Origin of the sequence: Pseudomonas mangrovi, assembly GCF_003052585.1 — a bacterium.
Lineage (GTDB): Bacteria > Pseudomonadota > Gammaproteobacteria > Pseudomonadales > Pseudomonadaceae > Aquipseudomonas > Aquipseudomonas mangrovi.
Genome location: NZ_QASN01000013.1, coordinates 56,065 through 167,939, shown reverse-complemented (window position 1 = coordinate 167,939; position 111,875 = coordinate 56,065). Strand labels below are relative to the sequence as shown.

At 64.0% G+C, this 111,875-nt stretch carries 100 protein-coding genes, 1 other RNA gene, 1 pseudogene and 1 riboswitch (2 of these 103 only partly in view); of the genes and pseudogenes, 53 read left to right on the top strand and 49 right to left on the bottom strand.

Features of this window, described 5'->3' with window-relative positions; translation table 11 throughout:
* The 4 genes from DBO85_RS07275 to DBO85_RS07260 form a co-directional block, all read right to left on the bottom strand.
* On the bottom strand, window positions 1-203 hold the beginning of the coding sequence (locus DBO85_RS07275; protein WP_108106601.1) for a 5-formyltetrahydrofolate cyclo-ligase. The gene continues 412 nt to the left of window position 1, outside the view; only the first 203 of its 615 coding nucleotides appear in the window; its start codon is at window positions 201-203; its stop codon lies off the left edge, out of view.
* A gap of 34 nt (window positions 204-237) precedes the next feature.
* Window positions 238-414: non-coding RNA, 6S RNA (gene ssrS, locus DBO85_RS07270), on the bottom strand.
* 33 nt (window positions 415-447) lie between these two features.
* On the bottom strand, window positions 448-762 hold the full coding sequence (locus tag DBO85_RS07265) for a cell division protein ZapA (RefSeq protein ID WP_108106600.1): 315 nt from the start codon (window positions 760-762) through the stop codon (window positions 448-450).
* A complete protein-coding gene (locus tag DBO85_RS07260) occupies window positions 759-968 on the bottom strand; it encodes a TIGR02449 family protein (RefSeq protein ID WP_108106599.1) in 210 nt (69 codons plus the stop codon). Before DBO85_RS07260 ends, DBO85_RS07265 begins: the two co-directional genes overlap by 4 nt.
* Before the next feature lie 147 nt (window positions 969-1,115).
* Between DBO85_RS07260 and DBO85_RS07255 the strand changes: the two genes are divergently transcribed.
* From DBO85_RS07255 to gcvP, 11 genes are all read left to right on the top strand, one after another.
* Window positions 1,116-1,664, top strand: a complete 549-nt coding sequence (locus DBO85_RS07255) for a YecA/YgfB family protein (RefSeq protein WP_108106598.1) — start codon at window positions 1,116-1,118, stop codon at window positions 1,662-1,664.
* 17 nt (window positions 1,665-1,681) lie between these two features.
* The gene (pepP, locus tag DBO85_RS07250) at window positions 1,682-3,016 is read left to right on the top strand and encodes a Xaa-Pro aminopeptidase (RefSeq protein WP_108106597.1); all 1,335 of its coding nucleotides are present in this window, start codon (window positions 1,682-1,684) and stop codon (window positions 3,014-3,016) included.
* 1 nt (window position 3,017) lies between these two features.
* Entirely contained in the window at window positions 3,018-4,202 is a 1,185-nt protein-coding gene (ubiH, locus tag DBO85_RS07245; RefSeq protein ID WP_108106596.1) for a 2-octaprenyl-6-methoxyphenyl hydroxylase, read from the top strand.
* A 7-nt stretch (window positions 4,203-4,209) separates the two neighbouring features.
* Entirely contained in the window at window positions 4,210-4,698 is a 489-nt protein-coding gene (locus DBO85_RS07240; RefSeq protein ID WP_108106595.1) for a DUF4442 domain-containing protein, read from the top strand.
* Window positions 4,699-4,710: 12 nt separating this feature from the next.
* Complete coding sequence (locus DBO85_RS07235; RefSeq protein ID WP_108106594.1) at window positions 4,711-5,928, top strand: 2-octaprenyl-3-methyl-6-methoxy-1,4-benzoquinol hydroxylase; 1,218 nt, start codon at window positions 4,711-4,713, stop codon at window positions 5,926-5,928.
* A gap of 89 nt (window positions 5,929-6,017) precedes the next feature.
* Window positions 6,018-7,529, top strand: a complete 1,512-nt coding sequence (locus tag DBO85_RS07230) for a YiiX/YebB-like N1pC/P60 family cysteine hydrolase (protein WP_108106593.1) — start codon at window positions 6,018-6,020, stop codon at window positions 7,527-7,529.
* Window positions 7,530-7,627: 98 nt separating this feature from the next.
* Window positions 7,628-8,629 carry an extracellular solute-binding protein gene (locus DBO85_RS07225; RefSeq protein ID WP_108106592.1) on the top strand — a complete coding sequence of 334 codons (1,002 nt, stop codon included), beginning with the start codon at window positions 7,628-7,630 and terminating at the stop codon, window positions 8,627-8,629.
* 104 nt (window positions 8,630-8,733) lie between these two features.
* Window positions 8,734-10,350 (top strand): ABC transporter permease, encoded by a 1,617-nt coding sequence (locus DBO85_RS07220; RefSeq protein ID WP_108106591.1) that lies wholly within the window; start codon window positions 8,734-8,736, stop codon window positions 10,348-10,350.
* Window positions 10,351-10,517: 167 nt separating this feature from the next.
* Complete coding sequence (gene gcvT / locus DBO85_RS07215) at window positions 10,518-11,600, top strand: glycine cleavage system aminomethyltransferase GcvT (protein WP_108106590.1); 1,083 nt, start codon at window positions 10,518-10,520, stop codon at window positions 11,598-11,600.
* A 58-nt stretch (window positions 11,601-11,658) separates the two neighbouring features.
* Window positions 11,659-12,048, top strand: coding sequence for a glycine cleavage system protein GcvH (gene gcvH / locus DBO85_RS07210; RefSeq protein WP_108106589.1), 390 nt, complete (start codon window positions 11,659-11,661; stop codon window positions 12,046-12,048).
* 90 nt (window positions 12,049-12,138) lie between these two features.
* Window positions 12,139-15,018, top strand: a complete 2,880-nt coding sequence (gcvP, locus tag DBO85_RS07205; protein WP_108106588.1) for an aminomethyl-transferring glycine dehydrogenase — start codon at window positions 12,139-12,141, stop codon at window positions 15,016-15,018.
* Between the two features lie 188 nt (window positions 15,019-15,206).
* Here gcvP and DBO85_RS07200 read toward each other — a convergent pair whose 3' ends face one another.
* Both DBO85_RS07200 and DBO85_RS07195 read right to left on the bottom strand, forming a co-directional pair.
* Window positions 15,207-15,515 carry a DUF2388 domain-containing protein gene (locus tag DBO85_RS07200; protein ID WP_108106587.1) on the bottom strand — a complete coding sequence of 103 codons (309 nt, stop codon included), beginning with the start codon at window positions 15,513-15,515 and terminating at the stop codon, window positions 15,207-15,209.
* Between the two features lie 220 nt (window positions 15,516-15,735).
* Complete coding sequence (locus DBO85_RS07195; RefSeq protein WP_233356568.1) at window positions 15,736-17,307, bottom strand: L,D-transpeptidase family protein; 1,572 nt, start codon at window positions 17,305-17,307, stop codon at window positions 15,736-15,738.
* A 179-nt stretch (window positions 17,308-17,486) separates the two neighbouring features.
* On the opposite strand from DBO85_RS07195, the gene DBO85_RS07190 reads away from it, so the two are divergent.
* Window positions 17,487-18,191: a murein L,D-transpeptidase catalytic domain family protein gene (locus DBO85_RS07190; RefSeq protein WP_108106585.1), complete on the top strand. Its 705-nt coding sequence runs from the start codon at window positions 17,487-17,489 to the stop codon at window positions 18,189-18,191.
* A 226-nt stretch (window positions 18,192-18,417) separates the two neighbouring features.
* On the opposite strand, the gene DBO85_RS07185 is transcribed toward DBO85_RS07190, so the two are convergent.
* Window positions 18,418-20,202, bottom strand: a complete 1,785-nt coding sequence (locus DBO85_RS07185; protein WP_108106584.1) for a GspE/PulE family protein — start codon at window positions 20,200-20,202, stop codon at window positions 18,418-18,420.
* Window positions 20,203-20,258: 56 nt separating this feature from the next.
* The gene (locus DBO85_RS07180) at window positions 20,259-21,623 is read right to left on the bottom strand and encodes a CYTH domain-containing protein (RefSeq protein WP_108106583.1); all 1,365 of its coding nucleotides are present in this window, start codon (window positions 21,621-21,623) and stop codon (window positions 20,259-20,261) included.
* A 192-nt stretch (window positions 21,624-21,815) separates the two neighbouring features.
* Between DBO85_RS07180 and DBO85_RS07175 the strand changes: the two genes are divergently transcribed.
* The 4 genes from DBO85_RS07175 to argA all read left to right on the top strand — a co-directional run bounded on the left by DBO85_RS07175 (window position 21,816) and on the right by argA (window position 26,430).
* The gene (locus DBO85_RS07175) at window positions 21,816-22,493 is read left to right on the top strand and encodes a TIGR00153 family protein (protein WP_108106582.1); all 678 of its coding nucleotides are present in this window, start codon (window positions 21,816-21,818) and stop codon (window positions 22,491-22,493) included.
* A 37-nt stretch (window positions 22,494-22,530) separates the two neighbouring features.
* Window positions 22,531-23,796: an inorganic phosphate transporter gene (locus tag DBO85_RS07170; protein ID WP_108106581.1), complete on the top strand. Its 1,266-nt coding sequence runs from the start codon at window positions 22,531-22,533 to the stop codon at window positions 23,794-23,796.
* Window positions 23,797-23,854: 58 nt separating this feature from the next.
* Window positions 23,855-25,039 (top strand): acetylornithine deacetylase, encoded by a 1,185-nt coding sequence (argE, locus tag DBO85_RS07165; protein ID WP_108106580.1) that lies wholly within the window; start codon window positions 23,855-23,857, stop codon window positions 25,037-25,039.
* Between the two features lie 92 nt (window positions 25,040-25,131).
* Window positions 25,132-26,430 carry an amino-acid N-acetyltransferase gene (gene argA / locus DBO85_RS07160; protein ID WP_108106579.1) on the top strand — a complete coding sequence of 433 codons (1,299 nt, stop codon included), beginning with the start codon at window positions 25,132-25,134 and terminating at the stop codon, window positions 26,428-26,430.
* A gap of 165 nt (window positions 26,431-26,595) precedes the next feature.
* Here the strand turns inward: argA and rmf are convergent, their stop codons facing one another.
* The 4 genes from rmf to DBO85_RS07140 form a co-directional block, all read right to left on the bottom strand.
* Complete coding sequence (gene rmf, locus DBO85_RS07155) at window positions 26,596-26,796, bottom strand: ribosome modulation factor (protein ID WP_108106578.1); 201 nt, start codon at window positions 26,794-26,796, stop codon at window positions 26,596-26,598.
* Between the two features lie 180 nt (window positions 26,797-26,976).
* Window positions 26,977-28,560 (bottom strand): glutamate--cysteine ligase, encoded by a 1,584-nt coding sequence (gene gshA / locus DBO85_RS07150; RefSeq protein WP_108106577.1) that lies wholly within the window; start codon window positions 28,558-28,560, stop codon window positions 26,977-26,979.
* Between the two features lie 66 nt (window positions 28,561-28,626).
* Window positions 28,627-29,010, bottom strand: coding sequence for a PaaI family thioesterase (locus tag DBO85_RS07145; RefSeq protein WP_108106576.1), 384 nt, complete (start codon window positions 29,008-29,010; stop codon window positions 28,627-28,629).
* Between the two features lie 42 nt (window positions 29,011-29,052).
* Window positions 29,053-31,386 (bottom strand): Tex family protein, encoded by a 2,334-nt coding sequence (locus tag DBO85_RS07140; protein WP_108106575.1) that lies wholly within the window; start codon window positions 31,384-31,386, stop codon window positions 29,053-29,055.
* A gap of 191 nt (window positions 31,387-31,577) precedes the next feature.
* Here DBO85_RS07140 and ompR point away from each other — a divergent pair, with 191 nt between their 5' ends.
* Genes ompR through DBO85_RS07125 form a run of 3 tightly spaced genes read left to right on the top strand, consistent with a single transcriptional unit; the run spans window position 31,578 to window position 34,052 of the window.
* A complete protein-coding gene (ompR, locus tag DBO85_RS07135; RefSeq protein ID WP_108106574.1) occupies window positions 31,578-32,312 on the top strand; it encodes an osmolarity response regulator transcription factor OmpR in 735 nt (244 codons plus the stop codon).
* Entirely contained in the window at window positions 32,299-32,742 is a 444-nt protein-coding gene (locus tag DBO85_RS07130) for a hypothetical protein (protein WP_177429742.1), read from the top strand. The genes ompR and DBO85_RS07130 overlap by 14 nt, the downstream gene beginning before the upstream one ends.
* Window positions 32,739-34,052 carry an ATP-binding protein gene (locus tag DBO85_RS07125; protein WP_108106572.1) on the top strand — a complete coding sequence of 438 codons (1,314 nt, stop codon included), beginning with the start codon at window positions 32,739-32,741 and terminating at the stop codon, window positions 34,050-34,052. The genes DBO85_RS07130 and DBO85_RS07125 overlap by 4 nt, the downstream gene beginning before the upstream one ends.
* A 52-nt stretch (window positions 34,053-34,104) precedes the next feature.
* On the opposite strand, the gene rimK is transcribed toward DBO85_RS07125, so the two are convergent.
* Both rimK and rimB read right to left on the bottom strand, forming a co-directional pair.
* Window positions 34,105-35,010 (bottom strand): 30S ribosomal protein S6--L-glutamate ligase, encoded by a 906-nt coding sequence (rimK, locus tag DBO85_RS07120; protein WP_108106571.1) that lies wholly within the window; start codon window positions 35,008-35,010, stop codon window positions 34,105-34,107.
* Entirely contained in the window at window positions 35,007-35,471 is a 465-nt protein-coding gene (gene rimB / locus DBO85_RS07115) for a retropepsin-like aspartic endopeptidase RimB (RefSeq protein WP_108106570.1), read from the bottom strand. Before rimB ends, rimK begins: the two co-directional genes overlap by 4 nt.
* Window positions 35,472-35,604: 133 nt before the next feature.
* Here rimB and DBO85_RS07110 point away from each other — a divergent pair, with 133 nt between their 5' ends.
* Genes DBO85_RS07110 through DBO85_RS07100 form a run of 3 tightly spaced genes read left to right on the top strand, consistent with a single transcriptional unit; the run spans window position 35,605 to window position 37,321 of the window.
* A complete protein-coding gene (locus DBO85_RS07110; RefSeq protein WP_108106569.1) occupies window positions 35,605-35,919 on the top strand; it encodes a metalloregulator ArsR/SmtB family transcription factor in 315 nt (104 codons plus the stop codon).
* Window positions 35,920-35,946: 27 nt separating this feature from the next.
* The gene (locus DBO85_RS07105) at window positions 35,947-36,915 is read left to right on the top strand and encodes an acyl-CoA desaturase (RefSeq protein WP_108106568.1); all 969 of its coding nucleotides are present in this window, start codon (window positions 35,947-35,949) and stop codon (window positions 36,913-36,915) included.
* Between the two features lie 7 nt (window positions 36,916-36,922).
* The gene (locus DBO85_RS07100; protein ID WP_108106567.1) at window positions 36,923-37,321 is read left to right on the top strand and encodes an RNA-binding S4 domain-containing protein; all 399 of its coding nucleotides are present in this window, start codon (window positions 36,923-36,925) and stop codon (window positions 37,319-37,321) included.
* Between the two features lie 14 nt (window positions 37,322-37,335).
* On the opposite strand, the gene DBO85_RS07095 is transcribed toward DBO85_RS07100, so the two are convergent.
* On the bottom strand, window positions 37,336-38,130 hold the full coding sequence (locus tag DBO85_RS07095) for a phosphatase PAP2 family protein (protein WP_108106566.1): 795 nt from the start codon (window positions 38,128-38,130) through the stop codon (window positions 37,336-37,338).
* 88 nt (window positions 38,131-38,218) lie between these two features.
* On the opposite strand from DBO85_RS07095, the gene hslO reads away from it, so the two are divergent.
* Together hslO and DBO85_RS07085 are read left to right on the top strand one after the other, a co-directional pair.
* Window positions 38,219-39,112, top strand: a complete 894-nt coding sequence (gene hslO, locus DBO85_RS07090) for an Hsp33 family molecular chaperone HslO (protein WP_108106565.1) — start codon at window positions 38,219-38,221, stop codon at window positions 39,110-39,112.
* 212 nt (window positions 39,113-39,324) lie between these two features.
* Window positions 39,325-40,866 (top strand): phosphoenolpyruvate carboxykinase, encoded by a 1,542-nt coding sequence (locus DBO85_RS07085; RefSeq protein WP_108106564.1) that lies wholly within the window; start codon window positions 39,325-39,327, stop codon window positions 40,864-40,866.
* A gap of 196 nt (window positions 40,867-41,062) precedes the next feature.
* Here the strand turns inward: DBO85_RS07085 and DBO85_RS07080 are convergent, their stop codons facing one another.
* Window positions 41,063-42,007 (bottom strand): pilin, encoded by a 945-nt coding sequence (locus DBO85_RS07080; RefSeq protein ID WP_158268882.1) that lies wholly within the window; start codon window positions 42,005-42,007, stop codon window positions 41,063-41,065.
* A gap of 120 nt (window positions 42,008-42,127) precedes the next feature.
* Window positions 42,128-43,030, bottom strand: coding sequence for a LysR family transcriptional regulator (locus DBO85_RS07075; RefSeq protein WP_108106562.1), 903 nt, complete (start codon window positions 43,028-43,030; stop codon window positions 42,128-42,130).
* 97 nt (window positions 43,031-43,127) lie between these two features.
* On the opposite strand from DBO85_RS07075, the gene DBO85_RS07070 reads away from it, so the two are divergent.
* The 5 genes from DBO85_RS07070 (at window position 43,128) to DBO85_RS07050 (ending at window position 48,915) form a co-directional block, all read left to right on the top strand.
* The gene (locus DBO85_RS07070) at window positions 43,128-44,366 is read left to right on the top strand and encodes a 3-hydroxyacyl-CoA dehydrogenase (protein ID WP_108106561.1); all 1,239 of its coding nucleotides are present in this window, start codon (window positions 43,128-43,130) and stop codon (window positions 44,364-44,366) included.
* Window position 44,367: 1 nt separating this feature from the next.
* Window positions 44,368-46,158 (top strand): acyl-CoA dehydrogenase C-terminal domain-containing protein, encoded by a 1,791-nt coding sequence (locus DBO85_RS07065; protein ID WP_108106560.1) that lies wholly within the window; start codon window positions 44,368-44,370, stop codon window positions 46,156-46,158.
* A gap of 165 nt (window positions 46,159-46,323) precedes the next feature.
* Entirely contained in the window at window positions 46,324-47,487 is a 1,164-nt protein-coding gene (locus DBO85_RS07060; protein ID WP_108106559.1) for an iron-containing alcohol dehydrogenase, read from the top strand.
* Window positions 47,488-47,540: 53 nt separating this feature from the next.
* Complete coding sequence (locus DBO85_RS07055; protein WP_108106558.1) at window positions 47,541-47,975, top strand: acyl-CoA thioesterase; 435 nt, start codon at window positions 47,541-47,543, stop codon at window positions 47,973-47,975.
* 25 nt (window positions 47,976-48,000) lie between these two features.
* Window positions 48,001-48,915 carry an alpha/beta fold hydrolase gene (locus tag DBO85_RS07050; protein ID WP_108106557.1) on the top strand — a complete coding sequence of 305 codons (915 nt, stop codon included), beginning with the start codon at window positions 48,001-48,003 and terminating at the stop codon, window positions 48,913-48,915.
* Window positions 48,916-49,117: 202 nt separating this feature from the next.
* Here the strand turns inward: DBO85_RS07050 and DBO85_RS07045 are convergent, their stop codons facing one another.
* Window positions 49,118-49,837 (bottom strand): 16S rRNA (uracil(1498)-N(3))-methyltransferase, encoded by a 720-nt coding sequence (locus DBO85_RS07045; protein WP_108106556.1) that lies wholly within the window; start codon window positions 49,835-49,837, stop codon window positions 49,118-49,120.
* Between the two features lie 308 nt (window positions 49,838-50,145).
* Window positions 50,146-51,549 (bottom strand): adenosylmethionine--8-amino-7-oxononanoate transaminase, encoded by a 1,404-nt coding sequence (locus tag DBO85_RS07040; protein ID WP_108106555.1) that lies wholly within the window; start codon window positions 51,547-51,549, stop codon window positions 50,146-50,148.
* Window positions 51,550-52,010: 461 nt separating this feature from the next.
* Between DBO85_RS07040 and DBO85_RS07035 the strand changes: the two genes are divergently transcribed.
* Together DBO85_RS07035 and DBO85_RS07030 are read left to right on the top strand one after the other, a co-directional pair.
* Window positions 52,011-52,565, top strand: coding sequence for a cytochrome b (locus DBO85_RS07035; RefSeq protein ID WP_108106554.1), 555 nt, complete (start codon window positions 52,011-52,013; stop codon window positions 52,563-52,565).
* Between the two features lie 21 nt (window positions 52,566-52,586).
* Window positions 52,587-53,162, top strand: a complete 576-nt coding sequence (locus DBO85_RS07030) for a YceI family protein (RefSeq protein WP_108106553.1) — start codon at window positions 52,587-52,589, stop codon at window positions 53,160-53,162.
* Between the two features lie 186 nt (window positions 53,163-53,348).
* Here DBO85_RS07030 and DBO85_RS07025 read toward each other — a convergent pair whose 3' ends face one another.
* The 5 genes from DBO85_RS07025 to ahcY all read right to left on the bottom strand — a co-directional run bounded on the left by DBO85_RS07025 (window position 53,349) and on the right by ahcY (window position 60,696).
* Complete coding sequence (locus DBO85_RS07025; RefSeq protein WP_108106552.1) at window positions 53,349-55,160, bottom strand: DEAD/DEAH box helicase; 1,812 nt, start codon at window positions 55,158-55,160, stop codon at window positions 53,349-53,351.
* A 308-nt stretch (window positions 55,161-55,468) separates the two neighbouring features.
* Window positions 55,469-56,140: a DUF3142 domain-containing protein gene (locus tag DBO85_RS07020; RefSeq protein ID WP_108106631.1), complete on the bottom strand. Its 672-nt coding sequence runs from the start codon at window positions 56,138-56,140 to the stop codon at window positions 55,469-55,471.
* 31 nt (window positions 56,141-56,171) lie between these two features.
* Window positions 56,172-58,286: a hypothetical protein gene (locus tag DBO85_RS07015; protein WP_108106551.1), complete on the bottom strand. Its 2,115-nt coding sequence runs from the start codon at window positions 58,284-58,286 to the stop codon at window positions 56,172-56,174.
* 70 nt (window positions 58,287-58,356) lie between these two features.
* On the bottom strand, window positions 58,357-59,202 hold the full coding sequence (gene metF / locus DBO85_RS07010) for a methylenetetrahydrofolate reductase [NAD(P)H] (protein WP_108106550.1): 846 nt from the start codon (window positions 59,200-59,202) through the stop codon (window positions 58,357-58,359).
* Between the two features lie 99 nt (window positions 59,203-59,301).
* Complete coding sequence (gene ahcY / locus DBO85_RS07005; protein ID WP_108106549.1) at window positions 59,302-60,696, bottom strand: adenosylhomocysteinase; 1,395 nt, start codon at window positions 60,694-60,696, stop codon at window positions 59,302-59,304.
* Window positions 60,697-60,718: 22 nt separating this feature from the next.
* Window positions 60,719-60,856, bottom strand: a riboswitch (S-adenosyl-L-homocysteine riboswitch).
* Window positions 60,857-61,075: 219 nt separating this feature from the next.
* Here ahcY and DBO85_RS07000 point away from each other — a divergent pair.
* Together DBO85_RS07000 and DBO85_RS06995 are read left to right on the top strand one after the other, a co-directional pair.
* Window positions 61,076-61,522 (top strand): hypothetical protein, encoded by a 447-nt coding sequence (locus DBO85_RS07000; RefSeq protein WP_108106548.1) that lies wholly within the window; start codon window positions 61,076-61,078, stop codon window positions 61,520-61,522.
* Between the two features lie 243 nt (window positions 61,523-61,765).
* Window positions 61,766-62,215 carry a c-type cytochrome gene (locus tag DBO85_RS06995; protein WP_108106547.1) on the top strand — a complete coding sequence of 150 codons (450 nt, stop codon included), beginning with the start codon at window positions 61,766-61,768 and terminating at the stop codon, window positions 62,213-62,215.
* Here DBO85_RS06995 and ligB read toward each other — a convergent pair.
* Window positions 62,209-63,909 (bottom strand): NAD-dependent DNA ligase LigB, encoded by a 1,701-nt coding sequence (ligB, locus tag DBO85_RS06990; RefSeq protein WP_108106546.1) that lies wholly within the window; start codon window positions 63,907-63,909, stop codon window positions 62,209-62,211. The two genes, DBO85_RS06995 and ligB, sit on opposite strands and share 7 nt — an antisense overlap.
* 99 nt (window positions 63,910-64,008) lie before the next feature.
* Complete coding sequence (locus DBO85_RS06985) at window positions 64,009-65,337, bottom strand: ferredoxin reductase family protein (RefSeq protein ID WP_108106545.1); 1,329 nt, start codon at window positions 65,335-65,337, stop codon at window positions 64,009-64,011.
* Between the two features lie 144 nt (window positions 65,338-65,481).
* On the opposite strand from DBO85_RS06985, the gene DBO85_RS06980 reads away from it, so the two are divergent.
* Both DBO85_RS06980 and DBO85_RS06975 read left to right on the top strand, forming a co-directional pair.
* The gene (locus tag DBO85_RS06980; protein WP_108106544.1) at window positions 65,482-66,429 is read left to right on the top strand and encodes an ABC transporter ATP-binding protein; all 948 of its coding nucleotides are present in this window, start codon (window positions 65,482-65,484) and stop codon (window positions 66,427-66,429) included.
* A complete protein-coding gene (locus DBO85_RS06975; RefSeq protein WP_108106543.1) occupies window positions 66,426-67,187 on the top strand; it encodes an ABC transporter permease in 762 nt (253 codons plus the stop codon). The genes DBO85_RS06980 and DBO85_RS06975 overlap by 4 nt, the downstream gene beginning before the upstream one ends.
* 360 nt (window positions 67,188-67,547) lie before the next feature.
* Here the strand turns inward: DBO85_RS06975 and DBO85_RS06970 are convergent, their stop codons facing one another.
* The 7 genes from DBO85_RS06970 to DBO85_RS06940 form a co-directional block, all read right to left on the bottom strand.
* Window positions 67,548-67,955 (bottom strand): STY0301 family protein, encoded by a 408-nt coding sequence (locus tag DBO85_RS06970; protein ID WP_108106542.1) that lies wholly within the window; start codon window positions 67,953-67,955, stop codon window positions 67,548-67,550.
* A gap of 17 nt (window positions 67,956-67,972) precedes the next feature.
* Window positions 67,973-68,362, bottom strand: coding sequence for a putative signal transducing protein (locus DBO85_RS06965; RefSeq protein ID WP_108106541.1), 390 nt, complete (start codon window positions 68,360-68,362; stop codon window positions 67,973-67,975).
* Window positions 68,359-69,123, bottom strand: a complete 765-nt coding sequence (locus DBO85_RS06960) for a L,D-transpeptidase family protein (protein ID WP_108106540.1) — start codon at window positions 69,121-69,123, stop codon at window positions 68,359-68,361. Before DBO85_RS06960 ends, DBO85_RS06965 begins: the two co-directional genes overlap by 4 nt.
* A 97-nt stretch (window positions 69,124-69,220) precedes the next feature.
* The gene (locus DBO85_RS06955) at window positions 69,221-70,081 is read right to left on the bottom strand and encodes a nitrate- and nitrite sensing domain-containing protein (RefSeq protein ID WP_108106539.1); all 861 of its coding nucleotides are present in this window, start codon (window positions 70,079-70,081) and stop codon (window positions 69,221-69,223) included.
* Window positions 70,082-70,086: 5 nt separating this feature from the next.
* On the bottom strand, window positions 70,087-71,139 hold the full coding sequence (locus tag DBO85_RS06950) for a methyl-accepting chemotaxis protein (protein WP_407681451.1): 1,053 nt from the start codon (window positions 71,137-71,139) through the stop codon (window positions 70,087-70,089).
* A 434-nt stretch (window positions 71,140-71,573) separates the two neighbouring features.
* On the bottom strand, window positions 71,574-72,764 hold the full coding sequence (gene metK, locus DBO85_RS06945; RefSeq protein ID WP_108106537.1) for a methionine adenosyltransferase: 1,191 nt from the start codon (window positions 72,762-72,764) through the stop codon (window positions 71,574-71,576).
* Between the two features lie 15 nt (window positions 72,765-72,779).
* Complete coding sequence (locus DBO85_RS06940) at window positions 72,780-73,760, bottom strand: ArsR/SmtB family transcription factor (protein WP_108106536.1); 981 nt, start codon at window positions 73,758-73,760, stop codon at window positions 72,780-72,782.
* A 246-nt stretch (window positions 73,761-74,006) separates the two neighbouring features.
* Between DBO85_RS06940 and tkt the strand changes: the two genes are divergently transcribed.
* From tkt to DBO85_RS06905, 7 genes are all read left to right on the top strand, one after another.
* Complete coding sequence (tkt, locus tag DBO85_RS06935; protein ID WP_108106535.1) at window positions 74,007-76,004, top strand: transketolase; 1,998 nt, start codon at window positions 74,007-74,009, stop codon at window positions 76,002-76,004.
* Window positions 76,005-76,112: 108 nt separating this feature from the next.
* Window positions 76,113-77,171, top strand: coding sequence for an erythrose-4-phosphate dehydrogenase (epd, locus tag DBO85_RS06930; protein ID WP_108106534.1), 1,059 nt, complete (start codon window positions 76,113-76,115; stop codon window positions 77,169-77,171).
* Between the two features lie 7 nt (window positions 77,172-77,178).
* Entirely contained in the window at window positions 77,179-78,339 is a 1,161-nt protein-coding gene (locus DBO85_RS06925; RefSeq protein WP_108106533.1) for a phosphoglycerate kinase, read from the top strand.
* A gap of 57 nt (window positions 78,340-78,396) precedes the next feature.
* The gene (locus DBO85_RS06920) at window positions 78,397-78,591 is read left to right on the top strand and encodes a hypothetical protein (protein ID WP_108106532.1); all 195 of its coding nucleotides are present in this window, start codon (window positions 78,397-78,399) and stop codon (window positions 78,589-78,591) included.
* A gap of 114 nt (window positions 78,592-78,705) precedes the next feature.
* The gene (gene fba / locus DBO85_RS06915) at window positions 78,706-79,770 is read left to right on the top strand and encodes a class II fructose-bisphosphate aldolase (RefSeq protein WP_108106531.1); all 1,065 of its coding nucleotides are present in this window, start codon (window positions 78,706-78,708) and stop codon (window positions 79,768-79,770) included.
* Between the two features lie 72 nt (window positions 79,771-79,842).
* A complete protein-coding gene (locus tag DBO85_RS06910; protein WP_108106530.1) occupies window positions 79,843-80,457 on the top strand; it encodes a hypothetical protein in 615 nt (204 codons plus the stop codon).
* Window positions 80,454-80,969: a hypothetical protein gene (locus DBO85_RS06905; protein WP_108106529.1), complete on the top strand. Its 516-nt coding sequence runs from the start codon at window positions 80,454-80,456 to the stop codon at window positions 80,967-80,969. Before DBO85_RS06910 ends, DBO85_RS06905 begins: the two co-directional genes overlap by 4 nt.
* Before the next feature lie 12 nt (window positions 80,970-80,981).
* Here the strand turns inward: DBO85_RS06905 and DBO85_RS06900 are convergent, their stop codons facing one another.
* Complete coding sequence (locus tag DBO85_RS06900) at window positions 80,982-81,656, bottom strand: polysaccharide lyase family 7 protein (protein ID WP_108106528.1); 675 nt, start codon at window positions 81,654-81,656, stop codon at window positions 80,982-80,984.
* A 420-nt stretch (window positions 81,657-82,076) separates the two neighbouring features.
* Between DBO85_RS06900 and DBO85_RS06895 the strand changes: the two genes are divergently transcribed.
* Window positions 82,077-82,571: a M48 family metallopeptidase gene (locus DBO85_RS06895; RefSeq protein WP_108106527.1), complete on the top strand. Its 495-nt coding sequence runs from the start codon at window positions 82,077-82,079 to the stop codon at window positions 82,569-82,571.
* A gap of 46 nt (window positions 82,572-82,617) precedes the next feature.
* Here the strand turns inward: DBO85_RS06895 and DBO85_RS06890 are convergent, their stop codons facing one another.
* Both DBO85_RS06890 and DBO85_RS06885 read right to left on the bottom strand, forming a co-directional pair.
* Window positions 82,618-83,076 (bottom strand): nuclear transport factor 2 family protein, encoded by a 459-nt coding sequence (locus DBO85_RS06890; RefSeq protein WP_158268881.1) that lies wholly within the window; start codon window positions 83,074-83,076, stop codon window positions 82,618-82,620.
* 92 nt (window positions 83,077-83,168) lie between these two features.
* Window positions 83,169-85,616, bottom strand: a complete 2,448-nt coding sequence (locus tag DBO85_RS06885; protein ID WP_108106525.1) for a glycogen/starch/alpha-glucan phosphorylase — start codon at window positions 85,614-85,616, stop codon at window positions 83,169-83,171.
* A gap of 124 nt (window positions 85,617-85,740) precedes the next feature.
* On the opposite strand from DBO85_RS06885, the gene DBO85_RS06880 reads away from it, so the two are divergent.
* Together DBO85_RS06880 and DBO85_RS19310 are read left to right on the top strand one after the other, a co-directional pair.
* A complete protein-coding gene (locus DBO85_RS06880) occupies window positions 85,741-86,736 on the top strand; it encodes a lipin/Ned1/Smp2 family protein (RefSeq protein ID WP_108106524.1) in 996 nt (331 codons plus the stop codon).
* Between the two features lie 75 nt (window positions 86,737-86,811).
* A complete protein-coding gene (locus tag DBO85_RS19310; RefSeq protein WP_177429744.1) occupies window positions 86,812-86,982 on the top strand; it encodes a hypothetical protein in 171 nt (56 codons plus the stop codon).
* 226 nt (window positions 86,983-87,208) lie between these two features.
* Here the strand turns inward: DBO85_RS19310 and DBO85_RS06875 are convergent, their stop codons facing one another.
* The 4 genes from DBO85_RS06875 to DBO85_RS06860 form a co-directional block, all read right to left on the bottom strand.
* Entirely contained in the window at window positions 87,209-87,607 is a 399-nt protein-coding gene (locus DBO85_RS06875) for a hypothetical protein (RefSeq protein ID WP_146168179.1), read from the bottom strand.
* 109 nt (window positions 87,608-87,716) lie between these two features.
* A complete protein-coding gene (locus DBO85_RS06870; RefSeq protein WP_158268880.1) occupies window positions 87,717-88,160 on the bottom strand; it encodes a helix-turn-helix domain-containing protein in 444 nt (147 codons plus the stop codon).
* A 107-nt stretch (window positions 88,161-88,267) separates the two neighbouring features.
* Window positions 88,268-90,055 (bottom strand): diguanylate cyclase, encoded by a 1,788-nt coding sequence (locus tag DBO85_RS06865; RefSeq protein ID WP_233356566.1) that lies wholly within the window; start codon window positions 90,053-90,055, stop codon window positions 88,268-88,270.
* Between the two features lie 287 nt (window positions 90,056-90,342).
* Entirely contained in the window at window positions 90,343-92,145 is a 1,803-nt protein-coding gene (locus DBO85_RS06860) for an acyl-CoA dehydrogenase (protein WP_108106520.1), read from the bottom strand.
* 301 nt (window positions 92,146-92,446) lie between these two features.
* Here DBO85_RS06860 and DBO85_RS06855 point away from each other — a divergent pair, with 301 nt between their 5' ends.
* The 5 genes and pseudogenes from DBO85_RS06855 to DBO85_RS06835 all read left to right on the top strand — a co-directional run bounded on the left by DBO85_RS06855 (window position 92,447) and on the right by DBO85_RS06835 (window position 95,559).
* The gene (locus DBO85_RS06855) at window positions 92,447-93,292 is read left to right on the top strand and encodes a 23S rRNA (adenine(2030)-N(6))-methyltransferase RlmJ (protein ID WP_108106519.1); all 846 of its coding nucleotides are present in this window, start codon (window positions 92,447-92,449) and stop codon (window positions 93,290-93,292) included.
* A 155-nt stretch (window positions 93,293-93,447) separates the two neighbouring features.
* Window positions 93,448-93,927 carry a hypothetical protein gene (locus tag DBO85_RS06850; protein ID WP_146168178.1) on the top strand — a complete coding sequence of 160 codons (480 nt, stop codon included), beginning with the start codon at window positions 93,448-93,450 and terminating at the stop codon, window positions 93,925-93,927.
* Between the two features lie 140 nt (window positions 93,928-94,067).
* Window positions 94,068-94,544: a hypothetical protein gene (locus tag DBO85_RS06845; RefSeq protein WP_108106517.1), complete on the top strand. Its 477-nt coding sequence runs from the start codon at window positions 94,068-94,070 to the stop codon at window positions 94,542-94,544.
* Window positions 94,545-94,612: 68 nt separating this feature from the next.
* Window positions 94,613-94,979: pseudogene (locus DBO85_RS06840) on the top strand (tyrosine-type recombinase/integrase); the annotation flags it as partial.
* Window positions 94,972-95,559 (top strand): hypothetical protein, encoded by a 588-nt coding sequence (locus DBO85_RS06835; protein ID WP_108106516.1) that lies wholly within the window; start codon window positions 94,972-94,974, stop codon window positions 95,557-95,559. The pseudogene DBO85_RS06840 and the gene DBO85_RS06835, both read left to right, overlap by 8 nt.
* 814 nt (window positions 95,560-96,373) lie before the next feature.
* On the opposite strand, the gene DBO85_RS19060 is transcribed toward DBO85_RS06835, so the two are convergent.
* Together DBO85_RS19060 and DBO85_RS06830 are read right to left on the bottom strand one after the other, a co-directional pair.
* Window positions 96,374-97,399, bottom strand: a complete 1,026-nt coding sequence (locus DBO85_RS19060; RefSeq protein ID WP_146168177.1) for a hypothetical protein — start codon at window positions 97,397-97,399, stop codon at window positions 96,374-96,376.
* A gap of 3 nt (window positions 97,400-97,402) precedes the next feature.
* On the bottom strand, window positions 97,403-98,566 hold the full coding sequence (locus tag DBO85_RS06830; RefSeq protein ID WP_108106515.1) for a hypothetical protein: 1,164 nt from the start codon (window positions 98,564-98,566) through the stop codon (window positions 97,403-97,405).
* A gap of 387 nt (window positions 98,567-98,953) precedes the next feature.
* On the opposite strand from DBO85_RS06830, the gene DBO85_RS06825 reads away from it, so the two are divergent.
* A complete protein-coding gene (locus DBO85_RS06825; RefSeq protein WP_233356565.1) occupies window positions 98,954-100,432 on the top strand; it encodes an McrB family protein in 1,479 nt (492 codons plus the stop codon).
* 16 nt (window positions 100,433-100,448) lie between these two features.
* The gene (locus tag DBO85_RS06820) at window positions 100,449-101,714 is read left to right on the top strand and encodes an McrC family protein (RefSeq protein WP_158268879.1); all 1,266 of its coding nucleotides are present in this window, start codon (window positions 100,449-100,451) and stop codon (window positions 101,712-101,714) included.
* Here the strand turns inward: DBO85_RS06820 and DBO85_RS19645 are convergent.
* The 6 genes from DBO85_RS19645 to DBO85_RS06790 form a co-directional block, all read right to left on the bottom strand.
* Window positions 101,703-102,269 (bottom strand): very short patch repair endonuclease, encoded by a 567-nt coding sequence (locus DBO85_RS19645; protein WP_108106512.1) that lies wholly within the window; start codon window positions 102,267-102,269, stop codon window positions 101,703-101,705. The two genes, DBO85_RS06820 and DBO85_RS19645, sit on opposite strands and share 12 nt — an antisense overlap.
* 7 nt (window positions 102,270-102,276) lie before the next feature.
* Window positions 102,277-104,694, bottom strand: a complete 2,418-nt coding sequence (locus DBO85_RS06810; RefSeq protein WP_108106630.1) for a DNA cytosine methyltransferase — start codon at window positions 104,692-104,694, stop codon at window positions 102,277-102,279.
* 698 nt (window positions 104,695-105,392) lie between these two features.
* Window positions 105,393-105,656 carry a hypothetical protein gene (locus DBO85_RS06805; RefSeq protein ID WP_108106511.1) on the bottom strand — a complete coding sequence of 88 codons (264 nt, stop codon included), beginning with the start codon at window positions 105,654-105,656 and terminating at the stop codon, window positions 105,393-105,395.
* A 213-nt stretch (window positions 105,657-105,869) separates the two neighbouring features.
* Complete coding sequence (locus DBO85_RS06800) at window positions 105,870-106,964, bottom strand: hypothetical protein (protein ID WP_108106510.1); 1,095 nt, start codon at window positions 106,962-106,964, stop codon at window positions 105,870-105,872.
* On the bottom strand, window positions 106,961-109,612 hold the full coding sequence (locus DBO85_RS06795) for a type IV secretory system conjugative DNA transfer family protein (protein WP_146168176.1): 2,652 nt from the start codon (window positions 109,610-109,612) through the stop codon (window positions 106,961-106,963). Before DBO85_RS06795 ends, DBO85_RS06800 begins: the two co-directional genes overlap by 4 nt.
* 48 nt (window positions 109,613-109,660) lie before the next feature.
* Window positions 109,661-110,104 (bottom strand): conjugal transfer protein TraD, encoded by a 444-nt coding sequence (locus DBO85_RS06790; protein ID WP_108106508.1) that lies wholly within the window; start codon window positions 110,102-110,104, stop codon window positions 109,661-109,663.
* Window positions 110,105-110,352: 248 nt separating this feature from the next.
* Here DBO85_RS06790 and DBO85_RS06785 point away from each other — a divergent pair, with 248 nt between their 5' ends.
* Window positions 110,353-111,828, top strand: a complete 1,476-nt coding sequence (locus tag DBO85_RS06785) for a MobA/MobL family protein (RefSeq protein WP_108106507.1) — start codon at window positions 110,353-110,355, stop codon at window positions 111,826-111,828.
* A gap of 4 nt (window positions 111,829-111,832) precedes the next feature.
* Here the strand turns inward: DBO85_RS06785 and DBO85_RS06780 are convergent, their stop codons facing one another.
* Window positions 111,833-111,875 carry the end of a hypothetical protein gene (locus DBO85_RS06780; RefSeq protein ID WP_108106506.1) on the bottom strand. The gene runs 248 nt beyond the window's last position, so 43 of the gene's 291 nt are visible here — the last part of the coding sequence; the start codon falls outside the window, past its right edge — the gene reads right to left on this strand; its stop codon occupies window positions 111,833-111,835.

Below are 111,875 nucleotides of genomic sequence, written 5' to 3'. Positions count from 1 at the left end.
TGCAGCAGTGGCTGCGGGTCGATCTCGCCGTCCGCGGCCAGATAGATGGCGACATGCCGGGCTCGGCGAAACAGCGGGCTTGGAACGATGCGTTTGTACAGTGCCTGGCTGGCGCGTCTTTGTTCGAGCGGGGAAAGTTGCTGGCGCAACTGGCGCAGCTGGCGACGCAGCTGGGTGCGACTGAGGCCGGCCGCAGCAATCATCTGCAGCCCCTTGAGGTGGCGGATGTGGGTGATAAGACCCCCCGGAGTGCCGCTGTCGGCTTGACCCTTGAACCCGAAAGTTCAAGGTGGCGACTGTAGGTGACCGTAAGGCTTTCCGTCGGGCGGACATGCACACGGGTCACACGTACAGCCTCCAGGTTTTGCGTATCGGGAGAGGGACGTGACCAACTGGCGCACAACCCAGGGAGCGGCGGCCAGTATATCCCAATAGGATCGGCCCGAGTCAGCCTCGCGCTCCGTCCTGATCGGTGGCCAGGGCGTGATCCACGCGGTCGAGCAGATCGCGAACCTGCTCGCGGGTGGAGCTGGCTTCGCGATCCAGACGCTGCTGCTTGTGCAGTAGGTCGTGGGTGATGTTCAGGGCCGCCATCACGGCGATGCGGTCGGCGCCGACGACTTTGCCGCTGCCGCGTATCTCGCGCATCTTGCCGTCCAGATAGCGCGCAGCGCTTTCCAGGTTGGAGCGCTCGTCGGCGGGGCAGGCGATGCAGTATTCCTTGTCGAGAATATGCACGGTGACGGTGTTGGACTGGCTCATTGATCCTGCTCCAGGGCTTTGAGGCGCGAAATCATCGCTTCGACCTTCAATCGTGCCATTTCGTTCTTTTCGACCAGATGGGCGCGCTCTTCACGCCAGGCATGTTCGTTGCCGAGCAGCAGACGGTTGTGCGCCTTGAGCTGCTCGACGCGCTGGATAAGCAGTTCCAGCTTGGTCTTGAGCGACTGCAGATCAGCGTCTTCCATGGAAAATCTCTGGGAATTCGGGTCAGCGGACTATATAGGATCGGCGCCGCGTCGGGTCAAACGGCGCTTCGGATGGCCTGCCATCGGGCCCGGTGCTAGCATACGGCGCTTCATTCTAGTTACTGCGTCCCGAGTCGCCTAGCCGCCATGTCCACGTCCGCCTATCACGCTTTCGCCACCCTGCTTGCCAGTCAGGGCCACCAGACCACTCCCGCCGAGCTGCATGGCCTTCTGCTCGGTCGCAGCTGCGCCGGCGCCGGTTTTGAGGTGGATGCATGGCTGCTGGATGCCGCCGACCTGCTCGGTGCCGAGCCGGAGGAAAGCCTACGCCAGGCGCTGATCGGGCTGCAGGAAATGGTCCGTGGCGAACTCACCGGAGAAGATGTCACCGTGGTGATGCTGCTGCCGGGAGACGACTCGCCTCTGGCCGAGCGGGCGGTGGCGCTAGGGCAGTGGTGCATGGGCTTCCTCGCCGGCTTCGGTCTGACCGAGCGCAGTGGCGAGCTGAGCGAGGATGCCAGTGAAGTGCTACAGGATTTCGTCGCCATCGCGCAGATTCAGGATGCGCTGGAAGAGTCGGAGGACGGCGAAACCGATTACATGGAGGTCATGGAATACCTGCGCGTAGCGCCCATGCTGCTGTTCAGCGAGTGCGCCAAACCAGTCGCGGCGCAGCCCAAACCCTCTCTGCACTGAAAGGATAGTTTCTGCCCATGAGCCGCATCCCCGCTTCGGAATATGCCCGCCGGCGCAAGGCGCTGATGGCGCAGATGGAACCCAACAGCATCGCGATCCTCGCTGCCGCGCCGGTGCACATTCGCAACCGCGACGTCGAGCACGTCTACCGTCAGGACAGCGACTTCCAGTACCTAACCGGGTTCCCCGAACCTGAAGCGGTGCTGGCGCTGATTCCCGGCCGCGAGCATGGCGAGTACGTGCTGTTCTGCCGTGAGCGCGACCCCGAGCGCGAATTGTGGGACGGTCTGCGCGCCGGCCAGGAGGGTGCCGTGCGCGACTTCGGCGCTGACGACGCCTTCCCCATTGGCGATATCGACGACATCCTTCCCGGTCTGATCGAAGGGCGCGAGCGGGTCTACTACGCGATCGGTTTCAACCAGGAGTTCGATCACCGGCTGATGGACTGGATCAACGTGATCCGCTCCAAGGCGCGCCAAGGCGCGCAGCCGCCGAACGAGTTCGTTGCCCTCGACCACCTGCTGCACGACATGCGCCTGTACAAGAGCGCCGCCGAAGTGAAGCTCATGCGCGAGGCGGCGGACATTTCCGCGCGCGCGCACATTCGGGCCATGCAGGCCAGCCGCGCGGGCCTGTTCGAGTACCATCTGGAAGCGGAGCTGGATTACGAATTCCGCAAGGGTGGGGCGAAGATGCCAGCCTACGGCTCCATCGTCGCAGCCGGACGCAACGCCTGCATCCTGCATTACCGTGAGAACGATGCGCCTTTGAAGGATGGTGACCTGGTGCTGATCGACGCCGGCTGCGAGATCGACTGCTACGCCAGCGACATTACCCGCACCTTCCCGGTGAACGGGCGCTTCAGCCCCGAACAGAAGGCCATCTACGAGTTGGTGCTGGCGGCGAACGAGGAGGCGATCCGGCATATCGCTCCCGGTCGTCACTGGAACGAGTCGCACGAGGCCACCGTTCGGGTCATTACTGCGGGGCTGGTGGAACTCGGTCTGCTGCAGGGCGAGGTCGACGAGTTGATCGCGGCCGAGGCCTACAAACCCTTTTACATGCACCGCGCCGGCCACTGGCTGGGCATGGATGTGCATGACGTCGGCGACTACAAGATCGGCGGCGAATGGCGGGTGCTCGAGGTGGGTATGGCCATGACCGTCGAGCCGGGCATCTACATCGCCACGGACAATGCCCAGGTGGCGAAGAAGTGGCGCGGCATCGGCGTGCGTATCGAGGACGATGTGGTGGTTACCCGCACTGGCTGCGAGGTGCTCACCACCGGCGTGCCCAAGCGTGTCGAGGAGATCGAGGCGCTGATGGCAGCGGCCCGCGAGCAGGTGGCCTGAGATGGAGCGCTGCCAGGTTGCGATCATCGGTGGCGGCCTGGTTGGCGCGAGCCTCGCCCTGGCGCTGCAGCAGGGGGCGCGTGAGCGTGGCTGGCGGATCCTGCTGATCGAGCCCTTTGCTCCCGGCAGCGCCTGGCAGCCCAGCTACGATGCGCGTTCCAGTGCACTGTCCTACGGTACCCGGCAGATCTACGAGCGTCTGGGTCTGTGGCCGGCGATTGCCGAGCGCGCCGAAGCCATTCTCGACATTCATGTCTCCGACCGCGGTCGCTTTGCCGCGGCGCGCCTGGATGCAGCCAGCGAGGGTGTGCCGGCGCTCGGGCACGTGGTGGAGAACGCCTGGTTGGGCCACTGTCTGTGGCGTGCGCTCGACCCCGAGGTTGTCGAGTGGCGCTGCCCGGCCGAAGTGGTGCGCCTGGATGCGCTGGTTGATGGCTATCGTCTGCAGCTGGATGACGGCAGTCTGCTCGAATGCGACCTGGCAGTGCTGGCCGACGGCGGGCGCTCCGGCCTGCGCGAACAACTGGGCATCGAGGTTCGCAGCACGCCTTACCAGCAGACCGCGCTGATCGCCAACGTCACACCCGGTGAAGCCCATGCCGGACGCGCCTTCGAGCGCTTCACCGATGAAGGGCCGATGGCCCTGCTGCCGCTGGCGGACAATCGCTGCGCGCTGGTCTGGACCCGCCCGGGGGCGGATGCAGAGCGGCTCGCCACACTGGCACCGCAGGCGTTTCTCGACGAACTGCAGCAGGCCTTCGGCTATCGGCTCGGAGCTTTCACTCAGGTCGGCGCGCGGTACCTTTACCCGCTGACGCTCGTTGAAGCTTGCGAGCAGGTGCGCGCGCATCTGGTGGTGCTCGGCAACGCCGCCCACAGCCTGCATCCGATTGCCGGGCAGGGCTACAACCTGTCGCTGCGCGATGCGCTCTGTCTGGCAGAAACGCTGCTGGCCGGGCCACAGCGACCGGGCGATCTGCTCAGTCTGCAGCGCTATCTCGAACGTCAGCGCCTGGACCAGGAGCTGACTGTAGGCTTCTCCGATCGCGTCACTCGACTGTTCAGCAATGCGCGGCCGTTGTTGGCGGCCGGGCGCAATCTGGGGCTGCTCGGTCTCGACCTGCTGCCGCCGGCCAAGCGCTGGTTCGCCCGTCAGGCCATGGGGCTGGGCACCCGCCCCCATTGAGGCTTGCATGAGCGATGCGCGACTGGCCCGCAAGGCGCGCTTTCTGCGCTGGGCGCTGAATTTCTATCCGCCCTATCTGGGGGCCGGCATCCGTGTGCGGCATATCAGCGCGGACCTGCGCGAAGTAAGGATTCGCATGGGGCTGGGCTGGTACAACCGCAACTATGTCGGTACCCAGTTCGGCGGCTCGCTGTATTCGATGACCGACCCTTTCTTCATGCTGATGATCATGGAGAACCTGGGCCGCGACTACATCGTCTGGGACAAGGCGGCGCACATCGATTTCGTCAGTCCCGGCAAGGGGCCGGTGTTCGCCGACTTTCACCTCGACGAGGCGCAGCTCGACGAAATTCGCACGCACACTGCCAGCGGAGGTAAGTATCTGCCGACGCTGCAGGTCGATGTACGCGATGGCGAGGGCACCCTGGTGGCGCGGGTGCAGAAGACACTTTACGTGCGCCTGAAGCCGGGTCGGCGGCAGGGCACTGCGGAATAAGGAAAGGCGAGCATGCAAGCGGATCTGGTCATCGTCGGAGCGGGAATGGTTGGCAGCGCGCTGGCGCTGGCGCTGTGCGACAGCGGCCTGGAGGTGCTGCTGATCGACTCGGCCGAACTGAAAGTGGTGCCCTTTGCCGCTGACGGGCCCTTCGAGCCGCGGGTCAGCGCGCTGTCGGCCGCCAGCCAGCGAATTCTCGAGCGGCTCGGTGCCTGGCCTGGAGTCATCGGCCGGCGCGCCAGTCCCTATGCCCAGATGCAGGTCTGGGATGGCTCGGGCACCGGGCAGATCCACTTCTCCGCGGCTAGCGTGCATGCCGAGGTTCTCGGCCATATCGTCGAGAACCGGGTAGTCCAGGACGCTCTGCTCGAACGCCTGCTGGATGCCGACGTGGGGTTGCTCGGCAATGCCCAGCTACAGCAGCTGCGCCGCTCCGGTGACGACTGGCTGCTGAGCCTTGCCGATGGTCGGCAGATCCGCGCGCCGCTGCTGGTGGCGGCTGACGGTGCCAATTCCGCGGTACGCCGGCTGCTGGGCTGTGCAACCCGGGAGTGGGATTACCTGCACCACGCCATCGTCACCAGCGTGCGTTGTGCCGAGCCGCACCAACTGACGGCCTGGCAGCGCTTCACCGACGACGGTCCGCTGGCCCTTCTGCCGCTGGATCGGCAGGGCGACAGGCACTGGTGCTCGATCGTCTGGTCTTGCACGCCGGAGCAGGCTGCCAGGCTCATGGCGCTGGACGATGAGGCGTTTCGCATAGCGCTGGGCGAGGCTTTCGAGCGGCGTCTGGGCGAGGTGCTCGAGGTCGATGCGCGGGTCTGCATCCCGCTGCGCCAGCGTCATGCCAAGCGCTACATCGAACCCGGACTGGCACTGATCGGCGATGCCGCGCATGTGATTCATCCGCTGGCCGGGCAGGGGGTCAACCTCGGCTTTCTCGATGCTGCGGTGCTGGCCGAGGAACTGCTGGCGGCGCATGCGCGTGGCGAGTCGCTGGCCGAGCCGCGGGTGCTGGGGCGTTTCGAGCGGCGACGGATGCCGCACAACCTGGCGATGATGGCGGCGATGGAAGGTTTCGAGCGCCTGTTCCAGAGCAATTCACTGCCCTTGCGCTGGCTGCGCAATTCCGGTTTGAAGATGGTCGACGGGCTGGATTCGGCCAAAGGCGTGCTGGTGCGCAGGGCCTTGGGGCTGAGTGGCGATCTGCCCGAGCTGGCGCGAGCCTGAAACGGGGATTTGTCCCTCGCGCGTGATGCAGGCCCGCAGGCGGCGTCGGCACCCGGCTAGAATGCCGGGCGATCGACAAGGAGGTGGCTATGTGTAGGAAGCCGAGCGCAACGTGGCGCACGCTGATCATGATGCTGTTATGCCTCTGCAGTGGCCTGGCCAGTGCAGCGCCGTTGGGCCTGTGTCTCGGGCAGCGTGGGCCGGAGCTGGGGAGTGCCGAGGCAATGGCGGCCAAGGTCGAGCAGTTCCAGTTGCTGGTCGAGGAGAATCTCACCCTGCGAGCCAGGGCACTGGTGTTCTTTCGTCAGTTGAAGGCCCGCGAACAGGCGGGCGAGCCGCTTTCCGGTGGCGACCTGCGCCGACTCAACGAGGGCGCGGCGCGACTGCTGCAGCAGCGCCAGGCGTTACTGGCGCTTGCCAGTGAGCATGAGTGCTGGTTGGGTCGCGAGCTGCCCAGCGATGCCCGCCAGGCGCGGGTGCAGGCCAGCGGTATTGCCATGTCGCTGGCCGCCGCGCTGCTGCTGTACGACAACTACCTGACGGTGGTTACGCTCTACAGCAGCAACCCGCAGATCCGCCAGCACCTCAATCGTCCCGATAGCGGCTTCGCCCTGCCCTCTGGCGCGCTCAACCGCATTGAACGCTCCTTCAACTCTCCGCTCAAGCGTGCCCGCACGCGCCGCGGTCTGGATTGGCTGGAGCAGCATGCGGTGCAGCTGGCGGTACTGGATGACGAACAGAGCCGCTATCTGCGCGGCCTGATTGAACAGAGTCCCTCGCGTCGCCTGATTGGCCAGTTCCGCCCGGTTGGTTACGTCGGCGGTCTGGTAAGTACCTACGGCGACTATCCGCTGGATGCCCTGAACCTGCTAAAGAACGAGGGTGTGAACTTTTCCAGTCAGGCCTTCGGCAACGCGGTCGGCCTGGTGGAAACCCGGCGTGGCAAGCTCTACGACCGGCATGACGTGCTGCTGGAGGTTTATGGCAACCTGCAACCCGGCGACATCCTGCTGGAGAAGACGCCGTTTCGCCTGACCGACGCCTTCATTCCCGGCCACTGGGGGCATGTCGCGATCTGGGTGGGCAACGAGGAGCAGCTGCGCGAACTGGGCATCTGGGAGCATCCGCTGGTGCAGCGCTATCAGCAGGACATCCGCAAGGGGCGTGGCGTGGTCGAGGCCCTGCGCGAGGGGGTGACCATGAACAAGCTCAAGCATTTCCTGAATGTCGATGACGTGGCCGTGTTGCGCCACGAACGGCTCAGCCCGGCTCAGCGCAGCGAGGTGGTACTGCAGGCGCTGCGTCAGGTGGGCAAGGCCTATGACTTCAACTTCGATGTCGAGACCACCGACCGCATCGTCTGCTCCGAGCTGGTCTACCACGCCTATGGCGATATGTCCTGGCCGGTGGCCCGGCACTTGGGACGTGTCACCATCAGCCCCGACAACGTGGCGGTGCGGGCCACCGGTGATGGCCCGTTCGCCGTAACCCTGCTCTACCATCGCGGTCTCCCGGTGCGCGAGGACCCGCGACAGCGTATGGCCGAGCTGGTGCGCGACGAAGTGGTACGTCGCGCGCGGGGCGAGGTGGCGCAGCGCTGAAAGGGGGCGTGACAACCTGTCACGATAGTTTTATTGAGAAGCTAAATGGGATTCACTAGTATCCACGCAGTTTTCTTCTCAATCTCGAGGCAGTCACCATGCCGGTCCGCAAGTCGCTGTTCGCCGCTCTCACCCTTTCCGCCCTCTGTGCGCCGGCCTTCGCCGCCGAGGAAGTGGTGGTCTATTCCGCCCGCATCGATGAGCTGATCAAGCCGGTGTTCGATGCCTACACCAAGGAAACTGGGGTCAAGGTCAGTTTCATCACCGACAAGGAGGCGCCGCTGCTGGCGCGTCTGCAGGCCGAAGGCGCCAATACCCCAGCCGACCTGCTGATCACCGTGGATGCCGGCAACCTTTGGCAGGCCGAGCAGCAGGGCGTGCTCAAGCCGCTGCAGTCGGCGGTGATCGAAAGCAACATTCCCGCCCAGTACCGGTCCAGCACCGGCAGCTGGACCGGCCTGTCGCTGCGCGCGCGGACCATTTTCTACTCCAGTGAGCGGGTCAAGCCGGAGGAACTGTCCACTTACGAGGCGTTGGCCGACGAGAAATGGGAGGGTCGTCTGTGCCTGCGCACCAGCAAGAAGGTCTACAACCAGTCGTTGACCGCCACCCTGATCGAAACTCACGGTACGGCCAAGACCGAAGAGATCATCAAGGGCTGGGTCGACAACCTGGCCACCGATGTCTTCGCCGATGACACCGCGCTGCTGCAGGCGATCGATGCCGGCCAGTGCGATCTGGGTATCGCCAACACCTACTACTTCGGTCGCCTGCACCAGCAGCAGCCGGATCTCAAGGTCAAGCTGTTCTGGCCGAACCAGGCCAGCCGTGGCGTCCACGTCAACCTGTCGGGTGCCGGTGTGACCAAGCACGCACCGCACCCGGAGGCCGCGCAAAAGTTGCTCGAGTGGATGACCGGCCCGCAAGCGCAGAGCCTGTTTGCCGACTCCAACCAGGAATACCCGGCCAATGCGGCAGTCAAGCCGTCTGCCGAGGTAGCGGCCTGGGGCGCGTTCAAGGCTGACAGCATTCCGGTGGAAGTGGCCGGCAAGCGCCAGGCCGAGGCGATCATGCTGATGGATCGCGCCGGCTGGAACTGAGTCGTCCGCGCCGCCGTGCAGGCTTGCCCCCTGAGCCGCGCAGCTGTTCTACTTCGACGCCCCGTTGATCGGGGCGTTGTCTTTTCTGTCGCCGAGGATTGTGTGTGACCCAGCCCGTCCAGCGCCGCTGGTATCCGATCGTCTTTTCCATCGCCGCGCTGGTGGTGCTGCCACTGTCGGTGCTGGTGCTGTCCTGGCACGAGATCAATGGCGAGATCTGGGCCCATCTGTGGAGCACCCAGATGCCGCGCCTGATCGGCAACACGCTGAAGCTGGTGGTCGGCGTCGGCATCGGCGTGACGCTGCTCGGCGTCAGCCTGGCCTGGCTCACCAGCCTCTGCGAATTTCCCGGACGGCGCTGGTTGGACTGGGCGCTGATGCTGCCCTTCGCGATTCCTGCCTACGTGCTGGCGTTCGTCTTTGTCGGCCTGCTGGATTTTTCCGGCCCGGTGCAGACCTTGCTGCGCGAGTGGTTCGGCAGCGGACTGCGCCTGCCGCGGGTGCGTTCCACAGGCGGCGTGATCGTGGTGCTGGTGCTGGTTTTCTATCCTTACGTCTATCTGCTCGCCCGCGCGGCGTTCCTGGCCCAGGGCAAGGGTCTGATGGAGGCGGCGCGAGTGCTCGGGCAGTCGCCATGGCAGGCATTCTGGCGGGTCGGACTGCCGATGGCGCGGCCGGCCATTGGCGCGGGGCTGGCGCTGGCGATCATGGAGACGCTGGCGGATTTCGGCGCGGTTTCGGTATTCAATTTCGATACCTTCACCACCGCCATCTACAAGACCTGGTATGGCTTCTTCAATCTCGCCACTGCGACCCAGCTGGCCAGCCTGCTGCTGCTCGCGGTGATGCTGGTGCTGTATGCCGAAAGACGCGCCCGCGGCGTCAGTCGGCCGGCCAGCGAGCGGCCACGCGGCAAGGCGCTGTATCGCCTGAGCGGCGTGCGCGCCTGGGCGGCCACCGGCTGGTGCGGCCTGGTGTTTGGCTGTGCGTTCGTCATCCCGATGCTGCAGTTGCTGGTGTGGTTCTGGCAGCGCGGACGTTTCGATCTGGACGAACGCTATGCCAGCCTGATCCTGCATACCCTCGGACTGGGCGGCATGGCTGCGCTGATCACGGTGGCGGCAGCGATGCTGCTGGCCTTCGCCTGGCGCCAGGCACCGCGGCGGCTGATCCGCTCCGGGGTCGGCCTGGCCAATTTGGGCTACGCGCTACCGGGTTCGGTGCTGGCGGTGGCGATCATGCTGGCGTTCAGTTACCTCGATCGCAATCTGGTCATTCCGCTGTCCGGGTGGCTGGGCGGCGCCGGCAAGCCGATCCTGCTCGGCAGCCTCGGTGCGCTGCTGCTGGCCTATCTGATTCGCTTCCTGGCGGTGGCCTACGGGCCGCTGGAAACCGGTCTGGCGCGTATTCGCCGCTCGTTGCCGGAGGCCTCGCGCAGCCTGGGTGTCGGCGGGCCCTGGCTGTTCCTGCGGGTCTATCTGCCGTTGCTGGCACCAGCAACCTTCAGCGCCGCGCTGCTGGTGTTCGTCGATGTGCTCAAGGAGATGCCGGCGACCCTGCTGATGCGTCCGTTCGGCTGGGACACCCTGTCTATCCGCATCTTCGAGATGACCAGCGAAGGTGAGTGGGCGCGCGCCGCGCTTCCCGCCCTGACGCTGGTGCTGGTCGGCCTGCTGCCGGTGATCGGGCTGATCCGCCGCTCCGCCCGTCATCGCGGGTGATCGTCAGCTCGCAGTGACCTGTCGAGCGGCTGCGGCTACAATGCGCGCGCTTTAAATCAGTCCGGCCGGTTCTCCCTGCCGGTGCCGCCAGCGCAAGCCTCCACGCTTCGCTGCCCGCATCGTCCCTGACTACCTGCCGATCGCGCCAATCCCGGAAGGAGAAACCCATGGGACTGCGTACGCCGCTCTATGATCTGCATCTGGCACTGGGTGCCAAGATGGTCGACTTCGGTGGCTGGGATATGCCGCTGCACTATGGCTCCCAGGTCGAGGAACATCATCAGGTCCGCCGTGATTGCGGCGTGTTCGACGTGTCCCACATGACCGTGGTGGATGTGCAGGGGGCCGATGCACAGTCCTACCTGCAGAAACTGCTGGCCAATGATGTCGCCCGTCTGAGCGAGCCTGGCAAGGCGCTCTACAGCGGCATGCTCAACGAGCAGGGCGGGGTGATCGACGACCTCATCGTCTACCTGTGCGATTGGGGTTACCGGGTGGTGGTGAATGCCTCGACCCGCGACAAGGACATCGCCTGGATGCAGGCGCGGGCTGAGGGCTTTGCGGTCGAGCTGCGCGAACGCGCCGATCTGGCCATGCTGGCGATCCAGGGCCCGCGAGCCCGCGCCCATGTGGCCGAACTGGTTACCGCGGCACGCGCCGCGCTGATTCACGATCTGAAACCCTTCCAGGGGCTGCCGGAAGGCGACTGGTTCATCGCGCGCACCGGTTACACCGGCGAAGACGGCCTGGAAATCATGTTGCCGGCAGGGCAGGCCGCCGAGCTGCTCAATGAGCTGGTCGGTGCCGGCATCGCCCCTATCGGTCTGGGCGCTCGCGATACCTTGCGTCTGGAGGCCGGGATGAATCTGTACGGCCAGGACATGGACGAGAACGTCTCGCCGCTGGCGGCGAACATGGCCTGGACCATCGCCTGGGAGCCGAGCGAGCGTGACTTCGTCGGCCGCGCTGCCCTGCAGGCGCAGCGTGCGGACGAGGCTCAGCCGAAGCTGGTCGGCCTGGTGCTGGAAGAACGTGGCGTGCTGCGTGCCCATCAGGTGGTGCGTGTGGAAGGCGTCGGCGACGGCGAGATCACCAGCGGCAGCTTCTCGCCCACGCTGGGCAAGTCCATCGCCCTGGCCCGGGTGCCTGCCGCCACCGGCGAGCGTGCCGAGGTGGAAATCCGCGGCAAGTGGTACCCGGTGCGGGTGGTCCGTCCGAATTTTGTCCGGCATGGCAAGCCGCTGATCTGACAACTGCTAAATTTCCTGGCGGAAGCCACCGCCATTGCCCCCTGAGGAAACCAAGAAGATGAGCAATATTCCCGCCGACCTGCGTTATGCCGCCAGCCACGAGTGGGCGCGGCTGGAAGCTGATGGCAGCGTGACCGTCGGTATTTCCGATCACGCCCAGGAAGCCCTGGGTGATGTGGTCTTCGTCGAACTGCCGGACGTCGGCAAGCAGCTCGCGGCTGGCCAGGAAGCCGGGGTGGTCGAGTCGGTCAAGGCAGCATCGGACATCTATGCGCCCGTCAGCGGCGAGGTCATCGCGGTCAACGAGGCCCTCGCCGACGCGCCGGAACTGGTCAACGAAGACCCCTACGGCAACTGGTTCTTCAAGCTCAAGCCTAGCAATCCGGACGAGCTCACTGCACTGCTTGATGCTGCCGGCTACATGGCCGTGGCTGACGCCGACGCCTGATTGCGCTCCATCCCTCCCCGTCCGGGGAGGGTTCTGCCGCCTGGCGCCAGCCAGGCCGTTGTGCCACGACCGCCGATTCCGAGACCCGTCATGTCCGACCTGCCTAGCCTTGCCCAGCTTCAGCAACACGATCGCTTCCTCGCCCGTCACCTCGGCCCGGATGCCGCCGAGCAGCAGGCGATGCTCGAAGTTCTGGGCGTCGCCAGCCGCGACGAGCTGATCGACCAGACCGTACCGCCGGCGATCCGTCTTCGTCAGCCGCTGGCGCTGCCGGCCGCCCTGGACGAGCAGCAGGCGCTGGCACGGCTGAAGCAGCACGCGCAGCGCAACGAGCAGTGGACCAGCCTGATCGGCATGGGCTATCACGGCACGGTGACGCCGACGGTCATCCTGCGCAACGTGCTGGAGAATCCGGGCTGGTACACCGCCTATACGCCTTACCAGCCGGAGATCTCCCAGGGCCGCCTGGAATCGCTGCTCAACTACCAGCAGTTGACCATCGACCTGGCCGGGCTCGACCTGGCCAGCGCTTCGCTGCTCGACGAGGCCACTGCTGCGGCTGAAGCCATGGCTCTGGCGCGCCGCGTGGCCAAGAGCAGCAGCAACACCTTCTTCGCCGACGAGAACTGCCATCCGCAGACGCTCTCGGTGCTGCGTACCCGCGCCGAGGCTTTCGGCTTCGAGCTGATCGTCTCCAGCCTGGAGAACCTCGCCGCGCAGCCGGTATTCGGCGCGCTGCTGCAGTACCCAGACACCCATGGCGAGGTGCGCGACCTGCGCCCGCTGATCGAACAGCTGCACGCGCAGAACGCCCTCGCCTGCGTCGCGGCGGACCTGCTCAGCCTGCTGTTGCTGACCCCGCCCGGTGAGCTGGGTGCCGACGTGGTGCTGGGTTCGTCGCAGCGTTTCGGCGTGCCCATGGGCTTCGGCGGGCCGCACGCCGCCTTCTTCGCCACCCGTGACGCCTACAAGCGGGCGATGCCGGGGCGGATCATCGGCGTGTCCAAGGACGCCCGTGGCAACACCGCGCTGCGCATGGCGCTGCAGACCCGCGAGCAGCACATCCGCCGCGAGAAGGCCAACTCCAACATCTGCACCTCGCAGGTGCTGCTGGCCAACATTGCCAGCCTCTACGCCGTCTACCACGGTCCGCAAGGCCTCAAACGCATAGCCCAGCGCGTGCATCGGCTGACCTGCCTGCTGGCCGCGGCCCTGGAAGCCAAGGGCATGGTTCGGCTGAACCGGCACTTCTTCGATACCCTGACCCTGGAGGTCGGTGGCGCGCAGACCGCGATCATCGAGGCCGCCAAGGCGGCGCGGATCAACCTGCGCATCCTCGGTCGCGGCAAGCTTGGCGTCAGTCTGGATGAGGCCTGCAGCCTCGACACGGTCGCCCAGCTGCTGGCGATCTTCGTCGGCGCCGATCACGGCATCGACCTGGCCGAGCTGGACGCTGCCGGTGTCGCCAGCGGCATCCCCGCGCAGCTGACACGTACCTCCGCCTACCTGACGCACCCGGTGTTCAACACCCATCACAGCGAAACCGAGATGCTGCGCTACATGAAGCAGCTGGAGAACAAGGATCTGGCGCTGAACCAGGCGATGATCCCGCTCGGCTCCTGCACCATGAAGCTCAACGCCACCAGCGAGATGATTCCGATCACCTGGCCGGAGTTCGCCAGCCTGCACCCCTTCGTGCCGGCCGAGCAGGCCCAGGGCTACAAGGCGATGATCGACGAGCTGGAAGACTGGCTGTGCGTCATCACTGGTTTCGATGCCATCTGCATGCAGCCGAACTCCGGCGCCCAGGGCGAGTACGCTGGCCTGCTGGCGATTCGCAAGTACCACCAGAGCCGTGGCGACGCCCAGCGTGACATCTGCCTGATTCCCGCCTCTGCCCACGGCACCAACCCGGCCACGGCGCAGATGACCAGCATGCAGGTGGTGATCGTCGACTGCGACAAGGACGGCAACGTCGACTTGGGCGATCTCAAGCTCAAGGCCGCCGCTGCCGGTGATCGGCTGTCCTGCCTGATGATCACCTACCCCTCGACCCACGGGGTCTACGAGGAAGGCGTGCGCGAGATCTGCGAGGTGGTGCATGCGCACGGCGGCCAGGTCTACATGGATGGCGCCAACCTCAATGCCCAGGTCGGCCTGGCGCGGCCGGCCGATATCGGCGCCGACGTCTCGCACATGAACCTGCACAAGACCTTCTGCATCCCGCACGGCGGCGGCGGCCCGGGTATGGGCCCGATCGGCGTCAAGGCGCACCTGGCGCCCTTCGTCGCCGGCCATCCGGTGGTCGAGTTGCAGGGGCCGAATCCGGGCAACGACGCGGTCAGCGCCGCGCCCTGGGGCAGCGCCAGCATCCTGCCGATCAGCTGGATGTACATCGCCATGATGGGCCCGCAGCTGCAGGACGCCACCGAGGTGGCGATCCTCAATGCCAACTACCTGGCGCAGCGCCTGGGCGAGGCCTATCCGGTGCTCTACAGCGGTCGCAATGGTCGCGTGGCACACGAATGCATCCTCGACCTGCGTCCGCTCAAGGCGGCGACCGGGATCAGCGAGGAAGATGTCGCCAAGCGCCTGATCGACTACGGCTTCCACGCGCCGACCATGTCCTTCCCGGTGCCCGGAACGCTGATGATCGAACCCACCGAGAGCGAATCCAAGGCCGAGCTGGATCGCTTCATCGAGGCGATGCTGTGCATTCGTGCGGAAATCGAGCGGGTTCAGTCAGGCGACTGGCCGGAGGAGAACAACCCGCTCAAGCACGCGCCGCATACCCTGGCGGACGTGACCGGTGTGTGGGAGCGACCCTATCCGATCAGCCAGGCAGTAACTCCCAGCGCACACAGCCGGGCGCACAAGTACTGGCCGGCGGTGAACCGGGTCGACAACGTCTTCGGTGACCGCAACCTGTTCTGCGCCTGCGTGCCGGTCGAGGACTATCGCGAGGATTGATGCTCTTGGGCTAGGAGTCGCCTGGACCATCCCTCACCCGCCTTCGGCACTCTTTCCCGGCGGGAGAGGGAAACGCGGTGCCCTGCCAGCCCACCCCGGGCTACCGCCCCGCAGCTTTCCTTCTCCCTCTGGGAGAAGGTGGCGCGCAGTGCCGGATGAGGGATGGTTCGGTCTGCAGGGTGCGTGGCTTACTGCTCAGTCAACAGCCGCGTCGCTAGCTGCATGTCGTCCGCCTGCAGCTGGGGATGCTCGTTGCGCATGCGCTGCATTGCCGCCTCCAGATAGGGGCCGCGAATCTGCCCGTCACTGGCGACGAAGGCACCCGCCTCGTCACGGGCGGCAACGATCAGCTTGTTGTCCTTCGAGGTCGCGTAGGTAGTGGCAGTCGTAGCGCCGGAGCTCAGCACGTTGCGCCAGAAGTCGGCGTCGGCAAGCGCTGCGGAGGCCGGTAGCAGGGTGAGTACGGCAGTCAGGCAGGTAATCGACTTCTTGTTCATCGCAAACTCCAGGGATCGGTTGTCCACCAGTGATCCTCGGAAATGCCGCGCAACCCGTCGACTGGGAGATCTGCAATGCCCGTGGCAAACGGACGTTGCAGGCTGCGCTGCTTTTCCTGAGGTTCTCTAGAAGAGTCGAACCCGCGCTCGCGAGTTCCCCGCTTCGCCTGCGCCGGGACCGATAGTGCGGCGGCCGGCCTCTCGCGGATGGAACCGCACTTCAGCGTGGGGCCGTATCCAGTGCCTGGAGCAGCGGCGCATCCAGCCCGTAAGGATCGTTGCGCAGGCTGAGTTGGCCCAGCTCATCCACATTCGCCGTCCAGTACGCCAGCACGATCGGCAGCCGCTGCTCGATCCGCACCTGTTCGGTGCGGCCGCGGGTGATGCGCTGGGAAACATCCTTGCACTGTTCTTCGGAAAGGATCACATCGAGCAGGCCGAGGATACCTTCGATGCGCACGCAGCCCGAGCTGAAGGTCCGGGGTGATTTTGCGAACAGGCTCTGGCTGGGCGTGTCGTGCAGGTACACCGAATAGGGGTTGGGAAAGCGGACCACCAGTTTGCCCAGCGGATTCTTCGGGCCGGCGTCCTGGCGCAGCATGATGTTGCCCGGTCGGCTCCAGTCGACGGTTTCCGGGTCGAGCTGGCGACCCTCGGCGTCGAGCACGCGCATCTGGTTATGGGTCAGGTAGTCGAGGTCGTCGCGTATGGCCGGCAACTTGTCCTCGCGCAGGATGGTCGGCGGCACTGTCCAGGTCGGATTGAGGGTCAGTCGGCTGACCAACGATTTCAGCCTGGGCGTCTGCCGCGCCGGCCTGCCGACCTGCGCCCGGGCCTGCCACAGCGGCAGGCCGTCGCGGTAGTAGACGAGCATGCCGCCGGCGATGTCGACCAGCAGGGTTTCCTGCTCGATGTCGCCAGCCAGCCAGCGCCAGCGCTCGAGGTTGACGCGCAACTGGTCGAGGCGCGCCTGGGCGGAGGTATTCATGGCGGTCAGGGTGTCGTTGCCGATCAGACCGTCGCCCTGCAGGTCGTGGCGGACCTGGAAGCGTCGCACCGCGTCCGCCAGGGTCTCGTCATAGAGGTCGGCAGAAGCGCCGTCCGTCTCCGGCGGAATCGACAGGTAGCCTTCGGCAGCGAGACGGGCCGTCAGCGCGGGCACGCGCGGGTCGCGCATGCCGGGTTTGAGCAGGCGGCCGGCGGGGATGATGGGTCGCTCCTGCTGCGGCTGATTGCGCAACTGGCCATAGGCCTGGCGTAGCAACTGATACTGCGGCAACGTCGGGCGAGCGGCGGCGAAGGCGCCGGGAAGATCATCCAGGCCCTGCCAGGCAAGGGTCAGAACGCTGGGGCGTGGGTCTGGGTTGATGCTATCCGGCGCTCGCCAGAAGGGCTCGACGCGTGCCTGTTCGACCTTGCCCCGCGACAGATGCTGCAGTGCATCCAGATAGGCGCGACTGCTCAGGATGTCCGCGCAGTTGGGGTCGGGCAGTGGCTCGGGGAGGGGGTAGTGGGCCGGTTCGAGACCGTCCTCGGCAAGCTGCAGAAGTGTGTCGGCGAGCAGCGTTCTACGCGCCTGCGACTGCCACACTGGCATATAGCCAAGCTCGGCATAGAAGGTCTGCAGCAAGCCGGGAGTGGCCAGTTCTTCACGGCTCAGCTCGGCGCTGCAGGGTTGCAGGGGTTCGGCAAAGAACGCCCACAAGGGGCCTTGTGTTACCTCGGGTGCTTGCTCAGTGAGGGCGTCGGCGATCTCGCCGGCGGTCGCCAGGCGGCCGGATAAGACAATCAAAGCTAGGCAAAGTGCGCATTTTTTGTACAATCGCTCGGCTCCACAACCAAAGGGCCCGCAGGAATGCGCGGCCAGACAGGCTGCCACAACCACTGCGACAACGCGTGTGGGAATTATAAACAGCAGCCTTGCAGCAAGACAGGAAGTCGCCAGATACCTCTTCAGGGGGAGGCTTTTGCATGACCCGACTGTTTCGCCGGCTCGTTCGGCGCACACTATTTTCCTGCTTGCTTTGTACTCCGCTGCTGGCGCACGCCGCTCCTGCAGATGGCCAATTCAATACCCTGGCCCGGGTCTCGCCCGGGCTTGATCGCGAAGTCCTGCGGCATGCTCTGGCGGCGATGCAATGTGCCGTGAACAACGGCGCGGCGCCGGCGCGGCGGCTGGCGGTGATCGATTATTCGCAACCTTCTACCGAACGCCGTCTGTGGTTGTTCGACCTGGACAAGCGCCGCTTGATCCTGCGTGATTTCGTCGCTCACGGCCGTCGCTCCGGGGAGAACTTCGCCACCGAGTTCTCCAATACCCTGGGCAGCTATCAGTCCAGCCTGGGGCTGTTTCGCACCGCCGAGAGCTATCGCGGCAGGCATGGCTATTCGTTGCGGATGGATGGCCTGGAGCCAGGCATCAACGATCTGGCGCGCGAGCGGGCAATCGTCATCCACGCGGCTGACTACGTGAACCCGGCGCTGGTCGCCAGTCAGGGGCGCATCGGTCGCAGCCTTGGCTGCCCGGCGGTGCGCCCGGAGATCGCCAGGATGGTGATCGATCAGTTGAAGGGCGGGCAGTTCATGTTCGCCTGGTATCCGGACCAGAACTGGATGCGCTCCTCGGCGTACCTCAACTGCAAGCCGAAGACGCAGCACCTGGCCAGCGCGCGCTGAGTCGGGCGCTGCTCTGCTGGGGCGCAACAAGCGCAGCGCATCGCGCTGCAGGAGCGCCTCCCCGCGTGCCGACATGGCTCCCGGTAACTCGCTCGTGCTGGTGGGCTGTCGGCGGATTGAGCCGCGCGGCGGCTAATCCGCACTAGCCACGGCGGCGGTTCTGGCGGGATGCAATAAGCGCAGCGCATGGCGTCCTGGAACTGACTGGACGGCTCAGTGCGCGACGCTACTTTTGCTCGCTCTGCGGCGTCACGCGCAGCACTTCTTCGATGGTCGTAAGGCCGGCAGCAACCTTCTGCGCGCCGGACAGGCGCAGGCTGCGCATGCCTTCCTTGAAGCTCTGTCGGCGCAGTGCCAGAAGATCGGTGTCGGCGGTGATGTAGGGCTTGAGGTTGTCGCCCAGCTGCATGATCTCGTAGACCCCGGCGCGGCCGCGGTAACCGGTATCGCGGCATTCCAGGCACCCGACGGCGCGATAGGCGCCGGTGGGCACCGGGGCGTTCCATGGTCGGGTCAGGGCCTGCCAGTCGCTTTCCTCGATCGGGTGCGGCGCCTTGCAGTGCGGGCACAGGGTACGCACCAGGCGCTGCGCCATCACGCCCAGCAAGGTGGCCTTGAGCAGGTAGTAGGGCACGCCGAGTTCGAGCAGGCGGGTGATGGCGCTGGGCGCGTCGTTGGTGTGCAGGGTGGAGAGCACGAGGTGGCCGGTCAGCGCGGCCTGGATCGCCATCTCGGCGGTTTCCAGGTCGCGGATCTCGCCAACCATGATGATGTCCGGGTCCTGACGCATCAGGGCACGCACGCCGCTGGCGAAGGTCAGGTCGATGTTGTGCTGGACCTGCATCTGGTTGAACGCCGGCTCGATCATCTCGATCGGGTCCTCGATGGTGCAGAGGTTCACCTCCGGCGTCGCCAGCTTCTTCAGCGTGGTGTAGAGCGTGGTGGTCTTGCCCGAGCCGGTGGGGCCGGTGACCAGGATGATGCCGTTGGGCTGGCTGGTCATGTCGTTCCAGCGCCGCAGATCATCCGGCGAGAAGCCCAACTGATCGAAGTCCTTGAGCAGCACTTCCGGGTCGAAGATCCGCATCACCAGTTTCTCGCCGAAGGCGGTCGGCAGGGTCGACAGTCGCAGTTCGACCTCGGCGCCTTCGGGCGTGGCGGTCTTGACCCGGCCATCCTGCGGCTTGCGCTTCTCGGCGACGTTCATCCGTCCCAGGCTCTTGATCCGGCTGATCACGGCCATCGTCACCTGCAGGGGGAACTGATAGACGGTGTGCAGCACGCCGTCGATGCGAAAGCGCACCGAGCCCTGCTCACGGCGCGGCTCGATGTGGATGTCGCTGGCGCGCTGCTGGAAGGCGTACTGGAACAGCCAGTCGACGATATTGACGATGTGCGAGTCGTTGGCATCCGGCTCCTGGTCGCTGGCGCCAAGCTTGAGCATCTGCTCGAAGTTGCCGGTGCCGCTGAGCTTCTGGTCCACCGCATTGGCGCCGCTGACCGACTTGGCCAGGCGATAGAACTCCACCGTGAAGCGCTGGATATCGGTCGGGTTGGCTACCACCCGGCGGATCGGCCGCTTGAGCACGTGGATCAGGTCGGCTTCCCAGTTGCGCACCAGCGGCTGCGCGCTGGCGATGGTCACCGCCTCGCTGTCCACGGCTACGGCGAGGATCTTGTGGCGCTGGGCGAAGGCGTAGGACATCAGCGGGGTGATGGCGGCGACGTCGATCTTCAGCGGATCGATGCGCAGGTAGGGCTGCTCGGCGAATTCGGCCAGCCAGACGGTCAGGGTTTCCAGGTCCAGCTTGCGGCCGGGACGGCTCAGGTCGTCGACCTGCTGGGCGGCGAGGAATTCCAGCGGGTGCTGGAGGTTGTTCACTGCGCTGCGGCGGATCGCCATGCACTGCTCGGCCGTCTCCTGCGCCACCCGGCCCTGGGCGACCAGCTCGCGCAGCAGGTCGTTGAGATCAAGTGGACGGTCGGCGGCGGGCGAGTGCAGAGCGGACATGGGACTCCCTGGGCGAATGGCGGCGGGCAGCCAGGCTGCCCGTTCGGACCTGCAGCTTATTTCAAAAGCAGCTTCCAGGCCTTGAGCGTCCACACAGTATGGGCCTGGGCAACACGCGCCGGCAGCGCTTCGGCGTCCAGGGGCGCCAGTGCCAGCTCGTGCAGCTTGTTCAGTTCGCCGTAGAGCCGGTCGGGCTCCGGCAGTTCCAGCAGCGTGCGGGCAAAGTGCAGCCAGACCAGCAGGCGTTCGAGGCGCGGCAGCTGCTCGGCCAGGTCTTCGGGCTGCCGCTGGTAGCGTTTGAGCTGCAGCGCCGCGGCCTCCTCGGCAAGCAGGTGCGGCAGCCAGTTGCCCAGCGGCGCAGCGCCCTGGCGGGCGCCGCGGGCATTGCGGGCCTCGATCCAGGCGCGCTGGTACAGCCAGCGCGACGCGCTCAGGGAGAACAGCCCCCAGCGTGTGCCGGCAAGCTCGGCAGCGAACTGCTGGGGAGCCGCCTGGCGCACTTGCTCATCGTCACGGCCGGCCAGTGCGCGCGGGCGCCAGTCGGCCAGCAGTGCGTCGAGACCTTCGCGCAGGCTGCGGCTGCTGGCGCGTGGCGCGGCCTGGCCAAGACTGCCGAGCAGGGCGCGCAGCTCGATCAGTTGCTGCACCCAGTCGACCAGCAGGCGCCAGTGGCCATTGAAGCGGTATTGCTCGGCCAGGCGCTGGCTGCTGCCCAGCAGGTGCCAGGCGATGGCGGCAAAGGCATCGTCGAGCGGTTGCTCGGCGCTCAGTGGCGGCGCCGCCAGGGCAAGGTTGTAGCTGGCCGGGTCGAACAGTCGGTAGCCGCGCTCCGCCTTGCTGATGTCGCAGGGCATCAGCGCCAGGTCGGCGGCCAGGTCGGCGGCCAGCTCCAGCAACGCCTGCGGATCGCCCTGACGCAGTTCCAGTTCGAGCTCGCAGATTTCCTCACGCTGCTCGCCGGCGATGACCTCGCCCAGGTCGAGCGCGGCCTCGATGACCACCTTGCTCTTGCCGCGTCCCCAGGCGATCTCGGCCTTCTCGCGGACGAAGTCGGTGCTGAAGATCGGTGCCAGTGCACGCTTGTCGAGTTGCGCCAGGCTCGCCGGCCAGCAGCTGTCGTCGAGCTTGTCGAGATCCAGCGCCGGCTGTTGCAGATACCAGTCCCACTCGTTGCGCTCGGACAGTCCGGCGACACTCTGGCCGCGACTTTTCAGGGTCTGGATCAGTTGCTCGCCGTCGCGGCGCAGGCGCAACGCGACGCGCGCGCCGGCAAGGTCGCGCGCGGGGGTGTCGTAGTACTGGTTGGACAGCTCATGGCGTTGCCAGCCGGATTTATTGCGCTTCTTCAGCAGCGGATGGTCGCGCAGGGCGGCGAGGGTCTCGCGGCTGGCGCGCAGTTTGATCTCGGTTTCTTTGTTCATCGTCTGGGGGTCGGTCGCTGAATGCTGGGGAAGGCTGCTTCGTCGGAACGCGTCGCAGCTTCTGGCCCGCGCCTCGCGGGCCGGGCGGGAGAGGGCTAGCATACAGGACATTACCGAGCGGTGACGGCGCGCTGGCAGCTGCCGAGGTCGATCCGTATACTTCCCGCCTCCTTTGTCCCAGGGGTTCAACCCATGCCTATCAACCCGTTCGTCAGCCTCTTCGGTCGTTCGCCGATTGGTCCGATGCAACAGCATTTCGCCAAGGCGCATGAGTGCGCTGCCAACCTGGTCCCGTTCTTCGAGGCGGTGATGGCGGAAGACTGGGCGCGTGTCGAATCGACCCAGCAGGAGATGGCGCGTCTGGAGCACGAGGCGGACAAGCTCAAGAAGAGCGTGCGCATGCACCTGCCCAAGAGCCTGTTCCTGCCGGTGCCGCGCTCGGACCTGCTGGACCTGCTCAGCGTGCAGGACAAGGTCGCCAACCGGGCCAAGGACATCGCCGGTTTGATGCTCGGTCGCTGCATGATCATCCCGCATGACCTGCAGCCGCAGATGCTGCTCTACGTGCGCCGCTGCGTGGATGCCAGCGCCCAGGCATTGAAAGCCCTGAACGAGCTGGACGAACTGCTCGAGACCGGTTTCAGCGGCCGCGAGGCCTCGCTGGTAGAAGCCATGGTGGGCGAGCTGGAAGAAATCGAGGCAGACACCGACCGCATGCAGATCGATGTACGGCGCAGTCTCTACAAGCTGGAGAAGGAACTGCCGCCGGTCGACGTGATTTTCCTCTATCAGATCATCGAGTGGCTAGGCGACGTGGCCGACCGTGCAGAGCGGGTCGGCAACCGACTGGAACAGCTGCTGGCGCGCTGAGCGTCGCTTCCTTTTCTGCCTCGACAGGACTTCATCTATGTCTCTTTTCACGGATTACGCCTTCGTACTCCTGGTTCTCGCCTGCCTTTTCGGCTTCTTCATGGCCTGGGGTGTGGGCGCCAACGATGTTGCCAACGCCATGGGTACCTCGGTCGGCTCGCGGGCGCTGACCATCAAGCAGGCGATCCTGATCGCCATGGTCTTCGAGTTCTGCGGTGCCTACCTGGCCGGTGGCCAGGTCACCGAGACGATCAAGAACGGCATCGTTGATGCGTCGGCCATTTCGCCCGACCTGATGGTTCTAGGCATGCTCTCGGCACTGTTGGCTGCCGGCACCTGGCTGATGGTGGCCTCCATCAAGGGCTGGCCGGTCTCCACCACCCATTCGATCGTTGGTGCGGTGATCGGTTTTGCCGCCGTCGGTGTATCTGTCGATGCGGTGCACTGGGACGCCATCGGGCCGATCGTCGCCAGCTGGGTGGTGTCGCCGGTGCTCTCCGGGCTGGTCGCCTTCGGTCTGTTCATGAGCGTGCAGAAGCTGATCATCGACACCGATGCGCCCTACCGCAACGCCAAGCGCTACGTGCCCTTCTACATGTTCGCCACCGGCTTCATGGTTGCGATCATGACCCTGTCCAAGGGCCTCAAACACCTCGGTCTCGATCTGAACACCGGCGAGAGCCTGCTGCTCGCCGTGGGCGCGGGTTCGCTGGTGATGCTGTTGGGCGTCGCTCTGCTGAGCCGCATTCGAGTCGACGAAGAGGCGGACAGGGCGTTTCACTTCGCCAGTGTCGAGAAAGTCTTCGCGGTCCTGATGATCTTCACTGCCTGCGCCATGGCCTTTGCCCACGGTTCCAACGATGTGGCCAACGCGGTCGGCCCGCTGGCTGCAATTGTCGGCGTGCTCGAATCCCAGGGTGCCGGCGAGATCGCTGCCAAGTCCGCCGTGCCGGGTTGGGTGCTGCTGCTCGGTGCCATCGGCATCGTCGTCGGCCTGGCCACCTATGGCTACAAGGTGATCGCCACCATCGGCAAGGAGATCACCGAGCTGACCCCCAGTCGTGGCTTCGCCGCCGAGCTGGCGACGGCCTCCACCGTGGTCGGTGCCTCGGCCATCGGTCTGCCGGTCTCCACCACCCATACCCTGGTCGGCGCCGTGCTCGGCATCGGCATCGCCCGGGGCATCGGCGCGCTCAACCTCGGCGTGGTCGGACGGATCTTCATTTCCTGGCTTATCACTCTGCCGATCGGCGCACTGCTGTCGATCGTCTTCTTCCTGATTCTGCGCGGCATCTTCCTCTAAGCGGTTTTCTCCGCTGGGGTGTGGTCCTATCATGGGCCACCCTCCCGGAGAGCCGCCGATGCCCTTGCCATCCTTCAGAGAGCAGTTCGCCGCGCTGATCGCCACGCCCTCGGTGAGCTGTACCCAGCCAGGCTGGGATCAATCCAATCTGCCAGTGGTCAACCTGCTGGCCAGTTGGCTGGGCGATCTGGGATTCAATTGCGATATCCAGCGGGTTGCCCCCGGCAAGGCCAATCTGCTGGCCAGCTACGGCAGCGGTCCCGGCGGCCTGGTGCTGGCCGGACACACCGATACCGTGCCCTTCGACGCTGCGCTCTGGAACAGCGATCCCTTGCGTCTGACAGAGGTCGATGGCCGCTGGGTCGGGCTGGGTAGTTGCGACATGAAGGGCTTCTTCGCCCTGGCGATCGAGGCGGTGCGCGGTCTGCTGGATCAGCCGTTTCGCCAGCCGCTACTGATCCTTGCCACCTGCGATGAGGAAAGCTCGATGAGCGGTGCGCGTGCGCTGGCCGCCGCCGGGCGTCCGTTGGGGCGTGCCGCGGTGATCGGCGAGCCGACCGGGCTGCGGCCGATGCGCCTGCACAAGGGTGTGATGATGGAGCGCATCGACATCCTCGGCCAGAGCGGCCATTCCTCCGATCCATCCCTTGGGCGCAGCGCGCTGGAGGCCATGCAGGACGTCATGACCGCGCTGCGTGGTCTGCGCGCCCAGTGGCAGCGCGAGTACAACAATCCGCAGTTCGGCGTTCCGCAGCCGACGCTGAACTTCGGCTGCATCCACGGCGGCGACAACCCCAACCGGATCTGCGGGCAATGCTCGCTGGAGTTCGACCTGCGGCCTCTGCCGGGCATGGCCGAGGAGCACCTGCGTGCGGCCATCCGCGCAAAGCTGGCGCCACTGGCCGAGCAGCATCGCGTGCAGATCGACTATGCGCCGCTGTTCGACGGCGTGCCGCCCTTCGAGCAGAGCGCCGACTGCGAGCTGGTGCGGGTTGCCGAGCGCCTGACCGGGCATGCTGCCGGCGCGGTGGCCTTCGGCACCGAAGCGCCGTATCTTCAGCAGCTTGGCTGCGAGACCCTGGTGCTGGGCCCTGGTGATATCGACTGTGCCCATCAGCCTGGCGAGTATCTGGACTGTGCCCGAATCGACCCGACGGTCCGGCTGCTGCGTGAGCTGATCGGGCACTACTGCCTGGGGCCGGCCAGCATCGCGGCGGATACAGGCTCGACCGGCAGCGACTGACCAGCCAGCGGCAGATCCATCAGCACCTGGCGACACGCCCGGCACTGCGCCGCTGGCGATGAACCAACAAGAACCCGATACACGGATTGCGCATGCACGACTACGTCAACTGGCTCCGCCACGCTTCGCCCTACATCAACTCGCACCGCGAGCGCACCTTCGTGGTCATGCTGCCGGGCGAGGGGGTCGAGCATCCCAACTTCGGCAACATCATCCACGACCTGGTGCTGTTGCACAGCCTGGGCGTGCGTCTGGTGCTGGTGCATGGTTCGCGCCCGCAGATCGAAGCACGGCTTGGCGCGCGCGGGCTGCAACCGCGCTTTCACCGCGGCTTGCGGATCACCGACGGGCCGACCCTGGAGTGCGTGATCGATGCCGTCGGCCACCTGCGCATCGCCATCGAGGCACGCCTGTCGATGGACATGGCCGCCTCGCCGATGCAGGGCGCACGGCTGCGTGTCAGTGGCGGCAACTTCGTCACCGCGCGGCCGATCGGCGTGGTCGATGGCGTCGACTTCCATCACACCGGCGAGGTGCGACGTATCGATCGCAAGGGCATCGGTCGGCTGCTCGACGAGCGCAGCATCGTGCTGCTGTCGTCGCTGGGCTATTCACCGACGGGCGAGATCTTCAACCTTGCCTGCGAGGACGTGGCGACCCGTGCCGCCATCGACCTGGCCGCCGACAAGCTGGTGCTCTACGGCGAGCAGCCCGGTCTGCTCGGTGAGGACGGCCGGCTGATCCGCGAGTTGCGTCCGCAGCAGGTGCCGCAACATATGCGCCGACTCGGCTCGGACTACCAGGCGGAACTGCTGGAGGCCGCCGCCGACGCCTGCCGCGGTGGTGTGCGGCGCAGCCACATCGTCAGCTACGCGGAGAATGGCGCGTTGCTCACCGAGCTGTTCACCCGCGACGGCGGCGGCACCCTGGTCGACCAGGAGCAGTTCGAGCTGGTGCGCGAGGCGAGCATCGAGGATGTCGGCGGGCTGATCGAGCTGATCACGCCGCTGGAGGATCAGGGCATCCTGGTGCGTCGCTCGCGGGAAGTGCTCGAACGCGAGATCACCCAGTTCAGCGTGGTCGAGCGCGACGGCATGATCATCGCCTGCGCGGCGCTCTATCCGATCGCCGATTCGGATGCCGGCGAGCTGGCCTGCATGGCGGTGAACCCCGAATACCGCCATGGCGGTCGCGGTGACGAGTTGCTCGAGCGCATCGAGGGACGGGCGCGGGCGCTGGGGCTGAAGACTCTGTTCGTGCTCACCACGCGTACCGCGCACTGGTTTCAGGAGCGAGGCTTCGTCGCCAGCGGGGTGGAGCGCCTACCGGCGGCGCGCGCCTCCTTCTACAACTACCAGCGCAATTCGAAGATCTTCGAGAAGGCGCTTTAACGCCGGCCTGCGAGATCGGTCTTTGGCGACGTTCCGCGGCCCGCGTACAGTGGGCCTGGTTCGGTCGATCAGGCCGCTCCAGCGGTCCGCCACGCGAGACGGTAAAACGAAAATCCCCCGCCGGGTCACCCGGGCGGGGGATTTCTTTGTGCGGCGGGCGGGCATTCAGGCACTGCGTTGCTGCAGGCGCATCTGCTCGTTGCCGTCATCCCAGCCCGCTTCCCAGGCCGCCGCCGGAACTTCGGCAGGATACGGCTGCTGGTTGCGCTGGCTGCCGGTCAGGCCGGCCATGTAGCCCTGCTGGTAGGCCTTGTTCAGGCTTTCCAGGCTCCACGGGTGCTCGAGGTTATGGTGATTTCGCGGCATGGCGTCGACTCGCGCTCATCCAGGATGCATTCATCCTAGACCGCGCCTGGCGGATGTAACCGGACGCAGTCGACGCCTAGCGGCTTTGGCCGGCATTTTTGTGACGTACTTGGCCTGGGAACGCCTGAAAACCGACTTTCTCCGCGGCTTGCGACCGCCTGTCGCAAGCCGCGAGCGCCATCACGCCGAGGGGTTCTGGATGCTCGCCTGGTAGGCCGCGACGAAACTGGCGAAGTCTTCCTGGGGCTGCGCTTCCATCATCTGCTGCTCGTGCAGCGAAGCCTGCACGCTGGCATCGAAGCTCGCCTGCTGGGCCGTACTCAATTGCGCGGCGGCAAAGCCGGCCTGGTGCTGGCGGCTCATCCGCAGGGCGAACTCGGTGAAGCTCTCGGCGTTCTCGCGCAGCGCGGCGAGGACGCGTGCAGAAGGCGTCAACCCGACATCCAGGAGTTTTTCGCGCTGGGCCTGGAGGGCGGCGACGTGGGCCTGGCCGCCCTGGGCGCGGTCCAGCAGCTCGGCGCTGCGCTCGATGCCGTCGAGCAGCTCAAGGCCCCAGCGGGTCAGCTCGACCGGTTCGCCCAGGCGCTGCAGCTGCAGGCCGGGCTTGCGCCCCTGGTTGACCACCGCGAGGAAGTTCTCGGTGCAGTCCGGACATTCCCGCGCGCTGAGCTGCGGGCTGTCCTGCAGCGCGCAGTAGAGCAGGAAGGCGTCGAGGAAACGCGCGCTGGTCAGGTCGATGCCCAGCGGCAGGAAAGGATCGATGTCCAGGCAGCGCACTTCGACGTACTGCACGCCACGCGCCACCAGTGCCTGGATCGGCCGTTCGCCGCTGTGGGTCACGCGCTTGGGGCGGATGCTCGAGTAGTACTCGTTTTCGATCTGCAGGATGTTGCTGTTCAACTGCAGCCACTCGCCATCGCGCTGGGTGCCGATCTCCACGTAGGGGGCATAGGGCGTGGACACCGCCTGGCGCAGGCTGTCGGTATAGCTGGTGAGGTCGTTATAGCAGGGCGTAAGGCCGGCCTGGGCGTTGCTCTGGTAGCCCAGGTCGCTCATGCGCAGGCTGGTCGCCCAGGGCAGGTAGAGGGTCTTGTCGTCGAGCTGCTGCAGCTGGTGCGGGCGGCCGCGGAGGAAGCCGGCATCCAGCGCGGGGGAGGCGCCGAACAGGTACATCAGCAGCCAGCTGTAGCGACGGAAGTTGCGGATCAGTGCGATATAGCGGCGTGACTGGTAATCGCGCGGGGTATCCACATCGCCCTCGGCCAGCTGCAGCAGCGGCCAGAGCCGCTCGGGCAGGGAGAAGTTGTAGTGGATGCCGGCGATGCACTGCATGGTCTTGCCGTAGCGCAGGGCCAGGCCCTGACGATAGACGTACTTCAGTCGCCCGATGTTGGAGCTGCCGTAGCGGGCGATGGGGATGTCCTGCTCGTCCGGCAGGGCACAGGGCATCGAGGCGCTCCAGAGCATCTCCTGCTGCAGTCGCGAGCTGGCGAAGGAGTGGATCAGCGCCAGCTCGTCGAGGGTCTGCGCCGGGTCCGTGTGCGCCCCGGTGATGAACTCCAGCAGCGCTTCCGAGTAGTCGGTAGTGATCTGCGGATGGGTGAGTGCCGCGCCCAGTGCTGCCGGGTGCGGGGTCTGTGCCAGCGCGCCCTCGGGGGTAACGCGCAGGCCTTCACGCTCGATGCCGTGCAGGCATTCGGTCAGAAGCGGAAGGTTGGCCGGGTTGCTGAGCAGAGCCAGGCGGCGGGAGAACAGGTCGCTCAAGATTGCATTCCTTCACGCGTCGATTGCGCGGATATGGGGGCGCCACAGGGATTCTGCAAGGGCGGCTCAGACGCAGGCGAAGGTGCCTTGAGCCTTGGCCACGAGCTTGTCGCCCTGGAGCACATCGGCCTCCACCACCAGGGTCCGGCGCCCGGCGTGGATCACCCGTGCCTGGCACTCTACCTCGCCGTCGGCGACGCCGCGCAGGTAGTTGATCTTGCACTCCAGGGTGACGCTGCGCTGCTCGAAACCGTGACTGCTGGAGCAGGCCAGGCCCATGGCGATGTCGACCATGCTGAAGATCGCGCCGCCGTGCAGCTGGCCGGCGCGATTGTGCAGGTGCGGCTGCAGTGCCAGCGCGACCCGCGCAGTGCCGTCGCCGACCTTGATGATCCGACAGCCCAGGGTCTGGCTGAAGGTGCTGGTGTGGAATCCTTCGGGTAGGTCCATGCGGCCTCCGGTTGCGCTGCGCCCCGGCGGGGCGCGGCTGGCTCACTTCTTCTTGATCTGCCGGGCGTTGGCGAACAGGGCCGCCATGCCGGGGTTCGCCGGTGCCGGCTTGTCCTGGCTGGAGTGGCGTTCGCTGCGCGGCGTGTTGCCGCCGCGGTTCTGGCCGCCCCGGTTCTGGCCGCGGGCGGGGCCGTCGACCTTCTCGCCAGGGGTGTCGCCCATGCGCATGGACAGGCCGACGCGCGCGCGCGGGATGTCCACCTCCATCACCTTGACCTTGACGATGTCGCCGGCCTTGACCACCTCGTAGGGATCCTTGACGAACTTCTCCGACAGCGCGCTGATGTGCACCAGGCCGTCCTGGTGCACGCCGATGTCGACGAAGGCGCCGAAGTTGGTGACGTTGGTCACCACGCCCTCGAGGATCATCCCCGGGGTCAGGTCCTTGAGACTCTCGACGCCGTCCTGGAATTCGGCGGTCTTGAACTCGGGGCGCGGATCGCGGCCGGGCTTGTCCAGTTCCTTGAGGATGTCGGTCACCGTCGGCAGGCCGAAGGTCTCGTCGGTGAACTGCTTCGGATCGAGGCGCCTGAGAAAGGCCGAGTCGCCGATCAGCGAGCGGATGTCACGGCCGGTGTCGGCGGCGATGCGCTGTACCAGCGGGTAGGTCTCCGGGTGCACCGCCGAGGCGTCCAGCGGGTTGCTGCCGTTCATCACGCGCAGGAAGCCTGCCGCCAGCTCGAAGGTCTTCTCGCCCAGGCGCGGCACCTTCTTCAGGTCTGCGCGGCTGGTGAAGGCGCCGTGGCTATCGCGGAAGCTGACGATGTTGCTGGCCAGGGTCGCGTTGAGCCCGGAGATGCGCGCCAGCAGGGCGGCGGAGGCAGTGTTCAGGTCGACGCCGACGGCGTTCACGCAGTCTTCCACCACAGCGTCCAGCGAACGCGCCAGTTGCAGCTGCGAGACGTCATGCTGGTACTGACCGACGCCGATGGATTTAGGGTCGATCTTCACCAGCTCCGCCAGCGGGTCCTGCAGGCGCCGGGCGATGGATACTGCACCGCGCAAGGACACGTCCAGATCGGGGAACTCGCGCGCCGCCAGCTCGGAAGCCGAATACACCGAGGCGCCGGCCTCGCTGACCATGATCTTGGTCATGCGCAGCTCCGGCAGCAGCTTGACCAGTTCACCAGCGAGCTTGTCGCTCTCGCGGCTGGCGGTGCCGTTGCCGATCGCGATCAGCTCGACGCGATGCCTGGCGCAGAGCGTGCCCAGGGTCGCCAGGGTGCCGTTCCAGTCGCCGCGCGGGGCGTGCGGGTAGACGGTGGCGGTATCCAGCAGCTTGCCGGTGGCATCCACGACAGCGACCTTGCAGCCGGTGCGCAGGCCCGGATCGAGCGCCAGGGTGACCTTCGGCCCGGCCGGTGCAGCCAGCAGCAGGTCATGCAGGTTGCGCGCGAACACGCTGATGGCCTCGGTCTCGGCCTTCTCGCGCAGCTCGTTGAACAGGTCGGTTTCCAGGTGGCTGTAGAGCTTGACCTTCCAGGTCCAGCGCACCACCTCGGCCAGCCACTTGTCCGCCGCGCGGCCCTGGCTGCTGACGCCGAAACGCTCGCCGATCATCGCCTCGCACGGGTGCATGCTGCCCGGAGCCTCGTCGCCGACCTTCAGGGTGACGCTGAGCACCCCTTCGTTACGGCCACGGAAGATCGCCAGGGCGCGGTGCGAAGGAGCGCTCTTGAGCAGTTCGTCATGCTCGAAGTAGTCGCTGAACTTGGCACCCTCGGTCTCCTTTCCCGGCACCACGCGGGCGCTCAGGGTGGCCTCGCTGTGCAGGAAGCCACGCAGGCGCTCGAGCAGGGTGGCGTCCTCGGCGAAGCGTTCCATCAGTATGTACTTGGCGCCCTCGAGCACCGCCTTGGTGTCGGCGAAGCCCTTGTCGGCATCGACGAAGCGTGCGGCCTGCTCTTCCGGATTCAGCGTGGGATCGGCGAACAGCGCGTCGGCCAGCTCGCCGAGGTCGGCTTCCAGGGCGATCTGGCCCTTGGTGCGGCGCTTCTGCTTGTACGGCAGGTAGAGGTCCTCGAGACGGGTCTTGGTCTCGGCCAGGTTGATCTCGCGCGCCAGCTCGGCGGTCAGCTTGCCCTGCTCCTCGATGCTGGCGAGGATGCTGGCGCGGCGTTCGTCCAGCTCGCGCAGGTAGCGCAGGCGTTCTTCCAGATGGCGCAGCTGGGTGTCGTCGAGGCTGCCGGTGACTTCCTTGCGGTAGCGGGCGATGAAGGGCACGGTCGAGCCCTCGTCGAGCAGCGCCACGGCGGCGGCGACCTGCTGCGGGCGCACGCCCAGCTCGTTGGCGATACGGGAGTTGATGCTGTCCATGAAACTACCTGGTCTGACGGATAACCAGCAGGACGTGCCTGCGCGAAGCGGGCGATTATAGGGGAAAGCGTCGGCGCTCAGGCGTACGCTGGCGCTGCCGCGCCGAGCAGGCGAAAAATCTGCTAACAATGCCCGGCATGCCGCCCTTGGGGGCTGGGTCATAATGCGCCGCTACCCGCTTCGGAGGTTCCATGAGCAGCACTGTTGCCAGCAATGAAGGCGAGAAGATCCTCATCGTCGACGACGACGCGCGGCTGCGTCGCCTGCTCGAGCGTTTCCTCGATGAACAGGGTTACCGCGTACGCGCGGTGGAGAATGCCGAGCAGATGGACCGCCTGCTGGCGCGCGAGCTGTTCAATCTGGTCGTGCTCGACCTGATGCTGCCCGGCGAGGATGGTCTTTCGGTCTGTCGGCGCCTGCGCGACGGCAACAACCAGGTGCCGATCATCATGCTCACCGCCAAGGGCGACGAGGCCAGCCGGATACAGGGGCTGGAGCAGGGCGCCGACGACTACCTGGCCAAGCCGTTCAATCCGCGCGAGTTGCTGGCGCGTATCCGCGCCGTGCTGCGCCGGCAGCTGCCGCAGGTGCCGGGCGCGCCGGGCAGCGAGGACGAGGTGGTGACCTTCGGCGAGTACCAGCTGTCGCTGGCGACCCGCGAGCTGAAGAGGGGCGATGAGGTCAACATGCTCACCACCGGAGAGTTCGCCGTGCTCAAGGCGCTGGTGCAGCACGCGCGTGAGCCGCTGACCCGCGACAAGCTGATGAACCTGGCGCGCGGCCGCGAGTGGGATGCGCTGGAGCGCTCCATCGATGTGCAGATTTCCCGCCTGCGTCGAATGATCGAACCCGACCCGTCCAAACCGCGCTATATCCAGACCGTCTGGGGCGTGGGCTACGTGTTCGTGCCGGATGGCAACAAGTGATGCGCCGGGAGTGAGGCGGCTCTGCCTGGCCTTGGTGCCGGCCCTGCTGCTCAGTGCGTCGGGCTTTCTGCTATTCGTGGGGCTGCATGACCTCGCCGTGAGCGTGGCGGTCGAACTTGGCCGCAGTCTGCGCGGGGGTGTCGGCTGGGGGCTGACGGTGCAGCTTGCCTTCTATGCTTTCGCGATCCTGCTGCTGATGTTCAACGTCGCGGCCATCTCCTGGCCTGCCCGGCGCGTGCACCTGGCCGTGCTTGCCTGGGGGGCATTCGCCGTGCTGTTGACCTTGCTGGCCAATCCCTTTGCTTCCTGGTCCCATCCCTATCGCTTCCTGCTTCTGCAATCGTGCGCACTGGCAGGCTTCGGCCTGTCGCTGGCAGGCCAAGGCCTGTGGTCACGCCACCTCTCTGAGCGTCAAGGGCACGTTCGATGAAAACCCCGCTGTGGTTCCCGCAAAGCTTCTTTGCCCGCACGCTCTGGCTGGTACTGGTGGTGGTGCTGTTCTCCAAGGCGTTGACGCTGGTCTACCTGATGGCCAACGAGGACGTGCTGGTCGATCGCCAGTACAGCCACGGCGCCGCGCTGACCCTGCGGGCCTACTGGGCGGCCGATCCCGAGGATCGCGACGAGATCGCCCGCGCGGCGGACCTGGTGCGGGTGCCGGCAGATAGCGTGCCGGCCAGTGAGCAGCACTGGCCCTACAGCGAGATATTCCAGCGCCAGATGCAGTCCGAGCTGGGTGAGGACACCCAGGTGCGTGTGCGGGCCAGCAGCCCGCCGGCGCTCTGGGTGCTGGCCCCCTCGCTCGGCCCGGACTGGGTGCGGGTGCCGCTTTATCCGCATCCGCTGCGCGGCCAGCGCATCTGGAGCGTGCTCGGCTGGTTCCTTGGCATCGGCTTGCTTTCCACGGCGGCGGCATGGATCTTCGTCCGCCAGCTCAACGCGCCCCTCAAGCGCCTGGTCTATGCCGCCCGCCAGCTAGGCCGGGGCAGCAGTGTGCGCCTGCCGGTGAGCGATACCCCGAGCGAGATGACGGCGGTGTATCGCGCCTTCAACCAGATGGCCGAGGATGTCGAGCAGGCGGCGCGTGAGCGTGAGCTGATGCTGGCTGGGGTCTCCCACGATCTGCGCACGCCGCTGACACGTCTGCGCCTGTCGCTGGAGCTGCTCGATACCGATACCGAGCTGACCGAGGAAATGGTCAGGGATATCGAGGACATGGATGCCATCCTCGATCAGTTCCTCGCCTTCATCCGCGATGGCCGTGACGAGCCGCTGGAGGTGATTGAGCTGGGCGAACTGATCAGCGAAGTGGTCGGGCCCTTCAATCATACCGGTGAGCGGGTGAGAATCTGCTTGGAGAACCTGCCGCTGCTGCAACTGCGGCGGGTATCGATGAAGCGCCTGCTGAGCAACCTGATCGAGAACGCGCTGCGCCACGGTGGTTCGGCGGTCGAGGTGGCGGCGCATCTGAGTGCCGACAGCGCGGCGCCCTATGTGGTGATCAGTGTGCTCGACCGCGGTGTCGGCATCGATCCGGCGGAGCTAAACGACATCTTCGATCCGTTCATTCGCGGCGACCGCGCCCGTGGCGGCAGCGGCACCGGACTGGGGCTGGCGATCGTCAAGCGCATCGCCGCGCTGCATGGTGGCAGCGCGGAGTTGCGCAACCGCGCGGGTGGCGGGCTGGAAGCGCGGGTCTGTCTGCCGCTGGGTCTGCTGCTGCCGCGTGGCGCGAGCTGAGAACTGCTTAGCTCAGGCCACGGAGCAGCGTAGCCAGTTGCCAACCAACGGGTCAGCCCTTGCCGCGAGTGCGGGTCATCGCCACGCAGGCATTCTTCTCCAGGTACTGGATGATCATCCCGGCGACGTCCTTGCCGGTGGTGGTCTCGATGCCTTCCAGGCCCGGCGAGGAATTCACCTCCATCACCAGCGGGCCGTGGTTGGAGCGCAGGATGTCCACCCCGGCCACGTTCAGGCCCATCGCACGCGCTGCGCGAATGGCCGTGGAGCGTTCCTCGGGGGTGATCTTGATCAGACTGGCGGTGCCGCCGCGATGCAGGTTGGAGCGGAACTCGCCGGGCTTGGCCTGGCGCTTCATCGCCGCGATCACCTTGTCACCGACCACGAAGCAGCGGATGTCGGCACCGCCGGCCTCCTTGATGTACTCCTGGACCATGATGTCCTGCTTCAGGCTCATGAACGCCTCGATCACCGACTCGGCGGCCTTCTGGGTTTCGCACAGGACCACGCCGATGCCCTGGGTGCCCTCCAGGACCTTGATTACCAGCGGTGCGCCGCCGACCATCTGGATCAGGTCGGGAATGTCGTCGGGGGAGTGGGCGAAGCCGGTCACCGGCAGGCCGATGCCCTTGCGCGAAAGCAGCTGCAGCGAGCGCAGCTTGTCACGCGAGCGACTGATCGCCACCGACTCGTTGAGTGGCGACACGCCCATCATCTCGAACTGGCGCAGTACCGCGCAGCCGTAGAAGGTCACCGAGGCGCCGATGCGCGGAATCACCGCGTCGAAACCCTCCAGCGGCTGGCCGCGGTAGTGGATCTGCGGCTTGTGGCTGGCGATGTTCATGTAGGCGCGCAAGGTATCTATCACCTGCATCTGGTGCCCGCGCTGCTGGCCGGCTTCGACCAGGCGGCGGGTGGAGTACAGGCGCGGGTTGCGCGACAGGACGGCGATCTTCATTGGGCACCGGAAAGAGTGAGGATGGGTTTGTCCTGGACATAGAGAAGTGCCGGGTTGACCACCAGGCGTCCGTCGATGAGTGCCTTGGAACCGAGCAGTACGCGATAGCGCATGCTTTTGCGACAGGCCAGGGTGAATTCGATCGGCCAGACCCGATCGCCCAGCGCCAGGCTGGTGCGAATCACGTAGCGACTCTGTACCTGACCATTGGAGCTGCGGATGGTTTTCAGCGACACCAGCTCGGTCTCGCAGCGATGGCGACGCTGCACGAGGGTGCCCAGGTGCGCGGTAAAGCGCACCCAGCGTTGGCCGTCGCGCTCGAAGGGCTGGATATCGCTGGCGTGCAGACTGGAGGTGCTGGCGCCGGTGTCGATTTTCGCGCGCAGCCCGACGATGCCCAGTTCGGGCAGCGCGATCCACTCGCGCAGGCCTATCACGGTCAGATGGTCGAAGGTTTTCACGGCTGGCTCCAGGCGAGGTGCGAGGATTCTAGACAGCCCGGATGACAAGTGCACTCCGCATCGCTGTGAGCTTGCCAGGCTCGGTGGACGCAGCTATAAGCATTTAACTAATTAGTTAAATGGTAGCTCCGCCGTGCCCGCTGACCGTGTCTTCGAAGCCCTCGCCTCCACGCCTCGTCGCCAGATACTCGCCTACCTCTCGGCGCAGGAGCTGACCGCGGGCGAAATTGCCGGACGTTTCGAGATGAGCGCTCCGGCGATCTCGCGGCATCTGTCGGTGCTGACCGCTGCCGGACTTGTGATCGGCGAGCGGCACGGGCAGTTCGTGCGCTATCGCCTGAATCCGGAAAGCCTGCTCAACACCCTGCTTGGCTATGCCTTCGAGGTCTGCCCCACCGGCAGCAAGCTGAAGCGCGAAGTGCTGGAAAGCCCGGAAAAGAAATCCTGAACAACCCGCCGGTCGGGGAGGTGACATATGGAAGTGCTACCGGAAAGTCTGAAGTCCCATCGCGTTGAACTTGGCAGCAACGTCGTCGACGGCGAGGTGCGCTGGGAGCCGCTGCGCTCGCTCTGGTTCAGCGCGATGGCGCTGGGCGCAGTGGTCGGCGGTACGCTGACCTTCTCATGGTCGGCGCTGGCCCTGTTCGTGGTGTCCACCGTGATGGTGCTGTTGCTGGGGCACTCGCTGGGGATGCATCGCAAACTGATCCACGACAGCTACCAGTGTCCCAAGTGGCTGGAATACTTCCTCGTCTACTGCGGTGTACTGGTCGGTCTGTCCGGCCCGCTCGGACTGCTGCGCACCCATGACCTGCGTGACTACGCGCAGCGCCAGGCGCGTTGCCATGATTTCTTCGGCCATCGCCGTGCGCCGCTGGTCGATGCCTGGTGGCAGTTGCACTGCGAGCTGCGGTTGGCGAGTCCGCCGACGATCAGGGTGGAGGCGCGGATCGAGAACGATCCGCTGTACCGCTTCCTGCAACGCACCTGGATGCTTCAGCAGCTGCCGTGGGCTCTGTTGTTCTTCGCTCTCGGCGGCTGGGCCTGGGTGTTCTGGGGTGTTTGCGCGCGCGTCACCGCCGGCGTTTTCGGTCACTGGCTGATCGGCCATTTCGCCCACCGGCATGGCCAGATGCACCTGCATGTGGACGGCGCCAGCGTGCAGGGCTACAACGTGCCCTTCACCGCCTTGCTGACTATGGGCGAGTGCTGGCACAACAATCACCACGCCTACCCGGGCTCGGCGCGCCTCGGGCTACGCGACGGAGAGTGGGATCCGGGCTGGTGGGTGCTCAAGGGGTTGCAGCGCGTCGGCTTGGTCTGGGCAATCAGAACCCCGAACGATCTGCCCTACCGCGAGGAGTTGCGCGAGCTGCCGCGATCGCGCAAGGAGCCGTGCAACTGCTGGTTGAGGGCACGGCTACGGCAATGGGTATGGAGCTGAGCGACGAGTGAGAAACGACGCAGAAGAAAAGATCCGCCTGGACAAATGGCTGTGGGCGGCGCGCTTTTTCAAGACCCGCGCCCTGGCCAAGGCGGCGATCGAGGGCGGCAAGGTGCAGTGCCGGGGCGAGCGCTGCAAGCCGGGCAAGGAGCCGCGCATCGGCGACGAGTACGTGATTCGTGCCGGGTTCGACGAGCGTACCGTGCGGGTGCTGGCGCTGAGCGAGGTGCGTCGCGGCGCGCCCGAGGCGCAGCTGCTCTACGCGGAAACCGCCGAGAGTCTGGCGCGGCGTGAGCAGGCGGTGGCAATGCGCAAAGCGGGTGCGCTGGGTCTGCAGACCGACGGCAAGCCAAGCAAGAAGCAGCGCCGCGATCTGCAAACCTTCCGTGGCGGCTGGCAGGACTAGCGCCGGCCTCCCTTCTACCTCTGCAGTACCGCCCAGCGGCCGAGTAGCGGCAGGCGCGCCAGGGTCGGCAGCAGCGGTCGCAGGCACCATTCGAGGCCCGCAGCCATGCGCGAGGCCAGCGGCGTGCAGTAACCCCAGGCAAAGGCCAGCAGTGCCAGCATCAGGCCGCCGACAGCCACGTCCACCAGCCAGTGGGCGCCTGCGATCAGGCGTGGCAGGCAGCACAGCACTACTACCGTCATGCTCACCGCGAGCTTCCAGCCGCGGGCGAACATCGCCATGAACAGACCCCAGAGCAACAGTACCGAGGCGTGATCACCCGGAAAGCTGCGGCTGGAACGGTCCTTGAGCTCGAAGATCTGCTCGAGTAGTGGGAACTGGTCGCTCAGGTGCACGGCGCCCGCCAGCTGCACGGAGGGACTGGCGTGCTGCCAGTCGAAATGGTTGACCAGCTTGTTGAAGATCACCCGCGCCACCAGCAGCAGCACCAGCAGGGACAGAAAATGCAGCAAGGCCGGGCGCACCTCACGGTTGCCGAAGACCCAGCCGGTGTGGATGGTCATGCACAGCATCAGCGCACCGACCAGGATGTCGAACACCCGGATACTGGCGAGCGCCCACAGGCTGTCCCACAGCAGGTTGTGCCCCAGGCTGCCGTTGAGCGCCTGGAAGACCCACAGGTTGGCGCTGTCCCAGATCGGGCGGGTCGCAGGGCTCAGCCAACTGCTGATCAGGAGTATGGCGAGCAGATTGAGGCCGATCAGGGCTGGCCAACGCCAGGCCGCTTGGAGGCGAAGATCTTTGTCCATAGAATTGCGTTCCCTGTGTGCGAGCGTTGGCGCGCTTTTATAGTCGCCGTTCATGCGTTTGTCATCCAACCCTGATCTACGGTCTGCCATGAACGCCTACGACAATAGCCAGCGCTTCCTTTTCGATGACACCGATATCCGTGGCGAGATGGTTTGCCTGCGGGACAGTTACGCGCATGTCCTGGCCAAGCACAGCTATCCCGAACCGGTGGCCGAGCTGCTGGGCGAAATGCTCGCCGCCGCCGCCCTGCTGGTCGGAACCCTGAAGTTCGAGGGTCTGCTGGTGCTGCAGGCGCGCTCGTCGGGGGCGATCCCGCTGCTGATGGTCGAATGCTCGAGCAATCGCGAGCTGCGCGGGATCGCCCGCTATCACGCCGAGCAGATCGGCAGCGGCGGCAGCCTCGCCGAGCTGATGCCCGATGGTGCGCTGGCGGTCACGGTGGATCCGGCGCAGGGCCAGCGCTATCAGGGCATCGTTGCGCTGGACGGGGTCAATCTGAGCGCATGCCTGTCCTCCTATTTCGCCACTTCCGAGCAGTTGCCGACGCGCTTCTGGCTGCATGCCGATGGACGTACGGCACGCGGCTTGCTTCTGCAGCAGCTGCCGCCCGATCGTCTCAAGGAGCCTGAAGAGCGTGCCGCCAGCTGGCAGCACATGACGGTGCTGGCGGACAGCCTCACCGCCGAGGAGCAGATGGGCCTGGACAACGAAACCCTACTGCATCGCCTGTACCACCAGGAGGTGGTGCGATTGTTCGAGCCGCAGCCGCTGGTGTTCCGCTGCAGCTGCTCGCGGGAGCGTTCGGCTGGAGCGATGGTCAGCCTCGGCGAAGAGGATGCACTGAAATTGATCGAAGAGCAGGGTGGTGAGGTCGTGATCGATTGCCAGTTCTGCAACGAGCGTTATCGCTTCGATGCCGCCGATGTCACGCAACTATTTCATGGTGGCGGCAGTCGAAGGCCGTCGGATACCCGCCACTGAGACCTTGCCGTTTCGCTTCAGAGCCTCTGGCTCGGTAGTTTCGGGGCGCTCGGGCAGGTGGTGAGCAGTTAAATGACAGGCAGTCTCGATTGGGGCTCCACGCGGGATGAGCTTTCAGGCATAATCCCGCGCACTTTTTTTCATATGTAGTGGAGCCTGGCTCTTTACTACAGCCTTTTTGTAGACATGGCCTCTGGCCGACGGGGACCCACATGACGCAAGCAAATCCAGCCGTTTATACCGATATCAGTCCCGCACAGCTGATCGAGGAGGCCGTCCGTCGCGGTGAAGGCGAGCTGGCCGCCAACGGCTCGCTTGTCGTCCGCACCGGCCATCGCACCGGCCGTTCCCCGGCGGATCGTTACATCGTTCAGGAGCCGAGCACCGAGGCCAAGATCGCCTGGGGCAGCATCAACCGTCCGTTCCCGTCCGACAAGTTCGATGCCCTCTGGGCGCGGGTCGAAGCCTTCAACAAGGGCCAGGACCACTTCGTTTCCTACGTTCATGTGGGTTCCGCCGAGGCGCACTACCTGCCGGTCAAGATGACTACCCAGACCGCCTGGCAGAACCTTTTCGGCCGCTGCCTGTTCATCAATCCGGAGGTCTACAACCCGGCCTCCAAGGGTGAGTGGCAGGTACTCAACGTCGCCAACTTCGAGTGTGTGCCCGAGCGTGACGGCACCAACTCCGACGGTTGCGTGATCATCAACTTCGCCCAGAAGAAGGTGCTGATCGCCGGCATGCGCTACGCCGGTGAAATGAAGAAGGCCATGTTCAGCGTGCAGAACTTCCTGCTGCCGGAAGTCGACGTGCTGCCGATGCACTGCGCTGCCAACATTGGCGAAGAGGGCGATGTGACCCTGTTCTTCGGCTTGTCCGGCACTGGCAAGACCACTCTTTCCGCCGATCCGAGCCGCTACCTGATCGGCGATGACGAGCACGGCTGGGGCGTCGGCGTGGTGTTCAACATCGAGGGTGGCTGCTACGCCAAGTGCATCGATCTGTCCGAGAAGAACGAGCCGGTGATCTGGAAGGCCATCCAGTTTGGCGCGGTGCTGGAGAACGTCGTCCTCGACGAGAACCGCGTACCGAACTACGCCGATGACAGCCTGACCCAGAACAGCCGCGCGGCCTATCCGCTGGAGCTGATCGAGAAGCGCAGCGAGAAGAATCTGGGTGGCGAACCGAACGCAGTGATCTTCCTGACCTGCGACCTGACCGGCGTACTGCCGCCGGTGTCGATCCTCAACAACGAGCAGGCGGCCTACCACTTCCTCTCCGGCTACACCGCGCTGGTCGGTTCCACCGAGATGGGCAGCGGCGGCGGTATCAAGTCGACCTTCTCCACCTGCTTCGGCGCGCCTTTCTTCCCGCGTCCGGCTGGCGAGTACGCCGAGCTGCTGATCAAGCGCATCCAGGGCTTCGGTTCGCGCGTGTACCTGGTCAACACCGGCTGGACCGGTGGTGGCTACGGCGTCGGCAAGCGCTTCAACATCCCCACCACCCGTGCGGTGATCGCGGCGATCCAGACCGGCGCCCTGGCCGGTGCCGAGACCGAGCATCTGCCGATCATCAACCTGGACGTGCCCAAGGCCGTCGAGGGTGTCGACAGCGTCCTGCTCAACCCGCGCAACACCTGGGCCGACCAGAACGCCTACGACGAAGCGGCCAAGGAACTGGCGGCCAAGTTCATCGAGAACTTCAAGAAGTTCGACGTCTCCGACGCCATCCGCAATGCCGGCCCGCTGCTCTAAGCCGCAACTGCAGGTATGAAAAAGCCGCCCTTGGGCGGCTTTTTCGTTTCCGTGAGCAGCGTCGCCAGTAGGGCGGATTAGCCGCCCGCGGCGAAATCCGTCGCAGACGGTGCGCCCGGAGCGGACGTCGAGACGAACCGTTGCCGACCCAGCGTAGGGCGCAATGCGCTGCGCTTATCGCGCCCTACGCTCTGGTTCATCGCTGCGATCGACAGGCTACGGGCAGATGCTTGTCGGGCACTTCGTTACTGCTGCAGGTCCAGACGATCTGGCCCTCGGCGTCGAGCGTCGGACGCAGCTGGAATGCGCGGTCATCGCGGTTCCGCTCGATGATGCGCGCATCGATCACGCCGTCCGTCTGCAGGGTGATTTCGCTGTGCACCTCGCGCAGGGGGCTGGGCTCGAAGCCTGTGTCGGCGAAGGAAGCCGGCAGCCGGTCGTACTGACGGTAGTAGTCGCCGACGGCACGACTGGCCTGATCCGCCTGCTGGTAGAGCATTTGCAGGCGCGAGCGGGTCAGGTAGTCCTGATAGGCGGGAATGGCGATGGCGGCGAGGATGCCGATGACCGGCACGCCGCCACCAGCCAGCACGATGGGTACCACGTAGCCGGCGGCACTGGTGCCGCCGTTGCGCTGGATCTGTTCAAGCTGGCGCTGCAGGTCCGGTTGGAAGCGCTGGGCGAAGGCGATGTTCTTGCGGCACTGGCGATGGTAGAGCGCGCTGGCGTAGAGCGCCGGCAGGACGAAGAGGGCGGCGTAGACGAGCAGCCCGGCGATAGTGCCGCCGACGCCGCCAATCGCCAGCAGCACCGGTGCGACGATGTAGCCGAGAATCAGGGCCAGCGCCAGGTAGCCGCAGGCCAGGCCGTACATTTTGCGATAGAGCATCCAGCAGAAGGTCGCGAAGAAGGCGGGCCAGTGCCAGCCGAGCGAACCCTTGAGGCCCTGTTCGCGCGCCAGGAAGTTCTCCAGATAGGCGTGCGGGTTGGCGCCGATCGCTGCCAGCAGAAGTGTTTCGCGCGACAGGGTGGGCGCGGCAGGGCCGGCGGACGCGACCGTGGCAGGCACCGCTGCCTGGCCGCAGCCGGGGCAGAAGCGCGCATCGTTCGGGACAAGTGTCCCGCAGTGTGGGCAGTTCATTATTGTCATTCGTCCTGAATGTTCATGTTCGAGGGGGCGGCGCTGGCGGCCGTTTGCCAGTGCGTCGGCGGGCAGCCTAAACCGCCGCTGGCGCCAGTGCCAGTGGCAGCCGGACGGATTTCACGCCTGGCTGCCGACCGCGATGATCTGGGCGATCAGCCATTGCAGTGCGGTGTCGCGCTCGCGCTGGGCGGAGCTGACGATATCCAGGTAGAAAGGCCCCAGGTCGAACGGCAGGTCGTAGAGGTCGATCGGCAGCAGCCCGGCGAAGTGACGCGCCAACTGGGTCGGCAGCACCGCAGCCAGGTCGCTGCCCGCGACGATGTGTGCGGCCTGCAGGTAGTTCGGTGTGGTGTAGACGATGTGCCGGCTGAGGCCGTTGGCGCCGAGCCATTGGTCGACCATGCCCTTGGTCTGGCCACCATGCACCCAGAGGTGGCGTAACTGCAGGAAGCGCTGCAGATCGAGGCCGTCGCGCAGCAACGGGTGCTTGCGGCGTAGCGCGACCTTGAGCGTCTCGGTGGCCCAGCGCCGCGCGTGGAAGCGCGTGGGTACCTCGAGAAAGCGCCCCAGCACCAGATCGATCTCGCCCTTGTCCATCGCCTCCACTGGCAGGGTCGGGGTCAGGTGCTGGATATCGATGACGATCCCCGGCGCGCGCTCGGCAAGCCGGCGCAGCAGGGCCGGCATGCACACCAGTTCGACGTAGTCGGTCACCGCGATCGAGAAACGCAGGCGGCTGCGCGCCGGATCGAAGGTCTCGCCGGCGCCGAGGCTGTGGACGATCTGCTGCAGCGCCGTGCGAATCGGGTTCTCCAGCGCCAGGGCGCGCGGCGTGGGTTGCATGGTCCGGCCGACGCGCACCAGCAGCGGGTCGTCGAGCAGCTCACGAAGTCGGCTCAGGGCGTTGCTCACTGCGGGCTGGCTGAGCGAAAGACGCTCCGCGGCGCGCGAGACGTTGCGTTCGCGCAGCAGCGCGTCGAGTACCCGGAGCAGGTTGAGATCGAAGTTGGAGATATTCATCTGTCGAATACTAAGTATCACAAGACTAAATTTCAAAAATAGTTCTCGCTTACTTATGGTGTGTGGCGTTTTGCAATCCCGTCTTCAGGAGCGAGCAATGACCCAGAACACCTTCGACATCCAGAGCGCCGCCGTCATCGGCGCCGGCACCATGGGCCGCGGCATCGTGATCTGCCTGGCCAACGCCGGCGTGCAGGTCAAGTGGCTGGACGCCAGTCCGGAAATGCTCCAGGCCGCCGTGCAGTACGTGGCTGACACCTACGCCCACAGCGTGCGCCAGGGCCGCATCGACGAAGCCGAGGCCGAAGCGCGCAAGGCCCGCGTCAGCACGGCGCCGGACTACGCCGCGGTCAAGGACGTCGACTTGGTGATCGAGGCGGTCTACGAGAACCTCGAGCTCAAGCAGAAGATCTTCCGCGAGCTGGACGCACTGCTGAAGCCCTCGGCGATCCTCGCCAGCAACACCTCGGCCCTGGACATCGATGCCATCGCCGCCGTCACCGGCCGCCAGGAGCAGGTCCTCGGCCTGCACTTCTTCAGCCCGGCACACATCATGAAGCTGCTGGAGATCGTCCGCGGCGCCAAGACCTCGCGCGCGGTGCTCGATGCCTCGCTGGAGCTGGGCAAGCGCATGGGCAAGGTCAGCGTGGTGTCCGGCAACTGCCCGGGCTTCATCGGCAACCGCATGCTCAAGACCTACGTCTATGAAGCCCGCAGCATGCTGCTCGAGGGTGCCTTCCCGCATCAGGTCGACGCCGCGCTGCAGGGTTTCGGCTTCGCCATGGGCCCGTTCCGCATGTACGACGTGGTCGGCATCGACCTGGAGTGGCGCTCCCGCGAGCTGGCCGGCAAGGGCCAGGACGAGCCGACCGTGCAGGTCGACAACCGCCTCTGCGAGCTGGAGCGTTTCGGCCAGAAGAGCGGCAAGGGCTACTACCTCTACGAGGCCGGCAGCCGCCAGGCCCAGCATGACCCGGAAGTGGACGCGCTGGTACAGCGCGAGTCGGAGAAGCTCGGTTTCAACCGCCGCGAAATCGGTGCCGAGGAAATCCTCGAGCGCTGCCTGCTGGCGCTGGTCAACGAAGGCGCGAAGATTCTCGACGAAGGCATTGCCGAGTCGGCTCGTGACGTCGATCTGGTCTATCTCAACGGTTACGGCTTCCCTGCCGACAAGGGCGGCCCGATGGCCTGGGCCGATACCCAGGGCGCCAAGCACGTCCTCGAGCGTCTGCAATATCTGACTGAAACCCAGGGCGCGCACTGGCAGCCGTCCGCACTGATCGAGCGTCTGGCCGCCAGTGGCCGCAGCTTCGCCGACGCCAAGAAGGAGGTCTGATATGGAATACAAAGCTCCCCTGCGTGACATGCGCTTCGTGCTGCACGAGCTGTTCGACGTGGCCGGCCACTGCGAGCTGCTCGGCAACGGTCTGGATCGCGAGCTGATCGACGGCGTGCTGGAAGAAGCCGCCAAGTACGCCGGTGAAGTGGTGGCGCCGCTCAATCGCAATGGCGACGAGGAAGGCTGCACCCTGGAAAATGGTGAAGTCACCACGCCCAAGGGCTTCAAAGAGGCCTATCAGCAGTACGTCGACAACGGCTGGGCGAGCATGGCCGGCCCGATCGATTTCGGCGGCCAGGGCTTCCCGCAGCTGGTGGCGGCGCAGTTCCAGGAAATGCTGATGGGCGCCAACCTGGCGTTCCGCGTCTACTCCGGCCTCACCGACGGTGCCGTACTGGCCCTGTACAAGCACGGCAGCGAGGAACTGAAGAACGCCTATCTGGCGAAGATGGTCAGCGGCAGCTGGAGCGGCACCATGTGCCTGACCGAGCCGCAGGCCGGTACCGACCTGGCGCTGCTGCGCACCAAGGCCGAGCCGCAGGCCGACGGTAGCTACAAGGTCACCGGCAACAAGATCTTCATCTCCGGCGGCGAGCACGACATGAGCGAGAACATCGTTCATCTGGTGCTGGCCCGTCTGCCCGACGCCCCGGCCGGGGTGAAGGGCATCAGCCTGCTGCTGGTGCCCAAGCTGCTGCCGGACGCCAATGGCAACCCCGGTGCGCGCAATGCACTGTCCTGCGGTGCCATCGAACACAAGATGGGCATCAAGGGCGCGTCCACCTGCGTGATGAACTTCGACGGCGCCACCGGCTGGCTGATCGGCGGCCCGAATCAGGGTCTGGCGTGCATGTTCACCATGATGAACGACGCGCGCTTCCAGGTCGGTCTGCAGGGTCTGGGCATCGCCGAACAGGCCTTCCAGGGCGCGCTGAGCTACGCCCGCGAGCGCCTGCAGTCGCGTGCGCTGACCGGCCCGGCCAACCCGGAAAAAGCGGCGGACCCGATCATCGTCCACCCGGACGTGCGGCGCATGCTGCTGACCCAGAAGACCCTGGTCGAAGGCGCGCGCATGCTCGGCGCCTACTGCGCGGTGCAGCTGGACCTGGAGCACGGTCATCCGGACGAAGCCGCACGCAAGGCGGCGGCCAAGCGCGCTGCGCTGCTGATCCCGATCGTCAAATCGTTCTTCACCGATCTAGGTCAGGAAGTCGCCAGCCTCGGCGTGCAGTGCTACGGCGGCCACGGCTTCATCCGCGAGTGGGGCATGGAGCAGCTGATGCGTGATTCGCGCATCACCCAGCTGTACGAAGGCACCAACGGCATCCAGGCGCTGGATCTGATCCGCCGCAAGCTGATGGGCGACGGCGGTGCCGAGATGGCCGCGCTGCAGGCCGAACTGCTGGCGCAGAGCGAAGCGCTGGCCGGGCGTGCCGAGCTGGCCGGCCTGGTCGAGCCGATCCGCGCGCGCTTGAACGAATGGCGCGAGCTGACGGCCCAAGTACTGGCTGCCGCGGCGCGTGACCCGCAGGAAATCGGCGCGGTATCGGTCGACTACCTGCAGTACAGCTCCTACGTGCTGATCGCCGCCTTCTGGCTGCAGGCCGCGGCCAAGGCGCAGGACGCACTCGACGCCGGCAGCGGCGAGACCGGGTTCTACCAGGCCAAGCTGCGCAGCGCGGAGTTCTACGTCAAGCGCATCCTGGTGCGCGCCAGCAGCCACCGCGAGGCCCTGCTGGGTGGTGCGGACTGCCTGATGGCGCTGCCGGAAGCCGACTTCGCGTTCTAAGGAAAAGTGCCGGGCGGGTGGGGCGACTCACCCGCGTGGGATCGCACGAGTCCCGGCGCGAGCTCTGGATGGGGCGCTTCACCCATCCTGGGGATAACCAAGACTCTCGCCATCGGCGAGAGTGGCGGCAGGTTTGGCCTGCTGCGCTAATTCGAGGGCGCCACCATGCAACCGTTCATCTTTGCCACCACCGCTCAGATCATCTGCGAGTCCGGCGCCGCGAGCCGCCTGGCCACCCTGTGCCGCGAGCGCGGCGCCAGTTCGGTGATGATCGTTACCGACCCGGGCATCACCAAGCTGAAGATGCTCGACGGCGTGCTGCCGGGCTTCGCCACCGAGGGCCTCAAGGTCACGGTGTTTGATCAGGTCGTCGCCGATCCGCCGGAGGCGGTCGTGCTCGACGCCGTCGGTCAGGCCAAGGCCGCCGGTGCAGACCTGCTGGTCGGCTTCGGCGGTGGCAGCTCGATGGATGTGGCCAAGCTGGTGGCGCTGCTGGCGCATCCGCAGTGCGCCCAGTCGCTCAAGGACATCTACGGCGTGGGCAATGCCAAGGGCCAGCGCCTGCCGCTGATCCAGGTGCCGACCACCGCCGGCACCGGCTCGGAGGTCACCCAGATTTCCATCATCACCACCGGTGAAACCACCAAGATGGGCGTGGTTTCGCCGCTGCTGCTGCCGGACGTGGCCCTGCTCGACGCCGACCTGACCCTCGGCCTGCCGCCGGCTGTGACCGCAGCCACCGGCATCGATGCCATGGTCCACGCCATCGAGTCCTACACCAGCGCGCACAAGAAGAACCCGATGTCCGACCTGCTCGGTCGCGAGGCGCTGCGCCTGCTCTGTGCCAACCTCGACACCGTGGTCAAGGACGGTCGCAACCGCGAGGCGCGCCAGGCCATGCTGCTCGGCGCCTGCCTGGCCGGCCAGGCCTTCGCCAACTCGCCGGTGGCCGCGGTACACGCGCTGGCCTATCCGCTGGGTGGGCATTTCCACATTCCGCATGGCCTGTCCAACGCGCTGGTGCTGAGCCAGGTGCTGCGTTTCAACGCGCCCAAGGCCGCGCACCTGTACGCCGAACTGGCGCCGCTGGTGCTGGGCGACAAGCTGGTGCCGGGCAGCGACGACAGCCTGACCGAGCAGCTGATCGCCGAGCTGGAAGCCTTCAGCGCCCGCAGCGGCCTGCCGACCCGCCTGCGCGACGCCGGCGTGCCGGAAGAGATGCTGCCGCAACTGGCCAAGGACGCGATGCTGCAGCAGCGCCTGCTGGTCAACAACCCGCGCGAGGTCAGCGAGGCCGACGCCCTGGCCATCTACCAGGCCGCTTATTGATGCAGTCGACCCCTCCTTGCGAGGGGTCTTTTCAATCCGAAGGAATAATCCGCATGCCCAATCATCCGCAGCCGCTGCGCAGCGACTACAAGTACCTGCAGCCGATCACCACGCGCTGGCACGACAACGATCTCTACGGTCACGTCAACAACGTCACCTACTACAGCTACTTCGACAGCGCGGTGAACACCTACCTGATCGAACAGGGCGGCCTTGATATCCATGACGGCAACGTCGTCGGCTTCGTGGTCAGCTCGGCCTGCGACTACTTCGCCTCCATCGCCTTCCCCGACCGCATCGAGATCGGCCTGCGCGTCGGCAAGCTGGGCAACAGCTCGGTGCAGTACGAGCTGGCGGTGTTCAAGGACGGCGTCGAGGAGGCCTGCGCCGCCGGCCGTTTCGTACACGTCTTCGTCGACCGTGCGAGCAACCGCCCGGTGAGCATCCCCGAGCCGCTGCGCAGCGCCCTGGCGCGGCTGCAGGCCTGAGTAGACCCGCCACCGAGGAAAGGGAATGTCTCGTTTGCTGCGTCACCTTGTCGTCAGTCTTGCTCCGGGCAGGGTATTGAATCGTCTGCAGGATGACGCCCGACGCAGCGCCGGCCTGGTGCGCCGTGAGCAGTTGCTCGACGATGGCAGCCACTACGTCTATCTCGAAGGCGGCAGTGGCGAGGCGTTGATGCTGTTGCACGGCTTCGGCGCCAACAAGGACAACTTCTGCCGCGTTGCCGCCCACCTCACCCGTCACTACCGGGTCATCATTCCCGACCATATCGGTTTCGGCGAGTCGGCCAAGCCGCACGCCGCCGACTACGGTTGCGAGGCCCAGGCCGAGCGCCTCGAGCAACTGCTCGTCGCGCTCGGGGTCGAGTCGCTGCATCTGGGCGGCAATTCCATGGGTGGGCAGATCGCACTGGTCTTCGCTGCCCGTCATCCGCAGCGCGTGCGCAGCCTCTGGCTGCTCAACAGCGCCGGACTCTGGAGCGCGCCCAGTGGCGAGGCATGGGAGCTGGCGGGGCGCGAGGGTGGCAATCCGCTGCTGGTCAGGAGTGCGGCCGACTACCATGCGCTGCTGGCGCGCTCGATGCGCCAGCCGCCCGCGCTACCGCGTGCATTGGTGCGAGTACTGGCGGCGCCGCGTATCGCCAACGCGGCGCTGGAGCAACAGATCTTCGATGTGTTGACCAGCGACTCGGTGGAAGACCGCGTGCGCGGACTTGCGACGCCAGCATTGATCGTCTGGGGTGAGGAGGATCGCATCATCCCGGTGGCGGCGGCGGAAGTGCTGGGTCGGCTGTTGCCGAACTCGCAACTGATCCGCCTGCCTGGGGTCGGCCACCTGCCGATGCTGGAGTGCCCCGAGCGTGTAGCCGACGACTACCTGCAGTTTCGCGCGGCGTTGTTGCCCGTGGCGCAGGGCGCTGCCTAGCAGCTGGTGGGCACCGGGGCCTTCCCTTGCTCCGAGTTGCCACGGTGGATTACGCCGCTTCACGGCTAATCCACCCTACGACAGCGCGTGGACCCGTAGGGTGCAATAAGCGCAGCGCATTGCGCCGCTTCACGGCTAATCCACCCTACGACAGTGCGTGGCCCCCCGTAGGGCGCAGCACATCGTGCGTGTGTCCGGCAGGCTAGAAATCGCCCCACAACTGTTGCGCCACACTCAGCGCCACCACCGGCGCGGTCTCGGTGCGCAATACGCGCGGGCCGAGGCGTGCGGCCTGGAAGGCCTGGGCTGTCGCCTGCCCGACCTCGGCGTCGCTCAGGCCGCCCTCCGGGCCGATCAGAAAGGCCAGCGTCTGCGGTCGGGCATGGCTGGTCAGCGGTTCGGCGACCGGATGCAGGACCAGCTTGAGATCGGCGTCGACCAGCGCCAGCCAGTCGGCCAGGCTCAGTGGTGCGTGGATCGCCGGCAACGTCGAACGCCCGCACTGTTCGCAGGCGCTGATCGCTACCTGACGCCAGTGCGCCAGGCGCTTGTCGGCGCGCTCGTCTTTGAGGCGCACTTCGCAGCGCTCGCTGACGATGGGGGTGATCTCGGCCACGCCTAGTTCGACCGCCTTCTGGATCGCCCAGTCCATCCGTTCGCCACGCGACAGCCCTTGGCCCAGATGGATGCGCAGCGGCGACTCTGCCTGCCCGGCGAATTGCTCGCGCAGCTCGACCCGCACCGTCTTCTTGCCGACCTCGGTCAGCTCGCCGAGAAACTCTTCGCCGCTGCCGTCGAACAGCTGCACCGCATCACCCACCGCATGCCGCAGCACACGACCGATGTAGTGGGCCTGGGCTTCGGGCAGCTCCTGCGAGCCGAGGGCGAGAGGGGCATCGATGAAGAAACGGGATAGGCGCATGGGGACGGCTGCAGGCGGTAAGTGGGAGGCGGCAAGCTTAAAGCACCGAGCGCCGTAGCCGAAGTCCGCGCTTTAACTCGAGAGACGGGATTGGTCGTTTGGCGTCGAGTGCGCACCACCCGGCGCCGGCGCCCCGCAGTTGTCTTGCGGCCGGCTGGCCTCGATCGTAGGGTGGATGGCGCTCTGTCCATCCACCAGACAATCCCGGTGGATGAACAAGGCGTCATCCACCCTACGGATGGAGACCCTGCACGCCGACACACCCCTTACCCACCTTCGACACCCTCTGGCGGCGGAGAGGGAAACGTCTACCCCGGATCGCGGAAACCGGGATAAAGGTCGCTGACCGCCACGCTCAGGCTGTCCCGGGTGGCGATATCAATCCCTTCGCTGGCCACCTCGGCGAGGAAGTCGATCTGCTCTCCGGTGATCACGTAGGGCGGCAGGAAGTACACCACGTTGCCCAGTGGGCGCAGCAGCGCGCCGCGCTGCATGGCGTGCTGGTAGACGCGCAGGCCGCGGCGTTCCTGCCAGGGGTAGGCGAGCTTGCCGGCCTTGTCGGCGACCATCTCGATGGCCAGGGCCATGCCGGTCTGGCGCACTTCGGCGACATGCGGATGGTCGACCAGGTGGGCGGTGGCGCTGGCCATGCGGGCGGACAGCGCCTTGTTCGCCTCGATCACGTCGTCCTGCTCGAAAATGTCCAGGGTCGCCAGGGCGGCGGCGCAGGCCAGCGGGTTGCCGGTGTAGGTGTGCGAGTGGAGGAAGGCGCGCAGGGTGGCGTAGTCGTCGTAGAAGGCCTGGTAGACGGTGTCGGTGGTGAGCACCGCAGCCATCGGCAGGTAGCCGCCGGTAAGCGCCTTGGACAGCACCATGAAGTCGGGGGTGATGCCGGCCTGCTCGCAGGCGAACATCGTCCCGGTGCGGCCGAAGCCTACCGCGATCTCGTCGACGATCAGGTGCACACCGTAGCGATCGCAGGCCTCGCGCAGCAGCGTCAGGTAGATCGGGTGGTACATGCGCATGCCGCCGGCGCCCTGGATTAGCGGCTCGACGATCACCGCGGCAACCTCGCGATGATGCTCGGCGAGGCACTGCTCCATGTGCGCGAACATGTTGCGCGAGTGCTCTTCCCAGCCCATGCCCTCCGGGCGCAGGTAGCAGTCGGGGCTGGGTACCTTGAGGGTGTCGAGCAGCAGCGCCTTGTAGGTGTCGGTGAACAGCGGCACGTCGCCGACCGACATGGCCGCGACCGTTTCGCCGTGGTAACTGTTGCTCAGGGTGATGAAGCGCTTCTTCGCCGGCTGGCCGGTGTTGATCCAGTAGTGGTGGCTCATCTTCAGCGCCACCTCGATGCCGGACGAGCCGTTGTCGGCATAGAACACCCGATCCAGCCCCGGCGGGGTGATGCGTACCAGACGCTCGGAAAGCTCCACCACTGGCGCATGGGTGAAGCCGGCCAGCATCACGTGTTCGAGGCTGTCGAGCTGTTCGCGGATGCGGTTGCTGATGCGCGGATTGGCATGGCCGAAGACATTGACCCACCAGGAACTGACCGCGTCCAGATAGCGCTTGCCGTCGAAATCCTCCAGCCAGACGCCCTCGCCGCGACGGATCGGGATCAGCGGCAGGCGCTCGTGATCCTTCATCTGCGTGCAGGGGTGCCAGAGGACCGCGAGGTCGCGTTGCATCCAGGCGTCGTTATGGCTCATGGCTCGCTTTCCACATTTCCGAGGGGGCGCCAAGCCTAGCAGATCGATCTGCGGTAGCCGCGGGATGCCTCTGCAAAAGTACTGCCCCGACCCGGGCCCTCGGATCTGTGCGCAGCCGTGTTCCTGGCGGGGCGACTCTGTCTGGGCAACCTCGTCTGGGCGACCCCGTCTGGGCAGCCCTAGCGATCCCCTCTCGGCGATTCCATCCAGGCGACCCTCCAAGAGGGGGCTCACCGGCCCCGGGTATCGACGGCTCCAAATCCGTCCTGTGCGATAGGAAGGTCCGCGCCATCGCCAGCTGTCGCCGGGCCGTAGCGCTTGCCGTGCAGGCGCGTCGAGGTGTGCGGACTGACTGATCGTATTTCCCGATATTTCGCAGCGAAATTTTCCGCTTTAATTCGATGATTTAACCGTTAATCTTGCTCACTCGCATCCACGTCCTCCCCCGGAAGTACCCGACCATGCAATGGCGCAACACTCCCTCCCGCTATGGTGTTCTAAGCATCCTGCTGCACTGGCTGGTGGCATTGGCAGTATTCGGCCTGTTCGGGCTCGGTTACTGGATGGTCGGGCTGGACTACTACAGCAGCTGGTATCGCACCGCGCCGGATCTGCACAAGGGCATCGGCATCCTGCTGTTCATGGTCATGCTGCTGCGTCTGCTCTGGCGCCTGTACAGCCCGGCGCCCGCCGCGCTCGCCAGTCACGGCCGCTGGACCCGCCTGGCCTCGCATGCCGGACACGCCTTTCTCTACCTGGGGCTGTTCGTGCTGATGATCTCCGGCTATCTGATCTCCACCGCCGACGGCCGCGCCATCGATGTTTTCGGTCTGTTCCAGGTGCCGGCCCTGGTCAGCGGCCTGCCGAGCCAGGAAGACATTGCCGGGCTGGTTCACGAATACCTCGCCTGGACGCTGGTGATCTTTGCCGGCATTCATGCGCTGGCGGCGCTCAAACACCACTTCATCGACCGTGATGCGACGCTGTTGCGCATGTTCGGCCGTGATTCCGACTGATACCGAAAAAGGAGCTCAACGATGCTGAAGAAAACCCTCGCTGCACTCGCCCTGGGTGGCGCGCTGTTCGCCGGCCAGGCCATCGCCGCCGACTACGCCATCGACAAGCCGGGCCAGCACGCCTTCATCAACTTCAAGATCAGCCACCTGGGCTACAGCTGGCTATACGGCACCTTCAAGGACTTCGACGGCAGCTTCAGTTTCGATGCCGCCAAGCCGGAGGCGAGCAAGGTCAACGTGACCATCAACACCACCAGCGTCGACTCCAACCACGCCGAGCGCGACAAGCACCTGCGCGGTTCCGACTTCCTCAACGTCAGCAAGCATCCGACCGCGACCTTCGAGTCCACCTCGGTCAAGTCGACCGGGGAAGGCACCGCCGATATCACCGGCAACCTGACCCTCAACGGTGTGACCAAGCCGGTGGTGATCCAGGCCAAGCTGCTGGGCGAAGGCAAGGATCCGTGGGGCGGCTATCGCGCCGGTTTCGAAGGTTCGACCACGCTCAAGCTGAAGGACTTCGATATCCAGAAGGATCTCGGCCCGGCTTCCCAGGAAGTCGAACTGATCCTCTCGATCGAAGGCGTGCGTCAGTAACGCAGGGCAAAAAAAGCCCCGCCAGCTCAGGCTGTGCGGGGCTTTTTCGTTTCCAGCGGCAGGTGACGCGGCGTAGGTTGGCGCCGAGCAAGGCGAGGCCCGACAACGGCACCCGCGATCGCAAGGTCGGCCGGTTCGGCGCTAGGTGGAGCACGAGCAGATCATGCTCCACGCACGCTTCAGCCGTCAGGCGTCGCGGTTGCGGCTCAGCAGCGCAGGCTTTTCGCCACGCGGCTTGCGCTCGAGCGAATCGAGCTGCTCGGCGGTCGGCAGGCGTTCGCCCTTGTGGATGATGACCGGCTGGCGCTCGGAACGCTGCGGCATCACCGAGTCACGCCGCGGTGCGTCGTTGGCGGTGAGCACACGCTCGCTGCCGCCGCGACCACTGCGTGGCTTGCCCTGGCCGCCGCCACCACCACGGCGCTTGCCGGGCTTGGCCTGGCCCTGGCCCTGGCCGGCGGGACGCTGGCCTTGCGGACGTGGCGCGCCACCAGCTCCCGCGGCAGTCGGTGCGCCAGGACGGCGACCGCGATTCTGCTGCTTGTTCTGGTTGGGGCTGACGTAGTCGGCACGGTTGCCGAAATTGTCGATCTCGTCGTCGAGGAACTCGTCCGGCGCGCGGTCTGGAGGGAGTGGCGGCACGGCTGCGACCGGGCTGTCACTGCGCGCGGCGCGGGTCGGCTTCTGCCGGCCGCCGCCCGAGGACTGGCCCTGCGGCTTGCGCTTGCCACTGTCCTGGCCCTTGTCCTTGCGTCCGCCGCCATGGCGTTCGCCTTCCGGCTTGCCACCACCGCGCGGGCCGCGCGGTTTCTGCGGCTCGCGCACTTCGGGGCGTTCGGCCTCGACGGTGCTGGCATCGAAACCCATCAGATCACCGTCGGGAATGTCCTGGCGGGTCATGCGCTCGATGTTGCGCAGCAGCTTCTCTTCGTCGGGTGCGACCAGCGAGATCGCCTCGCCACTGCGTCCGGCACGGCCGGTACGACCGATGCGGTGAACATAGTCCTCCTCGACGTTGGGCAGTTCGAAGTTGACCACGTGGGGCAACTGATCGATGTCCAGGCCGCGGGCGGCGATGTCGGTGGCAACCAGGACGCGCACGCTGCCGGCCTTGAAGTCGGCCAGGGCCTTGGTGCGTGCGTTCTGGCTCTTGTTGCCATGAATCGCGACCGCGCTGAGGCCGTGCTTGTCGAGGTATTCGGCGAGCCGGTTGGCGCCGTGCTTGGTGCGGGTGAACACCAGCACCTGCTCCCAGGCACCCTGGGTGATCAGGTGGGCGAGCAGGGCGCGCTTGTGGCTGGACGGCAGGCGGAACACGCGCTGCTCGATACGCTCGACCGTGGTGTTCGGCGGCGTGACCTCGATGCGCTCCGGGTTGTGCAGCAGCTTGCCGGCCAGTTCGGTGATGTCCCGCGAGAAAGTCGCGGAGAACAGCAGGTTCTGGCGTTTGCTCGGCAGGCGCGCGAGGACCTTCTTGACGTCGTGGATGAAGCCCATGTCGAGCATGCGGTCGGCTTCATCGAGCACCAGGATCTCGACGTGGGACAGCACCACGCTGCCCTGGCCAACCAGGTCGAGCAGGCGACCGGGGCAGGCAACCAGCACGTCGACGCCCTTGGCCATCGCCTGGACCTGCGGGTTCATGCCGACACCGCCGAAGATGCAGGCGCTGACGAACTTGAGGTCGCGGGCATACAGCTTGAAGCTGTCATGCACCTGGGCGGCGAGTTCGCGGGTCGGGGTCAGGACCAGTACGCGCGGCTGTTTCGGGCCGTGGCGCTGTTCACGGTCGGGATGCCCCTGGGGAAAGAGTCGTTCCAGGATCGGCAGGGCGAAGCCGCCGGTTTTGCCTGTTCCTGTCTGGGCGGCGACCATCAGATCGCGGCCTTGCAACACGGCGGGAATGGCCCGCTGTTGCACGGGTGTGGGCTGGGTGTAGCCGGCGGCTTCGACGGCACGGACCAGAGCCTCGGAGAGACCGAGGGAAGCAAAGGACATGTGTAATCCTGTCTTGATGTGGGGCTGAGCCCGATGGGAACTAGCCTGGCCTGAACACCTCGCTGGGGAGGGGTCCCGTCCGGTCCTGCTGGGCGATGGAATGCCGAGCATCCGGGCGTAGGCCTGGCGGAAAGAGCCCGGAGTATAACAGAGCGAATCGGCAGCGCACCGTCCCGTTGACATAAAGCTTGATTGCGGTCACCGAACGCTGCGAGGCCCCTGCGGCTCCTGGCCCGTGCTTCGACCGCTGCGCCTGGAAAAAGATCAATGCCGGCGCAAAAGGCTGCTGTCGCGTCGCTCGGGCAGGGTCAGGGGTTGAGCAGGAAGACCACGTAGCCGCGAAACCAGGGGCTGGATTCCAGCTCCTTCGGCGCCTGCCATTGGCCGCCCTGGACCAGGCCGATGCGAAACGGCAGGCGCAACTGGGCAACCCGCGGCAGATAGCGCTGCTGATCGGGGATGCTGTGGCGGCCCTGATAGGTCTGCACCACCACCTCGTCGAGCGTCTCGCCCATCCGGTTGAGCACCAGCGGGTCGCCATTGCTGCCCCAGTCGAGCAGGCCGGTGATGCTCAGGCCGCAATCCGCCGGCAGGCGTTGGCGCAGCTGTTCGAGAAAGCCTGCATAGCGCGCCAGATGCCGGGTGCCGACATCGAAGTCGATCTGGATGCCGCGCACCTGGTTGCCATGCCGCCGCCAGCGTTCGACCCGCGCCAGCAGCTGCGGAACGATCTCATCCGGCCAGTCCAGGGTGTGCGCGCGATAGACCAGCCAGAGTTCGGCTCGCAGCGGCCCGGCCGCCGGGCCCTGGGCGTGCAGCCGGCCGCGTCCTTCGATGCCGTGCGGATCGATCTGCCCCTGCAGCAGGTAGAGCGTGTGCGCCTGCGTCAGTACGGGCTGCGGCTTGACCCCGGCCCAGAGCCAGAAGGCCTGGTGGTCGCCGGCGTCCACTGGTGCCGCACAGAGGCCCCAGGGGACCATCAGCAGCAGCCAGGCCAGGCGCTTCACGCGTTCACCAGTAGTACTTCAGCGACTGTGCCCAGTGGCTCTGCGGATATTCGCGCTTGAGTTGGTGGAACCATTCCTTGCGCTGCTCCGGGGCGACCTCCTGGGCGTCGCAGTCGTTGTTGCCGCCGGGGGCGAAGCAGTAGACCGCACGATAGAGCGCGTAGGCACGATCCTGCGCGGCCGCATCGGGGCTGGCGATCACTGCCTGATAGGCCTGCAGGCGCGAGAAGCCCTGGCCGGGGAACAGCTCGGCGCTGCCGCCCAGTTCATCGCCTGCCGGGCGCTCGGCCAGCGGGCTGTAGCGCAGATCGTTGGTGCGCACCCAGTCACCCAGGCACAGGCGCGCGCCGGCATCCTCGGGCTCCGCGGCCAGCTGCTTCGCCAGCTGCTGCAGGTCGGGACAGCTGTAGGCGCCGCGGGTATCGCCGCTCCAGGCGAACACCGCGAGTGACGAGTCGGCCGGCAGGGGGCCGAACGCGGCGCTGTCGCTGACGAAGTCGGCGTAGTGACCGCGCAGCAGATCCTTGTACAGCAGCGCGTAGAGCAAGGCTTCGCGGGCCTTTCCGCCGCTGCGCCGCAGTTCCTCGCGCAGCAGGGCGGGACCCGCGACGTAGCGCAGCAGCTGCAGGCGAATCGGTTGCGAGTCGATCGGCGAATCGGCGGCGAAGACCTCGGCCAGACGCTCGCTGCGTTCGAGATTCATCGCCAGGGCGAGCTGGCTCTGTTCGCGCTGCAATCCATCGCGACTCAGATCGAGCAGGGCGCGCCAGTGCTCGCGCGCCTGCTCGCGCTGGCCCAGGCGCTCCAGCGCCAGGCCGCGCAAGGTCTGCTCGCTGAATGCCAGGGTGCCGAGCGGCCCGCTCTGCGGCCGTGCCGGGAGAATCTTCAGGGCGGCTGCCGGATCCTGTTCGCCATACAGCTGGCGCGCAGCGTCGAGGTAGCGATAGAGCCCGGGCTGCTCCATGAAGAAGCGCTTCTGCTGCTCGAAGCGCTCGCGTGGCAGCCGTTCACGTTCGTCCCAGGGCCGGCGCAGCGCCATCAGGTCGAGTACGCCGAGCAGCAGCGGGTCCTGCGCCTGGTCGGAGGGAATGCTGAACAGCAGCTTGTCGTCGAACTCGTCGATCAGTTGGCGGAAGCTGCGGTTGCGCCGCTGCGCAGGTTGCTGCCATTGCCAGACGAACTCGGCCGCCAGCGCCTGGTGGTCGCGCTTGAGCCAATGCAGCTTGCGCAGCAGGCCGCGGGCAGAAGCGAAATACTGCCCCTCGGGATATTCGATCAGATAGGCCTGCAGCGCTTCGATGGCGGCGTCGGCACTACTGGCGTCGACCTGTTGCGGTTCCAGGTAGCCGTATTCGTCGAGTGCGCCTTCCTGCGCGACGTTGAGCAGGACGCGGCCGCTCAGATAGCGCGACGTTTCGCGCAGCCATGGCTGCGGACTGTCATGCAGGCTGGCGAAGCCGTCTGTAGCCTCGGCCAGCTCGCCCTGATAGAAGGCCTCGGCTGCCTTCAGATAGCGCAGGAAAGGCGCCGCCTCTGGCGCCTCGGCCAGCTCGGCGGTTTCCAGGGCGCTGCCCTCGCCCGGTCCGCAGGTGAGCAGCAAACTCATGCGCTGGCGGGCGAGGATACGGCGCGCATCCAGCGGCAGGCCATCCTGCGCCATGGCGGCGATGAAGGCGTTGGCGCTGGGCAGGTCGTTGCTGCGGCAGCGGGTGCCTTCGTCTTCGGCAAAGACCTGCAGCGCGAGATCGCCGGTGTTCAGATCCAGGGGGGCGAGCAGAGCGTCGAGCTCCGCTGCATGGTCCCTTGGTGCCGCTGTCTCTGCCTCAGCGGCGTGCAGCGCATAGAGGTCGAACGGTACGAGCGGGGCGAGCGGTTCATCGCCCTGCGCCAGCTTCTCGCTGAGCGGCAGCTCCGTGACGACGTCCAGCAGCAGACGGATGTTGACCCGGCTGTCGTTGGCCGGGCTGAGGAAGGGCCAGTTGTTGCAGAGACTGGGTTGCTCGGCATCGAGCTTCCACTGGCTGCTGCAGCCAAAGTCCGAGCTGGCACTGGCTGAGCCGGCCAGGCAGAGCAGAAGGGTTGTGGCCAGCGAGGGGAGCTTCGGAAATGAGCTGCGCATCGGTTCCTCCTTGAACAAATCGAACAAGCGAAAACCGGGCACTGGGCCCGGTGTTTTTTCGTGGCAGTCCTCAGCGTGGCAGCTTGAGGTTGTTCCAGATCGCCAGGCTCGGTTCGGCCTGGTTCAGGGTGTAGAAGTGCAGCCCTGGTGCGCCGCCGTCGAGCAGGCGTTCGCACATGCGCGTGACCACTTCCTCGCCGAATGCCTGGATGCTCGCGATGTCATCGCCATAGGCTTCCAGCTGCTTGCGGATCCAGCGCGGAATTTCCGCCCCGCAGGCGTCGGAGAAGCGCGCCAGCTTGCTGTAGTTGGTGATCGGCATGATCCCCGGGGTGATCGGCAGGTCCAGGCCCAGCTTCTGCGCGCGCTCGACGAAGTAGAAGTAGCAGTCGGCGCTGAAGAAGTACTGGGTGATGGCGCTGTCGGCACCAGCGCGGCATTTGCGCGCGAAGTTCTGCAGATCGTCTTCGAAGTTGCGCGCCTGCGGGTGCATTTCCGGGTAGGCGGCGACCTCTATGTGGAAATGATCGCCACTCTCCTGACGAATGAACTCGACCAGGTCGTTGGCATAGCGCAGCTCGCCATGGGCCTGGCCCATGCCGGAGGGCAGGTCGCCACGCAGGGCGACGATGCGGCGGATGCCGTTCTCGCGATAGGTGGACAGCAACTGGCGCAGTTCCGCCTTGCTGTCGCCGACGCAGGACAGGTGTGGTGCGGTCGGTACCTTCACTTCGCCATCGAGCTGCAGCACGGTATTCAGCGTGCGATCACGGGTGGAGCCACCGGCACCGTAGGTGCAGGAGAAGAAGTCCGGTTGGTAGCCCGCCAGCTGACGCGCCACCACCAGCAGTTTTTCATGGCCGGCATCGGTCTTGGTGGGGAAGAACTCGAAGCTGTAACGGCGTTCTTGGCTCATAGGGTTCTAGCCTTGGAGACGTAGGGTGGATGACGTCTTTCCATCCACCATTCGGGAAAGTCGGCGGTGGACAAGCCAAGGGCTTGTCCACCCTACGCATCAGTAGCGGTAGGCGTCGGGCTTGAACGGGCCTTCCACGGTCACGCCGATGTACTCGGCCTGTTTCGGCGTCAGTCGGGTGACCACGCCACCAAAGCCTTTCACCATTTCCAGGGCAACTTCCTCGTCGAGCTTCTTCGGCAGCACTTCGACGGTCAGGCGGGTAGCCTTCTCCACCGCCGGCAGATCGGCGAACTTCTGGCCGTAGAGGAAGATCTGCGCCAGTACCTGGTTGGCGAAGGAGCCGTCCATGATCCGGCTCGGGTGGCCGGTGGCGTTGCCCAGGTTAACCAGGCGACCTTCGGCCAGCAGGATCAGGTAGTCGTCGTTGTGCGGGTCGAAGCTGCCCGCACCGGTGCGGTGGATCTTGTGCACCTGCGGCTTGACCTCTTCCCAGGCCCAGTTCTTGCGCATGAAGGCGGTGTCGATCTCGTTGTCGAAGTGACCGATGTTGCACACCACCGCGCGCTTCTTCAGCGCCTTGAGCATGTTGGCGTCGCAGACGTTGACGTTGCCGGTGGTGGTGACGATCAGATCGATCTTGCCCAGCAGCTGCGCGTCGACGCAGCCCTCGCTGCCGTCATTGATGCCGTCCTTGAACGGCGAGACGACTTCGAAACCGTCCATGCAGGCCTGCATGGCGCAGATCGGATCGACTTCCGAGACCTTGACGATCATGCCTTCCTGACGCAGCGACTGGGCCGAGCCCTTGCCCACGTCACCGTAACCGATGACCAGCGCCTGCTTGCCCGACAACAGGTGGTCGACGCCGCGCTTGATGGCGTCGTTGAGGCTGTGACGGCAGCCGTACTTGTTGTCGTTCTTGCTCTTGGTCACCGAGTCGTTGACGTTGATCGCCGGGATCTTCAGGGTGCCGGCCTTGAGCATGTCGAGCAGGCGGTGTACGCCGGTGGTGGTCTCCTCGGTGACGCCGTGGATGCGTTCGAGCATCGCCGGGTAGCGCTCGTGGATGATCTGGGTCAGATCACCGCCGTCGTCGAGGATCATGTTGGCGTCCCACGGCTGACCGTCCTTGAGGATGGTCTGCTCGATGCACCACTCGTACTCCTCTTCGGTCTCGCCCTTCCAGGCGAACACCGGGGTGCCGGCGGCGGCGATGGCCGCTGCGGCCTGATCCTGAGTGGAGAAGATGTTGCAGCTCGACCAGCGCACTTCGGCACCGAGGGCGATCAGCGTCTCGATCAGCACCGCGGTCTGGATGGTCATGTGGATGCAACCGATGATCTTCGCGCCCTTGAGCGGCTGCTCGGCGGCATACTTGCTGCGCAGGCCCATCAGGGCCGGCATTTCGGACTCGGCGATGATGATCTCGCGACGGCCCCAGTCGGCCAGGGAAATGTCGGCGACCTTGAAATCGTTGAAAGCGGCGCTCATGAAAAGCTCTCCATTCGTTGTCTGCGAATGGGCGCCGTTGATGCGTATGGTTAACGCCCCGTTCGAGCCTGACAGGTTCGTCAGCGGATCGAATTCGCCGCCGCTATCGGGGCGAGATTCCAATCGGATGTACGGTCCTGCTGCAGCGCCCCTCGAGCGGGTGGCGGGCACGTCCGGACAGAGCCGGGCGCGTGAAGCCCGGGGATTATAGCCGTGCCGCCCGGTGAGCCCAAGCCTTTCCTGCACACCGTTCGGCAGCCGGTCGAATTCGCTACAGGCCACGGCCGGCGCGCCGTTGGCGGGATTGCGCCGAACTCTGCGGGCGACTGGCGAGTCACACCCTTACCCCGCCTATCGCCGGGACCTGGAGGAATCTGCCATGCGCCATCTGCGACCCACCCTGTTCGCTCCCTTGCTACTGCTCTGGGGGCTGCAGGCCCACGCCGAGGCCTGCTACGTCACCGTCGACCCGGCCATGGCTGGCCCCACGGGTGTCCGCGAGGAGTACTGCCACGAAGCCGAAGGTGTTGAGAGTGACGCGCTCGACTGGTCCTGCACCACCGACAAGGACATTCAGAACACTCAGCGCCAGGAAATGAAGCAATGCCCGGAGGGCCACTTCGGACGCTGCGTGGCCGAGTTGACCCAGTCGTCGCTGGCCAATCCGGCCGCCGCCGGGCGCAAGACCGAGCAGCCGTTCAGCGCGCCGCAGCTGCCCGGAGACGCGAAGCTGATCACCTATCACTACCGTGCACTTGACGGCGGCCAGCCGAAGATCGACTGCGAGACGGGTGGAGGCAGCTGGGAAATGACCACCGCGGAGTGAGATGCCGCTGCCGCTTCAAGGGGGCGGTACACCGATCAGCACTGCTTTCGCCGCGAGGATGTCGCAGTCGGCTGCCACGATCTGCCGCCTGTGACGGGCTGTCGGGCGCGGCCAAGAGATGCAGGACGGGCCGCCGCCAAGGCTGTCGACGCATCGGGTTACCAGCTGAGACAACCGGGCGCGTGGTAAAGGTGGACTCGCTGCAGGATAATCGCCGGCCCTGTTCAGAGCAGTTCCAGTCCGATGACCTTCAAGCCCTTTGCCCTGCTGACCCTTGTCGTTCTCTCGCTGACTGCCTGCGGTGGTGTCGACCCCGACTCGCCGCTGGGCAAGCGCAAGGCGCTGTTCAAACAGATGATGACCCTCAGCGAGGACATGGGCGGCATGCTGCGTGGCCGCCTGCCCTACGACGGGGCTGCCTTCGCCGATTACGCACGCGAGCTGGACGCACTGGCCCGCCAGCCCTGGCAGCACTTCCCGCAGGTGCGTGAAGATGAGCGCAGCAGCGCCCGCGAAGACGTCTGGCAGCGCCAGGAGCGTTTCGGGCAACTGGCGCGTGAGCTGGAAGAATCGACCGCCGCACTGGTGCGGGTGGTCGCCCAGCCGGAGCTCAAGCCGGCCGATCTGCGCGTGCCGATGCAGCAGGTCGAGGACAGCTGCGAAGGCTGCCATCAGGAGTTTCGTGCCTACTGAGCCGCTCTGCCGGGCGCCCGGTCCTCGCTGAAACCATCCACGCCCTGCGCCTGCAGGGTTTGCGCCAGCAGCTGAAGCTCCGGATGGCTGAAGAACGCCTCCAGCTGGCGCGCCTGTTTCACCCCGACAGCATGGCTGCGCTGCCAGTCGCCGGCACTGCGATCGGCCAGTTGCTGCCAGTTGTTCGCGCCGGGCAACGCCGCCGGTGGTGCACCCAGGGCGCGCAGCCACTGACGGAACGAGCGCTGGCGGGCGATCTCGGTCTGCCGCAGCAGGTTCGCTGTGCGCGCTTCGCCGAATCCGGGCATGGCCTGCAGCTGCGCCGGTTGCAGGTTCATCCAGTCGAGCAGCGAATGCACGGCGCCGGCATCGAGCAACTGCTGCCAGGTACCGGGTCCGATACCGCTGAGCGCCAATGCATCCCTGGAGCCCAGCCAGGCCAGGCGCGCGTGAAACTGTGACTCGCAGCCCGGCGTCGGGCGCAGGCAGCTGAGCGCGTGATAGCTGGCCGCGTCTGGTACTTCCAGCACCTCTCGCTCGCTGCTGCGCCAGAGCACCTCGGCCAGTCGCGGCACGCTGTAGCCGGCCAGGTCGACGGCGACCTGATCGCCAGGGCGGATATCCAGTTGCTGCCAGCGCTGCAGCGAACCCAGGCTGACCCGGCGCAACTGGCGCCCGTCCAGTTGCACTGGATCGAGCTGCAGAATCGGCGTGATGCGCCCGCTGCGGCCGATGTTGAACTGCACGTTGCGTACCCTGGCAAGCGCCTGGTTTGGAGGATATTTCCAGGCGGCGGCCCAGCTCGGTGGTGCGGCGATCCAGCGCTCCCCATCGGGCCGACGACCCTGGCGCAGAACCACCCCGTCAGTGGCGAAGGGCAGGGGCTCGCGGTACCAGCGGTCGCGCCAGTGAGCCGCTTCCGCCACGCTGGCTATAGGCTGGGTGAACGCTGCGCTGTCGGCAAAGCCGAGTGCCTTCAACTGTGCCAGGCGCTCGGTCATCTGTGCCGGCCCATCCGGCCAGTCCCAGAGGAATAGGCCGATGCCGGCGGCCTCTTCTGCCTCAAGCGCGTTTCTGTTGAGCAGCCCGGCCACCGTTGCCCGCGCAGCGGCGCCGCCGTCACGCACCTGCCGATGTTGCTCCCGGCGCCAGTACAGCTCGCCCTGAAACACCGCATCCAGCGGCTCGGACAGCGCCTGGGGAATGGTCGGAATCTGTCGTGCGTGCGCGGTCCAGTCCTGGCCGCGGCGTCCGTCGCCGCGGCTGATCGCCTGCTGCAGACGACCCCGGCGATAGACCAGGGTCACCGCCACGCCATCGACCTTGGGCTGGATCCAGAGGTCTTCGCGCCCGGCGATCCAGGCCGCCACGGCCTTTTCCTCGGCAAGCTTGTCGAGGCCGGTCTGCGCCACGGGATGCGCTATCGGCCCGGCCGCCGCGCGCAAGGGGTCCGCGCCAGTCGCGGGCGCGAGGGCAAAACACTGCTGCCAGTGCTGCAGCGTCTGGCGTGCCTGATCGTAGAGCTCGTCTGCGATCGGCGATCTGCCGTCACGGTGGTAGGCCTGGTCCCAGTCGGCGAGGCGCTGCTGCAGCGCGAGGGTTTCCCGCGCAGCCTTAGCGGCAGTCCAGTCGGGGCAACTGGCGCAGGCCAGGCCGGGGAACAGCAGAAACAGCAACGCAATCGGGCGTTTCATGGCGAGCTTCCTTGCTCTGCGGATGGAGGCGCGTGCGACATGGGCTCTGCGTCCTGTCGCCTGCCCCTCTCTATAGACGATGAGCGCGCGGGTTGCCGCTCAACGCATCTCGAACAGTTCCTGATGGAAATCCTCGGCGGCCATGCCGTGCGCACGCAGGTCACGGCGCAGCTGCTGGCCGAAACGGCTCGGGCCGCAGAACCAGAGGTCGCGCGCCTGCCAGTCGGCAATGCTTTCGCGCAGGCGCCCAGGCGTCAGGCGCTCCTGCTGCTGGGCGATGACCAGATGCAGTTCGACCCGCGCCGCTGCTGCCAGGCGGCGTAGATCTTCGATGAACTCCGCAGCCGGCTCGCTGGTGCAATAGAACAGGTCGATCGGCTGCGCGTCGGTGCGGTTCGCCAGGCTGCGCAGGCGGGCGAGGAAGGGCGCGATGCCGATCCCGCCGGCGACCCATATCTGGCCCGCGCGGCGGCTGGCGAAGTCGAAGCAGCCATAGGGTCCCTCGACCGTCACCGGATCGCCGGCCCGCAGGGTTTGCGGCAGTTGGCGGGTGTAGTCGCCCAGGGCCTTGATCGAGAACTCCAGACGCCCCTCGTTGTTCCAGGCAGAGCTGATGGTGAAGGGGTGCGGGCCTTCCTGCTCGTCGAAGGTGACGAAGGCGAATTGGCCGGCCTTGTGCCCCGGCCAGGCGCCATCGAGCCGCACGCCTACCGAAAGCACCCGGTTGTCCGGATGCTGCCGCAATGACTCGATGTGGCCGATGACCTGGTGTCGCCGGCCGATCCGCCGGCCCAGCGAGAGCAGTGCCGCGCTGCTGCCGGCGGCGAGCAACACGCCCAGCGTCAGCCCGAGCGGTGTCGGCCAGTATTCCGGCCGGGTCAGGATCAGCGCGTGGTACACCAGCAGCAGATAGGCCAGTGCCAGAAACCTGTGGGTCTTGAAGAACCAGCGGTAGGGAAAGCGCTTGCTAAGCGCCAGCAGGATCAGCAGCACGGCGACGTAGAAGGTCCACTCGCCCAGGCTCTCGGCGATGCCGCGCTGCTCATGCAGTAGCGCCGCTAGGCCCTCGCCGACGTTGCCGGCGCCGCGCCTCGCGGGAGGCTCGAGCCAGCCCAGTCCGACGGCCCACTTCGGCCCCTGTGCCCATAGCCAGTGCACCACGCCAAGCACCAGCGCAGCGATGCCGAGCCATTTGTGCAGGCGGTAGGTCTTGTCCAGGCCATCGCAGAAGCGCTCGATCATGCCCGGTCGCGCCGCCAGCAGCAGCGCCACGCTCATCGCCGCCATAGCAAGCAGCCCGCTGTACTGGACCATCGCCGAGCGCAGCGGCCAGAACCGCTCGAGCTCCAGTTCGCGCGGCGCCGCCTGCAGCCAGAGCAGAGTGAGAATGAGCGGCAGTGTCAACGCGATCCAGACGATACGTTTCATGGCAGCCTCCCTATGCAAGCATTCGGAATCGGTCGGCGAAGCATCGGCCGGCTTCGCCGTCGCCTCCATGATCCCGATCAGCTCGCTGCCGTTTGCGCCCGATCTTTCATTACAATCGCGCCTTTCCCCCTGCGGAGACGAAACGTGCAACCGGTGATATCCATCCGTCAGTTGACCAAGACCTACGCCTCCGGACACCCGGCGTTGCAGCCCATCGACCTGGACATCCACAAGGGCGAGATCTTCGCTCTGCTGGGACCCAATGGCGCCGGCAAGACCACCCTGATCAGCATCGTCTGCGGCATCGTCAACCCGGGATCCGGGCAGGTGCTGGTCGGCGGCCACGACATCGTCCGCGACTACCGCGCGGCCCGCGGGATGATCGGCCTGGTCCCGCAGGAGCTGTTCAACGATGCCTTCGAGAGCGTCTGGGCGACGGTGCGCTTTTCCCGCGGGCTGTTCGGCAAGCCGCGCAACGACGCCTTCCTCGAGCAGCTGCTGCGCGACCTGTCGCTGTGGGAGAAGCGCGATGCGCGCATCTTCGAACTCTCCGGCGGCATGAAGCGGCGGGTGATGATCGCCAAGGCGCTATCCCACGAACCGCAGATCCTGTTCCTCGACGAACCCACCGCCGGCGTCGACGTCGAGCTGCGCCGTGACATGTGGGAGATGGTCCGCGGCCTGCGCGAGCGCGGCGTGACCATCATCCTCACCACCCACTACATCGAGGAGGCCGAGGAAATGGCCGACCGCATCGGCGTGATCCGTCAGGGCCAGCTGGTGCTGGTGCAGGACAAGGCGACGCTGATGCAGCAGCTGGGCAAGAAGCAGCTGAGCCTGCAGCTGCAGCATCCGCTGGCGGCGATCCCGGCCGAGCTGGCGAGCTACCCGCTGGAGCTGTCCGAGGACGGCCAGGAGCTGGTCTACACCTTCGACGCCCAGCAGGAGCACACCGGTATCGCCGAGCTGCTCAAGCGCCTGGCCGAGCACGACATCGATTTCAAGGACCTGCAGACCCGGCAGAGTTCGCTCGAAGAAATATTCGTCAGCCTGGTGCACAGCCACGACGTTGCTAACGGAGAACACGCATGAACCTGTATGCGATTCGCGCCATCTACCAGTTCGAGCTGGCGCGCGCCTGGCGCACCCTGATGCAGAGCCTGGCGACGCCGGTGATTACCACCTCGCTGTACTTCGTGGTGTTCGGCTCGGCCATCGGGCCGAACATGGCTCAGGTCCAGGGCGTCAGCTACGGCGCTTTCATCGTGCCCGGGCTGATCATGCTGACGCTGCTCACCGAGAGCATCTCCAACGCCGCGTTCGGCATCTACATGCCGCGCTACTCGGGGACCATCTACGAGGTGCTGTCGGCGCCGGTGTCGTTCTTCGAGATCCTGCTCGGCTATGTCGGCGCGGCGGCGACCAAGTCGATCGTGCTGGGGCTGGTGATCCTGGTCACGGCACGGCTGTTCGTCAGCTTCGAGATCGCCCATCCGCTATGGATGGTGCTGTTCCTGGTGCTCACCGCGGTGACCTTCAGCCTGTTCGGCTTCATCATCGGCATCTGGGCCGAGGGCTGGGAGAAGCTGCACATCGTCCCGGCGCTGATCGTCACGCCACTGGCCTTCCTCGGCGGCAGCTTCTACTCGATCTCGATGCTGCCGCCGCTGTGGCAGAAGATCACCCTGCTCAACCCGGTGGTCTACCTGATCAGCGGGTTTCGCTGGAGCTTCTATGGCGTGTCGGACGTCAGTCCGTGGATTAGCCTGGGCATGACCCTGGGCTTTCTGGTCGTCTGCCTGATCGTCGTCTGGCTGATCTTCCGCACCGGTTACCGGCTCAAGAGCTAGTCCCTGGCTGCGCCTCGCCTCGGGGGCGGCGCAGGTTCGTTGGGCCTCGCTGCACTCGGCGCCAACCTACGGATTGTCCCCCGCTAGTTGATCTGGCGCGGGCTGGCTCGCGACGCTCAATGGCTCGGACTTTCCGACATACAGTAGGTTGGGCCGCAAGGCCCAACGGTGCGACCGCCGCCTACGCAGCACTTGGGATCGAAACGGCTCAGCGGGAGTTTGTTGGGCCTCGCCTTGCTCGGCGCCAACCTACGTGAGCGCACCCGATAGTTGATCTGGCGCTGGCCCCGTAGGTTGAGCCGCAAGGCCCAACGGTGCGCTCGCCAAGGCTGCCCCGCAGTCCGTGCCCGGTTGCTGCCGTCAGTGGCAGTCCAGCTGCAGGTGCGCATCCTCGAACTCGTTGCTCGCCTCACAGCTGTGCAGGCCGGCGGGCAGCGCCCTAACCTGGCGGATTGCACTGGCGTGGTAGCTGCAGACCATATGCAGCGGCGCCTGCGCGCTGTCTGTGCCGAGGCTCCATTGCAGCGGGGCGACGCCGATGGCCTCGGCGTGATCATCGGCGATGGGCGTGCCGCCTGCGGCCGGATGGCCGCTGTAGAGCTCGATCCGGCTGACCGCCACGACAGGTGTCAGCTCGTCGGCGGGAGGCTGTTCTCCCTGCCAGCGGGTCCAGTCCTCGAGTGCCTGTTCCGTGCTGTCCGGGCAACTGGCCTGGAAGGCCTGGCAACAGGGCGCCACCAGCAGGGCGGCGAGCAGGTAGGGCTTCATGTTCTTTCTCCCGGGAGTCATTGGCGCGCGCCGCAGTCGGCGCACTCCATTCTCCTGCGCACCGGCCACAGCGGAATGTTCACCAGTATCCAGAACAGAAAGGCCAGCCGCCGGCCGGGTCGGCGCTCACGCAGGTTCGCGCTGCGGCACTGCCGGCAGCGTGGGGTTTCATCGACCGGTTGCTCGTTGGTCAGCGCCGCAGAGTGGTCCGCCTGCAGCAGGGCCAGCGCTTCTTCCGCATGCGCCGCCGGCACCTGCAGGCGCACGCCGCCGAGGGCATCGGAGTACAGCCAGTTCATGTTGATGGTGTGTTCGTCGGCGATGAACGCGGGAATGCCGGCGGCTTCCAGGCTGGCGCGGGCGATCTGCGCCTCGATGGGCAGGGAGTAGCGGGCGATGGTGATCATGCCGGGTTTCTCGGGGCGGGTTGCGCCTCTGCGGCGCTGGGGTACTGCTGCAGCTCGTCGCCAATCGCCTGGTACAGCTCGCCAAGCCAGGCTGGCGCAACAGTCGTAGGGGCGGGCGTCTGACGCAGATCGGTGGGGCTGATGACAATGCGCAGGCGCTCGGTATCGCTCAGCGCGGCAAGAACGAACAGGTCTTCGGCGGCTTCATCGCCCATCGCCAGGCAGCCGATGGACACCGAGCTGCCGTGAATCATGATGTCGCCGCCGAGCTGCTCGCGACCGTCCCGTGCCGCCATGCGGCGGTCGAAGGCGTTCGGGTAGTCGAGGCGGATGGACAGGTGGAAGCGGCTGTTGGCGTTGAGGTATTCGGCGCGGTAGATGCCTTCCGGCACCTGCAGATCGCCTTCGGCAAGTTTCGGCCCGGTGGTGCCGCTGGCACCGAGGATCGGGTAGCGGCGCAGCAGGCGCCAGGGCTGTTCGCTGGTGTCGCGGGCGTGCACTTCCAGCTGGCGGCTGTCCTTGAATGCCACGTAGGCGAGCTGCCGCGGCGGATAGCTCAGCCCTGCCCGTAGGACATCCTTCTCCAGCCGCTGTGCCACCGCCGGGCCGAACTGCTCGACACGCTCGGCCACGCTGTAGCCGCCGCGCAGCTTGCTCCAGAGAAAGGCCGCGCCCGAGCGCAGCTGCGGCTGCAGCAGGGCACCGGCCAGCAGGATCAGCAGCAGGGCGGCGAACAGGGCTTTTCCGTTGAAGGCGCGCATGATCGTAGTCTTCCGTGATGACAGCTGCGCATCGTCGCAGAAGCAGCACAAGGAAACTCAGTGATGCGACGCAATTGATGGCTCCTGTTCTCGGGTGTTACCCCCTCTCCGTGGCGGGCTGCAGTTGCGCCAGCGCTGCGTCGACCAGGGCCAGCAGTTCGTCGATGGCTTGGCTGGCCTGCTGGAAATAGGTCTTGGCAGCGATGACGGGGCGTTCCTCGCCGAGCAACTCCTGTCTGATGCAGAGCAGGAAATCCGCCACCACCTGTTCGCGATGCTGCAGGCGCAGCCCGGTGGCGTGCGGGTGTTCGATGGCATGGCTCTGCAGGGTGGCAAAGGCTGTACCGGCCAGCAGCTCGATCTTCTGGTAGAGGAAGCGCATCCGCACGCGCTGCTCGGCGCTGCTCTGGCCGGTGGCGGCGATGCCTGTGCCCAGCGCCCGTGCCTGTCCCGCCCACTCTGCCGCCTGCACCACCTCGCGCCAGATGCAGGGCAGGTAGGCCAGCTCGACACGGCCCTCGCTCAGGTCGATTTCCGCGGCTACGTCCTGCATCAGAAAGATGCTGTTGCGGATGATCAGGTGATGCTGGTTCAGGTTGTTCACCGGGTCACCACTGCGCATTTCACGCATCCGCGACCAGTGATCGATCAGGCCGCTCCAGGCGTCCCTGTGCGTGCTGTCGAGTGCCTCGGCGGCGCGGATGTGCCGGTCCAGTTCCTGGCGGGTGCTGGCCAGATCCTGACTCAGGCTGGCGTCGCCGCAGAGCACGCCATTGCTCAGGCCGCGGTGGCGCTGAAAGCCGGAGATCAGCGCCCGCAACAACGCCAGCTGGTGAATGTTCGAGCGGATATGTTGACGTTTTTGCCGCTGCAGGCGCCGATGCAGGGCATAGAACAGCAGGGTCGCTGCGACCAGGGCGGCGGCGAGCAGGAGCGGGAGTGCGTGCGATACGTTCATGCCGTTTACCCCGTCAGACGAGCCAGATGGTGGGCGATGGTGCGCGCCTGATCGGCGGCCTGCAGGTTGTCGGCGTTGCCCTGGCGGACGCGGTCGGCCAGCTCGGCGATCTCCGCAACGGCCTTGCCTTGCTGTTCGGTACTGACCGCCACCTGATCCACCTGATTGGTCAGCTGCAGGGTGCGCTGTTGCACCTGATCGAGCAGGCTGCGCACCGCTTCGGAACGGTCGGCGCTGTGGTGCGCCAGTTCGGTCAGGTCGGATACCTTTACCGTGGCGTCCCTGATGTGCTGTTGCACCGAGTCGATGTTGCGGCTGATCTCTGCCGCCGACTCCTGGCTGTGCAAGGCCAGGCGGCGCACTTCATCGGCGACCACGGCGAAGCCACGACCACTCTCGCCGGCGCGCGCAGCTTCGATGGCGGCGTTCAGGGCGAGCAGGTTGGTCTGCGAGGCAATCGCGCGGATGGTGCCGGACATTTCATTGATGGTGCGCGAGTTGCTGTTCAGTTGCAGGATCAGGTCGTTGGTGGTGATCGCCTGCTGCGCCATCTCGGACACCTGCCGCACCAGATTGGTGAGCTGCTCGATCCCCTCGGCCAACTGGTCGCTGGCCACCACGCTGGTCTGCCGCGACTCATCCGCCAGGGCCGCCACCTGCACGATGCTCACATTCAGTTGCTCGACCGCCGCCGCCGCGACAGTGGCCGACTCGCTTTGCCCTTCGGCATTGCGGGTGACCAGCGCGGCGCTCTGCTCGAGCTCATGGGATGAGTGGGATATTTCGTCCAGGCGCTGCTGCAGCAGCTGTTGCTGGCGCTGCTCGCGGCTTAGCCACTGCTGAAAGCTGCGGCTGACCGGCTGCAGCAACAGACATTCGGCCGCGCTGGCCGGCTGCTGACCGCCGTGCTGGGCGCCGTGCTGCGCCGGGTCTTCGCAATTGCGCTGCAACTGCCCGATCTCCTGCAACAGCAGCCACAGGCTGGCAATCGCCAGGTAGGCGAATGCCGCCCAAAGTGGCGCTGCCGGCAGCGCGGGAACAGCCAGGGTGATGGCCATGCTCGCCACGGCAATCGCCAGCAACGTGCGGAGCATGCCGACGAGGCCCAGCTCGCGCAGCAGCAAGAACGCAGGGTAGGTAAGCCACTTCATATACCTGAGCCTCCAACGCGATAAAAAAAGCGCCTGAAACCGCTGCCAGAGGGGCCGCAGCAGGTTCAGGCGCCTTTGCCTTGCAGGAGCATGTCCTGCCGATGTGACCTTGTGGTCAGCAAGAGTGATGCCATCTGTTGATGGCTCCCACGCGCTGTGCGGGAGCAGGCTCCTGATGCGCCTCGTCGCGCTGTAGCTGGAAGTCGGACTCACTTTCCCGGAACTGGATTCGCCGCAGGCCATCCGGCAGCTTCCGGCAGCTCCCCCTCAAACCCAGCCCACAAAAAAGCCCCGCCTAGCGCTACGCTGGCGGGGCTTTCCTTGTTGCGGCTGGCGCGGGCTTAGAGGCCGGCAGCAGCGCGCAGGGCGTCGGCCTTGTCGGTCTTTTCCCAGGTGAAGGTGGTGAAGCTGTCGTCGCCGACAGTCTTCTGCTGCGGGGTGCGGCCGAAGTGGCCGTAGGCAGCGGTCTCCTGGTACATCGGGTGGAGCAGGTCGAGCATCTTGGTGATGGCGTACGGACGCAGGTCGAAGACTTCGCGTACCAGCTTGATGATGGTGTCCTCGGCGACCTTATTGGTGCCGAAGGTGTTCACCGAGATCGAGGTCGGCTGGGCCACGCCGATGGCGTAGGAGACCTGGATCTCGCAGCGCTCGGCCAGGCCTGCGGCAACGATGTTCTTGGCCACGTAGCGGCCGGCGTAGGCAGCCGAGCGGTCGACCTTGGACGGGTCCTTGCCGGAGAAGGCGCCGCCGCCGTGGCGGGCCATGCCGCCGTAGGAGTCGACGATGATCTTGCGTCCGGTCAGGCCGCAGTCGCCCACCGGGCCGCCGATGACGAACTTGCCGGTCGGGTTGATGTGGAACTGGGTGTCCTTGTGCAGCAGCTCGGCCGGCAGGGTGTGCTTGACGATCAGCTCCATCACCGCCTCTTTCAGGTCGGTTTGGCTGATGTCCGGATCGTGCTGGGTCGACAGGACCACGGCGTCGATGCCGACCACCTTGCCGCCTTCGTAGCGGCAGGTGACCTGGCTCTTGGCGTCCGGACGCAGCCACGGCAGCAGGCCGGACTTGCGCGCCTCGGCCTGGCGCTCGACCAGGCGGTGCGAGAAGCAGATCGGCGCCGGCATCAGCACGTCGGTCTCGTTGCTGGCATAGCCGAACATCAGGCCCTGGTCACCGGCGCCCTGGTCTTCCGGCTTGGCGCGGTCGACGCCCTGGTTGATGTCCGGGGACTGCTTGCCGATGATGTTGAGCACGCCGCAGGTGGCGCCGTCGAAGCCGACGTCGGAATTGGTGTAGCCGATGTCGCAGATGACGTCGCGGACGATCTGCTCGAGGTCGACCCAGGCGCTGGTGGTGACTTCACCGGCAACGATGGCGACGCCGGTCTTGACCAGCGTTTCGCAGGCCACGCGGGCGTGTTTGTCCTGGGCGATGATGGCGTCGAGGACGGCATCGGAGATCTGGTCGGCGATCTTGTCCGGGTGGCCTTCGGAGACGGACTCGGACGTAAACAGGGAATATTCGCTCATCTATCGGTTCCTTTATTACCGGTGGATGCTTCTGGAATCCGGCCTGGCGAAGTGCCGAAGCTGAATCTGAAAGCCGTTTTTCAAGCCAATGTAGAGGCTCTCGCCGGGCGCAAGCCCCGCGGCATCGGCCCAACGGGCCAGGTCGTCCTGTTCGAACCCCAACCAGAGATCGCCGCAGGCCTCCCTGGCCCAACTCTGGTTGTGGCTGCACAACTCGGTGATCAGCAGGCTGCCACCCGGTTTTACCAGGCGCGCCAGCTGCTTGATGGCGTCGGCCGGCGCGGCGAAATGGTGCAAGACCATGTTCAGTACCACGCAGTCGGCTTCAATCGGTGTTTCATTCAGGGCGTCGGCGAGTTTCAGCTCGACGTTGCCCAGGGCTTCGCGGGTGCAGCGCTGGCGTGCCAGTTCGAGCATCGCCGGACTGTTGTCCAGCGCGGTGACCTGGGCGAAGCGCCGCGCCAGCTCGGGCAGGAAGGCGCCGTCGCCGGGGCCGACCTCGATCGCAGTGGCATCGCTGGCGAAGCTTCGCGCGTCGAGCAGCGCCAGCAGGCTGTCGCGGTACTGGCCGAGGCTGGCGATCAGGTCCTGCTGGGCCTGGAAGCTGGCCGCCATGCGCGCGAAGAATTCGCGACTGGCTTCGGCGCGGCGGGCATGCACGGCGGCGACGCGGGCCTGCTCGGCCGGCTCCAGCGCCAGCGCTTCGACTTCCTCGAGCAATGCCGCATGCAGCGCGCCCTGCGGCAGGCTGCGGCGATAGAAGATCGCGTTACCCTCGCGGCGGGTGGCGACCAGGCCGGCCTGGGCCAGCACCTTGAGGTGGTGACTCATGCCCGACTGGCCGGTGGCGAAGATCTGCGCCAGCTCGAGCACGCCGAAGGAGTCGTTGGCCAGGGCGCGCAATACCTTCAGCCGCAGCGGATCGCCGCCGGCCTTGCACAGGGCGGCGAGCAGGTCGCAGGGGTCGGGCAGCAGGGCAGTGGCCGGCAGATTCATGGGGCGGCAGTCTAGTCGCTGGAAAAAGACCCGGCAACGGCTGTATCAAAAAGTTTTGATATTGATCTGTGGCGGCGGATCGCTGTGGCTGGTGGGTGCGAATGCGCCGCGTTCTTCGCCGCTGGCCGATCTGTCTGCGTACCGGCGTGCATCTTCGATTGCCGCGGGGGGCCTGCTGGGCGAAAATGGCCGCCTTTTTTCGGTCCCCCCTTCTTTTAAAGAAGCAGCCACCCAGGAGATTCAGCGATGCCCAGCCGTCGTGAGCGAGCCAATGCCATCCGCGCCCTCAGCATGGACGCTGTGCAGAAAGCCAACAGCGGCCATCCGGGTGCCCCCATGGGCATGGCGGACATCGCCGAGGTGCTCTGGCGCGACTTCATGAAGCACAACCCGGGCAACCCGCTGTGGGCCGATCGCGACCGCTTCGTGCTGTCCAACGGCCACGGCTCGATGCTGATCTACTCGCTGCTGCACCTGACCGGCTATGACCTGTCGATCGACGACCTGAAGAACTTCCGCCAGCTGCACAGCAAGACCCCGGGCCACCCCGAGTATGGCTACACCCCAGGCGTGGAGACCACCACCGGCCCGCTCGGCCAGGGTGTTGCCAACGCCGTCGGTTTCGCCCTGGCGGAAAAGATCATGGCGGCGCAGTTCAACCGTCCCGGCCACGACATCGTCGACCACTTCACCTACGTCTTCCTCGGCGACGGCTGCATGATGGAAGGCATCAGCCATGAGGTTTGCTCGCTGGCCGGCACCCTCGGCCTGGGCAAGCTGGTGGCCTTCTATGACGACAACGGCATCTCCATCGACGGCGAGGTGCACGGCTGGTTCACCGACGACACCCCGCGCCGCTTCGAGGCCTATGGCTGGCAGGTGATCCGCAATGTCGACGGTCACGACGCCGACGAGATCAAGATGGCGATTGAGACCGCGCGCAAGAGCGAGCAGCCGACGTTGATCTGTTGCAAGACCATCATCGGTTTCGGCTCGCCGAACAAGCAAGGCAAGGAAGAGTGCCACGGCGCCGCACTGGGCGACGCCGAGATCGCCCTGACCCGCGAGGCGCTGGGCTGGAACCATGGTCCGTTCGAGATTCCGGCCGACATCTACGCCGAGTGGGGCGCCCGCGACAGCGGGGCCAGCGCCGAGAGCGAGTGGAATCAGCGCTTCGCCGCCTACCAGGCCGAGTTCCCCGAACTGGCTGCCGAGTTCACCCGGCGCATGGCTGGCGAGCTGCCTGCGGACTTTTCCGAGAAGGCCTCGGCCTTCATCCGTGAAGTGGCCGAGAAGGGCGAGACCATCGCCAGCCGCAAGGCCAGCCAGAACTGCCTGAATGCCTTCGGTCCGCTGCTGCCGGAGCTGCTCGGCGGTTCGGCTGACCTCGCCGGCTCCAACCTGACCCTGTGGAAGGGCTGCAAGCCGGTGGTCGCCGAGGATGCCTCGGGCAACTACATGTACTACGGCGTGCGCGAGTTCGGCATGAGCGCGATCATGAACGGCGTGGCGCTGCATGGCGGCCTGATCCCCTACGGTGCGACCTTCCTGATCTTCATGGAGTACGCGCGCAACGCGGTGCGCATGAGCGCACTGATGAAACAGCGCGTGCTCTACGTGTTCACCCACGACTCCATCGGCCTGGGCGAGGACGGTCCGACCCACCAGCCGGTCGAGCAGCTGGCCAGCCTGCGCATGACGCCGAACCTGGACACCTGGCGCCCGGCCGACACCATGGAGTCGGCGGTGGCCTGGAAGTACGCCGTGGAGCGCCGCGACGGCCCCAGCGCGCTGATCTTCTCGCGGCAGAACCTGCCCTATCACCTGCGTGACAGCGAAACCGAAGCCGGTATCTCCCGTGGTGGCTACATCCTGCGCAACTGCCAGGGCGAACCGGAGCTGATCCTGATCGCCACCGGTTCGGAAGTGAGCCTGGCGATGCAGGCTGCCGAGCGCCTGGTCGAGCAGGGTCGTCGCATCCGCGTGGTGTCGATGCCCTGTACCAGCGTCTTCGATGCCCAGGACGCCGCCTGGAAGCAGCACGTGCTGCCGGCCGAGGTCGGTGCGCGGATCGCCATCGAGGCCGCCCATGCGGACTTCTGGTACAAGTACGTCGGCCTAGACGGGCGGGTCATCGGCATGACCAGCTTCGGCGAGTCGGCCCCGGCCGGCCAGCTGTTCGAGGAGTTCGGCTTCACCGTCGACAACATCCTCGCCACCGCCGAAGAGCTGCTGGAGGATTGATCGAGACCATTCGGTGGATGACTTCGGTCATCCACCCTAGGTAACCCACACCTCCCAGGGTGGAAAAGCCGCGCAGCGGTTTTTCACCTGCAGACAGACGAAGAACCCATGGCCATCGCCCCTCCCTATCGCATAGCGCTCAACGGCTACGGCCGCATCGGCCGCTGCGTGCTGCGTGCGCTTTACGAGCGTGGCGGCTCGGCGGGCCTGTCGGTGGTGGCGCTGAACGATCTGGCGGACATGGCCAGTGTCGAGTACCTGACCCGCTTCGACTCGACCCACGGGCGTTTTCCCGGTGAGGTAAGTGTCAGCGACGGCTGTCTGCATATCGATGGCGATTGCGTGCAGGTGCTGCGCCAGGCGACCCCGGAGGGCGTCGACTGGCGCGCGCTCGGCATCGATCTGGTGCTGGAGTGCTCGGGCGCCTACCACTCGCGCAGCGACGCCCAGCGCTTCATTGATGCGGGCGCGCCGCGGGTGCTGTTCTCCCAGCCGATGGCCAGCGAAGCGGATATCGACGCGACCATCGTCTACGGCGTCAACCAGTCGAGTTTGAGCGGTTCCGAGAAGCTCGTCTCGAATGCGTCATGTACGACCAACTGCGGCGTGCCGCTGTTGAAACTTTTGCACGAATCGGTGGGTCTTGAATACGTTTCGATCACCACCATCCACTCGGCGATGAACGACCAGCCCGTGCTAGACGCCTACCATCATGAAGATCTGCGGCGTACGCGCTCGGCGTTCAACTCGGTGATACCGGTCTCCACCGGCCTGGCTCGCGGTATCGAGCGGCTGTTGCCGGAGCTGACCGGGCGGATCCAGGCCAAGGCGGTGCGGGTGCCGACGCTGAATGTTTCCTGTCTCGACATCACCCTGCAGACATCGCGTGATACCAATGCCCAGGAGATCAACCGGGTGCTGCGCGAGGCTGCCGAAAGCGGCCCGCTGAAGGGTCTGCTGGCTTACACCGAACTGCCGCACGCCAGCTGCGATTTCAATCATGACCCCCATTCGGCGATTGTCGATGGCAGTCAGACCCGCGTTTCCGGCCCCCGGCTGGTCAATCTGCTGGCCTGGTTCGACAACGAATGGGGTTTTGCCAACCGTATGCTCGACGTGGCGGAGCATTTTCTCCGCGTCGCCGAGCCCAATACCCGAAAGGACTGAATTAGCCATGACCGTCTTGAAAATGACCGACCTCGATCTCGCCGGCAAACGCGTGCTGATCCGTGAGGACCTCAACGTTCCGGTGAAGGATGGCGTGGTCAAGAGCGACGCGCGCATCCTGGCTTCCCTGCCGACCATCCGGCTTGCGCTGGAGAAGGGCGCGGCGGTGATGGTCTGTTCGCACCTGGGTCGCCCGACCGAGGGCGAGCCGTCCGAGGAGAACAGCCTCAAGCCGGTCGCCGACTACCTGAGCAAGGCGCTGGGCCGTGAAGTCCCGCTGGTGACCGACTACCTGGACGGCATCACCATCCAGCCGGGCGCCGTGGTGCTGTTCGAGAACGTGCGCTTCAACAAGGGCGAGAAGAAGAACAGCGATGAACTGGCGCAGAAATATGCCGCGCTCTGCGACGTGTTCGTCATGGACGCCTTCGGCACCGCCCACCGCGCCGAGGGCTCGACCCACGGCGTGGCCAAGTTCGCCAAGGTTGCCTGTGCCGGCCCGCTGCTGGCTGCCGAACTGGAAGCCCTGGGCAAGGCCCTGGGCAACCCGACGCGGCCGATGGTGGCCATTGTCGCCGGCTCCAAGGTCTCGACCAAGCTCGACGTGCTGACCTCGCTGGCGGACATCTGCGATCAGCTGATCGTCGGCGGCGGCATCGCCAACACCTTCCTCGCCGCGGCCGGCTACAAGGTCGGCAAGTCGCTGCATGAGGCTGATCTGCTCGACACCGCCAAGGCCATCGCGGCCAAGGTCAGCGTGCCGCTGCCGGTCGACGTGGTGGTGGCCAAGGAGTTCGCCGAAAGCGCCGAGGCGACCGTCAAGCTGATCGCCGACGTGGCCGACGACGACATGATCCTCGACATCGGCCCGCAGACCGCGCAGATGTTCGGCGAGATGCTCAAGGCGTCGCAGACCATCCTCTGGAACGGCCCGGTCGGCGTCTTCGAGTTCGACCAGTTCGGCAACGGCACCAAGGCACTGGCCCAGGCCATCGCCCACAGCCCGGCCTTCTCGATCGCCGGGGGCGGCGACACCCTGGCGGCCATCGACAAGTACGGCATTGCCGATCAGATCGGTTACATCTCCACCGGCGGTGGCGCCTTCCTCGAGTTCGTCGAGGGCAAGGTGCTGCCGGCGGTAGAGGTGCTCGAGCAGCGCGCCGGCTAAGCGCAACCAATGGAAGCGGTACGGGTCTCTAGGGTTCATCCGCTCGAGGATTACGCCATGAAGACCCAGATCGTTGCTGTTGCGCTTGGTGCCGCGGTGCTTGGCGGTTGTGCCGGTTTCGGCCCCAGCCCCTGTGAGGTGTTCAGCCCGGCGCCGGTGGTGTTGCCCAGCAGCCAGAACGATGTACGGGTAGAGGCCAGAAGTACCGGCGACCCGACGCTCAGCGAGAGCCGCGAGCAGGATTGTCTCTGACGCGGTAGTGACAGATTTCGGCGCGGGGATTTGGTCCGCGTCCTTGCTTGAACCGGGCCTGTCCTTGCGGCAGGCTCGCATCATCACGACATTTTCCAGGGAGAAGAAAACCTCATGGCTCTGATCAGCATGCGCCAGATGCTCGACCACGCTGCCGAATTCGGCTACGGCGTGCCGGCATTCAACGTCAACAACCTCGAGCAGATGCGCGCGATCATGGAGGCGGCCGACAAGACCGACTCCCCGGTGATCGTCCAGGCCTCGGCCGGCGCCCGCAAGTACGCCGGTGCGCCCTTCCTGCGCCACCTGATCCTGGCCGCCATCGAGGAATTCCCGCATATCCCGGTGTGCATGCACCAGGACCACGGCACCAGCCCGGATGTCTGTCAGCGCTCGATCCAGCTGGGCTTCTCCTCGGTGATGATGGACGGCTCGCTGAAGGAAGACGGCAAGACCCCGGCCGACTACGACTACAACGTCCGTGTCACCCAGCAGACCGTGGCCTTCGCGCATGCCTGCGGCGTGTCGGTGGAAGGCGAACTGGGCTGCCTGGGCAGCCTGGAGACCGGCATGGCCGGTGAAGAAGATGGCGTCGGCGCCGAGGGCGTGCTGGATCACAGCCAGATGCTGACCGATCCGGAAGAAGCCGCCGACTTCGTCAAGAAGACCCAGGTCGATGCCCTGGCCATCGCCATCGGCACCAGCCACGGCGCCTACAAGTTCACCAAGCCGCCGACCGGCGACATCCTCGCCATCGAGCGGATCAAGGAAATCCACAAGCGCATCCCCAACACCCACCTGGTGATGCACGGTTCCAGCTCGGTGCCGCAGGACTGGCTGGCGATCATCAACGAGTTCGGCGGCGACATCAAAGAGACCTACGGCGTGCCGGTCGAGGAGATCGTCGAAGGCATCAAGTACGGCGTGCGCAAGGTCAACATCGACACCGACCTGCGCCTGGCTTCCACCGGTGCCATCCGCAGTTTCCTGGCAAAGAATCCGGCCGAGTTCGACCCGCGCAAGTACTTCGCCAAGACCGTCGAGGCCATGCGTGACATCTGCATCGCCCGTTACGAAGCCTTCGGCACCGCCGGCAATGCCTCGAAGATCAAGCCGATCTCGCTGGAAGGCATGTACCTGCGCTACGCCAAGGGCGAGCTGGCCGCCAAGGTCAACTGAAGGCTCGCTCTGCAGTACTCGGGCCCCGCACTGCGGGGCCTGTTTCTTTGGGCGACGAGACAGGGAGCGGTTGTGTCGGTTGACGGCATTTCGCAGTGGTGGTGGCGCCAGCGCTCGCGCTATCGGCGACTGGTGTTCCTGCGCCGGGTGACGGGCTGTGACGCCGACCTGAGCCTGCGGCTCTGGCTGGACAGCCATCCGCGCCTGTTCGGCATGCTGCCGACGCTGTTCCAGCTGCTGCTGGTGCCCATGGGCCTGTTGTCGCTCAGCCAGGTCTGCCTGCAGTTTCCGGTCGTTGGTCACTACACAGGTTTGCTGCTGTTTCCCCTGCTCATCGTCGGTCTCTGGTGGCTCGCGCCGCGCCAGTTGCTGAGTCTCTGGCGGCTTCTGCTGGCGAGCCTGAGTGCGGCGCTGCTGTTGTTTCTGCTCGATTACGGGCTGGCGCGGATGCTCGAGCCGCAGCGGCTGATGGCGGCCTCCGAGCCGGACAACTGCCATACGCTCAGGCCCCTGCGCGGACATGGTGAACCCAGGCGCGTCTGTGAAATCCGCATTCGCATCGACGGACACGAACACCTGCTGTCCGCCACCGGGACCGGCTACTGGATGGACAAGGAAGTGCCGGTTGCCCTGCATCGCGGCTGGCTCGGCGATTACCCGCGGCTGATCGTCGAGGATGGCCGATGACCAGCTATCTGCTGCTCGCTCTGCTGCTGTTTCTCGGGCTACTCCGCTATGGCCTGGGCAAGGGCACGTGGCGGCTGGAGGCGCTCAGCCGAGAGCGGCGCAAGACACTGGGGGCGATCGCACGGCCGCTGCACCCGGCCGAGCGCCAGGCGCTGACTGCCAGCAGCGGCCTGGCGTTCGACGCCGACAGCGGCGTGCTGCACCTGGAGGGTCCGCTGGCGCTGATCGGCTGGCGTCGGCCGATGTTCGTGCTTGATGGTCTGCTGGTGGCTGTGCCCGAGCCGCTGCTGCCCTGCGCGCTGACATACAACCAGGCGCAACTGCTGCTCAATCCGCATCCGGGGCTGCCACATGCCTTTGTCGTTGCGCTGAACGGTGTGTCCCTGGTGTGCGAGTGCGAAGCGCGCCGGGCGGGAATCGAGCAGTCTCCTGCCCGGCATGTTTCGGATGGAGGGAGTTTCCATGCAGCTCTGCCTCAGCCTGCGCCGCGCTTTGTCCGGCAGGCAGGCTGAGGCAGGCCTGGGTTACTGCAGCGGCAGGTGTTCGACGCGCAGATTGTCGAACACTGCGGCGCCCGCTTCGCCGCCGCTGTCATGGTTGTCCTGGGCGTAGACACCGGCCTTGAAGTACAGCGGATAGGTGGACCATTCCTCACCCACCGGAGTGCTCCATTTGCTCTTGTTGACCCAGATGCTCATGAGGCCCTTGTTCGACAGCGATACCACATAGGTGAATCTTTGGTTGAGCTGGATCTCGTTGCCGATGGTGTAGACCAGGTTCTTGCCGGCCGGGGTGAGGCGGACAATCGCTACGACACTACCGATGCCGGTGGTTGGGCTCATGCGATATTCCAGTTTCATCATCGGCGTGAGCTGCTGGTAGGCATGAATCTGGCCGATGACGATGCGCCCGCTTGATGGCACCTGGGTAACGGTTACGCCGGTGCGCAGATAATGGTCGCCGCTCGGATAAGTCCAGTTGCGCACACGGCCATCGGCCTGAGTTTCACGCAGTTCGGTTCGTGGGTAGTGGGAGTTGGCGGTGGTGGTGCTGCCGGCGATCGGGGTGAAAAAGAACAACTTGCCTCGGATGTTCTGGAAGTAACGGTCCTGATAGCCGGCAGCCAGAGCGGGTGAGCTGATGGTCATTGCCGGCTGGCCGACCGGAATGCTGAGGTTCCAGGTGTTGAGATCGATCATTGACTGATTCTCCAGGGTGAGAAACTGCTTCAGTCGGGGCCACGTCTCGGCCATGAGACAGTACTGCTACTCGGCATTCCGGCCAGTGTCACGCGAACAGGTTTGGCTGGAGCGCCTCGGCGCTGTCAGCCGCCGAGCCCGAATGGCCGGCAAGCGCTTTATAGGGCAAGCAATGCGCGGCTAGTTAATCCGTCCGTCAGGATATGGGCGTCAAAAAAACATTGGTATTTTTCGCGCCGGCGTCCCCCTCTCCTGAAAACCGCGCCACGCCTAATATTGTGACGCGCGTCAAATTTTCGTTGTGTCTATTCGCGGTCTGCGCCTGGCGACCAACGGGACTGGCGAGTGCTGCGGCGAGGGCCGCCATTGGCGATTCGGGGTCGTTATACTCGCCAGCCTTTTCGCTTCCCGGAGACCGCCTTGGAGCCGCTTCGCTATCTGCAGGGTTATGCGCCGGAGGTGCTGGAGTCGGTACGCCGGCTGATCGCGCGCGATGGTCTCGCTGACTACCTGGCCAGCCGTTATCCGCAGCGTCACGCGATCCAGTCGGACAAGGCGCTGTATGCCTTCGTCAACGAGCTGCGCCAGCGTCATCTGCGTAACGCCCCGGCGATCGACAAGGTGCTCTACGACAACCGGCTGGACCTGACCCATCGCGCGCTCGGGCTGCACAGCGCCGTGTCACGGGTGCAGGGTGGCAAGCTGAAGGCGAAGAAGGAGATTCGCGTGGCAGCGCTGTTCCGCCATGCGGCGCCGGAATTTCTCGAGATGATCGTGGTGCACGAGCTGGCGCACCTGAAGGAAGCCGAGCACAACAAGGCGTTCTACCAGTTGTGCCGGCACATGCTGGAGGACTACCACCAGCGCGAGTTCGATCTAAGGCTCTATCTGACCTGGCTGGAGCGCCAGGCCTGAGGAAGAGGCTCCGCCAGGTGGGGCGCGGAGCCTGTGGGCCGTTCGCTCAGAGGTCGACGATGGCCTTGACGTGGGTGATGCGCGGGGCGCCATCGCGCAGTTGGACCTGCAGCTCCTCGCGGCTTTCGGTATTCAGGTTCTCCCCCTCGACCAACAGCGTCTCGCTGACCCGGCTGCGGGCCACGGCCCGCTGGCCACCGTCCAGGATGCTGACTTCGTCGATCTTCACCTCGATGCTGTACTGCTCGGCAAGGGCCCAGGTGGCGGCCACCGCTTCGCGATATTCGGTGAGGTCCATGCTGACATTTTCCTCCGGTGCCTGAGGCACCTCGATCTCGACCTTGAAGTCCTCGCTCAGGTAGCGAGACAAGGTATCCAGATCCTTGGCATTGGCGGCCTGGGTGACTTGCTGGAGGAGGGCGGTGACGCTGTCCTTGGTCAGGTTCTGGTCGGCGAAGCTCAGTGGCGCGGCAAGGACCAGCAGGAGGGCGAGCAGGCGTTTCATGGGCATATCCTTGTGAATCTCTGGGCGGGATGCGCAAGGATAGCCGCGACTGCGCTGCCTTTCCGGTATCCGGTTCCACTATCGGCGTGCGCTCACTCCAGTACCCCCCAGATTTCCCGCGCGTACTCACGAATGGTGCGGTCGGAGGAAAACCAGCCCGTGCCGGCGCAATTCATCAGTGCCGAGCGCCACCACTGGCGCGGGTCACGCCAGCGCTCCTCGACCTCGGCCTGGGCCTGCCAGTAGGCGTCGAAGTCGGCGCAGACCATGAAGTGGTCGTTCCAGATCAGGCTGTCGACCAGGCCGGTATAGCGGGCTGGATCGTCCGGCGAGAACACGCCGCTGCGAATCGCCTGAAGCACCTCGTGCAGGCGTGGCGATGCGCTGATCGCCACTTCGCCGGCCACCGGCCCCTCCTGGCGCCGCATCTCCACCTGGCGGGCGTTGAGGCCGAAGATGAACATGTGCTCGTCGCCGATGCGCTCGAGCATCTCGACGTTGGCGCCATCGAGGGTGCCGATGGTCAGCGCGCCATTCAGGGCGAACTTCATGTTGCTGGTACCCGACGCCTCCATGCCGGCGGTGGAAATCTGCTCGGAGAGGTCGGCCGCCGGAATGATCTGCTCCGCCAGGCTGACGTTGTAGTTGGGCAGGAACACCACCTTGAGCTGGCCGCGCAGGGTCGGATCGTGGTTGATGGTGCGGGCGATGTCGTTGGCCAGCTTGATGACCAGCTTGGCCTGCTGGTAACTGGCAGCGGCCTTGCCGGCAAGGATCTTCACCCGCGGTACCCAGGCCGTGGTCGGCTCGTCGCGCATCGCCTGGTACAGGGCGACCGTGTGTAGCAGATTGAGTAGTTGGCGCTTGTACTCGTGGATGCGTTTGACCTGGACGTCGAACAGCGCGCTCGGGTCGAGCTGCAGACCGATGCGATCCTGCACCAGACTGCACAGCGACAGCTTCGCCAGCTGTCGTTGTTCGGCGAATCGTTTGCGTAGAGCGCTCTTGTCCGCATCGGCACGCAGATTGACCAGCAACTCGTCCGGGCGGTCGAGCAGCTCCTCGCCCAGTTGCTCGACCAGCAGCGCGGTCAGTCGCGGGTTGGCCTGGAACAGCCAGCGGCGGAAGGTGATGCCGTTGGTCTTGCTGTTGATGCGTTGCGGGTAGAGCGCGTGCAGGTGCGAGAACACCGTCTTGCGCATCAGCTCGGTATGCAGCGCCGATACGCCGTTGACGCTGTGCGAGCCGAGGAAGGCCAGGTTGCCCATGCGCACGCGGCGGCCCTGATCCTCTTCGATCAGTGATACCGCGCGCAGCAGTTCGAAATCGTGGATGTCGCGGGCACGTAGCGAGTCGATGTGCTCGGCGTTGATCAGATAGATGATCTGCATGTGCCGCGGCAGCATGCGCTCCATCAGCCCGGCGGACCAGGTTTCCAGTGCCTCGGGCAGCAGCGTGTGGTTGGTATACGCCAGGGTGCCGACGGTGAGCTGCCAGGCGCGACTCCAGGGCACGGCATGCACATCGACGAGGATGCGCATCAGCTCGGCCACGGCAATCGCCGGATGCGTGTCGTTGAGCTGGATCGCCGCCTTCTGCGGCAGCAGGTCGAGGTCGCCATGCTGCTTGAGATGACGGCGCATCAGGTCCTGCAGCGAGGCGGAGACGAAGAAGTACTCCTGGCGCAGACGCAGCTCCTGGCCGGCCTCGGTGCTGTCGGCCGGGTAGAGGACACGGGAGATGGCTTCCGCGCGGGCTTCCTCCTCCACCGCACCGACGTGGTCGCCGGCATTGAAGCGCTCCAGATGCAGTTCGCCTTCGGCGCGTGCGCGCCACAGGCGCAGGGTATTGACGCTGTTGCCGCGCCAGCCGGCGATCGGCGTGTCGTAGGCCACGGCACGCACGCCTTCGGCCCAGTGCCAGAAGTGGCGCGGCTCGCCCTCGCCGGGGATCGCCGAGACGCTGCCGCCGAACCCGATCAGGTAGCTGACCTCGGGGCGTTCGAACTCCCAGGGGTTGCCGAAATCCAGCCAGCTTTCGGTCTGCTCCTGCTGCCAGCCGTCGACGATGGCCTGGCGAAACAGGCCGTGCTCGTAGCGAATGCCATAGCCGTGGGCGGCGACGCCGAGGGTGGCCATGCTTTCCATGAAGCAGGCGGCCAGTCGGCCCAGGCCACCGTTGCCAAGGGCCGCATCCGGCTCCAGCTGGCGAATCTGGTCGATGTCCACATCGAGGCCGGCCAGGGCTTCGCGGGCGACCTCGAGCAGACCGAGGTTGCTCAGGTTGTCCAGCAGCAACCGGCCGATGAGGAATTCCAGGGAGAGGTAATAGACCCGCTTGGTGCCGCTGGCGTACATCCGTCGGGTGTTGCCCATCCAGTCGTCGACCAGATAGTCGCGGGTCGCCAGGGCGACCGCCTCGAACCAGTCATGAGTGAAAGCATGCTCGGGGTCCTTGCCCACCGAGTAGGTCAGCTTGTAGAGAACCTTGTCGCGAAATTCGGCGATGCGGGCGGCGTGTTCCTGGTGCTCCTGTGGCATTCTGGCGCTCCTCTGGCGGACGTGCGGCATTAGTCTTCGATACCTCAACCGCCTGCTGGTTCGCCCGCGTCGCTACCCTCGGTCGCACGGCGGGTGCCGATCGATGCCCTCAAGGATGCCGAACATGAAGTCCAGGATGATCGCCGCGCTGTTCTCCGCCCTGCCGCTGATGCTTCACGCGGCCTGTCCCGACTACCAGGCGCCGCTGGCCGCGCCGCCCTTGCCGGCACTGGAGCAGCAGCCCTTCCTCAAGCTGCACAACAGCCTACTCGCCGAGCGCTACCAGCCCTGGCACATGGTTCACGACGTGCTGGTCGCCGAGGGGCAGAGCGCGCGGCTGGTCGCCAAGTTCGACTACGACCTGGTCATGCACAAGGACCTGGAGGGCGAGCGTGTGCAGGCCTGGCTGTTCGGCAGCGGCATGCAGGAGTGGGAGAGCCTTGGCGTGCACACCACCGACAGTGACGGCAAGATCGAGCTGGAGCTGGCGCCGCGCCCGCTCGGCGACTACCGCGTGCATCTGCGTGTGGAAGGCGATGGCTCCAGTGCCGACGGCTGGCTGTCGGTGGTCGAGCCGGGTCGCGAAGCGGTGCTCTTCGACATCGACGGCACCCTTACCCTGAGCGACGGTGAGGCCTATGCCGACTACGCCGGCGTGCGACGGGCAACGCCCTACGAGCAGGCGGCGCAGACGGTGCAGGCGTATCGGGACAAGGGCTATCGCATCCTCTACCTGACCGCGCGGCCCTACTGGGTGACCCGCGATGGCCGCGACTGGCTGAACGAGCAGGGACTGCCGGCCTGGCACTACCGGACCAAGATGTACGGCGGTTTTCCGACCCGTCGCGGCACGGTGGCGCACAAGGCGGATTACATCCGCTATCTGCGCGAGGAGGTCGGGCTGAACATCGTTCGTGCCTACGGCAATGCCGCCACCGACATCACCGCCTATGCCGAGGCCGGGTTGCCGAAGCAGGAGACCTGGATCATCGGCGAGCATGCCGGCAAGGAAGATACCCAGGCACTGCAGGGCGACTACCGCCAGCACCTGCGCGAGGTGGTTGCCGCCACGCCGGTGGCCGCCTGTAGGCAGGAGCCAGCAGTGGCCGCGATGCGCTGAACGCTGGCGAACTCGACTGGCGCACACCGGTCCATCTGCAGAAGGGCGCATCTCGCGCCCCGCCGTGGAGGTCCCATGCCCCGATTCCTGTTCGCCTGCCTTGCCCTGAGTGGCGCCCTGCTCGCCGGCTGTTCGCCTGATGGCGAAAACGACAGCCACGATATGGTCGAGCGCAACGCCGAAAAGCTGCAGAACACCGCCGCCGACCAGCCGAGTGAGCAGCAGTTGCCTCCGGGCGAGCGCTAGAACCTCGCGAAAACCGGGCTCGGCGGGGCTGTGCAGGACGCTATCAGCGTGGCTCAGTCAGGGGCTCGGAGAAGAGCGCTCATCTGCTGCTGCGCAGAATGGATGTTTCGCGCTTGCCGGCCTACCGCCAGATGGCCCGGTTGCCTGAATGTCAGCTCAGGGCGGGGTGCGCTGCTTTTCGCTGCGGTTCTTGGCGCTGGCTGGTAGGTGTTGCGGGCAGCGGCGCCTAGACGACTTCACCGAGCCGGAATATCGGCAGGTACAGGGCATAGCCGAAGGCCAGCGGCACCAGCAGGATGCAGGCGATGCTGGTGAGCAGCGCGCCCAGGCCACGGGACGCGTGATTCGGCCAGACAAACCAGGCCACCGGTATCAGCAACGGCAGCACGGCCGCCAGCGGATAGAACTGGATGGCCAGGCGGGTCGCCAGTGGCAGCTCCGCGCCGAAGTTGCGAAATACGTCCGCGAACTGCGGCACTGCAGCGATGATCGCCACCGCCAATAGAAGGTTGAGCAGTAGCGCGATGCCCAGCATCAGCAGCTGCGCGGGCAATCCCGCGTGGTCTGCCGCGGTCTGTGGAGTGAGCGGTGCGGGATCGTCGTATTCCGGCGGTTGCAGGGTCATGGGCAGGATCATCCTTGGTTGAACGGGCGCCAGCGGCTCCTTGCCGTGGCTCGGGAGGGAGTGTCGCCCGTGGCGCCCGGCGCGGCACTCCCCCGGAATGGTGGCAGCGCTAACGGCCGACGAGTGGCGTCGGCAGCGCACGTCTCAGGCGCAGGCCGTGCAACGTCACGCCGAGCCCCCAGCCGAGGGCGGGCCAGACTGCCCAGCCGGGAGCGCCGTTAGCGAGCAGGTTGCCCAACAGCAGTGCGCCGCAGATCAGCACATAGAGCGTCAGATGGATACGCCAGGCGCGCCGCTTGGCCCCAGGCAGGCGCACGACCGGTGCCGCGATGCGTGGGTGGGCTGCCGGCGCAGATGCTGCACCGGCGCAAAGTTCCGCCACGTCCAGCCCCAGAGCTGCTGCCACGGCCATGCGCGAGTCCGCCGAGGCGCTGCCGTCGGCCTCCATGCGCTGCAGGGTGCGTGCACTGATGCCGGCCACGGCGGCGAGGTGTTCCTGCGACCAGCCGCGCGTCTCGCGCAGCAATCTGAGTTTTTCCGAGTCGACTTTCATCTGCTGATCCACGGGGTGTGCTCCGGTGATTGCTGGAGCGGGAAGCGTGCTGATTCGGTACATGAAAAGACACGTCAGTCTGCCGCCAGTCACCCGTCACCAGGGCGTCAGGCTCTGTTCAGTGCATGTGCGAGCATCACCCGGTTGCGGCCGGCGGCCTTGGCTGCGTACATCGCCGCATCCGCCTGGCGGATCAGCGTGGTGCCGCTTTCTTCGCCGCGGCTGAGGACGATGCCGATGCTGGCGCCGACCTGCAGGCAGAGTTCGCCCAGCAGGATCGGGGCGTGCAGTCCGGTCAGGATGCGCTCAGCGACCTCCAGGGCATGCTCGGCAGAATGGATGGCTTCGCAAATCAGGACGAATTCGTCGCCGCCCAGGCGCGCCGGCAGATCGCTGTCCCGGGCGCAGTCACGCAGTCGCCGGGCGATCTCGATCAGCACCTGATCGCCCAGCTCGTGGCCGTGCAGATCGTTGATCGGCTTGAAGCCATCCAGGTCGATGAGCATCACTGCCAGCGTTTCGTTGCGCCGCTTCGCCCGCTGGATCGCCTGGTCCAGCTGGCGCTGCAGCGAGGTGCGGTTGGCCAGCTGGGTCAGCGCGTCCTGCATGGCCATCGAACTGAGTTGCCGGTTGGCCTCTTCGAGCGCCTCGGTACGTTCGGCGACGCGGTGCTCCAGTTGCCGTTCGTGACTCTGCAGCACCTGCTCCTTCTGTCGTTTGAGCTCGTTGAAGCGTGCGGCCAGCGCCAGCGACAGCAGGATCATCTCCAGCGCCGAGCCGATCTGCATGGCGTGCATGGTGAAGGCGTTGCTCGGGATCAGCGCAAAGTTGCGCAAGGCCAGCAGGCTGGCGCCGAGCAGCAGGGTCAGCCAGGCAAGCAGGAACAGCGCGGCCCCCGGCGCGCCCTTGCGTACGCAGACGAAGCCGGTAATCAGCGTGCAGACACACATGCACAGCCCCGAGATCGACATCAGCTGCAGCGCCTGTTGCACCGGCAGCAGCAGGGTCGCCAGGGCACAGCCGGAGAGGAGAATCGTCGCCAGGCGCAGCCAGCGATCGCCGCGCGGCATCCATTTCGCTGTATCGAGAAAGCTGCGAGCGAACAGCAGGCCGATCGCCGCGGCGGCATTGATGCCGAACGGCAGCGCGCGGTTGGTCCACCAGTTGCCGCCGCTCCAGAGGAACTGCGCGCCCAGACCGTTGAGGCCGAGGATGCCAACGAAGAATGCACTGACGAAGAGCGCGTAATAGAGGAAGGGGCGTTCGCGCAGGGCGAAGAACAGCAGCAGGTTGTAGCAACCCAGTGCTATCAGGGTGCCTGAGTACATGGCGTGCACGAGGTAGCCATCGACACTGTGGCGCTCATGCTGGTTGCGTGCATACAGGGTGCCGTCCAGCGTCATGGCTCCCTCGGAACTGGCGCGGACATAGAGCGTGCGCCGCTCTCCCGGTTGCAGGCGGATGTCGAACACCGGTGCGCGATTGGCGACGCTGCGCTGCTGGAACGGCAGCATGTCACCAGCCTGGCCGAGCCGAACGCCGTCGCTGCCGACGTCGAACAGCGTAATGCGATCTAGCGACGGATAGCTGAACTCCAGGCGCCAGTCGCCGGTTTGCGACTGCACCGACTGTAGCGTCAGGCGCAGCCATATGGCGCCGTCGACATAGCCGAAGTTGAGTTTGCTGGCGCGGCGCCATGCAGGCGCTTGGCTGGCGGTCAGCAGGTCATCAAGGCGCAGCGTGCCTGTCGGGTCGGCGAGGTACTCGACCTGTGCGGTGAGCGACTGCGGCGGGCTGTTTTCCTGCAGTTGCAGTGCCGCCTGGAGCGGCAGCGTAAGCAGGCCGAGCAGCAGCCAGGGCAGCGTCAGCAGGTAGCGGAGGTGGCGGCGGGACATCATTGTCTCTCGGTCGGACACAGCGCCTTCGGCGGCGGTGTGCCAATAGTGGCAGATAGCCTAATTTGAAGCACGGTCCCCATGCGTGTGGGCGCGGCGTCTCGGCTTTTTCCCTCTCCATCGGGAGAGGGTGCCGAAGGCGGGTGAGGGATGGTTCAGGCGACTCGCCGCCAAGCGCTCCAGGCCGCGCCCGGCAGTCTGCACGCCGGCGCTTCCCTCATCCAGCGCTGCGCTCAATAAAAAGCCCCGCGCGGCAGGCCGAGCGGGGCTTTGGTCTGGCGGGTCGCTTAGAACCAGCCGTCCTGCATGTCCAGGCAGGTCGGGTCGCGGGCGTCGAGCAGATCCAGCTCGTGATGACAGCCCGGCACTTCCCAGGTCAGGAAGTAGCGCGCGGCTTGCAGCTTGCCCTTGTAGAAGGCTTCGTCTGCGGAGTTGCCGCGAGCCAGGCCTTCCTCGGCGCGGATCGCCTGCTCCAGCCAGCGCCAGCCGATCACCGCATGGCCGAAGACCTTGAGGTAGAGGGCGGAGTTGGCCAGCGCCAGACTGACCTTGCCGGCCATCAGGTCGCCGATCAGGCCGGTGGTGGTGCCGGTCAGGCGCTCCAGCAGCTTCTCCAGCGGCTGGCGCAGTTCGGTCAGCGACTCGTAGGCGGCGGCGCGCTTGCAGGCGCTCTGCATCAGGCCAACCAGCTGGCGCAGGCCGGCGCCCTTGTTCTGGGTGACCTTGCGTGCCAGCAGGTCCAGCGACTGGATGCCGTGGGTGCCTTCGTGGATCGGGTTCAGGCGGTTGTCGCGGTAGTACTGCTCGACCGGGTACTCGCGGGTGTAGCCGTGGCCGCCGAGGATCTGGATCGCCAGTTCGTTGGCCTTGAGGCAGTACTCGGACGGCCAGGACTTGACGATCGGGGTCAGCAGGTCGAGCAGCTCGTCGGCGTTCTTGCGCTCTTCCTCGCTTACGCCGGTGTGGCCGTCATCGACCAGGCGGGCACAGAACAGGCCGAGGTCGAAGGCGCCTTCGACGTAGGCCTTCTGGGTCAGCAGCATGCGCTTGACGTCGGTGTGCTCGATGATCGAGACCTGCGGGCTGGTCGGGTCCTTGCCATCGGGCAGGCGACCCTGGGGACGCTCGCGGGCGTAGTCCAGCGAATACAGGTAGCCGGCGTAGCCGAGCATGATCGCGCCCATGCCGACGCCGATGCGTGCCTCGTTCATCATCTGGAACATGTAGTTCAGGCCCTTGTGCGGCTCACCGACCAGGTAGCCGACGCAATCGCCGTTGTCGCCGAAGTTCAGCGCGGTGCTGGTGGTGCCGCGCCAGCCCATCTTGTGGAACAGGCCGGCGAGGATCACGTCGTTGCGCTTGCCCAGGCTGCCGTCATCGTTGACCAGGAACTTGGGCACGATGAACAGGCTGATGCCCTTCACGCCGGGCGGGGCGTCCGGCAGCTTGGCCAGGACCATGTGGATGATGTTCTCGGACAGCGGGTGGTCGCCGCCGGAGATGAAGATCTTGTTGCCCTTCAGGCGATAGGTGCCGTCGCCGGCCGGCTCGGCCCTGGTGCGCAGGTCCGACAGCGAGGAGCCGGCATGCGGCTCGGTCAGCGCCATGGTGCCGAAGAAGCGGCCGTCGATCATCGGCTTGAGGAAGCGCTGCTTCTGCTCTTCGTTGCCGAACACTTCGATCAGGTGGCCGGCGCCCATGGTCAGCATCGGGTAGGAGCTGGTGGCGATGTTGGCCGACTGGAAGTGGGCGAAGCAGGCGCGCGCGAGCAGGTTGGGCATCTGCATGCCGCCGTCTTCGAAGCTGCGCGAGGCGTTCTGGAAGCCGGCCTCGATGAAGGCATCGACCGCCGGCTTGACCTCCGGGATCAGCACGGCCGCTCCGTCCACGTACTCCGGCTCGTTCTCGTCGTTCTTGCGGTTGTGCGGGGCGAAGAACTTCTCGGCGATGGTGCGTGCAGTGCCCAGGGCGGCGTCAAAGGTTTCGCGGCTGTGGTCGGCGAAGCGCTCGCGCTGGGTCAGGGATTCCGCGTCCAGCACTTCATAGAGTTCGAAGGCAAGGTTGCGGGAGCTGAGCAGGGTCTCGGACATTGGACATACCTCCGGTTAAGTGCAGGGATGATAGGCGGCCCGCGCAAGCCCCGCCTAGCACCATCCAAGTTCGTGATGCCGCGCCAGAAGTCGACCGGTCATGCGCGTCCGGGGCTCTGTTCCGCGCCCTCCATGCACTCCGAAAGGGATTCTTGTCGAGGACGGCAACAGCTGAACGGCGACCAAACCGGCACGTTACCGACATCCGCTCTAAAGGTTGCCGACAGATACCGGCCAGATCGCCTCTGCGAGCGGATTTTCGGCAGCCTGATAGAATCCGCCGCCTGATCCGGGAGCTGCCATGAACTACCGCCACGCCTTCCACGCCGGCAACCACGCCGACGTCCTCAAGCACATCGTCCTTGCTCGCCTGCTCGCCCTGCTGGGCAAGAAAGACGCGCCCTACGCCTACCTCGACAGCCACGCCGGCATCGGCCTGTACGACCTGCACGGCGATGCCGCCAGCCGCACCGGCGAATGGCTGCAGGGCATCGCCCGGCTCTGGGCTGCCACGCCGCGCCCGGCACTGGTCGAGGACTACCTCAGTGTGGTCGCCGCACTCAACCCCAACGGCACGCTGCGCTATTACCCCGGCTCGCCGGAGCTGGCGCGGCGGCTGAGCCGGGAGCAGGACCGCCTGCAGCTCAATGAGAAGCATCCCGAGGACGGCCGCCTGCTCAAGGACAACATGAAGGCCGACCGCCGCGTCGCCGTACACCTGGGCGAGGGCTGGCACGTGCCGCGCGCCCTGCTGCCGACTCGCGAGAAGCGCGTGCTGCTGCTGATCGACCCGCCCTTCGAACAGCTCGACGAGATGGAGCGCTGCGCGCAGTCGGTCAAGGAAGCCATCGGCCGCATGCGCCAGGCGGTGGTCGCGGTCTGGTACCCGATCAAGGACCTGCGCCAGCTCAAGCGCTTCCACCAGGGCCTGGAAAAGAGCGGCGCGCCGAAGATGCTGCGCGCCGAACTCTACGTGCAGTCCCCCGATAGCGCCGAGCGCCTCAACGGCTCCGGCCTGGCCATCGCCAACCCGCCCTGGGGTCTGGAAGAGGAGCTGCGCGAGCTGTTGCCCTGGCTGGCACAACTGCTGGCCCAGGGCGAGAGCGGCTGGCGGCTGGATTGGTTGATCGAGGAGAGTGCTGGCTGAGGTTGGCGGATTGCCGCGGACTCCCAGGCTTCGCGTCCTGTATCACGCCGCCCGATGACCCCCACTCCTGGTGGCTCCCATGCTCCGCGTGGGAGCAAGCCCGTCAACAATAGCGCCGGCTATATCTGTCTTCTTGCACGCTGAACGGATCAAACATGCTTTCAATCCTGCCGTTTTCTTCTTGCCGCCGGCATGCTTCCGCAGTTCTCGGGCTGATCCTCATGCTAAGCGGGTGCTCCGCAAACGGTCCGCAGTTCAGCGATGCGCAAGCAGCGCCGGATGAGGCGCTGGTCTATGTCTATCGTCCCTCTGCTGGAACGCTCCGGGCACGCACCGCGATCATCGAGGCGCCGCCGCACGCGAGCGTCCGGCTCTCGAACAACGGGCATGTGCTTCTGCGCCTTCCGCCGGGACCGCAACGCTTTTCCCAGGTGTGGGCGCCCTGGCTGGCGGACAGTATGCCGAACGATCGCCCGATCTCTCAGCAACTGGACCTGCAACCAGGGCAGCGCTATTTCCTCCGCCTTTCTGCTTGGAATCGCAAGGACGAAAAGCTGATCGTGATCCGTTGGCAGCTGGAAGAAGTGCCCGCCGCTCAGGCGCTGGAAGAGATCGCCAAGACGCGCAGAGACTGAACTGGGCCAAGTAGGTGGGCCTGAATAAAACTGTCGCCTTTTCCTCTGTGAGCCGATGCGGGGTAGCAGAGTGTGAAAGGTGATTGGGTGGCTGGGTTGGCGACCGGCCTTTATCTGGATGTGAACGGGAGAACAAGAAAGTGGCCATACCCTTTGTTGTCGGGCCTACCCTGCGCGAGCTCTTGCATGTATTCAACGCCTGCTTGAATGAAGCTGAGCGTACGCAGACGGAGGAATCTCCAACTATCCACGTGCTGGGCCTTTGCGACCGGGATGTCTTGAGTTCGGCGCGGTTTGCCCGGGGGCGGCCGCTGGGTTTCGAGTGGCGGGTACGACGCAGCGACGTGCTTGAGGTGCTGGCGGAGCAGGGGGCGGGCGAGTTTGCCTCGTTGTCCATCCAGGCTCGAGCGGATAGCGTCGAGGTGGTCCAGTTCATGCCGTACTCTGGAGTCGACCGCGACCACGGTTGCAGCTCCTCCCGCGGCGACAAGCTCCACTTCAGGGTGTTGGCTAGACATTTGCCGAGCGCCACGCTCGTGCTGCAGCGAATTGTGGAAGAGCCGGGCAGCGCCTGGTTCGCCGAATTGCCGAGCCTGTGGGGGGACTGCCGTCGATGATTCCTTTGATTCGCTCGGTGCGCAGGTTACGACCGGATCTCACCTGCGATCGCTCTCACAAGAGACTTGGCTGCCTGATTCACTACAGCAAGACGAAATCCAGCAAGAACCGCACGGTGCCGATCAGCGCCGACCTGCTGGGGCGCCTCGATTCCGCGCTGCCGTTCCGTCCGGGCTACAACATCTTCCGCAAGGTGGTGGGGTTGATCGGGCTGGAGCTCCCAGACGGCCAGCTGACCCACGTCCTGCGCCACAGCTTCGCCAGCCATTATGATGAACGGCGGCGACATCCTGACCCTGCAGCTCGTACTGGGGCGCACCACCCTGGCTATGACGCAAAAGTATGCCCATTTCAGCCCGGGGCACCTGGCTGATGTGGTGAGCCTCAATCCCATGGCTGCTGCCGGCCCAACTGTGAGTGCAGACGATGATTGATGCGGTGGATTGGACGGCTGTGATTAAGGGAGTGGATTGGACAACCGTTCTCGTGGGGCTGGTAACGGGTGTAACCGCTGCAGGCGGCCCTTATCTGATATGGCTGAAACAGGCAAAAAGTGAGCGCCGAAGCGTTCGTGCTGCGCTGCTTGCCGAGGTGTCGGCACTGATTGAGATTGTGGAAATCAGGGGCTACTTGAGGGATATCCGGGCAGCAGAGGCGACACTGTCGAACCTAGAGCAATGGCAGCTCGACACGCTTTCCTCGTCCGACTTTCAGTTTCAAGTCCCCATTGGAGAACACTACAACCGGGTGTACCAGTCGAACGTGAATCGCTTGGGTTCGTTGAGTGCCGGTGAAGCGCGGATGGTTGTTCGCTTCCACCAGTTGGCCGATAGCGTCAAGGCGGATATCAGTGAAGGTGGCGTGTTGTTCATTGGGTCGCTGGACGCCGAAGATTTCAAGGATGCCGCAGACATTCTGGAGACTGCGATGGAGCTGGGAAGGCGGTTCGTGGACTCTACGCCATGGTGGCATTTCTGGAAGGGTGGACAAGTTGTGGACGCTGCCCGGGTGTGAAACGGCGGTGGACAACCATCCAGAAATACGAAAGCCGCGCAGTGCGCGGCTTTGCAAGTTGGTGGGCCCACACGGACTCGAACCGTGGACCAAAGGATTATGAGTTGCCTAGAAACGCTGCAAACCCAGTGAAATCGGGCGTAGCTTAGTGCAGGTACAGTCAGCTGAAGGTAGCTTTGTAGAGGGGCTTGATCGCAATTTAGCGAAACCTATCTAAGCCGGGGACTGTACCGCCAGTGTACTGTTTTGTGTACCTCTATGCGGCAAGCGCAATGGGCGAAGGAATTCAATATCGGCATTCGGCTCATTGCGTGAGCCGATTGTTCTGGCTATTCGGCTCATTGTGGCGTCGTACTGATCGGTTGCTGGGGAGTGATACGCGGCAGCTGACGCTGTGTTAGGACGAGGCAGCGCCTCTTTGCCAGCAACTCAGAGCGGCCAATCCCCTTTCGGCAGTGCCTTTGTTTGCGCGGTTCTGAGAGGCCGGCTTCTTCGATAGCTCTATCCGAACCGCAAAAATGCGGAACGGCTTTGCTTCTGCACAATGTTCCCATGCCTTCCATCCAAGCATGCATTGTGTTTAGCCTCTCCGCACCAAGCGGGCTCGTTTTCCGCAGCTTCAATCATGTCTATGCCGATCTCAGCTGTTCGAGCATGGAGCCGACTTACTCGCGGGAATGCTTAGCGCTGTTTTAAAAAGTTTCCAGTGAGCGTCCTTGTGCTTGGGGCGATGACTTTTTATTTTTGAGGGGTATGCGAGTTAAAACGAGTCTTCATTAAGTTGATGTAATCGTTTCAAACGAGCGCTAGATTCTTAGTAGGGCATTTTCTTTTCGATAAGGTATGTGAATAAGTTGTCACTAAGTGTGGACATGGATTCCATGTACGGATGAACGCGCTGGTAGTCATGGAATAAAGTATTTCTGATTTTATAGATCTTGTCAGCGAAAGTCATTTCGGTGTGTTGAATATTGAGTGTCGTTAGTATTTTTTCGGCTGAAATCCCTGTTGTGGGGCAGGCGGGGCATAGTACGCTATTTATTCGTGAGTCTTCTTTTGTAGCCTTTTGAAAGTCCTTAAGTATGTCTTTCAGGTCTGTCACTGAGTGCGTGGCGGTTGCTCCAAATTTAATCTTTAAGGATTGAACTCGTGCGTTGAACTCATCGGACATTAAAAATTCAATAACCTGATATATGTAAAAGAAGCGGAGAAATGGATTTTCAGTGCATGGAATTAGCTCTGTCAATATGGTAACTATGTAATCTGGTAAGTCTTTGGTTTTTTTTATTCTGAGGGGCGAGCCCTTGAGTTGTTGTGGTGCGGTAAGTGCTAGTGGTTGGGTTTGATCTGGGCTAAATGTCAGTCCTTTGCTTGCAAAGTATATCGCGTAGTTTTTGGGTAAATTGGTATGGTCTGGGATTTTTATATTCCAAGTGACTAAGTAAAAGCTGTTCTCTGCAAATACCATGGGCGCACTGCTGGCGTTAGCATGGTCTTTGTGGGCCAGTGAATAATTTCCTTTGAATGAGTTTTCGCAGATGATCGCAGCGGCAATTAAGCTGTAGGCTGCGTAATGTATATTTTTGTTGTTAGGGTTCTCCTCGGAGAGAATCGATTCACTGGGAATTAAGTAGCCTACCGTCCCTGCGCTTTCTAATTCTATAATTGAGTATTCTGATTCTGCGATTGTTCTGTTTGCTTTTATTATGTGTACGCTGTAGTCAGCGAAATTTATAAGATTTATGAGTTGTTGTGATAAGTTTTCTGGTATGTCTAGCGCTATTGTGGTTTTGTCGGGCCTTGAAAAACAAAGCCTTTTGAGTTTTTTGATTCTTGACATGGGTTATATGCCAATTCTAACAGTGCTTGTATATGCCTCGTCCAGTGCTTTTTTTAAGTTTAAGTGGCATCCAGAGTGATTCCAGAATAGCATTTTAAAAAATTGCCTAAAAAATAGTCTTTGAGCATTGCCAATTCTTTTGGCTTTTTCGTTTATTAGCTCGATTAGTTCATTAAAGTGAATTATAAAATCTTCCGGCTCGCAACCTATAATAATATGGTCTATATCCAGGCTGTCGAGCGATATCTTATCGCCTTCGTCTCTTAGTAAGCCAATAGCTGCGCCGAATCCTGAAATCGCTTGAGCTTTCTTAAAGGCTTGGGTGCCTGTGGCTCCCCAAATGCGAGACGCATTGGGTGAATCGTTATCTTCGTCGAAGTTGTCTAGGGCTGGGTATTTAATATCTAAATCTGAAATTTTCAGCATGAATTTATTCCAGGCGGATATAAAGTCTCTGAAAATATCTTTGCCGTTATTTTCTTTTGCTAGGTTCTCTAGGCTTGAGATGTTGTCTAGGATATCCCCTCTGTCTAAAGGTGATTCGCTTCTCTCTAAGTATGAATTGAAACCTTCAATTGCATCTTTGAAGTTATAAGAGCTCGGGTTTCTTGCGCGTGCGCCGTCTACTTCTCTGACTAAAGTTACTCCGTCTATTGGTGTGTCGAGAAAGTCAAGGTACATGATCTCAATTTGATGGCGAACGGACATTGCGGTTTGGCCGGTGTTGAGTGTTAGCATTCTATATAGAATGCCTATTTTGTTTATCCCTTCGTAGATTTCGCAGCGAATTTTTCTTTCAAGAAATGCTTTTTGGATTGTCGGGCTATCCATTGTCTCCTGTTCAATTTCCATTAGCGTGATGCTGCGCTGCAAACCATCAAGAAGTACAAAGTTAGCGCTGTCTTCATTGATGGCCTTGCTCAGATCTTTCTCAAGTGTGCCAGCCTGCTTTGTATAGGCAAGGACAATGGGTGGGAATACACAGCCTTGCAGTATGTCTGACTTAAGAAGGGAGTAGACTGACTTAGAGCTGCGGACCCGTTTTCGTTGAAAGTCGTTCTTCTTGTAGATTAATTTGGCAAGTTGCAGGTAGTCCTTGATCTTGATTTCTATCAGAACGCTTTTTGCGGATACCTTCGAGTCTTCAAGTGTTGATTTGATTTCCATTGTTACTCCATTTGACTCTCTAGTTTCATAAACCTGTAAGCCGCCTATGGTCGCTGGTTGGTGGATCAAGGGCGAACTAAGGCATTGACCTTTCTGGTCGAGTTAAGTCGTGGATTCTGTCTGGCTTGAGCCGATGCGCACAAGTAGAAACACGTGCGGCCATTGATGACTGAGCGAAATCTAGCGTAATTGAGCGAACCTGGTTAGGGTGCTGACCAGTGACCTGGTCCAGCCACAAGGCTGCTTTCGAGCGCTAGCCATTACGCATCTAGCGAATGGTGTGTTCCTTGATCAGGGATGATTTGCGGTGGAGTCGGCTCTCGCCAGAGTCCTTAGCACCGCTCTCAATGCTCATGCGGATGGAGAGACGCATTGCCGAACCCGACTATGAAAATCCTGTACGGCCCGCCTGGTACGGGGAAAACCTGGCAGGCGGCCAGGGAGGCAGTAAAGGCAATTGAGCCCGCGCGCTATGACCTTGCGCAGCAGGAGGCTGATCCGGCCGAGGCATTGCGCAAGCTTCATGAGAGCTTGGTCGCTGAGGGTAGGATTCTTTGGGTGACCTTTCACCCGAGCTATTCATATGAAGATTTTGTCGAAGGATATCGGCCGATTGTTGATGAGACCGGGCAACTTGCCTACCGAGTTGTTGACGGCCCGTTCAAGTCTCTCTGTCTGCGCGCACGATTTGAGGCGGACTTACAGATTGGTGAGCAGCTGAAAAATGGGTCAGGTGGCGATGCAGGCAAAGTAGTTGGAAAAGATGCCGGTGGCTGGGTGGTGCAGGTCAAATCTGATCGCGAAGATAAGGTTGCCATATCGACAGACAAGTACGTACCGCGATTTGTTGTAAACCGTATTTTGGATTTGGGACTTCCGCCGCAGATCTGCTCTATTCCAGGAACCGGGCGGTTTGAGCTTGAAAACTATGGAATTGACCCAGAGGATAATGATGTTCCGGAGCCTGAGGACGGTGATACTCCAACGACTCGCAAGGCAAGCGTACTAAAGCGGATCATAGCCAGGCGTACCGGAGTGCTTTCGACTTCTGACCTTACCAATGCTGCTCACATCGGATCTGTAATTCGGCGGCTTTATGAATTGCAGGCAAACGACCCTGGGGCGGGCGGGGCGGTCGCACTGGTTATTGACGAGATAAATCGAGCGGAGCCATCGAGGGTGTTTGGTGAGCTGCTGACCTTGCTAGAAATTGATAAGCGCGAAGGAAAGCCCGAGGCGAAGCAGATATGGCTTCCGTATTCAAAGAAGCTTTTCTCTGTGCCTGCTAATGTGTCGATCATCGGAACAATGAATACGGTTGACCGCTCGCTCACCGCTCTGGACTTTGCTATGAGGCGTAGGTTCGAGTTCGCGCACGTGCCTGCACAGCCCGAGCTTGTACCTGACGCTTATGGTGGTGTCAGCCCACGTGCGCTGCTGTGGCGAATCAACAACCGTGTATCCATGTTGCTCGGTAGCGGATACGAGTTTGGACATGCTTTTCTGATGCAGGAGAAGCTTGAGGCTATCCGTTCCTCTATGTCTTGGGCTGAAGAGCCAGACAGCCAGCTTCGCGTACTAGCACATGTAATGAGAGCCAATATCCTGCCGACCCTGGCAGAATACTTCCATGATGACTGGAGCAAAATCCGGGCTATCGCTGGCGAGTCCCGTGATGGGGTCGATGTCATCTCCTTGTTTGAGTCTCCTCCCCAGGATCCTCAGTTCATGAGCCGCTTGCCAGATGACTATGAGTCCTTTGAGGCGAAGTCATTAACATTCTCATATTGGTGGGATCCGAGCAGTGCGGGCTGGGATGGGGCGCGGTTCCATCGCTTTTTTGGTGCGTTAGCGGCGGGTAACTAACCCAGAGGGTAACTCTTTGCCTGAAGTCACCACTTGGGAAGGCATGCCCGTCCCGCTGCCCCCTGATGTCGACCCCCGTTGGTTTGCAGACCGCCTTATACAGCTCACGGACTCGGCACCTTTTACGGCTTTTCGCTGGAAGCGGGGAGGGCTGTATGCAGGGGAGGTTGTCGGCTGTGTTCAGCTCGGTCGTATTCGAATCAACATCCTACCCAAGCTCGATACGGCTGAACCTGAGCGTGATAAGTCATTTTTGTTGAACCTTCTGCGCTCTGCCGGCTATCTCAGTTACCCACATCAGAGTTCGGCAGAGGTCCGTGCGGAAACCATAGACCCCTTGGAGGCGATGGTATTTGAGGTGGCGAAGGAGATGGCCAATGCTTTGCGCGAAGGTCACCCCAGGCGTTATGAAGAGGTGCGTGAAGATTCGTCTGTATTGAGAGGGCGGATTGACTTTACGCGGTTATCTACTCGCCTGCCGGGATCCGCAATTATTCCAGTTCGCCATTCCCTATTAGGTGTAAACAACCAGCTTGCCCAGGTTCTCAAGGGAATAGCGACCTTCTTGCATCGAATTACTCGGAGTGCTGTCAACCGGCAGAGGCTAGGGATGATTCTGTCCACTCTTTCAACAGTGGACAACAAAGTAGTCAGTGTTGCTCAAGTGGATGCGTTAGTGCTTTCCCGATATGAAATGCGCTGGTCTAAGACGCTGGCGGTAGGTCGATTGTTGTTAAGCGGGCAGTCGCCGGATCCAACTTTTGGAGGGCGTAACCAAGCGTTCTCTTTGCTTTTCCCCATGCAGCATCTCTATGAGCGTGCGTTAAGAAATATTCTTGCCACTGCGGTTGATGGTAGTGGTACAAGTGTCAAATCCCGAAGCGAGCCTTTGTTCTTATTCGTAGATGAGGAAGAGCAATCTGGAGTTGTCCGGCTGCGGCCAGACTATGTTTTTACTCGTGGAGAAAAGCCTGTTGCGATTGCAGATGCTAAGTGGAAGCGTGCAAGTGAGAGCGGAGCGGCACATGGGATAAAGCGGGAAGACTTTTATCAGATACATGCATACCTGACACGATACAAAGTGTCGGAAGCAGTGATCCTTGTTCCGAAAGCTCCCTGGATGCCGGGGACATGGACTAAAAGCTATCGTGATGCTGATACAAATGCTCAAGTGCACTTGATAGGCGTTGATGTAGAAGGACTGGTAAGTCGTAGCGCTAAGGCACGAGAATCGAGCTATGAATTGCTCACTCGAATGCTCGGTACTGTTCTACCTGAATAGAGCAGGATTCTTCGGCTTTCTGGAGCGCACCTCTATGCTTGCCGGTTGGTCAGAAACCAAGTATTCGATATACCAGCGTTCCAGAGTTCCGCTTGAGCATGCAGGCTCCACCTTTACCACCATTGCTCGATCTCTGAATACCATTCCTAGATCAAGGTAGGCATTTGCAACATCTGCCGTTACATGCGCGAGATCAGATTCAATTTCATGTTCCCAAAATCTTAAGACACGCCACCCACTTTCGATCAGAGCTGCGGTCTGTTTGCGGTCTCGCCTGGTGTTGGTCTCCAATTTCTCCGACCAGAACTCTGGCCTTGTTCGAGGCATAACATAGTGTTGTGGGCAGCCATGCCAGAAACAGCCGTCAACGAATACCGCCAGTTTGCGTGCAGTGAAAACAATGTCAGGGCGAACTCCGGCGACCCGGAAGTTCACCCGGAATCGAAACCCGCTATGCCATAGCGCTTTGCGCAGCAGTATTTCAGGGGAGGTGTCCCTCCCTCTGATGTTTGCCATGTTTGTACTACGGGCGTGCTCTAGGTCCAGAGCGAGCATTGACGTCTTAGGTGATGGCAAGTTGTTCTGATTCGATGATAGGCGCGGCATTAGGCGTTTTCTTCGATCCAGGCGTCACGTCTTCCTTGGATAGAACCTGCGCGACTCTCTCTGCAAACTGCAGGCTCAGTAGCGGGGGAACTGCATTACCTACGACTCGGAAGCCGTCCACCAGGCCAACGCTTCCGAACCTGTAGTCATCAGGGAAGGACTGCACCCGTGCCGCTTCCCTTACTGATAGCGTGCGCGGGAGGGTTGGGTGGACGAACGCATAAGTGTCTTTCGCCATATGGCTGACGATCGTCTTGGATGGTTGTGCCGGATCCATGCGAGACAACCAATCGCCATGAGCACCTTCGCGTTTGCGCAGGTAGGTCGCCGTCAGCAGATGATGTTCAAGTTCACCTGGTTGAGGTGGAATGCTCTCTAGCAGCAGGCGAAGACTCAATGAGCCATCTGCGGACGCTACCAGATTGCTGACCTCATCATTAGATATGCCAAGACGTGCCGCTAGATCCGGGGAGGATTTGAGCGCATCGTTTAGCTTCGCCAGCATCGCTGCAAGTCGCTGAAGCGTTGGTGCTTCGTCGCAGCGATAGTCCATCCAGCGCTTACCTGGCCCCATCAGCGAGAAGAATGCTTCATCGTCGCGCCGAGGGGGGCGCGCAAGGTGTGCATCGACCACTGCGCCGCGGAATGCCCAGGCCCTGTAGATATCACTGGCCTGATCTGGCACAGCGGTCTCATTGCGTAGAGGGCTGTGCGGTTTTTCGAGTATGGCCTCCTGCAGCTCCTGATTGCTGAAGTTGGGCTCAGGCAGTTCTTCCAGCGCAACTTGTAAAGGAACTGCTCTCCGTCGCTGTAGCGACAGGCACCACGCCGCAGCGTCCGCGCTTGAGAGGGTTTTGCTCAGTTCTTTTCTCACGCCAGCCATAACAAAGCGCTCGCGAGCCTGTGGCACTGCATGTTGTGAGGCAACAACGATTTTTCGCGATACGGCATAGCCAAGCCCCCGCTCAGATACTGATTCGATTGCTTCAGCCAGGATGTCGGCTGCATCGAACTCAATGCCTTCTGCTTTGACCACCGCTTGGAAGTGACGCACATTCTCGAAAAGGAAGATCTTGGGGGCGAGTGCCGCGACAAAGAGGACATACTGATGCATCAGCTGGTTTCGGCTGTCGACAGAGTCCTCGTCTTCATGGACGTGGACGCTCTGCTCTTTGAGGCTGCGAATCTTTCCTCGGCCGATTCGGCTGAATCCTTGGCAGGGCGGGCCGCCGAGCAACACTGTCACCTGTCGCCCATCTTCATAGATGGATTTGAGCCTTGCCTGAGTAAGGGGGGCTTCAAAGAAGGACCGCCTTACAGCTTCACGTGTAGCGCGCCACTCCACCCACAAGGCTTTGACTGCGCGCATCACGGAGCTTTCTAAGAAGTCCATGAACCTGTCGATCCGTTCTGCAGCGGATGCAAGTTGCCCGCGCCCAGCACCAGCGGCCCGAGTCGATAGTTTTCCTGCCTCATTGTCCCAGAGTTTACGCATGCGTGAGCGGCAAGAACGTAGCAGCTTATCGTCGAGTGGTGCATCGAAGGGGCGGACTGTGTCCGGGATATCCCCGTCTTGATGCCAGATTAGGGGGCCAACCTTGGGATAAGAGCCTCCGCTTGATGGCAATTTTGTCGCGTTGTGAAAACCTGAAACCGAAGTCTGACCTAGTGTTGCAGAGCCAAGGCTTTTGATTGCCGAGATGTAATCGGTACGACTTCTGAGGGCGTGCAGATTTTCTAGAAAGTCTTGGTCGAGTTCCCTAAGCCGTTTCCTAAGGCTCGGGATGCCACCGTTGCCGAGCTCGGTAAGCTCCTTGGCTAGGGCGGTATCGCCAGTAGTCCGAGCAAGGTGGTCTAGGTAATAGCCTTGAATCTCGGACTCGCTCATGAAATCCGTTATATCGCTCTGCCTGGCTATAGGCAGGTTCCCAGAGGGCGATGGGTGATTGTCATTGAAGACCCGTACCATTGGGGCTTCGATATCCAATGCCATTGCCACACGATATACACGCCCACCGTCAAAGCGCTCGAAGCCCAGGGACATACCGCCGCAACCACAAAAGAGATCAACCACATTCAAGGGCTTTTGAGGTGTTATAGATTGGGTGTCCATACCTCCAATCGGAGGGAGCGGCGACAAGAATTCCTCCTCAACATCGCTGCGCTGCTTTGCAGTGGCCTGCGGGTTGTTTTGAGCCTGTACCTCTTCCAGCCAGAGCCGATATTTGGCCATCGAGTCACTACGGACATACTCGCCTGAGAGATGCCGCTCCAGAGCTGAGGCACCGATACCAATAGCCGCTGCTGCTTCTTGAAGAGTCAGCTTCTGTGCCTGGATCTTCTGGCGGATCTTGATGAGAGTGGGATTGATCATAGAGCTCAACATAAGAATTCAAAGGCTATTGCTCCCACCGTGGGTACGAGGGAGGCAAGCGGACTGGCGCACGATGATACAGGAAGTATCTACTGGTGCCCTGTGCCTGCGTGGGTTTAGCGATGGATGACCGTATGCATGCAGCTGGCTTTTGCCGCCTAGCAAAGGCGCCTATGCATGGTCGTTCCAGAGCGCTTGAGGGCTGTATTTTTCTTCGCCTCGCACCGAGGGGGCGGTTGCGGCGGGAACACTATTGAGCAGGAATTCGTGCCGCTTTGGGGAGAGGTCATTCGCGAAGTTGGATAGGCCGAGACGATTTTGTTTCGTTAGTGGACTGGCCGATTTTAAGCCGGAATCTTTCCCCTATAGGTCATGCTGGAAGCCGCATCCTGCGTACTGGCATAGGAGGTGCCCGGAATCCTTCCCTGATGGGGAAGTTAAGGAGGCCAGAGGGGAAATTTTCGCGGACGCGAAAATGAGATTCGCAGGGAGTCCGCTGTGTCTGCTGGTGAGGGCCAGCGCGACAAGTCACCCTGACCCTCACCAGCTTGCTGAAAAAGCCGAGCGCTGTTGAGTGGTAGGTCGGTAAGCCCGTGCAATATTTTCGCGTCCGCGAAAAAAACTGTGAGCCTAGCTTTGCTGCCGTACTGGGTGCGCTTGGCGATGAATACGCAAGGCTCTGTCTGCGCGGGCGGCTTTCAGCCTAGATAGCGCGGTTGTTCTCCGTTTGCTTTGCCGCTTAGCGAGCCATCACGCATGGTGTGAATTGAGCGCTTTCGATAGCGTGCTGCCCATGTGCTTGTGGTCAGTGCAGCGCAGGCACCGAGCACGAAGCTGATGCCCAGCTCCATAACGTGGTATTCAATGACGGTGGAAACGATGGCCGCTATGAGTGCCGTCGCCATTAGACCTAGGCTGATGGCGAGAGGGTGCCATTCCTTAAACGCCAAGCTCTTTATCATTTCTCTCTCCCGGCGCCTCCAGAGCGCGCACTGATTGTTCTTTTCCCAGGCCCCTAGCGATTCATTTTCGCGTCCGCGAAAAAAACGGGCCTGACGATGCGTTTTCGCGGACGCGAAAATGGGAGGCGTGACGTCTACTTGCGCAATCCTGTGCGCGGTCTTGCCGCTGGGTACGGGAGTGGCGGGCCGGGCTTGCCCCCGGCTCGCCATCACTCAGTTCTTCATGCCAGTCAGTGGGTTATATCCCTGAGCTGCGCACTTTGCCCGAGCAACAAGGCTCGCAGTGCATTCCCGCTTTTTCGCTTCTATGGTTGCTTGGGCCTGACGCTGCTCGGCGGCGGCCTGGCGTTCGGCATCCCGCTCTGCGCGTTGTCGGGCCTCGGCTGCTGCCCTGGCCTGACGTTCCGAATCGCGTTGTTGCTGTACTGCGGCGCGCTGTGCCTGTTGTTGCCTGCGTTGCTCCTGAAGCTCTGCCTGTCTTGCTGCACGTTCGAGCTTTCGCTGTTGGCTTTCGGCAGCCAGCGCCGCTTGCCGTTGCTGTCGTTCAGCCTCCCGCTCGGCTTGGCGCAGTGCACTGGTCAGTGCATTGATCGGAACATCAGATTTGGCTACCTGCTGTGTCGACCCTGCGACTGGGCGTAATGCTTCCGCCACAGGGGCGATTGTCTGAGTGGCAGTGGCTGCCTTATCCCCGTTCAAGCGCACATCCAGTTCGTGAGCCAGGCTCTCCGCTTGTGCCTGCAACTTGAGTCCGGCCTGCAGGTTTGGTAGTGCGCTGATGACGCCGTCCGCCAAGCGTTGATAATCAAAACGTGATGGGCGCTCAATCTCCAGTGCGTCCAGGTAGGCTTTGCCTTCGGCACTCAAGGGGACCTGCTGCTTTGTCAGACCTTTGAACGGGGAGGCCTCAATGAGCTGCTGAGCCTTCTCGTAAGCCTCCTGTTGGGCCTGTGCTTGATGCAGCACCTGTTCTCTTGTCAGGGGTTGGATCAGGGCCAGATGGGCATTGAGGGTGCCGACCTGCTCGGTCACCACCTCGCGTAGCCATTCGGGTTGTTCAGCCACCAGGGCCTGCAGTCGTGTCAGCGCTGCTTGGGTTTTCTGCGCCGAGTCGAGGGTCAAGACGTTGAAGCGCTCCAAGCGCAAGGCCGCTTCCTCGGCTTTCATGGTTGGATAGCGATAGGCATACACAAAGGCCACCAGAAGCAGGGCTATTGCAACCATAGGGGCTACCGTGGATGTGCGCGGCCAGTACCAGCGCCCCTGGGCTTCACGCATGGCCGGCAGATATTGCTCCAGAGTTCTCATGCTGCAGCTCCCTGCTGTTTTGGGTACAGGCGGATAACGTCACGGCGTTGGATTCTTCCGCGGTTGATGATCGCCAGCGCTGTGCCGGGTATCGCTAGCAGCGTGTCGATTTCCTCGGGGGTAATGAGCGGCGTGAGTTCGAGCTGGAGGGTTGGGCGCTGGGGTGCCTGGTTGGGGTCGTCTGGCATGGCCATTCCGTCGAACCAGTTCATGGCCTTGGGCGTCCACTGGCGATGCCAGAGGCCGATGGCATACGACAAGCGAGGGGCGCCATGCCGGCCGTGCCGATGCAGCGTGACCGACTGCATGACCTGATCCGTGCCGGAGTTGCGGTATAGGCCCAGGTCGCTGGCAGCGTCAGGTAGTCCGTGGAAGCTCTGTGTGGAGGCCTTCCACACATGGCCAATACGCTTGGAGATGTAGCTGTTTGAGTCGTCGGTACGGGGTGCCAGGGCAATGATGCTGGCAAGGTTGCCCAGCATCTGCACTGCGCCATCACGCTCCAGCCGCTTATACAGACCGTCTACGTTCTGCGTGGCGAACATGAGGTACAGCCCCAGGCTACGAGCAACGGGAACGGTTTCCAGGTCGGCCCTGGTTAACAGGTTTTGCACTTCATCTGCCGCCAACAGTACGGGGGTGTGCCCGTCGAGGGACCGCCAGTTGTCACCGCGCTTCTTCACCGCATCGTAAACCCGACGCATGCACAGCGCAGAAATGGCTACTCCGCCAATGCCGTACTCAGATTCGGGCAATAGCAGTCCAATTTTCTGGCCGGTCATCACGTCCTCAACCATGAACTGGCTGTCGGTCGTGTTGACCCATGGCCCCAGCTTCTCTTGCAGCAGGATATTGCCCAACCAGGTGCGCACCATGTTGCTGATACTGCCGGCCGTTTTCTCGGGGATCTCGGGATACTCCAGCAGCCAATAGTGGGCGGCGGCGAGTAAACGAACGTCCGCGTCAATTGCATCGGCCATCGGGTCCAGCCAGTCCGCCCGCTCCTGGTGGCTGGCCAGGCAGAACTGCTGAATCTGAGTGAGCGTGTAGGGAAGCTCGGGATGGGCCTCAACCAGAATCGCAGCCATGCGAAGCATCAGCCGCGCGGAGTCGCGCCAGAAGGCATCGCCTTTGCCGTCATCGAAGACATCCGGCAGTACGTCAGCCAGGGCATCCGGCGTCATGCCGCTGATCGGGTTGAATGGGCCGTGTGCGGGGCTAATCAGCTGATAACCCTCGATGCCATTGAACTCCAGTGGCAATGCACCCTTCCCATCGAGCACCAGAAGTCCGCCCAGGTCATGCTCAATCCACTGTTTGGTCAGTGGTCGAATCACACCTGAAGTTTTACCGGTGCCGCTGGCTCCAAGAACGCCAACATGCGTGGCCAGATCAGTCACCGATAGCCCAAAGGGCAGTCCTGCCTCGGTGGGGGCTAGCGGGTCGCGCCGCTGGGCCAGGAGGCCTGTACTGGTTCCCAGGTGGATAAACGGAGACTCGTCAATTTTCGCGTTGTGAATCTGGGTCAGCCGAGCCTCTTCGAGGTGCTGGAAATGCGCTTGACCAGCCTTGTCGATCAGTAGCTCTGTGCCGCTTGCGCGCACGGCCTGGTCGAGCATCATGGCTCGCACAGTAAGAGGAGATTTTGCGGTGAAGGCGAGGTAGAGCGCGAAGGCCCACATGCCGATCACATAGGCCCACTGGATGAGCTGGGCATCGAGGCGAACGAACGTATCCAGATGCTCCTTGTAGGAGGCGGATAGGCCGATGAGTATCAGCAGCGGAACGATCACGAATTTGATCGCGAAGAAGAACACCGAGGGTTCGCTTTTGCCTGCTCCCCGTTGGCCCTGGTCATCATCGCGGGGAATCCAGAATGCCAGTCTCTTCCAAGCCAGCAGCGCAAAATAATTCAGTAGTGCCAGGATGGGCGAGGAGATGGCCAGCACAGGCGTGAGCATCACCAAACCAGCCATGAAGAGCACGGCCTTGGTTGTCATCCATTCAGCGCGTACTGCCGAGTACTCCAAGTCAGTTGCCAGCACCTGACCAGCCACCGAGTTGCCGTTGGAGTCCGCCACTAACAGTCGCGCGCGGTCAGCCAGATCAGGTGGCGTATCGGCTTCCAGATCGCGGACGACGCAGCGGGAAATGACGCCCTTGACCGCGTCGATTTCATCCTGGCGAACGGGTGTCCTCGGCAGAAAAATTTGGGCGACGAAGGAGCTGAACAACGTGGCTGAGCAGCACAGTATGGCGCTGAGCCAGATCGTGCCGGTGAACACCAGCGGAATGAGCGTATCGCTGGTCGTGGTTCCGGCTTTGTTCAGCAGAATGTACGCAAGCAGCAGGCCTATCAACAGGAGCGCCGGCATCAGAAGCCAGGTTCGCTTTGCCCAAATGCGTTGTGCGAGAAAAACACCAATCTGCGACAGGGACAGACGTTGAACCATACGTTCGAGGTGCTCACTCGAAAGCCCGTCGTGTTCGGTATCCGTTCCCGTGATCCAGTAGACCTGAGGGTCGAGGATGCCTTCATATTTGCGACCGATTACAGAGCGCATGCGCTTTTGCTCATGGTGCAAAAGCCAGCTTTTCAAGTTTGAGACAGGATCATCGAAGAGCCTGTTTTTTGAAAGTTTATTCATGGTTATCGCTTGCCCGATAGTTGAATTTTAAGTTGCGTTAATTTGCCGCTAAATTACTGCTCTTGCTTTCTCCTTGCTGGCAATAAGAGCATCGCCTGTGCGTTTCCATTCGGTGCGAATAGGGTCGTTTGCTGGAACCTTTGCCATTCCGAGCAATGCGCCTAAAAGTTCGCCTCGATCATTAACTGGCGTTCCAGTTTTGGTGTCGACAAGCCCCGCGAGAATTAGAAGTCCTGCTGCTTGATACAGCTCGCGGTCACGGGCTTTTAGTGCCGAGTCCTTCTCCGCTTGGACAATGCGTGCAACGTCGCTGCGCGCCTTGTGCGCCTTGACCTCTGCCCACTCGGCTTTGAGCAAAAAATTCAGTTTCCGGTTGTCCTCCGCTGTGCGCTCTTCCTTCTCGGATAACAGAAGGAGTAGTCGCTGTTGGTCGTTTGGCGATTTCAGGTTTCTTATGTAAAGCAGTCTTTCGGCAATCCAGTTTTCTTTCATTTCGCTTAATTACGCTTAATTGCATATTGGGACTTTAATTATAACTTTTATATGTGATGTGTGCGCGGGCTGCTATATCCTTACAAGTATTGGAAGGCGCGCTTAGTTGTTTCTTCGTTCCTCAGAAACAGCGCGCCCTGCCGGGGGCAGAAGCCAAAGCAAATTTTCGCGGACGCGAAAATCAGAGCGAAAAGCAGAGGCGCATTTTCGCGGACGCGAAAATCCAAAGAGGTTGAGGTGGGTTCGCTATGGCGATTGGTCGGTTAAGCATGAAGGTTGGCAAAGCCGGAAAGGCTGGGCCTCATGCCGCCTATATCGCCCGTGAAGGTAAGTACGCCGCAAGGCTTGATCGGAATGAAAAGCTGGAGGCATCGGAGTCTGGAAACATGCCTGCGTGGGCTCGGCAGCACCCACAGGAGTTCTGGAAAGCCGCTGACCTGAATGAGCGGAAAAACGGCACGACCTATCGAGAGATGGAAATCGCTTTACCGCGCGAGCTTTCAGCTCAGCAGCGGGCTGACCTGGTGCGCGATTTCGTGCGCCAAGAGATCGGTGAGCGCCATGCTTATCAATGGGCTATTCATTCACCGCGAGCAGCAGATGGCGGTGAGCAGCCGCACGTTCATTTGATGTTCAGTGAGCGTCAGCGGGATCGCATCGAGCGCGATCCTGATCAGTATTTCAAGCGCTACAACAGCAAGAATCCGGCGCTTGGTGGCGCCCGTAAGGGCTATGGCCCTAGTGCAGGAATGACCTTGAGCGCAGCGGAGCGCAAGGCCGAGCTACGTCAGCTCCGCGACCGTTGGGAGAAGACGTGCAATGCCCATTTGGAGCGAGCCGGTCTGGCCGAGCGGATAGACATGCGAAGCCATGCTCAGCGGAATACTGGACTCATACCTGAGCGCAAGTATCTACCGAGTGAGTGGAGAGATCCCGCACTGAGGGCCAAGGTTATCGACTTTCGCCAGGCGCGCGCGGAGCTGTCCCAAAGCCGCGAAGTCTTGCGGCGTGAGGTGCCCAGTACGGGTGCAGAAATCATCAGCCTTGAGCTTGAGCGAGAACGCCGACTCGCAGAACGAAATGGACCGGACGTTTCACATGGAGCCGGCTTCGTAGCTGGCAGAGAAGGGGAGCATAGCCACATGGCAAAGAACACGAAAAACACATCCTCAGCCAATAAGGAGCTTGCTGAGCGAGCGAGTGCAAAAGAGGCTGGCCGAATCGCCACCGCTCTGGCTCGGCAGAATGAGCGCCGCGAGAACCAGGAGTCTATGCGGCTACAGGGGAAAGGGCCCGACGCAGAGAAAGCAGCTCAGGATCTGCGCGTCCAGAAAGAACGCGCCGACCAGGCACAGGCGGCCCAGCAACAGCGGCGCCAAATGGAGCAGGAGCGGCGCGATGAGCAAGATCGACTGGTGAATCAGCTACAGCGGGAGAATGGGGTGAAGCCCTCCAGGCAACCTACTGCCGTAGAGCAGATGAAAGCTCGGGCCGCGCAACAGGGACATATCAAAGAGCATGCCCAGGCACCAGGGCAAAACGTTGTCCGCATGGATCAGATGAAAGCCCGGGCAGTCGAGAGAGGGCACCTGAAAGATTCGACGCAAGAAGGTGGGCAGGGGGGAGCCGGAGCGCGTAATTCGCTAGAGCAAATGCGGGAGCAGGCCGAGGCTCGCGCAGCAGACAAAGAGCAGCGTAGCGATGAGCAGGATATGGAGCGCTAACGATTCAAAGTGACTGCAGTTTCAGCTCCCGGCGGAGTCGCGTAACC

Coding starts and splice junctions, on each gene's coding strand:
- gcvT (WP_108106590.1), top strand. CDS start 10,518: ATGGGACTGCGTACGCCGCTCTATGATCTGCATCTGGCACTGGGTGCC.
- DBO85_RS07025 (WP_108106552.1), bottom strand. CDS start 55,160: ATGTCCTTTGCTTCCCTCGGTCTCTCCGAGGCTCTGGTCCGTGCCGTC.
- ubiH (WP_108106596.1), top strand. CDS start 3,018: ATGGAGCGCTGCCAGGTTGCGATCATCGGTGGCGGCCTGGTTGGCGCG.
- DBO85_RS19060 (WP_146168177.1), bottom strand. CDS start 97,399: ATGTCAAGAATCAAAAAACTCAAAAGGCTTTGTTTTTCAAGGCCCGAC.
- DBO85_RS07190 (WP_108106585.1), top strand. CDS start 17,487: ATGACCCGACTGTTTCGCCGGCTCGTTCGGCGCACACTATTTTCCTGC.
- DBO85_RS07265 (WP_108106600.1), bottom strand. CDS start 762: ATGAGCCAGTCCAACACCGTCACCGTGCATATTCTCGACAAGGAATAC.
- DBO85_RS07070 (WP_108106561.1), top strand. CDS start 43,128: ATGACCCAGAACACCTTCGACATCCAGAGCGCCGCCGTCATCGGCGCC.
- DBO85_RS06835 (WP_108106516.1), top strand. CDS start 94,972: ATGATTGATGCGGTGGATTGGACGGCTGTGATTAAGGGAGTGGATTGG.
- DBO85_RS06830 (WP_108106515.1), bottom strand. CDS start 98,566: ATGGAAATCAAATCAACACTTGAAGACTCGAAGGTATCCGCAAAAAGC.
- DBO85_RS07045 (WP_108106556.1), bottom strand. CDS start 49,837: ATGCGCCTATCCCGTTTCTTCATCGATGCCCCTCTCGCCCTCGGCTCG.
- DBO85_RS07085 (WP_108106564.1), top strand. CDS start 39,325: ATGACGCAAGCAAATCCAGCCGTTTATACCGATATCAGTCCCGCACAG.
- gcvP (WP_108106588.1), top strand. CDS start 12,139: ATGTCCGACCTGCCTAGCCTTGCCCAGCTTCAGCAACACGATCGCTTC.
- DBO85_RS19310 (WP_177429744.1), top strand. CDS start 86,812: ATGCCCCGATTCCTGTTCGCCTGCCTTGCCCTGAGTGGCGCCCTGCTC.
- DBO85_RS06855 (WP_108106519.1), top strand. CDS start 92,447: ATGAACTACCGCCACGCCTTCCACGCCGGCAACCACGCCGACGTCCTC.
- DBO85_RS06975 (WP_108106543.1), top strand. CDS start 66,426: ATGAACCTGTATGCGATTCGCGCCATCTACCAGTTCGAGCTGGCGCGC.
- DBO85_RS06875 (WP_146168179.1), bottom strand. CDS start 87,607: ATGACCCTGCAACCGCCGGAATACGACGATCCCGCACCGCTCACTCCA.
- ompR (WP_108106574.1), top strand. CDS start 31,578: ATGAGCAGCACTGTTGCCAGCAATGAAGGCGAGAAGATCCTCATCGTC.
- DBO85_RS06985 (WP_108106545.1), bottom strand. CDS start 65,337: ATGAAACGTATCGTCTGGATCGCGTTGACACTGCCGCTCATTCTCACT.
- DBO85_RS07260 (WP_108106599.1), bottom strand. CDS start 968: ATGGAAGACGCTGATCTGCAGTCGCTCAAGACCAAGCTGGAACTGCTT.
- pepP (WP_108106597.1), top strand. CDS start 1,682: ATGAGCCGCATCCCCGCTTCGGAATATGCCCGCCGGCGCAAGGCGCTG.
- DBO85_RS07040 (WP_108106555.1), bottom strand. CDS start 51,549: ATGAGCCATAACGACGCCTGGATGCAACGCGACCTCGCGGTCCTCTGG.
- DBO85_RS07145 (WP_108106576.1), bottom strand. CDS start 29,010: ATGGACCTACCCGAAGGATTCCACACCAGCACCTTCAGCCAGACCCTG.
- rimK (WP_108106571.1), bottom strand. CDS start 35,010: ATGAAGATCGCCGTCCTGTCGCGCAACCCGCGCCTGTACTCCACCCGC.
- DBO85_RS06995 (WP_108106547.1), top strand. CDS start 61,766: ATGACCTTCAAGCCCTTTGCCCTGCTGACCCTTGTCGTTCTCTCGCTG.
- DBO85_RS06965 (WP_108106541.1), bottom strand. CDS start 68,362: ATGATCACCATCGCCCGCTACTCCCTGCCCATCGAGGCGCAGATCGCC.
- DBO85_RS06905 (WP_108106529.1), top strand. CDS start 80,454: ATGACCAGCTATCTGCTGCTCGCTCTGCTGCTGTTTCTCGGGCTACTC.
- DBO85_RS07125 (WP_108106572.1), top strand. CDS start 32,739: ATGAAAACCCCGCTGTGGTTCCCGCAAAGCTTCTTTGCCCGCACGCTC.
- fba (WP_108106531.1), top strand. CDS start 78,706: ATGGCTCTGATCAGCATGCGCCAGATGCTCGACCACGCTGCCGAATTC.
- DBO85_RS07140 (WP_108106575.1), bottom strand. CDS start 31,386: ATGGACAGCATCAACTCCCGTATCGCCAACGAGCTGGGCGTGCGCCCG.
- DBO85_RS07065 (WP_108106560.1), top strand. CDS start 44,368: ATGGAATACAAAGCTCCCCTGCGTGACATGCGCTTCGTGCTGCACGAG.
- DBO85_RS06890 (WP_158268881.1), bottom strand. CDS start 83,076: ATGAAACGCCTGCTCGCCCTCCTGCTGGTCCTTGCCGCGCCACTGAGC.
- DBO85_RS07035 (WP_108106554.1), top strand. CDS start 52,011: ATGCAATGGCGCAACACTCCCTCCCGCTATGGTGTTCTAAGCATCCTG.
- DBO85_RS07015 (WP_108106551.1), bottom strand. CDS start 58,286: ATGCGCAGCTCATTTCCGAAGCTCCCCTCGCTGGCCACAACCCTTCTG.
- DBO85_RS06950 (WP_407681451.1), bottom strand. CDS start 71,139: ATGGCCATCACCCTGGCTGTTCCCGCGCTGCCGGCAGCGCCACTTTGG.
- gcvH (WP_108106589.1), top strand. CDS start 11,659: ATGAGCAATATTCCCGCCGACCTGCGTTATGCCGCCAGCCACGAGTGG.
- DBO85_RS07235 (WP_108106594.1), top strand. CDS start 4,711: ATGCAAGCGGATCTGGTCATCGTCGGAGCGGGAATGGTTGGCAGCGCG.
- DBO85_RS07105 (WP_108106568.1), top strand. CDS start 35,947: ATGGAAGTGCTACCGGAAAGTCTGAAGTCCCATCGCGTTGAACTTGGC.
- DBO85_RS07000 (WP_108106548.1), top strand. CDS start 61,076: ATGCGCCATCTGCGACCCACCCTGTTCGCTCCCTTGCTACTGCTCTGG.
- DBO85_RS07075 (WP_108106562.1), bottom strand. CDS start 43,030: ATGAATATCTCCAACTTCGATCTCAACCTGCTCCGGGTACTCGACGCG.
- DBO85_RS07170 (WP_108106581.1), top strand. CDS start 22,531: ATGTCTCTTTTCACGGATTACGCCTTCGTACTCCTGGTTCTCGCCTGC.
- DBO85_RS06785 (WP_108106507.1), top strand. CDS start 110,353: ATGGCGATTGGTCGGTTAAGCATGAAGGTTGGCAAAGCCGGAAAGGCT.
- DBO85_RS06850 (WP_146168178.1), top strand. CDS start 93,448: ATGCTTTCAATCCTGCCGTTTTCTTCTTGCCGCCGGCATGCTTCCGCA.
- DBO85_RS06795 (WP_146168176.1), bottom strand. CDS start 109,612: ATGAATAAACTTTCAAAAAACAGGCTCTTCGATGATCCTGTCTCAAAC.
- DBO85_RS06805 (WP_108106511.1), bottom strand. CDS start 105,656: ATGATAAAGAGCTTGGCGTTTAAGGAATGGCACCCTCTCGCCATCAGC.
- DBO85_RS06865 (WP_233356566.1), bottom strand. CDS start 90,055: ATGTCCCGCCGCCACCTCCGCTACCTGCTGACGCTGCCCTGGCTGCTG.
- DBO85_RS06940 (WP_108106536.1), bottom strand. CDS start 73,760: ATGAATCTGCCGGCCACTGCCCTGCTGCCCGACCCCTGCGACCTGCTC.
- DBO85_RS07095 (WP_108106566.1), bottom strand. CDS start 38,130: ATGGACAAAGATCTTCGCCTCCAAGCGGCCTGGCGTTGGCCAGCCCTG.
- DBO85_RS06970 (WP_108106542.1), bottom strand. CDS start 67,955: ATGAAGCCCTACCTGCTCGCCGCCCTGCTGGTGGCGCCCTGTTGCCAG.
- DBO85_RS06800 (WP_108106510.1), bottom strand. CDS start 106,964: ATGAGAACTCTGGAGCAATATCTGCCGGCCATGCGTGAAGCCCAGGGG.
- DBO85_RS06790 (WP_108106508.1), bottom strand. CDS start 110,104: ATGAAAGAAAACTGGATTGCCGAAAGACTGCTTTACATAAGAAACCTG.
- tkt (WP_108106535.1), top strand. CDS start 74,007: ATGCCCAGCCGTCGTGAGCGAGCCAATGCCATCCGCGCCCTCAGCATG.
- DBO85_RS07240 (WP_108106595.1), top strand. CDS start 4,210: ATGAGCGATGCGCGACTGGCCCGCAAGGCGCGCTTTCTGCGCTGGGCG.
- DBO85_RS06810 (WP_108106630.1), bottom strand. CDS start 104,694: ATGATCAATCCCACTCTCATCAAGATCCGCCAGAAGATCCAGGCACAG.
- DBO85_RS07130 (WP_177429742.1), top strand. CDS start 32,299: ATGGCAACAAGTGATGCGCCGGGAGTGAGGCGGCTCTGCCTGGCCTTG.
- ligB (WP_108106546.1), bottom strand. CDS start 63,909: ATGAAACGCCCGATTGCGTTGCTGTTTCTGCTGTTCCCCGGCCTGGCC.
- DBO85_RS07020 (WP_108106631.1), bottom strand. CDS start 56,140: ATGGTCCCCTGGGGCCTCTGTGCGGCACCAGTGGACGCCGGCGACCAC.
- DBO85_RS06860 (WP_108106520.1), bottom strand. CDS start 92,145: ATGTCCGAGACCCTGCTCAGCTCCCGCAACCTTGCCTTCGAACTCTAT.
- DBO85_RS06870 (WP_158268880.1), bottom strand. CDS start 88,160: ATGAAAGTCGACTCGGAAAAACTCAGATTGCTGCGCGAGACGCGCGGC.
- DBO85_RS06925 (WP_108106533.1), top strand. CDS start 77,179: ATGACCGTCTTGAAAATGACCGACCTCGATCTCGCCGGCAAACGCGTG.
- hslO (WP_108106565.1), top strand. CDS start 38,219: ATGAACGCCTACGACAATAGCCAGCGCTTCCTTTTCGATGACACCGAT.
- DBO85_RS06960 (WP_108106540.1), bottom strand. CDS start 69,123: ATGCGCGCCTTCAACGGAAAAGCCCTGTTCGCCGCCCTGCTGCTGATC.
- argE (WP_108106580.1), top strand. CDS start 23,855: ATGCCCTTGCCATCCTTCAGAGAGCAGTTCGCCGCGCTGATCGCCACG.
- argA (WP_108106579.1), top strand. CDS start 25,132: ATGCACGACTACGTCAACTGGCTCCGCCACGCTTCGCCCTACATCAAC.
- DBO85_RS06900 (WP_108106528.1), bottom strand. CDS start 81,656: ATGATCGATCTCAACACCTGGAACCTCAGCATTCCGGTCGGCCAGCCG.
- DBO85_RS06880 (WP_108106524.1), top strand. CDS start 85,741: ATGAAGTCCAGGATGATCGCCGCGCTGTTCTCCGCCCTGCCGCTGATG.
- DBO85_RS07180 (WP_108106583.1), bottom strand. CDS start 21,623: ATGAACAAAGAAACCGAGATCAAACTGCGCGCCAGCCGCGAGACCCTC.
- DBO85_RS19645 (WP_108106512.1), bottom strand. CDS start 102,269: ATGCTCGCTCTGGACCTAGAGCACGCCCGTAGTACAAACATGGCAAAC.
- DBO85_RS07060 (WP_108106559.1), top strand. CDS start 46,324: ATGCAACCGTTCATCTTTGCCACCACCGCTCAGATCATCTGCGAGTCC.
- DBO85_RS06920 (WP_108106532.1), top strand. CDS start 78,397: ATGAAGACCCAGATCGTTGCTGTTGCGCTTGGTGCCGCGGTGCTTGGC.
- rmf (WP_108106578.1), bottom strand. CDS start 26,796: ATGCCGCGAAATCACCATAACCTCGAGCACCCGTGGAGCCTGGAAAGC.
- DBO85_RS07225 (WP_108106592.1), top strand. CDS start 7,628: ATGCCGGTCCGCAAGTCGCTGTTCGCCGCTCTCACCCTTTCCGCCCTC.
- metF (WP_108106550.1), bottom strand. CDS start 59,202: ATGAGCCAAGAACGCCGTTACAGCTTCGAGTTCTTCCCCACCAAGACC.
- DBO85_RS07255 (WP_108106598.1), top strand. CDS start 1,116: ATGTCCACGTCCGCCTATCACGCTTTCGCCACCCTGCTTGCCAGTCAG.
- DBO85_RS06885 (WP_108106525.1), bottom strand. CDS start 85,616: ATGCCACAGGAGCACCAGGAACACGCCGCCCGCATCGCCGAATTTCGC.
- DBO85_RS06825 (WP_233356565.1), top strand. CDS start 98,954: ATGAAAATCCTGTACGGCCCGCCTGGTACGGGGAAAACCTGGCAGGCG.
- ahcY (WP_108106549.1), bottom strand. CDS start 60,696: ATGAGCGCCGCTTTCAACGATTTCAAGGTCGCCGACATTTCCCTGGCC.
- DBO85_RS07185 (WP_108106584.1), bottom strand. CDS start 20,202: ATGTCCGCTCTGCACTCGCCCGCCGCCGACCGTCCACTTGATCTCAAC.
- DBO85_RS07030 (WP_108106553.1), top strand. CDS start 52,587: ATGCTGAAGAAAACCCTCGCTGCACTCGCCCTGGGTGGCGCGCTGTTC.
- epd (WP_108106534.1), top strand. CDS start 76,113: ATGGCCATCGCCCCTCCCTATCGCATAGCGCTCAACGGCTACGGCCGC.
- DBO85_RS07200 (WP_108106587.1), bottom strand. CDS start 15,515: ATGAACAAGAAGTCGATTACCTGCCTGACTGCCGTACTCACCCTGCTA.
- DBO85_RS07175 (WP_108106582.1), top strand. CDS start 21,816: ATGCCTATCAACCCGTTCGTCAGCCTCTTCGGTCGTTCGCCGATTGGT.
- DBO85_RS07050 (WP_108106557.1), top strand. CDS start 48,001: ATGTCTCGTTTGCTGCGTCACCTTGTCGTCAGTCTTGCTCCGGGCAGG.
- DBO85_RS07055 (WP_108106558.1), top strand. CDS start 47,541: ATGCCCAATCATCCGCAGCCGCTGCGCAGCGACTACAAGTACCTGCAG.
- DBO85_RS06955 (WP_108106539.1), bottom strand. CDS start 70,081: ATGAACGTATCGCACGCACTCCCGCTCCTGCTCGCCGCCGCCCTGGTC.
- DBO85_RS07230 (WP_108106593.1), top strand. CDS start 6,018: ATGTGTAGGAAGCCGAGCGCAACGTGGCGCACGCTGATCATGATGCTG.
- DBO85_RS07080 (WP_158268882.1), bottom strand. CDS start 42,007: ATGAACTGCCCACACTGCGGGACACTTGTCCCGAACGATGCGCGCTTC.
- metK (WP_108106537.1), bottom strand. CDS start 72,764: ATGAGCGAATATTCCCTGTTTACGTCCGAGTCCGTCTCCGAAGGCCAC.